General features: G+C 63.0%; 110 protein-coding genes and 1 tRNA gene (2 of these 111 cut by a window edge). 31 read left to right on the forward strand and 80 right to left on the reverse strand.

What is annotated here, in order from left to right:
- Both AAIH46_RS10980 and AAIH46_RS10985 read left to right on the forward strand, forming a co-directional pair.
- Positions 1-292, forward strand: the end of a protein-coding gene (locus tag AAIH46_RS10980; RefSeq protein ID WP_430305896.1) for an AsmA family protein. Its footprint begins 1,541 nt before the window's first position; 292 of the gene's 1,833 nt are visible here — the last part of the coding sequence; the start codon falls outside the window, past its left edge; it ends in the stop codon at positions 290-292.
- 70 nt (positions 293-362) lie between these two features.
- Entirely contained in the window at positions 363-599 is a 237-nt protein-coding gene (locus AAIH46_RS10985; protein WP_430305897.1) for a DUF378 domain-containing protein, read from the forward strand.
- Positions 600-663: 64 nt separating this feature from the next.
- Here the strand turns inward: AAIH46_RS10985 and AAIH46_RS10990 are convergent, their stop codons facing one another.
- From AAIH46_RS10990 to AAIH46_RS11010, 5 genes are all read right to left on the reverse strand, one after another.
- Positions 664-1,482, reverse strand: a complete 819-nt coding sequence (locus AAIH46_RS10990) for an ABC transporter permease (RefSeq protein WP_430305898.1) — start codon at positions 1,480-1,482, stop codon at positions 664-666.
- 1 nt (position 1,483) lies between these two features.
- On the reverse strand, positions 1,484-2,392 hold the full coding sequence (locus tag AAIH46_RS10995) for an ABC transporter permease subunit (protein WP_430305899.1): 909 nt from the start codon (positions 2,390-2,392) through the stop codon (positions 1,484-1,486).
- A 9-nt stretch (positions 2,393-2,401) separates the two neighbouring features.
- Positions 2,402-3,553 (reverse strand): ABC transporter ATP-binding protein, encoded by a 1,152-nt coding sequence (locus tag AAIH46_RS11000; protein WP_430305900.1) that lies wholly within the window; start codon positions 3,551-3,553, stop codon positions 2,402-2,404.
- A 90-nt stretch (positions 3,554-3,643) separates the two neighbouring features.
- A complete protein-coding gene (locus tag AAIH46_RS11005; RefSeq protein ID WP_430305901.1) occupies positions 3,644-4,738 on the reverse strand; it encodes a polyamine ABC transporter substrate-binding protein in 1,095 nt (364 codons plus the stop codon).
- A 140-nt stretch (positions 4,739-4,878) separates the two neighbouring features.
- Complete coding sequence (locus tag AAIH46_RS11010) at positions 4,879-6,300, reverse strand: helix-turn-helix domain-containing protein (protein WP_430305902.1); 1,422 nt, start codon at positions 6,298-6,300, stop codon at positions 4,879-4,881.
- 233 nt (positions 6,301-6,533) lie between these two features.
- Here AAIH46_RS11010 and aceA point away from each other — a divergent pair, with 233 nt between their 5' ends.
- Together aceA and AAIH46_RS11020 are read left to right on the forward strand one after the other, a co-directional pair.
- Positions 6,534-7,823 carry an isocitrate lyase gene (gene aceA / locus AAIH46_RS11015; RefSeq protein WP_430305903.1) on the forward strand — a complete coding sequence of 430 codons (1,290 nt, stop codon included), beginning with the start codon at positions 6,534-6,536 and terminating at the stop codon, positions 7,821-7,823.
- 188 nt (positions 7,824-8,011) lie between these two features.
- A complete protein-coding gene (locus tag AAIH46_RS11020) occupies positions 8,012-8,248 on the forward strand; it encodes a hypothetical protein (protein WP_430305904.1) in 237 nt (78 codons plus the stop codon).
- Between the two features lie 95 nt (positions 8,249-8,343).
- On the opposite strand, the gene AAIH46_RS11025 is transcribed toward AAIH46_RS11020, so the two are convergent.
- The 4 genes from AAIH46_RS11025 to AAIH46_RS11040 form a co-directional block, all read right to left on the reverse strand.
- A complete protein-coding gene (locus AAIH46_RS11025) occupies positions 8,344-10,182 on the reverse strand; it encodes a methyl-accepting chemotaxis protein (protein ID WP_430305905.1) in 1,839 nt (612 codons plus the stop codon).
- Positions 10,183-10,363: 181 nt separating this feature from the next.
- On the reverse strand, positions 10,364-10,486 hold the full coding sequence (locus AAIH46_RS11030) for a hypothetical protein (RefSeq protein WP_430305906.1): 123 nt from the start codon (positions 10,484-10,486) through the stop codon (positions 10,364-10,366).
- Positions 10,487-10,701: 215 nt separating this feature from the next.
- The gene (locus AAIH46_RS11035) at positions 10,702-13,236 is read right to left on the reverse strand and encodes a methyl-accepting chemotaxis protein (RefSeq protein ID WP_430305907.1); all 2,535 of its coding nucleotides are present in this window, start codon (positions 13,234-13,236) and stop codon (positions 10,702-10,704) included.
- A 204-nt stretch (positions 13,237-13,440) separates the two neighbouring features.
- On the reverse strand, positions 13,441-14,607 hold the full coding sequence (locus AAIH46_RS11040; protein ID WP_430306540.1) for an NAD(P)/FAD-dependent oxidoreductase: 1,167 nt from the start codon (positions 14,605-14,607) through the stop codon (positions 13,441-13,443).
- A 145-nt stretch (positions 14,608-14,752) separates the two neighbouring features.
- Here AAIH46_RS11040 and AAIH46_RS11045 point away from each other — a divergent pair, with 145 nt between their 5' ends.
- The 5 genes from AAIH46_RS11045 (at position 14,753) to edd (ending at position 21,686) form a co-directional block, all read left to right on the forward strand.
- Positions 14,753-16,192 carry a glutamine synthetase family protein gene (locus AAIH46_RS11045; RefSeq protein ID WP_430305908.1) on the forward strand — a complete coding sequence of 480 codons (1,440 nt, stop codon included), beginning with the start codon at positions 14,753-14,755 and terminating at the stop codon, positions 16,190-16,192.
- 9 nt (positions 16,193-16,201) lie between these two features.
- On the forward strand, positions 16,202-17,488 hold the full coding sequence (locus AAIH46_RS11050) for an NAD(P)/FAD-dependent oxidoreductase (protein WP_430305909.1): 1,287 nt from the start codon (positions 16,202-16,204) through the stop codon (positions 17,486-17,488).
- A gap of 95 nt (positions 17,489-17,583) precedes the next feature.
- Entirely contained in the window at positions 17,584-19,056 is a 1,473-nt protein-coding gene (gene zwf / locus AAIH46_RS11055) for a glucose-6-phosphate dehydrogenase (protein ID WP_430305910.1), read from the forward strand.
- 5 nt (positions 19,057-19,061) lie between these two features.
- Entirely contained in the window at positions 19,062-19,760 is a 699-nt protein-coding gene (gene pgl, locus AAIH46_RS11060; protein ID WP_430306541.1) for a 6-phosphogluconolactonase, read from the forward strand.
- A gap of 105 nt (positions 19,761-19,865) precedes the next feature.
- Entirely contained in the window at positions 19,866-21,686 is a 1,821-nt protein-coding gene (gene edd, locus AAIH46_RS11065) for a phosphogluconate dehydratase (RefSeq protein WP_430305911.1), read from the forward strand.
- 17 nt (positions 21,687-21,703) lie between these two features.
- On the opposite strand, the gene AAIH46_RS11070 is transcribed toward edd, so the two are convergent.
- Positions 21,704-22,459: a phosphatase PAP2 family protein gene (locus AAIH46_RS11070; protein WP_430305912.1), complete on the reverse strand. Its 756-nt coding sequence runs from the start codon at positions 22,457-22,459 to the stop codon at positions 21,704-21,706.
- Positions 22,460-22,530: 71 nt separating this feature from the next.
- Between AAIH46_RS11070 and AAIH46_RS11075 the strand changes: the two genes are divergently transcribed.
- Entirely contained in the window at positions 22,531-23,253 is a 723-nt protein-coding gene (locus AAIH46_RS11075; protein WP_430305913.1) for a response regulator transcription factor, read from the forward strand.
- Positions 23,254-23,314: 61 nt separating this feature from the next.
- On the forward strand, positions 23,315-24,388 hold the full coding sequence (locus AAIH46_RS11080; RefSeq protein WP_430305914.1) for an ATP-binding protein: 1,074 nt from the start codon (positions 23,315-23,317) through the stop codon (positions 24,386-24,388).
- 256 nt (positions 24,389-24,644) lie between these two features.
- On the opposite strand, the gene AAIH46_RS11085 is transcribed toward AAIH46_RS11080, so the two are convergent.
- The 31 genes from AAIH46_RS11085 to AAIH46_RS11235 all read right to left on the reverse strand — a co-directional run bounded on the left by AAIH46_RS11085 (position 24,645) and on the right by AAIH46_RS11235 (position 56,892).
- Positions 24,645-25,001 (reverse strand): hypothetical protein, encoded by a 357-nt coding sequence (locus AAIH46_RS11085; RefSeq protein WP_430306542.1) that lies wholly within the window; start codon positions 24,999-25,001, stop codon positions 24,645-24,647.
- Between the two features lie 156 nt (positions 25,002-25,157).
- A complete protein-coding gene (locus AAIH46_RS11090) occupies positions 25,158-26,246 on the reverse strand; it encodes an ABC transporter ATP-binding protein (RefSeq protein WP_430305915.1) in 1,089 nt (362 codons plus the stop codon).
- A gap of 21 nt (positions 26,247-26,267) precedes the next feature.
- On the reverse strand, positions 26,268-27,923 hold the full coding sequence (locus tag AAIH46_RS11095; protein ID WP_430305916.1) for an alpha-glucosidase family protein: 1,656 nt from the start codon (positions 27,921-27,923) through the stop codon (positions 26,268-26,270).
- Positions 27,924-27,953: 30 nt separating this feature from the next.
- Positions 27,954-29,114, reverse strand: a complete 1,161-nt coding sequence (locus AAIH46_RS11100; RefSeq protein ID WP_430305917.1) for a carbohydrate ABC transporter permease — start codon at positions 29,112-29,114, stop codon at positions 27,954-27,956.
- A 2-nt stretch (positions 29,115-29,116) separates the two neighbouring features.
- Positions 29,117-30,127, reverse strand: a complete 1,011-nt coding sequence (locus AAIH46_RS11105) for a carbohydrate ABC transporter permease (protein ID WP_430305918.1) — start codon at positions 30,125-30,127, stop codon at positions 29,117-29,119.
- A 216-nt stretch (positions 30,128-30,343) separates the two neighbouring features.
- Positions 30,344-31,705, reverse strand: coding sequence for an ABC transporter substrate-binding protein (locus AAIH46_RS11110; protein ID WP_430305919.1), 1,362 nt, complete (start codon positions 31,703-31,705; stop codon positions 30,344-30,346).
- A gap of 297 nt (positions 31,706-32,002) precedes the next feature.
- Positions 32,003-32,902 (reverse strand): bifunctional methylenetetrahydrofolate dehydrogenase/methenyltetrahydrofolate cyclohydrolase FolD, encoded by a 900-nt coding sequence (gene folD, locus AAIH46_RS11115; RefSeq protein ID WP_430305920.1) that lies wholly within the window; start codon positions 32,900-32,902, stop codon positions 32,003-32,005.
- Between the two features lie 113 nt (positions 32,903-33,015).
- The gene (locus AAIH46_RS11120; RefSeq protein ID WP_430305921.1) at positions 33,016-34,836 is read right to left on the reverse strand and encodes a hypothetical protein; all 1,821 of its coding nucleotides are present in this window, start codon (positions 34,834-34,836) and stop codon (positions 33,016-33,018) included.
- Positions 34,837-34,907: 71 nt separating this feature from the next.
- The gene (locus AAIH46_RS11125) at positions 34,908-35,597 is read right to left on the reverse strand and encodes a hypothetical protein (protein WP_430305922.1); all 690 of its coding nucleotides are present in this window, start codon (positions 35,595-35,597) and stop codon (positions 34,908-34,910) included.
- A 238-nt stretch (positions 35,598-35,835) separates the two neighbouring features.
- Entirely contained in the window at positions 35,836-36,375 is a 540-nt protein-coding gene (locus AAIH46_RS11130) for a hypothetical protein (RefSeq protein WP_430305923.1), read from the reverse strand.
- Complete coding sequence (locus AAIH46_RS11135) at positions 36,375-36,740, reverse strand: hypothetical protein (RefSeq protein ID WP_430305924.1); 366 nt, start codon at positions 36,738-36,740, stop codon at positions 36,375-36,377. The genes AAIH46_RS11130 and AAIH46_RS11135 overlap by 1 nt, the downstream gene beginning before the upstream one ends.
- Positions 36,741-36,766: 26 nt before the next feature.
- Positions 36,767-37,324 (reverse strand): rod-binding protein, encoded by a 558-nt coding sequence (locus AAIH46_RS11140; RefSeq protein ID WP_430305925.1) that lies wholly within the window; start codon positions 37,322-37,324, stop codon positions 36,767-36,769.
- A 93-nt stretch (positions 37,325-37,417) separates the two neighbouring features.
- The gene (locus AAIH46_RS11145) at positions 37,418-37,831 is read right to left on the reverse strand and encodes a hypothetical protein (protein ID WP_430305926.1); all 414 of its coding nucleotides are present in this window, start codon (positions 37,829-37,831) and stop codon (positions 37,418-37,420) included.
- A gap of 6 nt (positions 37,832-37,837) precedes the next feature.
- Complete coding sequence (gene fliR / locus AAIH46_RS11150) at positions 37,838-38,590, reverse strand: flagellar biosynthetic protein FliR (RefSeq protein WP_430305927.1); 753 nt, start codon at positions 38,588-38,590, stop codon at positions 37,838-37,840.
- The gene (gene flhA / locus AAIH46_RS11155; RefSeq protein ID WP_430305928.1) at positions 38,587-40,674 is read right to left on the reverse strand and encodes a flagellar biosynthesis protein FlhA; all 2,088 of its coding nucleotides are present in this window, start codon (positions 40,672-40,674) and stop codon (positions 38,587-38,589) included. Before flhA ends, fliR begins: the two co-directional genes overlap by 4 nt.
- Positions 40,675-40,795: 121 nt before the next feature.
- The gene (gene fliQ / locus AAIH46_RS11160; protein WP_430305929.1) at positions 40,796-41,062 is read right to left on the reverse strand and encodes a flagellar biosynthesis protein FliQ; all 267 of its coding nucleotides are present in this window, start codon (positions 41,060-41,062) and stop codon (positions 40,796-40,798) included.
- An 83-nt stretch (positions 41,063-41,145) separates the two neighbouring features.
- On the reverse strand, positions 41,146-41,646 hold the full coding sequence (gene flgD, locus AAIH46_RS11165) for a flagellar hook assembly protein FlgD (protein WP_430305930.1): 501 nt from the start codon (positions 41,644-41,646) through the stop codon (positions 41,146-41,148).
- The gene (gene flbT / locus AAIH46_RS11170) at positions 41,637-42,086 is read right to left on the reverse strand and encodes a flagellar biosynthesis repressor FlbT (RefSeq protein WP_430305931.1); all 450 of its coding nucleotides are present in this window, start codon (positions 42,084-42,086) and stop codon (positions 41,637-41,639) included. The genes flgD and flbT overlap by 10 nt, the downstream gene beginning before the upstream one ends.
- Positions 42,083-42,430: a flagellar biosynthesis regulator FlaF gene (gene flaF / locus AAIH46_RS11175; protein ID WP_430305932.1), complete on the reverse strand. Its 348-nt coding sequence runs from the start codon at positions 42,428-42,430 to the stop codon at positions 42,083-42,085. The genes flbT and flaF overlap by 4 nt, the downstream gene beginning before the upstream one ends.
- A gap of 37 nt (positions 42,431-42,467) precedes the next feature.
- Positions 42,468-43,559 (reverse strand): flagellar hook-associated family protein, encoded by a 1,092-nt coding sequence (locus tag AAIH46_RS11180; protein WP_430305934.1) that lies wholly within the window; start codon positions 43,557-43,559, stop codon positions 42,468-42,470.
- 3 nt (positions 43,560-43,562) lie between these two features.
- Positions 43,563-45,032: a flagellar hook-associated protein FlgK gene (flgK, locus tag AAIH46_RS11185; RefSeq protein ID WP_430305935.1), complete on the reverse strand. Its 1,470-nt coding sequence runs from the start codon at positions 45,030-45,032 to the stop codon at positions 43,563-43,565.
- A 29-nt stretch (positions 45,033-45,061) separates the two neighbouring features.
- Positions 45,062-46,648, reverse strand: a complete 1,587-nt coding sequence (locus tag AAIH46_RS11190) for a flagellar hook protein FlgE (RefSeq protein ID WP_430305936.1) — start codon at positions 46,646-46,648, stop codon at positions 45,062-45,064.
- A gap of 221 nt (positions 46,649-46,869) precedes the next feature.
- The gene (locus tag AAIH46_RS11195; protein ID WP_430305937.1) at positions 46,870-47,541 is read right to left on the reverse strand and encodes a winged helix-turn-helix domain-containing protein; all 672 of its coding nucleotides are present in this window, start codon (positions 47,539-47,541) and stop codon (positions 46,870-46,872) included.
- Positions 47,542-47,822: 281 nt separating this feature from the next.
- Positions 47,823-48,383, reverse strand: coding sequence for a transglycosylase SLT domain-containing protein (locus AAIH46_RS11200; RefSeq protein ID WP_430305938.1), 561 nt, complete (start codon positions 48,381-48,383; stop codon positions 47,823-47,825).
- Positions 48,328-49,935: a flagellar hook-length control protein FliK gene (locus AAIH46_RS11205; RefSeq protein WP_430305939.1), complete on the reverse strand. Its 1,608-nt coding sequence runs from the start codon at positions 49,933-49,935 to the stop codon at positions 48,328-48,330. The genes AAIH46_RS11200 and AAIH46_RS11205 overlap by 56 nt, the downstream gene beginning before the upstream one ends.
- Positions 49,936-49,937: 2 nt before the next feature.
- Complete coding sequence (gene motC / locus AAIH46_RS11210) at positions 49,938-51,239, reverse strand: chemotaxis protein MotC (protein WP_430305940.1); 1,302 nt, start codon at positions 51,237-51,239, stop codon at positions 49,938-49,940.
- On the reverse strand, positions 51,239-52,525 hold the full coding sequence (locus AAIH46_RS11215; protein WP_430305941.1) for a MotB family protein: 1,287 nt from the start codon (positions 52,523-52,525) through the stop codon (positions 51,239-51,241). Before AAIH46_RS11215 ends, motC begins: the two co-directional genes overlap by 1 nt.
- Entirely contained in the window at positions 52,522-53,160 is a 639-nt protein-coding gene (locus tag AAIH46_RS11220; RefSeq protein WP_430305942.1) for a hypothetical protein, read from the reverse strand. The genes AAIH46_RS11215 and AAIH46_RS11220 overlap by 4 nt, the downstream gene beginning before the upstream one ends.
- A gap of 271 nt (positions 53,161-53,431) precedes the next feature.
- Entirely contained in the window at positions 53,432-54,400 is a 969-nt protein-coding gene (locus AAIH46_RS11225; RefSeq protein WP_430305943.1) for a flagellin, read from the reverse strand.
- A gap of 278 nt (positions 54,401-54,678) precedes the next feature.
- Positions 54,679-55,620 (reverse strand): flagellin, encoded by a 942-nt coding sequence (locus tag AAIH46_RS11230; protein WP_430305944.1) that lies wholly within the window; start codon positions 55,618-55,620, stop codon positions 54,679-54,681.
- Positions 55,621-55,950: 330 nt separating this feature from the next.
- Positions 55,951-56,892: a flagellin gene (locus tag AAIH46_RS11235; protein ID WP_430305945.1), complete on the reverse strand. Its 942-nt coding sequence runs from the start codon at positions 56,890-56,892 to the stop codon at positions 55,951-55,953.
- A 313-nt stretch (positions 56,893-57,205) separates the two neighbouring features.
- Here AAIH46_RS11235 and AAIH46_RS11240 point away from each other — a divergent pair, with 313 nt between their 5' ends.
- From AAIH46_RS11240 to AAIH46_RS11250, 3 genes are all read left to right on the forward strand, one after another.
- Entirely contained in the window at positions 57,206-59,128 is a 1,923-nt protein-coding gene (locus tag AAIH46_RS11240; RefSeq protein ID WP_430305946.1) for a glycosyl transferase, read from the forward strand.
- 102 nt (positions 59,129-59,230) lie between these two features.
- Entirely contained in the window at positions 59,231-60,631 is a 1,401-nt protein-coding gene (locus AAIH46_RS11245) for a glycosyltransferase family 2 protein (protein WP_430305947.1), read from the forward strand.
- 33 nt (positions 60,632-60,664) lie between these two features.
- Entirely contained in the window at positions 60,665-62,461 is a 1,797-nt protein-coding gene (locus AAIH46_RS11250; RefSeq protein WP_430305948.1) for an FkbM family methyltransferase, read from the forward strand.
- Between the two features lie 104 nt (positions 62,462-62,565).
- Here AAIH46_RS11250 and fliP read toward each other — a convergent pair whose 3' ends face one another.
- Genes fliP through flgF form a run of 13 tightly spaced genes read right to left on the reverse strand, consistent with a single transcriptional unit; the run spans position 62,566 to position 71,472 of the window.
- Positions 62,566-63,303 carry a flagellar type III secretion system pore protein FliP gene (gene fliP, locus AAIH46_RS11255; RefSeq protein ID WP_430305949.1) on the reverse strand — a complete coding sequence of 246 codons (738 nt, stop codon included), beginning with the start codon at positions 63,301-63,303 and terminating at the stop codon, positions 62,566-62,568.
- Positions 63,300-63,815, reverse strand: coding sequence for a flagellar basal body-associated FliL family protein (locus tag AAIH46_RS11260; RefSeq protein WP_430305950.1), 516 nt, complete (start codon positions 63,813-63,815; stop codon positions 63,300-63,302). Before AAIH46_RS11260 ends, fliP begins: the two co-directional genes overlap by 4 nt.
- A gap of 24 nt (positions 63,816-63,839) precedes the next feature.
- Positions 63,840-64,550: a flagellar basal body L-ring protein FlgH gene (gene flgH, locus AAIH46_RS11265; protein ID WP_430305951.1), complete on the reverse strand. Its 711-nt coding sequence runs from the start codon at positions 64,548-64,550 to the stop codon at positions 63,840-63,842.
- On the reverse strand, positions 64,547-65,110 hold the full coding sequence (locus AAIH46_RS11270) for a MotE family protein (RefSeq protein ID WP_430306543.1): 564 nt from the start codon (positions 65,108-65,110) through the stop codon (positions 64,547-64,549). Before AAIH46_RS11270 ends, flgH begins: the two co-directional genes overlap by 4 nt.
- Positions 65,111-65,127: 17 nt before the next feature.
- Positions 65,128-66,246, reverse strand: coding sequence for a flagellar basal body P-ring protein FlgI (locus tag AAIH46_RS11275; RefSeq protein WP_430305952.1), 1,119 nt, complete (start codon positions 66,244-66,246; stop codon positions 65,128-65,130).
- Positions 66,243-66,725 (reverse strand): flagellar basal body P-ring formation chaperone FlgA, encoded by a 483-nt coding sequence (flgA, locus tag AAIH46_RS11280; protein WP_430305953.1) that lies wholly within the window; start codon positions 66,723-66,725, stop codon positions 66,243-66,245. Before flgA ends, AAIH46_RS11275 begins: the two co-directional genes overlap by 4 nt.
- Positions 66,726-66,743: 18 nt before the next feature.
- Positions 66,744-67,532 (reverse strand): flagellar basal-body rod protein FlgG, encoded by a 789-nt coding sequence (flgG, locus tag AAIH46_RS11285; protein WP_430305954.1) that lies wholly within the window; start codon positions 67,530-67,532, stop codon positions 66,744-66,746.
- A gap of 16 nt (positions 67,533-67,548) precedes the next feature.
- The gene (locus AAIH46_RS11290) at positions 67,549-67,890 is read right to left on the reverse strand and encodes a flagellar hook-basal body complex protein FliE (RefSeq protein WP_430305955.1); all 342 of its coding nucleotides are present in this window, start codon (positions 67,888-67,890) and stop codon (positions 67,549-67,551) included.
- Entirely contained in the window at positions 67,887-68,306 is a 420-nt protein-coding gene (flgC, locus tag AAIH46_RS11295; protein WP_430305956.1) for a flagellar basal body rod protein FlgC, read from the reverse strand. The genes AAIH46_RS11290 and flgC overlap by 4 nt, the downstream gene beginning before the upstream one ends.
- A 7-nt stretch (positions 68,307-68,313) precedes the next feature.
- Entirely contained in the window at positions 68,314-68,706 is a 393-nt protein-coding gene (flgB, locus tag AAIH46_RS11300) for a flagellar basal body rod protein FlgB (RefSeq protein WP_430305957.1), read from the reverse strand.
- A gap of 53 nt (positions 68,707-68,759) precedes the next feature.
- The gene (locus AAIH46_RS11305) at positions 68,760-69,332 is read right to left on the reverse strand and encodes a flagellar protein (protein ID WP_430305958.1); all 573 of its coding nucleotides are present in this window, start codon (positions 69,330-69,332) and stop codon (positions 68,760-68,762) included.
- 6 nt (positions 69,333-69,338) lie between these two features.
- Entirely contained in the window at positions 69,339-70,730 is a 1,392-nt protein-coding gene (fliI, locus tag AAIH46_RS11310) for a flagellar protein export ATPase FliI (protein ID WP_430305959.1), read from the reverse strand.
- 10 nt (positions 70,731-70,740) lie between these two features.
- A complete protein-coding gene (gene flgF, locus AAIH46_RS11315; protein WP_430305960.1) occupies positions 70,741-71,472 on the reverse strand; it encodes a flagellar basal-body rod protein FlgF in 732 nt (243 codons plus the stop codon).
- Between the two features lie 217 nt (positions 71,473-71,689).
- Here flgF and motA point away from each other — a divergent pair, with 217 nt between their 5' ends.
- From motA to AAIH46_RS11345, 6 genes are all read left to right on the forward strand, one after another.
- Positions 71,690-72,565: a flagellar motor stator protein MotA gene (motA, locus tag AAIH46_RS11320; RefSeq protein ID WP_430305961.1), complete on the forward strand. Its 876-nt coding sequence runs from the start codon at positions 71,690-71,692 to the stop codon at positions 72,563-72,565.
- 5 nt (positions 72,566-72,570) lie between these two features.
- On the forward strand, positions 72,571-73,515 hold the full coding sequence (locus AAIH46_RS11325; protein WP_430306544.1) for a FliM/FliN family flagellar motor switch protein: 945 nt from the start codon (positions 72,571-72,573) through the stop codon (positions 73,513-73,515).
- A gap of 72 nt (positions 73,516-73,587) precedes the next feature.
- Positions 73,588-74,145, forward strand: a complete 558-nt coding sequence (fliN, locus tag AAIH46_RS11330) for a flagellar motor switch protein FliN (RefSeq protein ID WP_430305962.1) — start codon at positions 73,588-73,590, stop codon at positions 74,143-74,145.
- Positions 74,146-74,172: 27 nt separating this feature from the next.
- Complete coding sequence (fliG, locus tag AAIH46_RS11335; protein ID WP_430305963.1) at positions 74,173-75,225, forward strand: flagellar motor switch protein FliG; 1,053 nt, start codon at positions 74,173-74,175, stop codon at positions 75,223-75,225.
- Positions 75,226-75,322: 97 nt separating this feature from the next.
- Entirely contained in the window at positions 75,323-76,399 is a 1,077-nt protein-coding gene (gene flhB / locus AAIH46_RS11340) for a flagellar biosynthesis protein FlhB (protein WP_430305964.1), read from the forward strand.
- A gap of 5 nt (positions 76,400-76,404) precedes the next feature.
- The gene (locus tag AAIH46_RS11345; protein ID WP_430305965.1) at positions 76,405-76,842 is read left to right on the forward strand and encodes a hypothetical protein; all 438 of its coding nucleotides are present in this window, start codon (positions 76,405-76,407) and stop codon (positions 76,840-76,842) included.
- 75 nt (positions 76,843-76,917) lie between these two features.
- Here AAIH46_RS11345 and visR read toward each other — a convergent pair whose 3' ends face one another.
- The 13 genes from visR to AAIH46_RS11410 form a co-directional block, all read right to left on the reverse strand.
- Entirely contained in the window at positions 76,918-77,667 is a 750-nt protein-coding gene (gene visR, locus AAIH46_RS11350; RefSeq protein WP_430305966.1) for a transcriptional regulator VisR, read from the reverse strand.
- 9 nt (positions 77,668-77,676) lie between these two features.
- Positions 77,677-78,414: a transcriptional regulator VisN gene (visN, locus tag AAIH46_RS11355; RefSeq protein ID WP_430305967.1), complete on the reverse strand. Its 738-nt coding sequence runs from the start codon at positions 78,412-78,414 to the stop codon at positions 77,677-77,679.
- Positions 78,415-78,689: 275 nt separating this feature from the next.
- A complete protein-coding gene (gene fliF / locus AAIH46_RS11360; protein WP_430305968.1) occupies positions 78,690-80,384 on the reverse strand; it encodes a flagellar basal-body MS-ring/collar protein FliF in 1,695 nt (564 codons plus the stop codon).
- A gap of 164 nt (positions 80,385-80,548) precedes the next feature.
- The gene (locus AAIH46_RS11365; RefSeq protein ID WP_430305969.1) at positions 80,549-80,938 is read right to left on the reverse strand and encodes a hypothetical protein; all 390 of its coding nucleotides are present in this window, start codon (positions 80,936-80,938) and stop codon (positions 80,549-80,551) included.
- An 11-nt stretch (positions 80,939-80,949) separates the two neighbouring features.
- Entirely contained in the window at positions 80,950-81,504 is a 555-nt protein-coding gene (gene cheD, locus AAIH46_RS11370; protein WP_430305970.1) for a chemoreceptor glutamine deamidase CheD, read from the reverse strand.
- On the reverse strand, positions 81,501-81,890 hold the full coding sequence (locus AAIH46_RS11375; protein ID WP_430305971.1) for a response regulator: 390 nt from the start codon (positions 81,888-81,890) through the stop codon (positions 81,501-81,503). Before AAIH46_RS11375 ends, cheD begins: the two co-directional genes overlap by 4 nt.
- The gene (gene cheB / locus AAIH46_RS11380; RefSeq protein ID WP_430305972.1) at positions 81,891-82,928 is read right to left on the reverse strand and encodes a protein-glutamate O-methylesterase CheB; all 1,038 of its coding nucleotides are present in this window, start codon (positions 82,926-82,928) and stop codon (positions 81,891-81,893) included.
- On the reverse strand, positions 82,925-83,833 hold the full coding sequence (cheR, locus tag AAIH46_RS11385; RefSeq protein WP_430305973.1) for a protein-glutamate O-methyltransferase CheR: 909 nt from the start codon (positions 83,831-83,833) through the stop codon (positions 82,925-82,927). The genes cheB and cheR overlap by 4 nt, the downstream gene beginning before the upstream one ends.
- A complete protein-coding gene (locus AAIH46_RS11390; RefSeq protein ID WP_430305974.1) occupies positions 83,830-84,297 on the reverse strand; it encodes a chemotaxis protein CheW in 468 nt (155 codons plus the stop codon). Before AAIH46_RS11390 ends, cheR begins: the two co-directional genes overlap by 4 nt.
- Before the next feature lie 4 nt (positions 84,298-84,301).
- Positions 84,302-86,584 carry a chemotaxis protein CheA gene (locus tag AAIH46_RS11395; RefSeq protein WP_430305975.1) on the reverse strand — a complete coding sequence of 761 codons (2,283 nt, stop codon included), beginning with the start codon at positions 86,582-86,584 and terminating at the stop codon, positions 84,302-84,304.
- A gap of 16 nt (positions 86,585-86,600) precedes the next feature.
- Positions 86,601-86,966, reverse strand: a complete 366-nt coding sequence (cheY1, locus tag AAIH46_RS11400; protein WP_430305976.1) for a chemotaxis response regulator CheY1 — start codon at positions 86,964-86,966, stop codon at positions 86,601-86,603.
- Positions 86,963-87,262 carry an STAS domain-containing protein gene (locus AAIH46_RS11405; protein WP_430306545.1) on the reverse strand — a complete coding sequence of 100 codons (300 nt, stop codon included), beginning with the start codon at positions 87,260-87,262 and terminating at the stop codon, positions 86,963-86,965. Before AAIH46_RS11405 ends, cheY1 begins: the two co-directional genes overlap by 4 nt.
- A gap of 96 nt (positions 87,263-87,358) precedes the next feature.
- Positions 87,359-88,987, reverse strand: a complete 1,629-nt coding sequence (locus AAIH46_RS11410) for a globin-coupled sensor protein (protein ID WP_430305977.1) — start codon at positions 88,985-88,987, stop codon at positions 87,359-87,361.
- Positions 88,988-89,686: 699 nt separating this feature from the next.
- Between AAIH46_RS11410 and mprF the strand changes: the two genes are divergently transcribed.
- From mprF to AAIH46_RS11430, 4 genes are all read left to right on the forward strand, one after another.
- A complete protein-coding gene (mprF, locus tag AAIH46_RS11415; RefSeq protein WP_430305978.1) occupies positions 89,687-92,287 on the forward strand; it encodes a bifunctional lysylphosphatidylglycerol flippase/synthetase MprF in 2,601 nt (866 codons plus the stop codon).
- Positions 92,284-93,672: a virulence factor family protein gene (locus AAIH46_RS11420; protein WP_430305979.1), complete on the forward strand. Its 1,389-nt coding sequence runs from the start codon at positions 92,284-92,286 to the stop codon at positions 93,670-93,672. Before mprF ends, AAIH46_RS11420 begins: the two co-directional genes overlap by 4 nt.
- 150 nt (positions 93,673-93,822) lie before the next feature.
- A complete protein-coding gene (locus AAIH46_RS11425; RefSeq protein WP_430306546.1) occupies positions 93,823-94,455 on the forward strand; it encodes a TerC family protein in 633 nt (210 codons plus the stop codon).
- A gap of 76 nt (positions 94,456-94,531) precedes the next feature.
- On the forward strand, positions 94,532-95,797 hold the full coding sequence (locus AAIH46_RS11430) for a TIGR03862 family flavoprotein (protein WP_430305980.1): 1,266 nt from the start codon (positions 94,532-94,534) through the stop codon (positions 95,795-95,797).
- Positions 95,798-95,849: 52 nt separating this feature from the next.
- Here AAIH46_RS11430 and AAIH46_RS11435 read toward each other — a convergent pair whose 3' ends face one another.
- Positions 95,850-96,752 (reverse strand): hypothetical protein, encoded by a 903-nt coding sequence (locus AAIH46_RS11435; protein ID WP_430305981.1) that lies wholly within the window; start codon positions 96,750-96,752, stop codon positions 95,850-95,852.
- A gap of 258 nt (positions 96,753-97,010) precedes the next feature.
- Between AAIH46_RS11435 and AAIH46_RS11440 the strand changes: the two genes are divergently transcribed.
- From AAIH46_RS11440 to AAIH46_RS11460, 5 genes are all read left to right on the forward strand, one after another.
- A complete protein-coding gene (locus AAIH46_RS11440; protein ID WP_430305982.1) occupies positions 97,011-97,163 on the forward strand; it encodes a hypothetical protein in 153 nt (50 codons plus the stop codon).
- Positions 97,164-97,275: 112 nt separating this feature from the next.
- Positions 97,276-98,385 (forward strand): HlyD family secretion protein, encoded by a 1,110-nt coding sequence (locus tag AAIH46_RS11445; RefSeq protein ID WP_430305983.1) that lies wholly within the window; start codon positions 97,276-97,278, stop codon positions 98,383-98,385.
- A gap of 17 nt (positions 98,386-98,402) precedes the next feature.
- Positions 98,403-101,150, forward strand: a complete 2,748-nt coding sequence (gene rbbA / locus AAIH46_RS11450) for a ribosome-associated ATPase/putative transporter RbbA (protein ID WP_430305984.1) — start codon at positions 98,403-98,405, stop codon at positions 101,148-101,150.
- Between the two features lie 3 nt (positions 101,151-101,153).
- Positions 101,154-102,266 (forward strand): ABC transporter permease, encoded by a 1,113-nt coding sequence (locus tag AAIH46_RS11455; protein ID WP_430305985.1) that lies wholly within the window; start codon positions 101,154-101,156, stop codon positions 102,264-102,266.
- Positions 102,267-102,341: 75 nt separating this feature from the next.
- Positions 102,342-103,043, forward strand: coding sequence for a CBS domain-containing protein (locus AAIH46_RS11460; protein WP_430305986.1), 702 nt, complete (start codon positions 102,342-102,344; stop codon positions 103,041-103,043).
- A gap of 249 nt (positions 103,044-103,292) precedes the next feature.
- Here AAIH46_RS11460 and AAIH46_RS11465 read toward each other — a convergent pair whose 3' ends face one another.
- Entirely contained in the window at positions 103,293-103,946 is a 654-nt protein-coding gene (locus AAIH46_RS11465; protein WP_430305987.1) for a universal stress protein, read from the reverse strand.
- Positions 103,947-104,364: 418 nt separating this feature from the next.
- Positions 104,365-105,297, reverse strand: a complete 933-nt coding sequence (locus AAIH46_RS11470) for a GAF domain-containing protein (protein WP_430305988.1) — start codon at positions 105,295-105,297, stop codon at positions 104,365-104,367.
- 59 nt (positions 105,298-105,356) lie between these two features.
- Between AAIH46_RS11470 and AAIH46_RS11475 the strand changes: the two genes are divergently transcribed.
- Together AAIH46_RS11475 and AAIH46_RS11480 are read left to right on the forward strand one after the other, a co-directional pair.
- Positions 105,357-105,800, forward strand: a complete 444-nt coding sequence (locus AAIH46_RS11475) for an ATPase inhibitor subunit zeta (RefSeq protein ID WP_430305989.1) — start codon at positions 105,357-105,359, stop codon at positions 105,798-105,800.
- Positions 105,801-105,900: 100 nt separating this feature from the next.
- Positions 105,901-107,742 (forward strand): heavy metal translocating P-type ATPase, encoded by a 1,842-nt coding sequence (locus AAIH46_RS11480; RefSeq protein WP_430305990.1) that lies wholly within the window; start codon positions 105,901-105,903, stop codon positions 107,740-107,742.
- 162 nt (positions 107,743-107,904) lie between these two features.
- Here AAIH46_RS11480 and AAIH46_RS11485 read toward each other — a convergent pair.
- From AAIH46_RS11485 to AAIH46_RS11530, 10 genes are all read right to left on the reverse strand, one after another.
- Positions 107,905-107,980 (reverse strand) — tRNA-Phe (locus tag AAIH46_RS11485).
- A 314-nt stretch (positions 107,981-108,294) separates the two neighbouring features.
- Positions 108,295-108,504, reverse strand: a complete 210-nt coding sequence (gene yacG, locus AAIH46_RS11490; RefSeq protein WP_430305991.1) for a DNA gyrase inhibitor YacG — start codon at positions 108,502-108,504, stop codon at positions 108,295-108,297.
- Positions 108,505-108,508: 4 nt separating this feature from the next.
- Positions 108,509-109,129 carry a Maf-like protein gene (locus AAIH46_RS11495; RefSeq protein ID WP_430305992.1) on the reverse strand — a complete coding sequence of 207 codons (621 nt, stop codon included), beginning with the start codon at positions 109,127-109,129 and terminating at the stop codon, positions 108,509-108,511.
- A 33-nt stretch (positions 109,130-109,162) separates the two neighbouring features.
- The gene (infA, locus tag AAIH46_RS11500; protein WP_004435948.1) at positions 109,163-109,381 is read right to left on the reverse strand and encodes a translation initiation factor IF-1; all 219 of its coding nucleotides are present in this window, start codon (positions 109,379-109,381) and stop codon (positions 109,163-109,165) included.
- A gap of 138 nt (positions 109,382-109,519) precedes the next feature.
- Positions 109,520-110,002: a low molecular weight phosphatase family protein gene (locus tag AAIH46_RS11505; RefSeq protein ID WP_430305993.1), complete on the reverse strand. Its 483-nt coding sequence runs from the start codon at positions 110,000-110,002 to the stop codon at positions 109,520-109,522.
- A 2-nt stretch (positions 110,003-110,004) separates the two neighbouring features.
- A complete protein-coding gene (locus AAIH46_RS11510; protein ID WP_430305994.1) occupies positions 110,005-110,478 on the reverse strand; it encodes a UPF0262 family protein in 474 nt (157 codons plus the stop codon).
- Positions 110,479-110,481: 3 nt separating this feature from the next.
- Positions 110,482-111,780: a histidinol dehydrogenase gene (hisD, locus tag AAIH46_RS11515; protein WP_430305995.1), complete on the reverse strand. Its 1,299-nt coding sequence runs from the start codon at positions 111,778-111,780 to the stop codon at positions 110,482-110,484.
- Positions 111,781-111,841: 61 nt separating this feature from the next.
- Positions 111,842-112,273, reverse strand: a complete 432-nt coding sequence (locus AAIH46_RS11520; protein WP_430306547.1) for a DUF2948 family protein — start codon at positions 112,271-112,273, stop codon at positions 111,842-111,844.
- Positions 112,274-112,396: 123 nt separating this feature from the next.
- Positions 112,397-113,689 carry a UDP-N-acetylglucosamine 1-carboxyvinyltransferase gene (gene murA, locus AAIH46_RS11525; RefSeq protein ID WP_430305996.1) on the reverse strand — a complete coding sequence of 431 codons (1,293 nt, stop codon included), beginning with the start codon at positions 113,687-113,689 and terminating at the stop codon, positions 112,397-112,399.
- Between the two features lie 119 nt (positions 113,690-113,808).
- Positions 113,809-113,836, reverse strand: partial view of a hypothetical protein gene (locus AAIH46_RS11530; protein ID WP_430305997.1) — the 3' end only. It continues 170 nt past the right edge of the window; only the last 28 of its 198 coding nucleotides appear in the window; its start codon lies off the right edge, out of view; its stop codon occupies positions 113,809-113,811.

A 113,836-nucleotide genomic window follows, 5' to 3' on the forward strand; every position in this document is an offset into this window, starting at 1 on the left:
CTTTTCGCTCAACCAGGCCGGCAGCGGAAATACGGGGTTCGATACGCTCGAAGTGCTCGCTGACCTGTCGGCTGGCAGTGCCGAGATCCGGACGGCGAAGATGGTGAGCGCGGAGCAGACACTCTCGCTTGCCGGCGTCATCCCCTACCTGACGCACAGCCTGTCTCTGTCAGCAACCCTTGACGACACGGCGGGCGGATTACCGCCGCTCAACCTGTTCATCGGCGGCGCGTGGCCGGACCCGGTGATCTGGCCAGCGCTGCCGCTCGCCCCAAATGATCCTTCGCCTTAAAAAAGCCGAAAGGAACAAACTGCGCAAGTGTCAGTTCTAGAGTCACATAACTCTCTGAAAGGACAGATCAATGCGTGCACTCAACATCATCACCCTGCTTCTCATCATCGTTGGCGGCCTGAACTGGCTGCTGGTTGGCCTGTTCAACTTCGACCTCGTCGCAACGATCTTCGGCGGTCAGGATACGACGCTGGCAACCATCGTCTACGTGCTGGTTGGTCTGTCGGCCCTGTGGCAGCTCATCCCGCTCTCCCGCGCCATGTCGGTCGGTGAAACCGCCGCTCAGGCACATGTCGGCCACCGTTAATAGCCGTTCCTGAGTTCATGATGTACGACGCCGGTCCCTCGCGGGGCCGGCGTTTTTGCGTGCGTCAACCGATGGCGCGCACCGCAGCATGTTCATCCCGGATCCGCCTGACCTCAGCGCGCTTCGTGCCGATCGACGCGGCGATGACGCCGAGCGTCACGAAGCCGATGAGGATCGTGCAGATGGCGTTGATTTCCGGCGTCACCCCAAGGCGCACCTGGCTGTAGATCTTGATCGGCAGCGTCGTGGCACCCGGCCCGGTGGTGAAGCTGGCAATCACCAGATCGTCGAGCGACAGGGTGAAGGCGAGCATCCATCCCGAGACGATGGCCGGCAGGATCAGCGGCAGGGTGATAGTGAAGAAGGTCTTCACCGGCGGAGAGCCGAGATCGAGTGCCGCCTCCTCAAGGCTGCGATCGAAGGTCAACAGCCGCGACTGGACGATGATCGCCACATAGCACATCGTGAATGTCGTATGGGCGATGGTGACCGTCCAGAAGCCGCGATCGACATTTACCGCGACGAACAGCAGCAGCAGCGACAGCCCGGTGATGACTTCCGGCATGACAAGCGGCGCGTAGATCATGCCGGTGAAGGCGGTGCGGCCAGGGAATTTCTGGTAGCGGACGAGCGTCAGTGCGGCGAGCGTGCCGAGGATCGTTCCGAGCGTGGCGCTGAGCAATCCGACCCGCGCGGTGACCCAGGCCGCATCCATCAGCCCCTGGTTCGACCACATCACCCGGTACCATTCGAGTGAAAACCCTCCCCAGACGGTGACGAGTTTCGAGGCATTGAACGAGTAGACGACGAGGATGACGATCGGGATATAGAGGAACGCAAAGCAGATCGTCAGGATGGTGCTGTCGAAACGGGATGGCTTCATCTCATCCCACCTTCTGCTGCTGGTTCTGGAAAATGACGATGGGGATGACGAGCGCCAGCAGCAGGAGCACCGCGACCGCGGATGCCAGCGGCCAGTCGCGATTGCCAAAGAACTCCGTCCACAGCGTCTTGCCGATCATCAGCGTTTCGGCGCCGCCCAACAGATCCGGGATGACGAACTCGCCGGTGATCGGAATGAAGCAGATCAGCGCGCCGGCGATGACGCCCGGCAGGGAGAGCGGAAAGGTGATCTTCCAGAACGCCTTCCACGGCGGGCAGCCGAGATCGCTGGCGGCTTCCAGCAGCGTGCCGTCCATCTTTTCCAGCGCCGCATAGAGTGGCAGCACCATGAACGGCAGGTAGGAATAGACCATGCCGATGAACACCGCGTAGTCGGTGCGGAAGATGTTGACCTGCTCGTCCGGGCCCAGCAGATGCAGGCTCTGCAACAGCAGGGTCAGCAGTCCTTCCGGCTTGAGGATGCCGATCCAGGCATAGACGCGGATGAGGAAGGAGGTCCAGAACGGCAGGATCACCATCATCAGCAGCGTCGGGCGGATAGTCGACGGCGCACGGGCCATGGCCAGCGCCATCGGATAGCCGATCAGCAGCAGCATCAGCGTCGAGATCAGCGCGATGCGCAGCGAGGACAGGTAGGCGCCGATATAGAGGGGATCGTCGCCGAGGAAGGCGTAGTTCTCGAAATCGAGTTGCGACAGGAATTCGCCGATGGCGCCGATGCCACCGAAGGTCGGCGTGTAGGGCGGCATGGCGATCGCCGTATCAGACAGCGAAATCTTCAGGATGATCAGGAAGGGCGCGACGAAGAACAGCAGAAGCCAGATGTAGGGGACCGCCACCACCAGCCAGCGGAGCGGATTGGTTTGCGAAGCAGCGCCGGTGTCCGCCATCCGTCCCTCCTATCGCATCAAGACGAGGCCGGCATCGAGCGGCCAGCTGAGCCACACCATGTCGCCGAAGGTGATCGGGCGGTCGACGAGCCGCGCGACATTGGCCTGGGCGGCGCGAATGATGCGCCCGTCCTCCAGCCTGACGAGAAACACGGAAAAGTCGCCGAGATAGCCGATGTCCCAGACTTCGCCGTGCACGGCATTGACGCTGCTATCGGCCGGCGGGTCGATCGACATGCGAACCTTTTCCGGACGCACCGCAAAGGCCACACGATCGCCGACGGAGGCTGCGCATTCCTGCTCGACGGCGACTGTCAGCCCGTCGCATTCGAGCGTCACGACCGGCGGATCGCCGGCGCGGTTGCCGACCACCGAACATTCCATGAGATTGATGTCGCCGATGAATTCCGCCACGTAGCGGCTGTTCGGCGCCTCGTAGATCTCGGCCGGCGTTGCCACCTGGACCACCTCGCCCTTGTCCATGACCGCGATCCGGTCCGACACGGTCATCGCCTCTTCCTGGTCATGGGTAACGATCAGGAAGGTCAGGCCAAGCGTATGCTGAATGTCCATCAGCTCGAACTGGGTTTCCTCGCGCAGCTTGCGATCGAGCGCGCCGAGCGGCTCGTCGAGCAGCAGCACCTTCGGACGCTTGGCAAGCGAGCGGGCAAGCGCCACGCGCTGCCGCTGGCCGCCCGAAAGCTGCGCCGGCTTGCGCCTCGCAAAGCTGTCGAGCTTGACGAGCTTCAGCATCTCCTCGACACGCGCCGCGATGTCGGCCTTCGACAGCCCGTCCTGCTGCAGACCGAAGGCGATGTTCTTCTCGACCGTCATGTGCGGAAACAGCGCGTAGCTCTGGAACATCATGTTGGTCGGCCGCTTGTAGGGCGGCGTGCCCGACAGGTCCTTGCCCTGCAGGAAGATGCGCCCCTCGGTCGGCTCCTCGAAGCCGGCCAGCATGCGCATGAGTGTGGTCTTGCCGCAACCCGAGGGGCCAAGCAGCGAGAAGAACTCGCGCTCGTATATATCGAGCGTCAGGTTATCGACTGCGGTAAAATCACCGTAGCGCTTGGTGATGTTCTCGAAACGGATGAAGGGCTTGGCCGAGGAATCGGTCCAGGGTGAGAATTTCCGCTTAACCGGTCCGAGAGTTTTCGCCATGCCCCGCCCTTATCCGTTCCCATCAAGCCATCCGACCATGGACCGGTGGCTACCCTTCATGCCACCGGTATTCGCCGCCGTCTTGACAGCTTACTTGCCGGTCTTGATCGCCGTCCACTCGCGGTTGATCACCCGCTGCTCCTTCGGACCGTAGGGCGAGATGGTGAAGAGCTTGGCAAGCGTCGTCTCGCTCGGATAGACGGCCGGGTTCTTGACCACCGAATCTTCCATGACTTTCTGGGCGGCCAGATTGCCGTTGGCATACTGGACGTAGTTCGAGGCCTTGGCGATGACCTCCGGCTTCATCAGGTAGTTGATGAAGGCATGCGCCTCTTCGACATTCTTGGCATCTGCCGGGATCGCCAGGTTGTCGAACCACATATAGGTGCCTTCCTTCGGGATCACGTACTCGATCTCGACGCCGTTCTTGGCCTCCTCGGCACGCGACTTCGCCTGCAGGATATCGCCCGACCAGCCGACCGTCATGCAGATGTCGCCATTGGCGAGATCGTTGATATAGGCCGACGAGTTGAAGGTCTTGATGCTCGGGCGGATCTGCTTGTAGACCTCGCCGCCAGCCTGCAGATCGGCGGTTGCCTTGCTGTCGGGATCCTTGCCGATGTAGTTCATGCCGATCGCGAAGGTTTCGTCGGACGCGTCCAGCATGTTGATGCCGCAGGCCTTCAGCTTCTCGGCATTCTCCGGCTTGAAGAGAACATCCCAGCTGTCGACCGGAGTGTCCCCAAGCGCCGCCTTCACCTTGGCGACGTTGTAGCCGATGCCGGTGGTACCCCACATGTAGTTGACCGCATATTCGTTGCCCGGATCGTATTTTGCCAGCCGCTCCGAGACCAGCGGCCACAGATTGACGAGGTTCGGCAGCTTCGACTTGTCGAGCTTCTGGAATACGCCGGCCTGGATCTGGCGGGCAAGGAAGGGACCAGTCGGCACCACGACGTCGTAGCCCGAACCGCCCGCGAGCAGCTTGGTCTCCACCAGTTCATTACTGTCGAAGACGTCGTAGACGACCTTGATGCCGGTTTCCTTGGTGAAGTCGGTGAGGATCGTCTCGTCGATATAGTCGGACCAGTTGTAGACGTGCACGACGCGCTCCTGCGCCAGCGCCGTGGTCGCGCCGAGAATTGTCGTGGCAAGCCCGATGATGCAGAGCGCGTTCGGCTTCATGATCTTCTCCTGTTCCCGCCATCCCGTCCGACGAAGCGAACGGCGATGATTTTTCTTCCCGTTTGGAGAAAGAGTAGAAAGGAACGCCGCGCGTCACAAGCGAAAACATGTGGCGTCGCACACAGGTTTGGTTACGTCCGTCATCCCTGAAAATCGAAGGCGCTGAGGCCCGCGACCATCTCGTCGAGACCCAGAGGCCGCGTGAGTGGCGGTTCTGCCCGAGACAGGCAGCCCTGGCGCTCGCACAGCCGACAGGCGGTTCCCGCAGCGACACCGGCTGCCGGCAATTCGGCAGCGGCAGCATAGACCGTTTCGGCCGCCGCATCCCACTCGCTTCCGATCAGGATCGCCGTGCGCCGCAGCCGCTCGCCGAACGCGGCCTTGGGCCCTTCCAGCGTGCGGCTGACGGTGAGGAAACGGCCGCCGTCCGGCATCTCGACGCGATCCACGAGGATCTGCCCCGGCTGGGCAAATGCCGCGTGAAGGCTGAGCTTGGGACAGCGCCCGCCAAAGCGGGCATGCGGGAACCCTTGTGCGCCGGCGCGCCGAATGATGTTGCCGGCATGATCAGCCTCCATCAGGAAAAATGGCGGCACCGCGCCTCCCGGCCGACCGAGCATGACCAAGCGATGCGCCGCCTGTTCGAACGACACCTCAAAACGCGCCGCCAGAAGATCGATGTCGTAACGGCTCTTTTGCGCGGCGGAGAGGAACGCCTGGTACGGCATCATCAGCGCGTGCGCGGCATGCCGGGCAAAGTCGAACCTTGCGATGCGCATGGCTTCGCTGCTTGTGAAAGCAAAACTTTCGACCTCGGCGGCGATCACCGGGCCAAACGACAGGAGCGCCAGCTCCTGCGCCATCTCCCGCACCCGGTCCGCCGGCGACAGGCGCTCCGAGAGGAACAGCCGCATGGAGTGCCTGTCGAAGCGCCGGCGCAGCGTCGGCATGGCGTGGACAGGCAGCGTACGCACGGCGATCCCGTGGCTTGTCCGCAACCGGTCCTTCAGTGCGCCGGCCAGATCGTCACCGGCCGACAGCTGCGCCGTCAGGGCTTCGGCGGCATCCTCGATGCGCGGATGGAAGGCGGAACGGCGCTCCAGCGTCTCGCGCACCTCATCCATCGGCAGACGGGTGCCGGCAAGCGACGTCTGATGTCCCTCACGGGCGAGAAGATCGGCAAGATCGGACAGCCGGGCGGCCTGCTCGCGGTAGGCACGGTAGAGCTTGACCATGCCAACGGCGGCATTGGGAGCGCCTTCCGACACCTCGACGAGTTCCTGATCACCGGGGATCTCGCCGGCCAGCAGCGGATCGGCAAACACCTCTCGCAACTGTACGGCAAGCCCACCGCCCTCGCCCTGCAGTTGATCGAGATCGACCTTGTAGACAGACGACAGCCGCAGCAGCAGCTGGACGGTGAGCGGCCGCTGATTGCGCTCGATGAGATTGAGATAGGACGGCGAGATGCCCAACCCCTCGGCCATCGCCGTCTGCGTCAGACCAAGGCTTAGCCGCAGCCGGCGGACACGCGGTCCGGCGAAGATTTTGCGTTCTGCCATATCTCCTCCGTCACAGTCTTTACAGTTTCACCACTGCGGCCTCTTTTACAACTATGACAAGTTTACAGCGATGGCAGTCAAAGGCAAGACAGTCTGACCCGAATTACCACGCTGTTTCTGCTTCTTTTCTTCCGAGCCTCTTCGTCCCTGTGTAAATTACCGTCAGATAATGGCTCACCAGATCCGATGATCGGGTAAGCCGGTTGGTACCGCACAGGGAGGAAGACACAATCATGACAGATTTTTACACACTCGTTCGCAATGCTCCAGCCGGTCGCTTCGACGGCATCGAACGCCCCTACGGCGCCGAGGACGTCGAGCGGCTGCGCGGCTCCATCGAGATCCGCTACTCGCTTGCCGAGATGGGCGCCAACCGGCTGTGGCAGCTGCTCGAGAGCGAGGACTTCGTCAATGCGCTCGGCGCGCTCTCCGGCAACCAGGCGATGCAGATGGTGCGCGCCGGGCTGAAGGCGATCTATCTCTCCGGCTGGCAGGTAGCGGCGGACGCCAATACCGCATCCGCCATGTATCCCGACCAGTCGCTCTATCCCGCCAATGCCGCACCTGAGCTTGCCAAGCGCATCAACAGGACGTTGCAGCGTGCCGACCAGATCGAGACCTCGGAGGGCAAGGGCCTGTCGGTCGACACCTGGTTCGCGCCGATCGTCGCGGATGCCGAAGCCGGTTTCGGCGGTCCGCTCAACGCCTTCGAGATCATGAAGGCGTTCATCGAGGCGGGCGTTGCCGGCGTTCACTACGAAGACCAGCTGGCATCGGAGAAGAAGTGCGGCCATCTGGGCGGCAAGGTGCTGATCCCGACAGCGGCGCATATCCGCAACCTGACAGCAGCACGGCTGGCGGCCGACGTCATGGGCACGCCGACGCTGGTCATCGCTCGCACCGACGCAGAGGCGGCAAAGCTCCTGACGTCGGACATCGATGAGCGCGACCAGCCGTTCGTCGACTACGATCGCGGCCGGACCGTCGAAGGGTTCTACCACGTGAAGAACGGCCTGGAGCCCTGCATTGCCCGCGCCGTCGCCTATGCGCCCTACTGCGACCTCATCTGGTGCGAGACCTCCAAGCCAGACCTGGAGCAGGCGCGGAAGTTCGCCGAAGGCGTGCACAAGGCACATCCCGGCAAGAAGCTCGCCTACAACTGCTCGCCGTCGTTCAACTGGAAAAAGAACCTCGACGACGCGACGATTGCGAAGTTCCAGCGCGAGTTGGGGGCGATGGGCTACAAGTTCCAGTTCATCACGCTGGCCGGCTTCCACCAGCTGAATTTCGGCATGTTCGAGCTGGCGCGCGGCTACAAGGACCGGCAGATGGCCGCCTATTCGGAGCTCCAGGAGGCGGAATTTGCCGCCGAGGCCCGCGGCTATACGGCGACCAAGCACCAGCGCGAGGTGGGAACCGGCTACTTCGACGCCGTGTCGATGGCGATCACCGGCGGCCAGTCTTCGACGACCGCCATGCACGAATCGACCGAGCACGAGCAGTTCCGCCCGGCAGCGGAATAGGCCGGGTTCGTAAGTGAAACCCCTCTCTGGCCTGCCGGCCATCTCCCCCACAAGGGGGGAGAGACTGCGTGGCACCCGTCGCCTCCCACATCCAAGGGTGCGGCCGGATTAGCCCTCCCCCTTGTGGGGAGGGTTGGGAGGGGCCTTCAACCCGACATGAAACTCAAGAACCCAAGAGGAGAAATGCCATGAACGTCCAGACCCGCGTCAAGGAACGCGCCGACGAGCAGAGCACGACGATGACGACCGATCAGCAGGCGGCGATCCGCATGCTGGCCAATGACCTGCATCGCCTGAACCATTCGGTGATGAAGGCGGTCGAGGCCGGCGTCTCGGTCGAACTGGTGCGTTCGGCCCGCCACCACGGCGGCGACGGCAACTGGGGCGACCTGATGATCCCGGTGATCGTCGCGGCTCAGCGCTGATCGCCGTCTTCCACGGGATTACGCTGAAGAGACGGGGGCGCCTGATGTGGCGCCCCCGTCTCGCATTATAGTATGTGGGCCAGACTCGTTCGCGCTCAGGCGGCGCGGCGGCTGCCCAGACCCTGCTGCACCGCTTCGATGCGGAACCGTTCGACCAGGGCCAGCAGGCGATCCGCCTCGGCCGCCAGCTGGATGCTCGCCTGGTTGGTCTCGGCGACCATGGCACCGTTCTGCTGGGTCAGCTGGTCCATCCTGTTGACGGTGCCGTTGATCTCCTTCAGCGCCGCCGACTGATCCTGGCTGGCGGTGGCGATCGAATCGACATGCTGGCTGGCGCCGGCAATCTGCTCGCTGATCGCCGCCAGAACCTTGCCGGCCTGCTGCACGAGATCCGACCCGTTGCGCACTTCGGTGCTCGACTGGTTGATCAGACCCTTGATCTCGCGTGCGGCGCTTGCCGACCGCTGTGCGAGTTCACGGACCTCCTGAGCGACGACGGCAAAGCCCTTGCCGGCTTCTCCGGCGCGGGCCGCCTCGATGCCGGCATTGAGTGCCAGCAGGTTGGTCTGGAAGGCGATATCGTCGATGACTTCGATGATCAGCTCGATCTTCGTCGAGGCTTCCTCGATGCGGCCCATCGCGTCGACGGCATTGCTGACGACGGTCGAGGAACTGTCGGCGGTTTTCCTGGTCGTCGAGACGGCCTCGTTGGCCTCCCTCGCACGGCTGGCGGAATTGGCGACCGTCACGGTGATCTCGTCGACAGCGGCGGCGGTCTCCTCCAGCGAGGCAGCCTGGGATTCCGTGCGGCGCGCCAAGTCGTCGGACGCGACGCTGAGATCGGCGGTTCCTCTCTGGATGGTCAGCGTGCTGGAGCGGATATGTCCCATGGTATCGCGCAGGCGGGTGATCGAGCTGTTGAAGTCCGCGCGCAGCTGCTCCAGCTTGCCGGAGAAGCTGGTCTCGATGGTCTGTGACAGGTCGCCCTGAGCCAGACGCGAAAGGGCCGATCCGAGTTCCGCGACGGCCACGTCGATCTGCAGGTCGACCTGCTGCTTTTCCGCGTCGCGTCGGATGCGTTCGCGATCGGCTTCGGCGCGGGCTTCCGCCGACTGGCTCTCGACCATCTGCTTGTCGCGGGCATTGGTGCGGAAGACCTCCAGCGCCCTGGCAATGTTGCCGAACTCGTTGCGGCGGCTGGTGTATGGGATCTCGGTGTCCTTGCCGCTGGCGATAAGGCGGATGCTCTCGGTCAGCACGGTCAGCGGATGAACAAGCCTGCGGGTCATCAGGAAGCCGACGAGGCAGACGGTGGCCATGGCGATCAAACCGGTGACGATCATCACCCATGCGGAATTGGCGATCTGTGCGAAATAGACCTCCAGCGGAATGCCGATGAAGAGAACGCCGGAGACGGCGCCGCTCATGTCGGTGACCGGGAAGTAGCCGGTGATGAAGCTGCGGCCGAAGAGTTCGGCCGGCCCGTAATAGGCCTCGCCGCGGGCCAGCGCCGCCTGGGCCGGGTGATCGGCCGCCAGCTTGGTGCCGGTGGCCCGTTCGCCGCTTTCCTTCTTGACGTTGGTGGAGATCCGGACGTAGTCGCTGCCCTGCTTCTGGAAGACCGTGGCGACGCCGGCAATCGACTGCGCCGTGCGATCGACCAGCGTGTGATCTGCCAGCTCGACCTTGCCGTCCTGCCGGACGCGGGTCACCGTGCCGTCGGTGACGGACAGCTGCGAGCCCTGTACCGAGCCATTGTAGAGGATGGCCATGGCCCGCATCGCCGAGCGTGCATCTCCGGCACTTTTCTCCATCGTCTCCGCGCGCAGATAGGCATAGGTCATGCCACCCACCGCCGTGACGGCGGTAACGACCAGGAGAAGGCAGAGGATCAGGATGCGCGACGTGACAGACGCAGGAATGATTTTCGACATATCGGTCCCTTCTTGGCAGCGAGCCAGAGAGGACATTCTAGGAAAAGTCGGTAAAAAACTTCCTAAACCTGCGGTTTATCAATTTTGAGGGTAGCGACCGGAGGTTCGCCGCCGCATCCAGGCGCTCGCGCGGATGCTGCCGGTGGTACCGACCCTGCGACAAGGTGGACGGCTGCAGTGCCTAGAAGAGGCCCGGCAATGCCAGGAGCGCTGCGGTTGCACCGGCAGCCAGCACCAGAAGGCGCATACGCAGGAGAGACTTGGTTTCGGCAATGGCAACGGCACGCGCACGAGGCTTCTGCATGATCGGTATCCTCAACCACTGGACATCCCCACGGTCGCCCGTCAGGGAAGCGCTACACAGTCCGGGTACACGACGACTGTGCGCGCATTGAGGCAGAATGAGATACGTGGATTAACAAGTCTTGAATCGTCGACGCGCGATGAAAGCTGGCCGCAGAAATCAAAAGGCCCTCCGCGATTGCTCGCGGAGGGCCAGAGCTTTCAGAATAACGCCGGTCAGGCGGCGCGGCGGCCTGATCCATAGGCGGATCCGGCTTCAGGCTCGACGCGGAACTGGTCGAGCAGCGCGACGAGCTGGTCGGCTTCTTCCGCCAGCTGACGGCTGGAGGCGCTCGTCTCCTCGACCATTGCGGCGTTCTGCTGTGTCAGCTGGTCCATCTGGTTGACGGCGCCATTGACCTCCTGCAGCGCTGCCGACTGATCGCGGGAGGCGCCGGCGATGGTCTCGACGCGCGTTGCGATCTGCGACACCTGATCGCCGATCGAGGCCAACGCGTCACCCGTCTGCTGGACCAGCAGCGAGCCGTTGGCGACTTCGGTGGTCGAGGCGTTGATCAACTGCTTGATCTCCTTTGCGGCACTTGCGGAGCGCTGCGCCAGTTCGCGCACTTCCTGGGCGACGACGGCAAAACCCTTGCCCGCATCGCCGGCACGCGCCGCCTCGACGCCGGCGTTCAGCGCCAGCAGATTGGTCTGGAAGGCGATACCGTCGATCACCTCGGTGATCTGGCCAATCTTCTGCGAGGCACCCTCGATGCGTTCCATGGCGGATACCGCATTGCGGACGATGACCAGCGAGCCGTCGGTGCTGCGGCGGGTATCCGCAACAATACCGTTCGCTTCGCGCGCCTGTTCGGCGGCTGCGCGGACATTTGCCGTCACTTCGCCGACGGCGGCTGCCGTCTGCTCCAGAGAGGCGGCCTGGGTTTCCGTGCGCCGCGACAGGTCGTCGGTCGAATGCGACATCTGACGAACGTTGCCCTGGATGGCCGAGACGTTCTGCTGGATGAGGCCGATGGTATCCTGGAGCCGCATCATCGAGCGGTTGAAATCGGTGCGCAGCTGTTCGAGGCGTCCGACGAAGGGGGTGTCGAGGGTGGTCGAGACATCGCCGTCTGCGAGACGCTCCAGCCCCTGCGCCAGGGCGCCGACGGCAAACTGGATCTGCCGGTCGATTTCCTGCTTTTCCCGCTCGTTGCCTTCCCGCTCGGCGTCGGCGGCAGCGCGTTCCTGCTCGCTCATCGCTTCGATGCGGACCTTCTCCTGGGCGTTCTCCTTGAAGATGCCGAGTGCGCGGGCCATGTCGCCGATCTCGTCGCGACGTGCCTCGCCCTCGATGGCGGTCTCCAGGTCGCCGGCCGCCAGGCGGCGCATGGTGGCGGCAATCTGAAGGATCGGACCCTTGAAGGTAAAGATCAGGCCGATGCCGGCGAAGATGGCGACGAGGATGCCGAGTGCCGTGGCGGTGATCGAAATCTGGTTGGCGCGGTCGCGCTCGGTGCCGGCGGCATCGCGCTGCTCTGCGGCAAACCGCGTCAGGTTGGTCCAGATGACGTCGATCTGCTGGGCGGCGGCGTTGAAGGCGTCGACGCGCTTCTTCGACAGGTCGAGCAGCGACGTTGCCTTGGCTTCCAGCGTCTCGGTGAGCGGCAGGATGGCGCTGGCGCGGTTGCGTGCCTCGACAGGATAGCTCTCATCCATCTTCAGGGTGCCGGCAGCAATCTGCAGCGACATCAGCGCGCCCTGCAATTCGCCGAGCACACCGGCATCCGGGGAGGTCGCGTAGGTCGTCGCCTTCAGTTCGACGATCTTGCCGGCGTCGAGGACCTGGCGTGCGGCATTCAGGAAGTTGGTTGCCGTGGCGATCGGTGCGTCCAGCTGGCCGAATACTTCGGTCGCCTGGCGTGCCTTGGTGGATGCGGCGCCCTGGAGGCGGATGGAGGACGGCCGCATGAGGTTGACGGCGCGCTCGGCCGAACCGACCGTCGTGTCGTTGACGACGCCGATTTCAAGCTGGGTGCGGATCTGCTGGACGCTGTCCTTCAGCTGGTCTGCGAGAACCTTCTGGTCGAGCGGCAGGGCCGCGGCGACTTCGGCAACGGCGGCGGAGACAGCCGGCAGCTGGTCCTTGGCGATGCTCATCTTCTGTTCCGGCGCGGTCTGGCCGTTGAAATCGGTCACCATCTTGGCGATGGTCGCGGAGCCGCGCGTCAGCTTCTCGGCGTCGCGCAGCAGAGACTTGGCCTTGGCCTCGTCCTGGCCCAGGTTGCCGCGGCTGACGGTTGCGTAGCTGAGGAGAGCCGACTGCAGCTTGACGATGGCGGCGAGATCGGCGTTGAGGCCGGCACGCACGGAGGTCTCTTCCTGGAAGGAGGCCCATAGCTGGTCGATCTGGTTGTCGATCGCGTCCGCACCGGTGATGGCGGAATCGATCTCGTCCTGACCCTGATCGTTGTTGGCGCCGGAGCGCACGGTCTTCAGCTGATCGATCTGTTCCTTGATCTGCTGATCGAGCGCCTTGCGCGATTCATCGCTCGTGTGGCGGAGGAATTCGGTCATGCTGGCATACACGCCCTTGAAGCCGCTCAGCGACTGCAGCACCGCATTCGACATGTCCATCCGGCTCTGCAGCAGATTGGACGCGTAGATGCCGGACAGTCCGACCGCCGAGATACTGACGACGAACGGCACAATGAATGCCACGACCTTGGTTTGAATCCGAAAGCGCGCAAGCATACGATCGATGACCATGGAACACCCCTGAAAACGCAAATGCAGTCCCCCCGCCGCAGTCTCTGTCGAAATCGGGGACGGTTCGTTGTGCCATGCACACGTGAACGAAGACTGAATTCCGGGTGATGAATTTGGTGTTCGGCTCCATGACTTCGCGCAATGCGAGCGCATCGGCATCGACCGTGGGGTCGAAACCGCGTCCTCTGGACTGCCTCAGGCTGCTCAGCCGGAAAGGGCCTCGCCACAGACATGGCCGGAAGCCCAGGCCCACTGGAAATTGTAGCCGCCGAGCCAGCCTGTGACGTCGACGCACTCGCCGATGAAGTAAAGCCCAGGCAGCGCCTTGGCCTGCATTGTTCGGGAATCCAGCATGCTGGTGTCGATGCCGCCAAGCGTCACCTCGGCAGTCCGATAGCCTTCCGAGCCCGCTGGCCTGATCGTCCAGTCCTGCACGGCTGCCGCCACGGCTCCCAGCGCCTTGTCGCTGTAGTCCGCCAGCGGTCCGACCAGCCGGTGCTGATCGGCGAGGAACTGTGCGAGGCGCCGCGGCAGGATCTCGCCCAAAACCGTCTGCACCGCCTGGCGTCCATTCTGCCGGCGGGCCTCCTTCAGCAGCGCCAGCACGTCGCAGGACGGCTCCAGCGTCAGGGCGATGTCATCGCCTTCCTTCCAGTAGGACGAGATCTGCAGGATGGATGGGCCGCTCAGTCCGCGATGGGTAAACAGCAGCGCTTCGCGGAACGTCGTCTTGCCGTGACGCACCTGCGCATCGACGGAAACGCCCGAGAGCGGCGACAGCTTTTCCAGCATCGACGGGTCAAGCGTCAGCGGCACCAGCGCCGGACGGGTTTCGGTCATCGCCACGCCGAACTGCTCGGCAATCCGGTAGGCAAGTCCCGTGGCGCCCATCTTTGGAATGGACTTGCCGCCGGTCGCCACCACCAGCGCACCCGCCTCGACCGTTTCGCCGTCGATCGCGACGCGAAAACCGTCCTCGGTTTTCTCGATCGCGCCTATCTGACGCTGCAGCTGGAGATCGACGCCGACGGCCAGCATCTCGTCCAGCAGCATGCGGACGATATCCTTGGCGCTATCGTCGCAGAACAGCTGGCCGAGCGTCTTCTCATGCCAGGCAATACGGTGCTTTTCGACCATCGCCAGGAAGTCACGCGGCGTGTAGCGCGCCAGGGCCGACTTGGCGAAATGCCGGTTGCCGGAGATATAGTTGGCCGGGCTGGCGTGGACGTTGGTGAAGTTGCACCGGCCGCCGCCGGAGATGCGGATCTTTTCGCCCGGCGCCTTTGCATGGTCGACCACCAGCACTGATCGGCCGCCGGCGCCGGCTCGGATGGCGCACATCATGCCCGCGGCGCCGGCGCCCAGCACCATCACATCATATCGGCGTTTCACAGTCGGCAATCCCGTGTTCTCAAGCCATCCCTGTTTGCGATCCGGACCACAAAGTCAATCAGCCGGCTGGCTAAAGAACGGGTTCCCGCTATGATGCGGCATCGTCAACATCTTACGGTGAAGCATGCCGCCCAAGAAGAAGCCTTCTACCCGCGTGTCCGGAAACCTCTCCAAGACGAAGGCTGCGGAACCGTCCCTGACCTCGCTGCGCGGGGCGGTCAACTGGCGTGACGCGGCTGCCTGGCTGAAGGTACGCGGCATCGAGGACATCGAATGCATCACGCCGGATCTGGCAGGCGTGGCGCGCGGCAAGATGATGCCGGCGTCGAAATTTACCTCGAACACCTCGCTGGCGCTTCCCTCGGCGCTCTACCGGCACACGATTTCCGGCGAGTACCCCGACGAGACCGCAAACTTCCGCTACGAGCCGCGCGACAGCGACCTTAAACTGGAGCCCGACCTGTCGACCCTTTCGGTCGTGCCGTGGGAGACCGACCCGACGGCGCAGGTGATCTGCGACGTGGTCAACACCACCGGCGAGCAGGTGCCCTACACGCCGCGCAACGTCCTGAAGAACGTCATGAACCTCTATCGCGAGCGGGGCTGGAAGCCCGTCGTGGCGCCGGAGATCGAGTTCTACCTGGTGGCGATGAACGACGACCCTGACTATCCGCTGCACCCGCCGAAGGGACGGTCCGGTCGGTCGATCGTCGGCGGACAGGGCTATTCCATCGCCGGCATCAACGAGTTCGACGAGCTGATCGACGACATCTACCACTTCTCCGAAAAGCAGGGCCTCGAGATCGATACGCTGATCCACGAGGAAGGCCCCGCCCAGCTGGAGATCAACCTGCGCCATGGCGACCCGATCCAGCTTGCCGACCAGGTGTTCATGTTCAAACGGACGATCCGCGAGGCTGCCCTGAAGCATGGCATCTACGCCACCTTCATGGCCAAGCCGATGCAGGCGCAGCCGGGTTCGGCCATGCATATCCACCAGTCGGTCATCGACGTGGAAACCGGCCGCAACATCTTCTCGAACGCCGACGGGTCGCCATCGCGGGACTTCTTCCACTTCATCGGTGGCATGCAGAAATACGTGCCGAGCTCGCTTGCCATGCTCGCCCCATACGTCAATTCCTACCGGCGGCTGACGCCCGACATGGCCTGCCCGGTCAACAATGCCTGGGGTTACGACAACCGCACCACGGCCTTCCGCGTACCGATCTCGGAGCCCGCGGCGCGGCGCGTCGAGAACCGCCTACCGAGCTCCGACGCCAACCCCTATCTCGCGCTGGCGGCATCGCTCGCCTGCGGCTGGCTAGGCATGGTGCGGTCCATCGAGCCGACGGAGCCAACCTACGACACGGCCAACGAGGGCTCGATCGACCTGCCGCGCGGTCTGCTGGAGGCGGTCGCGCTGCTGGAGGGCGAGAGCGCGTTCGAGGAAGTGTTCGGCAAGGAGTTCATCGGTCTCTATGCCGGGGTCAAGCGCGGCGAGTTCGAGACCTTCATGCAGGTCATCAGCCCATGGGAGCGTGAATTCCTGCTCCTCAACGTGTAAGGTCGCACGATGACGTGGCAGAGCCCCATCGCGCCGGGTGTTTCCTGGTACCAGGAGAGCGTTCCCGACCGGCCAATCTATGACAGCCTGGACGGCTCCATCTCCGTCGATGTGGCGATGATCGGCGGCGGCTTCACCGGCCTGCAGGCCGCCTACAATCTCGCCAAGCGCGGCGTGACGGTCGTCCTCATCGAAGGCGGGCGGTTTGGCGACGGCGCGTCTGGGCGCAATGGCGGGCAGCTGGGGACCGGACAGCGCGCCTGGCCCGACGAGCTGGAGCCGGAACTCGGCTACGCACGATCCCGGGCGCTGTTCGACATGGCCGAGAACGCCAAGCGCTATCTCCTGGAGTTTGCCGAGACCCACGCGATCGACATGGAGTACCTGCCCGGCCAGCTGAACGTGGCGCACAAGCGCGGCTACGAGGCGCACTATCGTCGTTCGGTGGAGATGCTGACGACCCGCTACGACTATCCGCATATCCGCTTCATGGACAAGGCGGAGACCGCCGAGCGGCTTGGTTCGACAAGCTACTACTGCGGCGTTCGCGATACCGGCACCGGCCATATCCATCCGCTGAAACTGCTGATCGGGCTTGCCCGCGCCGCAGCCGATGCCGGCGCCCGCATCCTCGAGATGACGCCGGCAAAGAGCATCACCCACACGGGCGGGCGCACGCTGATCGAGACGCCGCGCGGGACGATCACCGCGGACCGGGTGCTGATCGGCACCAACGCCTATATCGGCAACCTCGAGCAACAGACGGCGGCGCACGTGATGCCGATCCGCTCGTTCATCGCCGCGACAGTGCCGCTCGATAACTTTCCGCAGGTGCTGCCCGGATCAGAAGCAGTTGCCGATTCGCGCTTCGTGGTGCGCTACTTTCGCAAGAGCCGCGACGGGCGCTTGCTGTTCGGTGGGCGGGAGGCCTATACCGCCGACAGCCCACGTGACATTTCCCGGCATATCCGAAAACAGATTGCCGAGCTCTATCCGGCCCTGCAGGACATCGACATCACCCATGCCTGGGGCGGCTCGGTCGGCATCACCCTGCCGCGCAAGCCGTTTGCACGCGAGGTTATGCCCGGCGTCACCTCGATTGCCGGCTATTCCGGGCACGGCGTCATGCTGTCAAACTATGCAGGTAAGATGTATGCGGATGCGATCGCCGGCAATTCCAGCGAGCTCGACCTGTTGACGGAACTGAAGATCCCGCCCTTCCCCGGCGGCCGGCGGCTGCGCAGTCCGCTGCTGTTCCTGGCGCTGTCGTGGTTCGCCCTGCGGGACCGCTTCTGATGCCTGCGCCCAAGATCCGCGCGATCCGGGGCTGGCATTTTTAAATCGATTAGATTATGTAGTGTTCAACCTCGAGACTTCGAAAAGAGTTAGGCATGAGCAGCCAGATCATTCCCGTGGAACCCTTCGATTATGTCGTCTTCGGCGGCACCGGCGACCTTGCAGAGCGCAAGCTGCTGCCGGCGCTCTACCACCGCCAGATCGAAGGCCAGTTCACAGAACCGACGCGTATCATCGGCGCCTCGCGCAGTGCGCTCAGCCATGAAGAGTTCCGCAAATTCGCCGACGAAGCGCTGAAGGAACACCTGAAGGCCGGCGAATACGACGATGCCGAAGTCGCCAAGTTCCTCGGCCGGTTGTTCTACATCTCCGTGGACGCGAAGTCGGACGCCGGTTGGGACCAGCTGAAGGCGCTCCTCGACGATGGCACCGAGCGGGTGCGCGCCTTCTATCTGGCGGTCGCGCCGGCGATCTTCGGCGCGATCTCAGAAAAGATCCGCGACCACGATCTTATTACCAAGTCGACCCGCATCGTCGTCGAGAAGCCGATCGGCCGAGACCTTGCCTCAGCGCTCGATCTCAACGACACGATCGGCCGGGTGTTCAAGGAAGAGCAGATCTTCCGCATCGACCACTATCTCGGCAAGGAGACGGTGCAGAACCTGATGGCGCTGCGCTTTGCCAATGCCCTGTACGAGCCGCTCTGGAAGGCCCAGTACATCGACCACGTGCAGATCACCGTGGCGGAATCGGTCGGCCTCGAGGGCCGTGCCGGCTACTACGATACCGCCGGCGCGCTGCGCGACATGGTGCAGAACCATATCCTGCAGCTGCTCTGCCTGGTTGCCATGGAAGTGCCGTCGTCGATGGATTCCGAGGCGGTGCGCGACGAGAAGCTGAAGGTGCTGCGCGCGCTTCGGCCGATCACCGAGACCAATGTCGAGCAGATGACGGTGCGCGGCCAGTACCGCGCCGGCGCCTCTGCCGGCGGCCCGGTAAAGGGTTATCTCGAGGAACTCGAAGGCGGCGTCTCCAACATCGAGACCTTCGTCGCCATCAAGGCCGAGATCAACAACTGGCGCTGGGCCGGCGTGCCCTTCTACATCCGCACCGGCAAGCGGCTGACCGGCCGCATGTCGGAGATCGTCATCACCTTCAAGCCGATCCCGCACAATATCTTCGACCCGGCCGCCGGGCGCATCTCGGCAAACCAGCTGATCATCCGCCTGCAGCCGGACGAAGGCGTCAAGCAGTCGCTGATGATCAAGGATCCCGGTCCGGGCGGCATGCGCCTGCGCAACGTCTCGCTGGACATGAGCTTTGCCGCAGCCTTCAACGTGCGCAGCCCGGATGCCTACGAACGGCTGCTGATGGATGTCATCCGCTCGAACCAGACGCTGTTCATGCGCCGTGACGAAGTGGAAGCCGCCTGGCGCTGGGTCGACCCGATCCTCAAGGGCTGGGAAGCGACCGGCCAGCTGGCACAGGGTTACACCGCCGGAACCTGGGGGCCGAGCCAGGCGATCGCGCTGATCGAGCGCGACGGCCGCACCTGGCACGAGGGCTGATGGCGATGGCTGCACATCTGCATGCTTTCGCCGATCCCGCAGCGCTTGCCGAACACCTGGCGGCGGATGTCGCCGCCCGGCTGGCGGATGGCGTGGCCCAACGCGGCACGGCCTCGATCGCCGTCTCCGGCGGCTCGACACCGGTTCGTTTCTTCCAGGCCCTCTCGGGGTGCGATATCGCCTGGGACAAGGTGGTGGTGACGCTGGTCGACGAGCGCTTCGTGCCCGCCGACAATCCGCGCTCCAACCATCTGCTGGTTGCCACCCACCTGCTGCAGGGCAAGGCGGCGCAGGCGATCTTCCTGCCGCTTTACCAGGACGTTCCCTCGGCGCTGCAGGCAGCGGCGATCGCCACCGAACGGACCGAGGACATCGGCAATCCGTTCGATGTCGTCATCCTCGGCATGGGCGCCGACGGTCACACCGCCTCGTTCTTCCCGGGCGGCAACCATCTGGCGCGCGTTATTGCCGCCGATGCGCCGCGCGGGGTGATGACAATGACTGCCGACGGCGCCGGCGAGGAGCGGCTGACGTTCAGTTTCCCGAGCCTTGCCGACGCACGTTACCTGGTGCTGCACATCGAGGGCGATGCCAAGAAAGCCGTCCTCGATCAGGCGCAGGCCGGATCCGATGAAATGCAGATGCCGATCCGTGCCATGCTCAACCGGGCGGCCTCGCCGATCGAGATCTACTGGGCGCCCTGAATTCCGGCGCCCCACCGCCGCCCGCCGCGGCATAACGACGAAGACGACCGTCGGGACCGGCGCGAGACGCGCAGGCTGCTTGCGAGCCCGACCATGGAGGACGACATGGCTGCCCATCCCAGCATCGAAGCAATCACAAGACGCATCGTCGAGCGCTCGAAGCCGACGCGCGAACCGTATCTCGAGCGTGTTCGCCAAGCGTCCAGCAAAACTGTCACGCGCAGCGTGCTTGCCTGCGCCAATCTCGCGCATGGCTTTGCCGTCTGTTCCCCCGGGGACAAGGCGGCGCTCGCCGGCGATGTCGTCCCCAATCTCGGTATCATCACCGCCTATAACGACATGCTCTCGGCACACCAGCCGTTTGAACATTTCCCCGATCTGATCCGCAAGGCGGCCGCCGAAGTGGGCGGCGTGGCGCAGGTTGCCGGCGGCGTTCCCGCCATGTGCGATGGCGTTACCCAGGGCCAGCCGGGCATGGAGCTGTCGCTGTTTTCGCGCGATATCATCGCCATGTCGGCAGGCATCGGTCTCAGCCACAACATGTTCGACGCGGCGGTGTTTCTCGGCGTGTGCGACAAGATCGTGCCTGGCCTGATGATCGCAGCCCTGAGCTTCGGCCACCTGCCCTCGGTTTTCGTTCCGGCGGGACCGATGACGTCGGGCCTGCCCAATGACGAGAAGAACCGCATTCGCCAGCTCTATGCGGAAGGCAAGGTTGGCCGCGCAGAACTGCTGGAGTCGGAATCCAAATCCTATCACGGCCCCGGCACCTGCACCTTCTACGGCACGGCCAATTCCAACCAGATGCTGATGGAAATCATGGGCTGTCACATGCCCGGTGCATCCTTCGTCAATCCCGGCACGCCGCTGCGCGATGCGCTGACCCGCGAGGCTACCAAGCGGGCGCTGGCGATCACCGCGCTCGGCAACGAATTCACGCCGGCCGGCGAGATGATCGACGAGCGCTCGATCGTCAACGGCGTGGTCGGCCTGCATGCCACAGGCGGCTCGACCAATCACACCATGCACCTGATCGCCATGGCGCGTGCCGGCGGCATCCGGCTGACATGGCAGGACATTTCCGATCTCTCCGACGTGGTGCCGCTGCTCGCCCGCGTCTATCCGAACGGCTCGGCCGACGTGAACCATTTCCACGCCGCAGGCGGCATGGGCTTCCTGATCAAGCAGTTGCTCAAGGCTGGTCTTGTGCATGACGACGTGCGCACGGTCTTCGGCCAGGGCCTTGCCGCCTACACGATCGAGCCGCATCTGAATGAAGACGGGACCGTGCAGCGCGTACCTTCACCGGATGAGAGCGTCGATCCCAAAGTGCTGTCGCAGATCGAAGCGCCGTTCCAGGCCAATGGCGGCCTGAAGATGCTGACCGGCAACATGGGCAAGGGGGTCATCAAGATTTCCGCGGTCAAGCCGGAACGCCATATCGTCGAGGCCCCTGCCCTCGTCTTCCACACCCAGCAGGCAATGCTGGATGCCTTCAAGGACGGAAAGCTGAACCGCGATTTCGTTGCCGTGGTGCGCTTCCAAGGACCCAAGGCCAATGGTATGCCGGAACTGCACAAGCTGACGCCCTCGCTCGGCGTGCTGCAGGACCGCGGCCACAAGGTGGCACTGATCACCGACGGGCGGATGTCCGGCGCATCCGGCAAGGTGCCCGCCGCCATCCACGTGACGCCCGAGGCCGTCGATGGCGGCGCGATCGCGCGGATCCAGGATGGCGACATGATCCGTCTCGACGCTGTCGCCGGCACGCTGGAAGTGCTGGTGGATGCGGCGGAATTCGCCGCGCGGCCGGTGGCTGAGGCCGATCTCTCCGACAACGAATTCGGCATGGGCCGCGAGCTGTTCGCCCCCTTCCGCCGCCAGGTCGGCCCAGCCGATTCCGGCGCCAGCGTGTTCTTCGGATAGGGCGGTGCAGGAAGGACCTACGGTTGGTCGAAGTCTTTGGCGAATATGGCATCGATCTGGGGTGAATTGCTCGAGAACGATTGCCAGAGCAGCGCCGCCAGAACGAACATCACGTTCCAGGCGATAACCACGTCTGAGAGGAAGTGGGCTCCCAACATCACCCGGTTGAATGCGAAGGCCGCCGCAACAATGCCAACGGCACCGAGATAGAGCGTCCGGTATCTGGGCGCGACGAACACAACGAGTGTGAGCAGTGCGAAGGCGCTTGCCGCCTCTCCCGAGATGAAGGAACAGTTCCTGACGCATTCGTCAGTGAGCTGCCATGGGGGCGTAAAGACTGCATCCCCGCCAAATTCTTCCAGTGCCCTTGGACGCGCTCTGCCAACCAGGATCTTGATCAGGTGGACGCCCAGCCCCGGCCCCGCAGCAAAGAAGATGATCACGAACAGCAGCTTGTGCGGTTCGGGCGGGTATTTCAGGTACCTGAGGAATGGACTGGGAATCAACAGCGCAACTGCAGTGCCGGCGACGATCCAGGGTAGAAACCTGTTGGCGTCGCGAAAGGCAATGAGGAAGCTGTTTTCATTGAACTCAAAGCCGGCGGTGGGCTGCCAAAACAAGCGAGTGACGATGAGGTCCAGTTCTGGCACCGCTGCGAAAATCAGGGAAACAAAGCCCAGTAGTATCAGCGCCTGGGCAAGCAGATTGCGGGGTCTGTCGTCTGCGGTTTTCGAAATTGCTTTTTGAGCGCGGTTGATGTCAGTTACGTTCATCGGTGGCTCCTCGTTGAGGGCCACGTTCTCCCGCCGGATTGTCAAGATTTGACGGAGAACCGGAGAAGAGCATGTCAAAGTCAGTGAGTTTGACGATGATTTCATCGCTCGTGCTGGTGGTCGAGGACGACGAAGAGATAGCGACCTTGCTGGAAAAGTATCTTGCAAGAGCTGGCTACAGGACGACCAAAGCCTCAACAGGCCGCACGGCTCTCACCCATGTACAGAGATTGCAGCCGGACCTGATCCTGCTCGACATCGGCCTGCCGGATATCGACGGCTTCGATCTTCTGACGAAGGTCCGGGGCAATTCCACCGTGCCGGTGATCTTCCTGTCGGCGATGGATGACAGCACCGACAAATTGCTCGGTCTGAAGCTCGGCGCCGACGATTACGTCACGAAACCGTTCAACCCACAGGAAGTTGTGGCGCGGGTCGGGGCCGTCTTGAAACGAACCAGAGGTGTCATCGCCAGCGAGGTTATCCGGCACGACCAGATCGAAGTCCAACCGGGATCGCACATCGCGATTGCATCAACGGACAAAGGCAGGGTTGAACTGCCGCTGACGGCAACCGAATTCCGCCTGCTGGTCTGCTTGTTAAGGTCGCCGTTCAAGACGTTCGAAAGAGCATCTCTGCTGGACGCATGCTTGCCCGAAAGTGACGCCCTCGATCGCACCATTGACACGCATATCGCCAATCTGCGGCGCAAGCTCGCAGACTGTGGCCAGGATGGGTACATCACCACAGTCCGCAGTATCGGCTATCGTTTCGCGAGGTCGACGGGTGTCTAGACCAACTCTTGCAACCATGACAGCCGCATTGGCGTCGATCATACAAGTCGTGACGATAGCGATGCTTTACATCGTTGTTGACTGGTACATCGATCACGCTGAGGTAACGGCCCTGGACAGGCTGCCTCAAGATGCAAGATCGGCCTGGGCAAGCCTGAATACCGGCGAGATCCCGGATCCGAAGGCCCTCGCGGCGCTCGCTCCCCTTTTCCCGCAGTTGGAGGAGGCGACCGAAGCGTCACCTGTCGAGGGTGTTCTGGGTTTCGGCTTCGCACTCATTGTTCTGACAAGCGCCATCGGGGTCGTCCTGGCTCACAGGATCGTCGCGCCGCTTACCCACCTGACGGCGGCCGCGGAGAAGATCCGACAAGGCGATTTCCGGGTCACTGTCGAACCGGGCGCAACCAGAGAGGTCGAAGCGCTCGCGATAACGATCAACAGCATGGCCAGCGAACTGCTTTCGCTGGAAACGCGTTTGAAGTTCAATACGCGAGCGGTTGCCCACGAATTGCGCACGCCGCTCACCGTGTTGCAGGGCAACCTGCAGGGCATGTCCGACGGGGTCATTCCTGCCAGCGAGGAACGGTTGCGTGCTCTGCTGGGGCAGGCACAGGGCATGTCCCGCCTGGTAGACCAGCTGAACACGCTTTCCTTGGCAGGCACGAGCAACTTTGTCATCGCAACGACGACGACAGACCTGGCACTGCATGTTTTGGAGACGGTGACCTTGTTCCAGGCCTCCGCGGGCAATGGCGTCGATCTTAGAACTGACCTTCAGCCCGCACCGGCGAGAATTGATCCAGACCGTTTCCGCCAGGCTCTCCTCGCTCTGCTCGAAAACGCCCGTCGATACGCCGGTCACTGCGGTCCGATCGATGTCCGTACTGGTTTGGATGAAGCCGGGCAGTCATTCATTTCCGTTCAAGACACGGGTCCGGGACTACCGGACTTCGTGCAGCACTCGTCTTTCGATATGTTCTGGAGAAGCGAGAGGCTCAACGGTCGCGGTCTCAGCGGTTCGGGGCTAGGCCTGACGGTGGTCAAGGCGATTGCGGAAGGCCACAATGCGCGCTTGGAGGTCGGCAACAATCCCGGCGGCGGTGCCTTCGCGAAGATCACATTCCAGGTCTCGTAGACATACGATTTCAACTACAGGACCGAGAGGCAATATGTGCCGTGACCGCCGTTTGCTTCCGCCTTGGCCAGAGGTGGCACGACTGCCGGTGGGCGAGGAGCCGGCGGGGCGTTTACACGCATTGCGCCGGCGCGAAGGTCAAGGATGTGGAGGATCAGCCTGCCGCAGTCCGGTTCATACCCGTCGAGGCGCAAAGCTCAAGCAGCCGTACGCCGCGCAATTCTCACCAATCACGTAGCGCACGGGTAGAACCTGCCTACCAGTTCCTCACGTCCAGCTTCTTGTCACGGTGCGCAGGATGGGTCGAAAAGACAAAGATGCGGTCGAGATCCTTCTGGGTCAGAAGCCGCAGGAAGCGTACCTCGATCGTGTTGTTGGAATTGGTCCGCATCAGCACGCAGCCGATCTTCATGATCCGGGCGTCGGGAATGTCGAGCACGAATTCGGTCGGCAGATTGGACTGCGTCAGCAGCGCCAGCACGGCACCACTCATCGAGATGGCGATGACGTCGCAACGCCGCCCGGCCATGTGCATGACATGCTTTTCGGTGAATTCGATGCGCGCCGCATTCATCGTTTCCTCCATCCTGAACCGCGTCTCGCGGTCGTACATGAAGGACTCCTCCTTCTTCAGGAAGTGGTCGGGACGGCGGTCGCTCATGGCTGCCTCGGAGGCTGGAACAATCCAAGCATCCTAGGGAGCAGACGTTAACGGAGCGTATGGCGCTTGTGCTGTCGATCGGCCGCCGGCCCCGCGTGCGCGCCTTCCCTAGCGCCGATAGGTCTGCCCGTCGGCGTCGAACAGGTGCATCTTGGCCGCATCGGCGGTGAAGCGGAGCGTCTCACCGCGCTCGACCCTGAAGATGCCGGGGATCTTGGCAAGGATCGGCTCCTCGTCCGACAGGCCTTCGATGTAGAGCAGCGTCACCTCGCCGAGCGCCTCGACCAGCGATACGCGACCTTCAAAGAGATAATCGTCGCCGGTGGTCACCGTCAGGTCTTCCGGCCGCACGCCGAAGCTGGCCGCCCTGCCCGCCTCGGAGCCCTCGGTCGAGACCGGCACCGTCACCGGCTTTCCGCCGCGCAGATCGATCCGCGTCGTTTCCCCGGGGGTGGCGATCGTCGCCGGAATGATGTTCATCGCCGGCGAGCCGATGAACTTTGCGACGAACAGGTTCTGCGGACGCTCGTAGAGGTCGAGCGGCGCGCCCACCTGTTCGATGCGGCCGGCGGACAGCACGACGATCCGGTCGGCAAGCGTCATCGCTTCCACCTGATCATGGGTGACGTAGACCATGGTGGTTTCCGGCATCGACTCCTTGAGCTTGGCGATCTCGATGCGGGTCGCGACGCGCAGTGCTGCATCGAGGTTCGACAGCGGCTCGTCGAACAGAAACACCTTCGGATCGCGGCAGATGGCCCGGCCGATGGCGACGCGCTGGCGCTGACCACCCGACAGTGCCTTCGGCAGGCGGTCGAGATACTGGGTCAGCTGCAGGATGTCGGCCGCGGCGCGCACGCGCCGGTCGATCTCCTGTTTGCTTTCCTTGGCTATGCGCATGCCGAAAGCCATGTTGTCGTAGACGGTCATGTGCGGATAGAGCGCGTAGGACTGGAAGACCATGGCGATGCCGCGCCGGGAGGGCGGCACCTCGTTGACCCGCTGGCCATCGATGATCATGTCACCGCTGGTAATCTTCTCCAGTCCGGCGATCATCCGCAGCAGCGTGGACTTGCCACAGCCGGACGGACCGACGAACACGACGAACTCGCCCTCACGGATGTCCAGGTCGATGCCGTGCAGCACCTCAACCTGCCCGTAGGCCTTGCGAATATCCTTCAGAACAAGTCCGGCCATGTCTCTCCCCTTCGTTTGTTGTCAGCCGTGGCGCGCGAAAAAGGCGCCCCACGCAGGCAGATCGATCGTCCCGTCACGCAAAGTGCTGTCAAAGCCGTGGCCTTCGAGCACCTGCCAATCGCCCGCAGGCAGGCCAGCCGCGACCGGCGCGTCGCTCATGTTGAACAGGCACAGCAGCCGTTCTCCGTCATGCAGCCTCTCATAGGCCAGCACCTCGGGCGCGGCGTCCAGGAAGGCGATATCGCCCTTGGCAAAGGCGGCGTGCTGGCGGCGGAAGGCGAGGAAGCGGCGATAGTGCTCGAGAACCGAGCCCTCATGCCCCTGCTGGGCGCTGACAGCCCGCAGCTGGTGTTCGACGGGGATCGGCAGCCACGGCCTGTCGGCGGTCGAAAAGCCCGACTGCAGCGCATGCTCGTCCCACACCATCGGCGTGCGGCAGCCGTCGCGCCCCTTGAACTCCGGCCAGAACTGGATGCCGTAGGGATCCTGAAGGTCGGCAAAGGCGATGTCGGCCTCGGTGAGACCAAGCTCCTCGCCCTGATAGATGCAGACGGAACCCCGCTGCGTCAGCAGGATCGCCGAAAGCTGCTTGGCAAAGGCGTCGCGGTCCATGACCTCGGCGCCCCAGCGGCTGACGTGGCGCACAACGTCGTGGTTGGAGAAGGCCCAGCACGCCCAGCCTTCCGGAGCCGCGGCGGAGAACGCCTGCTGCACTTCGGCGACACGGGCCGGCGTCAGATGATCGGGCGCCAGGAACTCGAAGGCGTAGCACATCTGCATCTTGTCGCCGCCGGAGGTATATTCGCCGACGATTTCCAGACCGCGCTGGCTGTCGCCGACCTCGCCGACTGCAGCGATTGCCGGAAACTCGTCGAGCACGGCGCGGAAGCGCTTGAGGAAGTCGAGGTTCTCCGGCCGGTTCTTGTCGTAGATGTGTTCCTGGAAATTGTAGGGATTGACCGCCGGTGCCGTCGAGGCGTTGCGACGCTCGGGCGCGAGCGCCGGGTTGTCGCGCAGCTCGCGGTCATGGAAGTAGAAGTTGATGGTATCGAGCCGGAAGCCGTTGACGCCGCGCTTCAGCCAGAAGCGAACGACATCCAGCAGCGCGTCCTGGACTTCCGGGTTGTGCAGGTTGAGATCCGGCTGCGACGACAGGAAATTGTGCATGAAGTATTGCATGCGGGTCGGATCCCAAGCCCAGGCCGAGCCGCCGAAGATCGACAGCCAGTTGTTGGGCGGCGTGCCGTCCGGCCTGGCATCCGCCCAGACGTACCAGTCGGCCTTGGGATTGACGCGGCTGGAGCGGCTTTCAATGAACCAGGCGTGTTGATCGGAGCTGTGCGAGATGACCAGATCGATCATCACCTTGATCCGCAGGCGATGCGCCTCGGCGATCAGCGTGTCGAAGTCCGACAGCGAGCCGAACATCGGGTCGACGTCGCAGTAGTTGGACACGTCGTAGCCGAAATCGCGCATCGGCGACGGGAAGAAGGGCGAGATCCAGATCGCATCGGCGCCGAGCGCTGCGATATGTGGCAGGCGCGCGGTGATGCCTTTCAGGTCGCCGATGCCGTCGCCGTTGCTGTCCTGGTAGGAGCGCGGGTAGATCTGATAGATCACCGCGCCGCGCCACCAGTCCTTGTCCGATGCGGAGAGGGCTTCTGCGGAAATGCTCATTCCATGTCCTATGTCGTTTATCAGTGTTGATCAGCCGCCCTTGACGGAGCCCGCGAGCAGGCCTCGCACCAGATACCGCTGCAGTGCGAAAAATACGATAATCGGTACAATGATGGTGATGAAGGCCGAGGCGGTGAGGATCTCCCACTTTCCGCCCATCGAGCCCAGCAGCGCGTTGAGCGCTCCCGTCAGCACAAGCTGATCCTTGCCGGTGCCGAGGAAGACCATGGCGACGAGAAGGTCGTTCCAGGTCCAGAGGAACTGGAAGATCGAGAATGACGCAAGCGCCGGGAACGACAGCGGCAGGATGATCTTGACGAAGATCTCGAAATCGCTCGCCCCGTCGACACGGGCGGATTCGATGATCTCCTTGGGCAGACCGGCAATGTAGTTGCGCAGCAGGTAGATCGCCAGCGGCATGCCGAAGGCGGAGTGCGCCAGCCAGATGCCGGCATAGCTGCGCGACGGAACGCCGAACAGGTTGCCGATCTCGTTGTACATCTTGAGAAGCGGGATAAGCGACATCTGCAGCGGCACGACGATGAGGCCGACCACCAGGGCAATGATCAGCGCCCGCCCCGGAAACTCCATCCACGACAATGCGTAGGCGGCGAAGGCGGCGATGAGGATCGGGATGATGGTAGCCGGAATGGCGACCGTCAGCGAGTTGACGAAGGACTGGCCGATGCCCTGCGAGGTGAGCACCGTCCGGTAATTGTCGGTGGTGAACGACGGCGGGGCGGAGATCGACAGATAGACGCGCTTGCCGCGACCTTCGCCGAACGGGGCGTTCTTGGCGTAGGTGTAGCTGCCATCCTCGTTGATGGTCAGCGTCTCGCCGTCGCCGAGATCGGCCGCCTCTCCGGCGGCAAATTCTGTCGGTGCCGCGACGCGCGTGCCGAAGGCGCGCACAGTACCGGCCTGACCTTCTTCGAAGACCGACCCGGAGATGACGTAGTTCGGGCCCTGCTGCTGGGCGGTGGCCGGCTCGCCGAGACGGGCGGCGCTCGTTTCCGCGGCGCCGGTGAAGGCCGTCCACCAGCCGGATGCGGTGATCTGGCCGGCATCGCGGAACGAGGTGACGAGGATGCCGAGCGTCGGGATGAGCCAGATGATGCAGATCAGCAGGACGGAGACATGCACCGCGAGGCGCGGGAGGCCGATCCGGCGAAGGCTTGCTACGGCGTTCATCATCAGCCTCCCAGTTCCTTGTTCGCCTGGCGGATGTTCCAGATCATGATCGGCGTGACAGCGGCCATGATGACCAGCGCGATGACCGCACTTCGGCCGCTGTCGCCGCCACCGCGGAACATCCAGTCGAACATGAGGTTTGCCAGCACCATGGTGTTCCACTGGCCGTTGGTCATGGTCAGCACGATATCGAAGACCTTGAGGACGAGGATGGTGATCGTCGTCCAGACGACGGCGATCGTACCCCAGATCTGCGGCACCATGATCTTCCAGAAGATCTGCCAGCCATTGGCGCCGTCGATGACAGCCGCCTCGATCGTTTCTTCCGGAATACCGCGCAGGGCCGCCGAGAGGATGACCATGGCAAAGCCGGTCTGGATCCAGATGAGGATCGCCATCAGGAAGAAATTGTTCCAGAACGGCAGCGAGATCCACACCTGCGGATTGCCGCCGATCGCCTGGACGATGGCGTTCAGCAGGCCGATCTGCGTCTCGTTGCCGCCGCGATATTCGTAGATGAACTTCCAGATGACCGAGGCGCCGACGAACGAGATCGCCATCGGCATGAAGATCAGGCTCTTTGCCAGGTTCCCCCACCAGATGCGGTCGGTCAGCACGGCGATGACGAGGCCGAGGAAGGTGCAGGCGGCCGGCACCACGGCAAGCCAGAGGATGTTGTTGAAGATCGACTGGCGGAACTGAACGTCCTGGATGGCCCAGCGGTAATTGGCGAGACCGACGAAGTTGCCGCCCGACCGGTCGTAGAAGGATAGGATGAAGGTCGCGACGACCGGGTAGACGAGGTAGACGACCAGCAGCAAAAGCGCCGGCCCGAGGAAGAGCCAGGGCCGTACCCCGGCGCGGCGGTTGAGATTGACCGAGGCGATTGCGACATTGTCCTTCGGCACCGGAAAGACCAGCTGCAAGGCCTTGTCCGACAGCCAGTAGTACAAGGCGCAGGCAAACACCCCGGCGATCACCACGCCGACGGCCGATACGATCTGCGTAAACATATACCCCTCCCCCTGGAACGCTTAGCTTCTTTTATGCCGGTAGCCGAAGACCCCTCCCACACCCTCCCCACAAGGGGGAGGGCTTGATCCAGCCGAACCGCCGAGGCCCAATGCAGGATGAGCAAGGGCAACGACTTCTCCCCTTGTTGGGAGATTGGCCGGCAGGCCAGAGAGGACCTTGCTTCAGTCAACCCAACTCGACTGAGGCGACGGCCCCTACTTCAACCCGTCCCAGGCCTTCTGGATGTCGGTACCGACAGTCTTTGCGTCCTTGCCGCCGACATAGTCGATCATGCCGGTCCAGAAGGCGCCGGCGCCGATCTTGCCCGGCATCAGGTCGGATGCATCGAAGCGGAAGGTGGTCGCCGTGGTCAGCAGCTCGCCCTGCTTCTTCAGGACCTCGTTGGCATAGGCATCCGGATTGACGCCCTTGAACGGCGTCAGGAACGAGGCCTGCGCCATCCACACCTCATGGGCGATCGGCGTCTTCAGGAATTCAATGAACGCCTTGGCGGCCGGAGAATCCTTGGTGATGGCGAACATCGTGCCGGCACCCAGCACCGGTGTCCCCAGTTCAGGCTTCGAGGCGTAGGTCGGCATGTAGAAGAAGTCGGCATCGGTACCGAGTTCCGTGCCCGGCGGGAAGAAGGACGGCACGAACGACGCCTGGTGATGCAGGTAGCATTTCGGCGGGATGTCGAAGAGGCCCTTCGGGCTGTCGCGGAAATCGGTGGAGGACACGGCTGCAACGCCGCCCGCCACGTATTTCGGGTTCTTGGCGAACTTGCCGAATTCCTCGATCGCGCCGACGACGGCCGGGTCATCGAACTTCACCTCGTTGCTGACCCACTTGTCGTAGACATCCGGCGCCTGGGTGCGCAGCATCATGTCTTCCATCCAGTCGGTCGCCGGCCAGCCGGTTGCGCCGCCGGAACCGAGACCGATGCACCAGGGAACGCCGCCATCGGCGACGATCTGGTCGCTGAGCTTGATCAGGTCCTCCATGGTCTTCGGGACTTCGTAGCCGGCTTCCTCGAAGTTTTCGGGCACGTACCAGACCATCGACTTGAAGTCGGCCTTGAACGGGAAGCCGAAATAGGCCGGCTGACCGTCCTTGCCGTTGTAGGTGCCGTAGCGGATCCAGCCCTCGCCGGCACCGTAGTTCTGCTTCACCCATTCGGCGTTCTCGTTACCGAGCGGTGTCAGCAGGCCCTTGGCGGCGAGATCGGCAAGCAGGCCGGGCTGCGGAATGATGGCGATGTTCGGCGGAGAACCCGCCTGGGTATCGATGACGATCTGCTGCTCGTAGTTCTCGGAGGAGGAGTAGCGGCCGTTGGCGCCGGTCGCCGCGTTGAAATAGGCGAGAACGCTATTGAAGAGCACCTCGTCCTCGCCGCGCCAGGGTCCGAAAAGCGTCAGGCTCTGGCCCTTCAGGTCCGCATGCGCCGCCTTGAAATCCTCGTAGCTCTTCCAGTTGAATTTGGCGTCCGATCCCGGCTCGAACTTCAGCTCCTGAGCAGATGCGAATGTCGCGCTCAAGCAGAGGGCCGCGACGCCGGCCAACAGCAGATGTTTCATGAAAGAACCTCCCGTCTCGATTTTTTAAAGACTTCCCTAATCCCGGTTGCCCCGACCACATGTTGCACGTGCCGAGACCGAACAATGCTCCCTCCGCCTGCATGTCGTCTCCGACCTGCACCGATAACGAGCAAAGTGTCGCATGAATTAGAGCGGCCGTCACCTAAGTCCACGGGGTGCTCCGTTCATCGTGCACAGGCGCGGGTCCGCGGCACCCGATGGTGAGCGGTTGCTTTCCGATAGCGGGCGAGCGGGCGGCCGAAACGGGCCCCCGGACAGCGTTCGCGCAGGCTCAGTCTAGAAGCGGGGGATCGGCCGGCCGACAGATCGATAGGCTGCGACCACCGTGTTTGCCATCAGCATGGCAATGGTCATCGGGCCGACACCACCGGGAACGGGGGTGATGGCGCCGGCCACCTCGGTGCATTCATCGAATGCGACATCGCCGACGATGCGGAACTTGCCATCGCCCTTTTCCGGCGCCTCGATGCGGTTGATGCCGACATCAACCACTGTAGCACCCGGCTTCACCCAATCCGCCTTGACCATGAACGGCATGCCGACCGCGGCAACCAGAATATCCGCCTGGCGGCAGACGCCGGCAAGATCCCGGGTCCGCGAATGGGCCATGGTGACGGTGGCATTGGCGGCCAGCAGCAGCAACGCCATCGGCTTGCCAAACAGGTTGGAGCGGCCGATGACGACGGCATTGAGGCCGGAAAGGTCTGGCCCATGAAGGTTGCGCAGCAGCACCATCGCGCCGGCCGGCGTGCAGGAGACGAGGCCACTGGCCAGATCGCCGCTCGCCACCTTGCCGGCGTTGACGACATTCAGACCGTCGACGTCCTTCTGCGGCAGGATGGACTGGATCACCGGCTCGGAGTTCAGGTGCTTCGGCAACGGCAGCTGAACGAGAATGCCATGCACGGCCGGATCGGCATTGAGCTTGGCCACCAGCTGTTCCAGCTCGTCCTGCGTCGTTTCCTCCGGCAGGCTGTACTGCATGGAGTTGAAGCCGCACTGTTTTGCCATGCGGCTCTTGGCGTTGACGTAGGAGTGGCTAGCGGGATTGTTGCCGACGATGACCACCGCAAGGCCCGGCTGCATGCCCGCCTCACGCTGGAGGACGGCTGCCGCCTCGGCGACGGTGTCGGTGACGCTTGCTGCGGATGTCTTGCCGTCGATGATATGTGCCACGCCTTGCTCCTCGTGCCGGTGCGGCAGCTTCCTCGCACGAAGAAGCGGCGGCCGCTTTCCCGTCCACGCCCTATGCCGTCAAAATGGCGATTGCAAGAGGTGGCGTGCGCGTTTCACCGACGGCCGGCGTAACGGCGCTCGACCGGCTGATGTTCCTGTTCCGGCACCGGCACCGCATTGGCCACCTGCTGGCGCAGGCGGGCGATACCCTGGCGCAGCTGGGCGATCTCCCGTTCGGGAGAAGCGGGCGCCGCGGTAGGCCGGGAAACCACCTGCTCCGTCTGGCCGGCCATGATGGCTGCCAGCAACTGCGGCAGCGGCCGATCCGTGACCTGCGGCTGGAGATTGGAGAGCAGAAGCTGCTCCAGCGAGCCTTCTGCCGCTTCGGACGTTCGCACTGCCTGGCGTTCCGGGAGCGCGGACATCTCGGCAGACAGCCGCTCCTCACGGTAGTAATCGTCGAAGGACGGCATGGCCGGAAGGCTGTTCACCTGCGGCTGTGCGATCTCAATCCGGCTGCGGGGGCTGTGCTCCGAAAGACCGGCAAGCGCCAGCAGATCGACGACCGGCTCTTCAATCTGCAACTCCATGGGCGGTGCGATCTGCGGGATCGCGAGAACCTCCGGTGCATCCTCGGCAGTCAGGTCCGCCTCGGGTTCTTCAATGCGACGCCCGGGCAGTGCTGCGCCGACAAGGCAGAGGCCGGCGACAGCGCCAGCCAGCGAGTAGAGCCAGGCCGGCAGGCCGGACGCGGTGGCCGCCGCAGGACTTGCGGCACTGAGGAAGCGGATCTTCTCGACTGCGGATGATGGATTGGCTTCGGCATCGCGCACGGCATCGAGGTAGGCCTTGCGGGCCGTCTCGAGCGACGTTTCGAGCGCCAGCTTGCGGGCGGCGGCATCGGAGACCGGCGCAGCGGCCAGCGACGCCTTCCGCGCGTTGGTCTCCTGCACCTGCGCCTGCAGCGCCGCCTCTTCCTGTTTCAGGCCACCGGTCATCTGCTTCATCGCCCGGGCGATCGACTGTTTCGCCTCGCTCTCGGCGGCAGTGGCGGCGATCAACCGCGGATGGCGCGGGCCGAGCTCGGCGGACAACTGGTCGATCAGCAGTCTTGCCTCGACATGCTTGCGGCGCAGCGTCTCGAGCCCAGATGCCTGCAGTTCTGCCGGCAGCGGCTTTGAAAGCACGTCATCGAGCGTCAGGTGCGACAGGATTTCGACCCGTGTTGCGGCATCCGCCTGCGCGGCCTGCAGCCGCTCGGTCTCGGCAGCAAGCGCTGCCTGTTCGTCGCGGACCTCCTGCAGTCTCTGCAGATCGGCAGGCGCCACGGCCAGCGCATCGATGTCGGACTGGATCTTTTCAAGATTTCCGCGGGCACGGGCGACCGCATCCGGCTCGCCCAGCAGCTGCTGATCATTGATGCCCTGGCTGAGCAACCGGGCCGCGGCATTGGCGATCTCGGAGGCGGCAAGCGCGTTGTCGCCGCGGGCCACGACAGCCAGTTGACCATTCTCCCTTTCGGCGACGGACAGCACGCCCGACAGCCGCTGCCGCTCGGTGGTCTCGCTGGCCGCGTCCGACAGATCCTGCCGCGACATGATCTCGGAAAGCAGGCCCATCGCCGTCGGATCCTCCACGGTGCGACCGGCGGCATCGACGAAGCCGACCTGCCTGGCGACGGCGTCGAGCAGCGCCGGAGACCGTAGCCCCTCCTCTGCCGCCTTCACGAGATCGGCGCGATCGGTATCATCCGCTGCCTGACTTGCCGGCGCGAGACGGGCTTCGGCCAGGTAATGGCGGGAAAGGTCGAGCGGCAGGACATGCGGAAGAGCGGCGCCAAACACGGCGGCCGACAGCAGCAGGACGGCGGCGATGGCGTTGCCGCGGCCACGCCCGACCGAAAGGCCGCGCGTTGCGGGCCTACCTGTCTTCATCCATCCGTCGCTCGAAGCAAGCATGCGCCCTACCCGCTGTTGCGAGCGCGCCCCGGCGCGCCTGTCATTTCTTAAGACAGGTTAAATTTCTTTGGCGAATAATTCGTTAATTTCCGCTGCGCGGTGGCGCTCGGCGCGTCCTTTTTGACAGCCGCCGCATCGAAGAACCGCCCGGCGAGCAGCGCCAGACCGTCGTGCCGGAACGACAGGTAGCGTTCGAGACGGATCCCCTCCTGCCAGTCGCGCGCATCGGCGATAACGACATCCGGCGAGGCAGCCTCCAGGAGTTCGTCGGCGGCGATCGGACGACGGCCGCAGACCGGTTCGGAGAGCAGCACTGTCGTCACCTGATGCCAGGGCGAATGCGCCATGAGCTGCCGGCTCGCCGTCTGAAGCCGCGCCTCGTCGGCACCGATCAGCGTGATCCGGCGCGGCGCCTCCATGAAGGTCAGCAGCGACGGTACGAAGCGGGCGGCATCGAACTCGCTGACCGGACGGCCGGAAGAGACCAGGCCGACGGCTGAAGCAATCCAGCGGCTGTCCGGCAGCAGGACACGGCCGGCCATGGCCTGCCGAAACCGGCGGTCGACAAGGCTGCGCAGGAGCTGACGCAAGGACAGGAACGACACGGTGCGACAGCCGACGCGGATGTCGGCCGCGGTTTCCAGCATCGAGAAGCTGTCGCTCCAGCCGAAGGCCGGGAATGGCAGCCCGAAGGCGTTGCGCCAGCGGCTGGAAACAGGCGTTGAGGTGATCCTCATCGGCTTGATCCGCAACCGGGTCGGATGCTCGGGCGGGCGCTCGATGATCTGCGCCAATGGAGTTTGGCGTCGTCTTTTGATGTCATGGTGGCAGCTGCTCGGCACGAATGATCTGAGCTGCACAGATATCAGAGACGCGTGAAACCGCGTTTAAGGCTCGGCCGAGAATTGGATGGGCCGCGTTCGCCCGGCGTTAACGACGATCGGCGGCCATCTGCCGAAAGTCAGTGACCGAAAGTCAGTGGCCGGTGCTTGCCGGCGCGTCGGCTGGCTGTCCCTCGACGATCTTCGTCGGGGAAATCTGCTTGCCGGCCGAGCGTTCGCTGTTGGCGCGGATATCGTCCTTCGACAGGTAGTCGAACCGCTCGACAAGCACGTCGAGAACGTAGTCGTCGCCGAATTTCTTGTTCAGCGTATCCTTGATGCCGCTGCGGAAGGCCTGCAGGTCGAAGGAGGCGGCATTATTGGGATCAACCATCTTGTTGCCGACGAGCATGGTGAACAGCTCGTCGGTCATCATCTCGGTGACCGGAAGATGCACGGTCTTGACCTTCTCCTTGTCCATCAGGAAGGAGATCCGCGTCAGGAAATAGCCCTGGACGTTGCCGTTCTTCAACAGCGGAACGTTGATCGACTCGCCCTTCACCAGTTCCGACTTCGCCTTCAGCAGAGCCGCCTCGTCCACCGGTGGCGGCGGAGCGGACATCTGTACGGAAAAGTAGACTGCGCCGAGCGTCACGACGCAGACCCAGAGACCGGTGAGGACGAGCTTGATCATCAGGATTCGCTGTAGAGGAACTGTTCTTGCGTGTAGGTGCCATCGCCGTCGGCATCGCGCACGGCGTTCTTCAGCAGGTCGGCCACGGTGCGCACGGCGTTGAGATGCGCTTCGACGCGACGGGCATTGAGCGCCAGCTTCGCCTTCAAGGCGTGCATCTGCTCGATGTGATTGGTGACGAATTCCTGCGGGCTGGCGCCGCGGAACAGCATGGTCAATTCGTAGAGGCAGCGGCTCTTGTGCGCGTTCGACACCTTGAGGTCGAACTGCGGATCCCTGCCGATGCGATCGTTCTCGTTGTCGATGATCATTTCCAGCCGGCCAAGTACCGTCTTGATGCGATAGTCGCTTGAGACAACGTCCATATCTTCCTCTCCCATTCTATTCGCCATCATGCCTGGCTGCGCTCGGTCGGCGCGAGATCAAAAACTTTTCGCTGAAAATCGTCGAGCATGCTCATTGCGCGATTGCGGCTGTCCTCGTCCGTCGCTGCGTTCGGAACTGCCTCGTTGCGCACCTTCTGCAGGGACTGAGAGTAGACCTGCTCGGCAATGCCCATGCCACCCTGTCTGGAAATCTGTTCGGCTATCTGCTCCGACATCATGCTCTGCCAGAATTCGCCGGCCGAACCCTTGCCGTAGACCTCTTCGCTATCCTTCGGCATCATCGAGTTGACGAAGTTCTGCAGGATCGAGGCTTCGAACTTGCGGTATTCTTCCGGCATCTCGGCCGACTTCACCGACTTGTCGTTGTGGCTGAGCTTGGCCTTGGATTCGGTCCCATCGAGCAGGTCGATGGCGGTCGCAAAGCCGGTGCCGGCAGCAGCAAGGCTGGTCGCCGCGAAAGCCGCGCGATTTGCCTTCAGCTTTGCCTGAGCGGCCTGAACGTCTTGGGGATCCGCTGCACGCAGAACGTCGAGCACGAGATCGCTGGGAGGAGAGATCGCCACTTGAGCTTCCTTTCGTCTAAGTGGCGAGACTATGCGGGGTGAAGCTTGCTGGAGGCTGGCGTCCGGCCTGATCGGTCGGTGGGCCGCCTGATTTTATCGAAAGCCCTTCGCCCCGCCACCCGACAGGGTGATGTCCAGGAGGTCGTAGATGGCGTTGTCTTCCTTCTCGCGATCCTCCAGATCGCGGGCATCCTTCATCTGCTCTTCCAGCCGGTCGCCCTTGATGCGCTCGCGCATGACGCGCGCCTCCAGCACCTGCTGGACGCCGGAAAGCTGCTTGTCCTTGATCATCAGGCGACCGAAGCGCTCGGAATAGTTCTGCGAGAACTGCATGTGCACGGGCGTCATCGAGCCGATGGCGGAAATCACCAGATCCATCGATTCGCCCAGCTCGCTGCGCTGCCGGGTGGTGGAGGCAAGCTCGCTCTCGGCCATCTGCTCGAGGTGCCGCTGGACGTCGACGAGGCGCTTCAGCTTTTTCGACCGAGGTTGTCCGCTGCTCGCCATGTCGCCTCAGAACGCGTTGAAGACAGGGCCGAAGCCATCGGCGAACTGCCTGACCATGGCACCGATCGCCAGGTACAGCATGAAGATGCCGCCGGTGATCAGGTAGGGCGTCGAGATGAAGTAGACCGGGATCTGCGGCGCCAGCTTGTTGACGAGACCGATCGCGACGTTGAACAGCAGGCCGTAGATGAGGAAGGGGCTCGCCAGGCGCAGCATGATGTAGGTCGAGGCGCGCAGCGTGTCGGTGAGCGTGATCAGCATCTTCTGCGGCTCGAGGACTGCACCGATGGGCGTTGCCGTATAGGAATCGACGAGCGCCCGGAAGACGATGTGGTGAAAGTCGAGGATGAACAGCAGCATCAGGCCGCAAAAGGAAATCAGGCTGGTGACGGCGGTTTCCGAGTAATCCTCGAGGATGTCGTGGCCACCGGGAGCGGTGAAGCCGATCGACATGGTCAGGATGGCGCCGGCGAACTGCAGGCCCATCACGTAGATGCGGGCGATCATCCCGTAGGTCACGCCAATCAGCGTTTCCGAAGCGATCAGCCCGACATAGGTGGCGGGCGGCTGCCCGACCTGCGGGTAGATGACATCCCACAGAACGGGGACGAGCGCGACCGACACGCCAAGCGCCAGGAACAGGCGCAGATTGCCCGGCACGCGGGCGCTGGAGAAACCCGGCATGGTCATGATGCACCCGCCTATCCTGCAGAAGGCCAGGAAGAGTGCCAACACGGTCCCCTGCGGGTCTGTGATCATGAGATGGAGCCCAGTATCTTGATATCGAGACCCTTGGCCAACTCGACGTGCGACAGGACCGGCAGCGTCGGGAACAGGCGTTCGATGATCATCCGCACGTAGGAGCGCGTTTCCGGAGAGGTGACTAGCACGAAAGGCGTGCCGCGGTCCATGAATTCGCGGATGACCTTGCTCGCCTGCTCGCTGAATTCCTCCAGCGTGCGCGGGTCGATGTCGAATTCCAGCACCTCGCCCTTCTGGTCGCGCTTCAGTGCCTGGTGGAAGAGCAAGTCCCACTTGCTGCCGAGGCGCAGGACACGCAGCATGCCGTTTTCGGCCAGATCGCCGCACAACTGCTGGGCCATGCGCACCCGCACATGCTCGACGATCTGCTCGGTCTTGCGCACATGCGGCGCCAGTTCCGCCACCGCCTCGAGGATGAGATGCAGGTTGCGGATCGAGACCCGCTCCGCCAGCAGCAGCTTGAGCACCGCCTGCAGACCGGAATAGGACATGTGCGACGAGCAGATCTCGTCGGCCAGCTTCTTGTACTCGGGATCCATGCGATCGATGAGGATCTTGACGTCCTTGTAGGACAGAAGCTGCGGAAGGTTGTTGCGGATCACCTCGCTCAGATGGGTGAGCACCACCGAGACGTTGTCGATCGGATGGAAGCCTTCGCGCTTCAGGTCTTCGGCGAACGCTTCGAGGATGGACACCGCCGGCATGCCGAACGCCGGTTCGCGGATCTCGTCACCCGGAATGCTGGGCTTGCGGCCCGAGCCGGTGACCACCAGGACGTCGCCGACGCGCAGGCTGTTGGAGGCGACCGTCGTTCCGTGGATGCGGATCTGGTAGGATTTTTCCGGGATCATGATGTCGTCGGTGACCTTGATCTCCGGAACGACGAAACCGTACTGGGTGGCGAACTTCTTGCGCATCTTGCCGACTCGGAACGCCAGTTCCTGATGCGCGCCGAGAAGCCGCGTCGACACCTGCTTGCCGAGCGCAAGCTCGATCTCGGCGGTCTTCAGCATCGACTTGACGGAATCCTTTTCGGCCTCCTTCGTCTGGGTGACTTTCTTCTCCTCGGAATCGCGGCGCAGCTGGTTTTCCGCTTCCAGGCGGCGCGGCACGAGCCAGGCGCCGAAGGCCATCAGGCCGCCGAGCACGGTGAACGGCAGGAAGGGAAGCCCGGGGACCAGCGCGAGGATGCCCATCAGGCCGGCGGCGACCGAGAGCGCGCGGGGATAGCCGCCGAGCTGGTCGAGCACGGCCTTGTCGGCCGTACCGGCGGTGCCGCCGCGGGTGACGAGCAAGCCGGCGGCGAGCGACACGACGAGTGCCGGGATCTGCGAGACGATACCGTCGCCGACCGACAGCTTGACGAATACGTCGGCCGCTTCGCCGATCGGCATGCCGTGACGGAAATAGCCGATGACGATGCCGCCGAAGATGTTGATGGCGGTGATGATCAGGCCGGCAATTGCGTCGCCGCGTACGAACTTGGAGGCGCCGTCCATGGCGCCGAAGAACATGCTTTCCTCTTCGAGCTCACGGCGGCGAAGCTGCGCTTCCTTCTCGTCGATGATGCCGGCGGAAAGATCCGCGTCGATCGACATCTGCTTGCCGGGGATGGCATCGAGGGTGAAGCGGGCACCGACTTCGGCGATACGCGTGGCGCCCTTGGTGATGACGATGAAGTTCACGGTGACGAGGATCAGGAAGACGATCACCCCGATCAGGAAGTCGCCCGACATTACCAGCGAGGCGAAACCGGCGATCACGCCGCCGGCTGCGTCATGTCCCTCATGCCCATGCGACAGGATCGTGCGGGTCGTCGCAATGTTGAGCGACAGGCGGACCATGGTCGAGATCAGCAGGATGGTCGGAAACGAGGAGAAATCCAGCGGCTTCTGGATCCACAGGGCCACCATCAGGATCAGCACCGAGAAGGCGATCGAGAAGGCAAGGCCGATGTCGATGAGGAAGGTCGGGACCGGCAGGAACAGAATGCACAGGATGCAGACGATGCCGAGTGCGAAACCGATATCGCGACCGTTCGGAGCGACCTTGGGGATCGCGAGAGCAGGTGGTTGTGCCATCGTATTTCCGTCTCTTCATGAGAAGGCGGCGCGACAGAGGTCACGCCAGTCAACCATCACGCTAGCCTGCGAAGCTTGTGCGAGGATGGCAGACGGAAACTGCCGGCCCTGATCGCTAGGATCAGAAGCCGGTCTGGACCCGCGAGAACACGAGGTTCGCGAAGATGGAGATCTGGCTGCCGATGAACGGCGCGGCCAGCCCCAGACTGAGCAGGATGGCGACGATCTTCGGCACGAAGGTCAGCGTCATTTCCTGGATCTGCGTCAATGCCTGCAGGAAGGCGACGCCGACCCCGACCACCATCGCCACCAGAATGGCCGGACCGGAGGCGATCAGGACCGTGCGCATGGCGGCCTGCATGATTTCCAGTGCATCGGCTTCATTCATGGAGCCACTCCTTGCCCGCTTAAGCGCGGGGCCCCCGACTCATTCGGGTGATTCGACAGGCCAGTTCTACCGGCCTGCCGGGGTCACGTCGAGCTTTCGCTCTGGGTGTCGCTCTGGCCGTCGGCCGCGGCCGAATCATCGGCAGCAGGTGTTGCAGCAATTGGCTTGTCCGAGACCACGACGCCGGCCTGCAGCAGGACCTTGTCGCCCCCTTCGGTCAGCGCGATGACGCCGTCCGAATAGACCTGGACTTCCTTGATCTTGCCGGTGACCTTGTCGTCGGCGCTCATGATGTACTTGCCAACGATATCGCCGGCGCGCGTCAGAGCTTCCGCCTGCAGCATGCTCTTCAGGTGGGTGTTCGTCTGGATGGTCTGCTCGACCTGAGAGAACGACGCCAGCTGCGACATCTGCTGGGATGCGTCCATTGGCTCCGTCGGATCCTGGTTCTTCATCTGCGCGATGAGCAGCTTCAGAAAGCTGTCATAGTTCAGGCTGGCCTTGTTGGCAGCATTGCTGGACGCTGCCGCATTGGCCCAGGGATTGGACGAGGCGGTGGCCGAGGTGACCGTATCTACCGCCATGGTGCAATCTCCCGGCGGATCTGCTCAACCGTCGCCGGCGTCATTTCCTGGTTGTTGAGGATGCGATCCTCGATGCTGTAGAGGCCGCGGATGGCCTTCAGCGCGTCGAAGGCCCGGCCGCTGACGACCATCGCGTCGATGCGCTTCAGTTCGGCCAGCACTTCCTCGTCCTGGAAGCAGGTGAGAAGCATGGTGACCGACTTGCGGAACATGGCCATCGACTGGTCCTTGCCCTCCGGGTTGATCAGCATCATCTGGGCGATGAAGTAGAGCTGGCGGAGCGGCGTCGTGGCGTCTTCGAGCTGGAGAACGTGGTTCTCGAGCAGGAAGGTGACGTCGTTGAGGAATTCCAGCGCCACCTTGCGGTCGACGCGCAGAACCGCACCGTTGATGAAGATTCTTTCGCCGGATTTCAGCGAGATGCGCAGCGTACTTTTCATTTAAGTCCATCCCTGATGATGGTGGTCACGTCGATGATGCCTTGGAAATTGTCAGACTGCCGCCGCCTGATCCGCTCGCATTCCTTCAAGATCCAGATGGCGATGGAGATCAGATTGGCACGTAGTTCGGTATTCAGTTCGTTTTCCGGCTGCCGGAGATCTTCGATGAACCGGATCCAGACGCGCCGGGTGTAGAAGAGAGCCTCGATGCTGGCCCGGGAATTGGGCTTGTCGTCTCGTGCCGCTTTCAGCAGCTCGATCGCACGATCAAGCGCCTGCCGTTCGCGGGTTTTGGCGTCAGCGACGTCATCGTCCATGATCTCGGCATATGAAAACTGGTACATTCATGTATCCTTCATTTTCATCGACTCCCTCTGGTCATCAAAGGTAGTTTATGAGGCTCAGCTGTTGGATCCGGGCGGTCAGCGTATAGGCCGCCTCGAGCAGCGACTTCAGCGAGTTGACCCGGGTGGCCGCCTCGTAGGGGTCCACCGATTGCAGATCGCTGATGCTGTTTTCGAAGATCGCCTTTTGGGCCGACAGCGAATCCGTTGCCTTGGTAATCCGTTCGCTCGACAGGCCGAGCTGCGTGCGCTGGCTGGAAATGCCGGCCGATGCACGGCCAATCGCCTGCTGCGCCCGTTCCGAGACGACGGCACGCGCCGCGTCGGAAACACCCGGCAGGAGTTCGATCGAAACCACCGCACCAAAGACGAAGTTGCGGAAGCCGCGGTCGTTGGCATTGACCGAGCTCTCGATCGTTTCGCTCGACGTGATGCGGGTCGTCATGTTGCTGTCGGAGGCCTTCGACCCGAACTCCTTCCAGAAGTCCTTGCCGTCACTGTCGGCCGGCTGCGGAGGGCTGGTGGTCATTTCCGTGCCGTTGAACTTCTTCTCAAGGTCATCAAGGAAGACGCCCATCTGGCTGGCCGACAGGTCCGTCTTCGAGGTTACCGGCGGCACCTGATTGGCCATGAAGTAGGTAAGCTCGGCATCGACGGCAGTCTTCAGAGCCGAATTTTCTTCCGAGTAGGAGGTCAGCGGCTTCACGTCGCTGTTCGTCCCGGCAAACAGATATTCGCCGGCGACCGAAGAATTGCCGCTGGAAATGAAGGTGTTGAGCGCCTGCTTCATGGTCGTCACCACGGCGTCGATGGTGGAATCACTGTTGGTGAGGCCTGTCAGCAGGCCGTTCACCGTCGTCACCTGTTCGGCCATCACCTTCAGCGCGCCTTCGGAGCTGTCGATGCGGGTCTTGGCGAGACCGTTCGCCCCTTGCAGACTTTCGATGCGCAGCAGGTCGCGGGTGAGATCCAGGCTGTGGGTGGTCGAGGATCCGAGCGCCACGCCCATATCCGCGTGCAGTCCCGTGGTGACCTCCAGATTGGCGGCCACCAGATCCTTCTGCGCCTTCTCCATGGCCTGGCGCAGGCTGTTCTGGATCGACAGATTGGAGCTGAATGAAGTCTTCATAACTTATCCTACCGAATCGAGCAGCGTCTTGATCATCTCGTCGATGGTGCTCAGCAGTTTGGTGCCGGCTTTGTACGACTGCTCCACATCCAGAAGCAGCGACAGTTCCTCATCGAGGCTGACCGAGGTGACATTAGAATACGCTTCGCTTGTGCGAGCCATGAGCGCCGTCTTGGTTTCGTCGGCGTTGGAAGCGGAGCTGCGCAGCGATTCGAACCAGCCGATCGAAGCCGTGGAGAAGCTGAGGATCGACTGCTGGCCGCCGATGCCGCTCTCGTCGGAGAACGTGTATTCGGCGGCTTCGAAGCTCTCGGCATACCTGTTCAGCAGTTCCGAATAGCCGCTGACGCCGTCACGGTTGGCGATGTAGGCTGCGCCGGCGATGCCGCCATCGCGGATCAGCGTCGGCTTGCCCGACGGCGGAACGACGGCCGAGCTGACGCTGATGCGCGTTGCCATGTCGTCGATCGGAAGTGTCGCGGGCGGTATCGGCAGGATGGGGTTCGCCTTGTCGTAGAACAGGCCTGCCGCATCCGCGAAGATGCCGTCCGGATCCTTTTCCTTGAACATGTCGACCAGTGTCGCGGCGATCTCGTCGAGCTGGCGCTGGTAGGTCGGCGCGACCTGGTCGCGGATCTGCAGCAGTGCCTGGAGCGAACCCTTGGCCGAGGTATCGCCGCCGTCGCCCGGCGTCATGGCGACGCCGTCGATGAGGACGGACTGGGTCGCTGCACCGGCATTGTAGGTGGACATCGGCTTCGAGGTGACGGTGCGCGGAATGGTCTCGAACAGCGTCGTGCCTTCCGACGTGTACAGCGCCATGTCGCCGTTTTCGCGGGTGACCGAGTAGATGCCGACGAGATCGGAAATCTTCTTCAGCAGGGCATCGCGTTCATCGAGCGCGCTGTTCGGGTCGTTGCCGGTCGAGGTCGCCTGGATGACCTTGGTATTGACCGTCTCGAAGCTCGCCAGCAGGGCATTGAGGTTGCCGACCTGCTCGTTGATCTTCTTGTCGGCATCCTGACGGATGGCCTGCAGGCCGGTCGAGGTGGAATTCAGCGACTGGACGAGATCCTTGGCGGCGGAGACGACGCCGGCTGCCAAAGTGGTGTCGGCAGGCTTTGCTCCGTACGAGCTCAACGTATCGCGGAAGGTGGAAAGGTAGGTGCTCGGCGAGCGGTCGTAGTTGCCGCCGCCGAGCAGATTGGCGATCTCCTTGGTCAAGCCGTCGGTCAGCGTCGCCTGCGCGCTTGCAGACGAGTTGCTTTCCAGTGACTGACGAAACAGGGCCGCATTTTCCTCGCGGTAGACCGAGCCGACGCGCGCGCCGTGCTCCGTCGATACGATCATCACGGTGCGCTTGTTGTAGTCGCCGTTCTGGACGTTGGAGATGTTGGTCCCGATGACCGACGTCTGACGTGCCGTATTGTTGAAGATCGACTGTGCCGTGGACCGTGCTGTGGAAAGCGACATCTAGTTTGCCTTTGTAGGGATACCGCTCGTTACCGCTTCAGGTTGACGAGCGTATCCAGGAGTTCCGAGCCGGTCTGGAAGACCTTGGAATTGGCCGTGTAATTGCGCTGCGCCTGGATCATCTGCGTCAGCTCCTCGGCGATATCGACATTGGAGTCTTCGAGCGCGCTGGAGAGGATCTCGCCATAGCCGGAACTGCCGGCATAACCCATGACGATGACGCCTGAATCCTGGCTCTGCGAGTAGACGTTGCCGGCCAGCGGCGTGAGGTTGTTCGGGCTCTGGACGTTGGCCATCGCGATGCGGTAGCTCGGGATCGACTGGCCGTTCTTGTAGAGAATGGAGACGATGCCGTCCTTGCTGATCTCGACCTTGTCGACCGCGCTGGCACCCTTGCCGTTGACGTCGCCGGTGATCGAGTAGTCCGCGCCAAGTTCGGTCAGCTTGCTGATGTCGATCGTCAGGGCGTTGAGCGTCGCACCGTCGATGGTCTGTTGCGTCGTCGATACCGATGTCGGGTTGGTGAGGACGCCGGAGCCGTTGAAGGTCAGCTGGTGGCCTCTTCCGTTGCCGTCAGCCGAGGCCGCCACGGATGTCACCGCACCGCTTTCCGAGATGCCGGAAAGGTCGATCGTCAGAGCCTCAAGCGTGCCGTTGGCCGTCAGCGTCAGTTCCGAGGGAGCAGCCGGCGAGGTCATCGCGCCGGTGGTCGCATCGAAGGTGACGGTCTGCGTGCCGATTTCGACCGCTCCATCATAGACCTTGAGGTCCCAGGTATTGGTGTTGGTGCCGACGTCGGTGCCGGTCTTGGTCATCTTGTAGGTCAGTTCGTGCGACGAGCCGTCGGTTCCGTAGGCAATCGACTTGAAGGTCGCAGCCGGCTTCGTCGTGTCGACCGGCAGGCTGTTGTTCAGCGTACCGGTGACAGCGCCGGTCGCCGACTTGGTCGGCGTGTTGCCGGTGATCGAGATGCCGTTGTACTGGACGTCCAGCGCCCAGGTGGTTTCGCTGGTCTTGGTGTAGACGTAGTTCAGCAGACGGGAATTGCCCTTGCTGTCGTAAGCCACGACAGACGACGACTTGGTGAAGCCGACGGCCTCGTTGACCGGCAGGTTGCCCTGCACGGAACCGCCCGTCGACGGAGTGGCCTGCAGGCCGCCGCCCTTGACGTTGATCTCGCTCAGGCCGACGAAGCCGTTGATGACGATCGTCGGATCGACGTTCTCTTCGTAGGGATAGCCCATCAGCGTGAAGCCGGCCGAGTTCATCAGCGTGCCGTCTGCCTGAGTGCCGAAATTGCCGGACCGGGTCAGGTATTCGGAACCGTCGGCGCCCTGGACGATGAAGAAGCCCGAGCCGTTGATCGCAAGGTCGGTCGGCGACGTCGTGTAGCTGAACGAACCCTGGGTGTTGATCGAATAGCGGACGTTGGTCTGGACGCCGCCCGAATTGTAGTTTCCGCCGGTCGACGGCAGGATCATGGACGAAAATTCGGTCGAAGCCTTCTTGTAGCCAACAGTGCTCGAGTTGGCGATATTGTCGCCAACCGTTCCGAGAAGGTTGGCCTGTGCGTTCATGCCGGAAACACCGGTGCGCATCGTTCCGTAAAGGCTCATGTCAAATCCTCGTTTTGCCTATGCGGCGACACTAGAGGGCGGGCCTTGCGTGAAACTGTCTGGTTCGACCTTTGTGGCCGTGCCGTGCCGCTGCCGTCGGCTCGGCAAAACAGGACGCCGGCATGGTCCGGGCAAAACAAAACCCCGGATCCGCTGGGGATTTCCGGGGTTCGACATGACTTGATCTTGCGTGGGATTGCGCCCCGACAACCAGGACTGCGTCAGTCCCAGTCGATGCAGTAGCCGAGGAAGCGCTTGGAATCGATCGGGTCGAAACCGAGCTTCTTGCGCAGCTTCTTGCGCAACTTGCTGATGTGGCTCTCGACGACGTTCTCTTCGACCTCTTCGTCGAAGATGCCGTAGATGGCGCTGAAGATCTGTGTCTTGGAAACACGCCGGCCGCGGTTGGCGACTAGGTATTCCAGGATGCGTCGCTCGCGGCGCGGCAGGGGAAAGATGTCGCCCTGAATTTCCGGGTCCCGGCCGTCGTCGAAAACCCGGATCGGGCCGATATCGACATAGTTGGTGATCGCCTTGATGCGACGGCGGATTGCCGCTGCACGCGCCAGGATCTCCCGGGGATGAACCGGCTTGCGCACCACATCGTCGACGCCGCTGTCGAACAGTGCCAGTGTCGCTTCCAGCGAAGGATGATCGCTGACCGCAATCACCGGTGCCGTGGTCCGGTCGCGGATTGCCCGCGGCAGCTCGAGCGAATGATCGCTCTGACCGATCAGGAATGCCTCGACCGCAGCGATATCCGTATCGGCTGCCGCATGCACCCATTCGCCAAATTCACGAGGGTCAAACCCCGTGGAGGGTACACCCTCTCGTCCAAACAGTGAGGTGTAACCCTCTTTCACGAGCTCACGCTCATCAACCACTACGATCATTCGTCCGCCTCCGAATCAGTGTGGTACCTCGATGGACTATGGGTACGAATCGGAGGAGTCAGCGACAACTCTACAAAGTTAACTATACATTTTAATAGTTGATTAAGGTTTGCGTCCCGATTTGCGCTAGATCTAGTGGGTACCGCGACGAGACCGCACATTTTTCCGGTGGAAAAGTTAACACTGCGTAACGAAGCGCTTGCAGCGCCTCATTTTGGACAAATCAGCGCAACCCGAACACCCGACAATTAACGACGTGTGTCAATCAATCTTTGGTTGCTTTACTGGCAGAATTGCGAGGCTGTTGGCGTCCACTTTCCGTAGCCCGTGGCGACCAGATTGGCGATGACGCGGCAGACATACTGCTTCTGTGCCGGGTCGTTATTGGGCCCTGCATGGTATCTGGCGACGGCCATCGTCCAGGTCTCATGCTTGTCATGAAGGTTGCGCAGAAATTTCGCGGCATATTCCACGTTGCGGCGGGGATTGAGCATGTCCTCCACGGAGGTGAAATTCTCCCCGTGGAAGTGCTGATTGATCTGCATGCATCCGACGTCGATCAGCTTGCGGCCTTCGGTGCGCGCGGTCCGGAAGGTCTGGATTGCCGCTGCCGGGTCCTCCGGAAAATATGCCTTGCCCTCGACGTTCAGCGCCCACGGGTAAAGGCTCCCCTTGCGGCCGGTCTCCGCCAGACCGACCGAATAAAGGATGCCTTCCGGGATGCCGTACTTCGACGCTGCGGACTGAATCTCACGCTCGCAGGCGCCGGCTGCCACCGCCCTGGCGTCAGAGGTAGAGATCACCAGAGCGAAGACCGCCAGCATTGGCGCCAGGCCGACCATCCATTGCAGTCTCATTCTCAGTCGTCCCTGATGCATTTCTGGAAGAGGATTGGCCAGATGACTGCCCCTGCCCCTGGCCACCACCCGCGCCATCCGGCTGCCGCTCGGAGCCGAAGGAGCGCTGGCCCTGATCGGATTGCTGTTGCTGCGTCTCCGACTGGCTGGAAGCGACGATGCTGACGCTGACCTGGTCAACCTGGAAGCCCTGCGATCGGAGCGCGTCGAGAATGCCGCTGCTGTCTTCCGACAGCTGCTGATGCGCCGCACGGTTCTCGACGGTCAGGTGCACGCTCAGCTCCTCGCCGACGAGCCTCAGGGTCGCTGTGACCTTGCCGAGCTCGATCGGCGTCATCTGCAGCTTCAGCGTATTGACCACCTGGCCGGTGCTTGTCTGCGTGGCGGCGTTTGAGAGCGCACTGCCCGGCTGCATGGCATGTGCCCATTCGCCATCCTGCGCCATCGCCGAAGTGAGCGCCGCGCCGTTCTGCGACTGGCTGAACCCGAGATAGCGACGCGAATCCAGCACGACCACGCCCTCGGCCGCGCCGCTCGACGAGCGCGATGTTTCGAAGCTGGTCTTTCCGTCCCTGTCTGCGCCGACGATCATGTCCATCGTCGCCCGGCCTTCGCGGGTCGAGGAGAAGCGGAATGTCCTGGCATCTGTCGAAAGGTCCGCCGTCGTCGCCTCGGCGCCGAGCGACAGGGCCGGAGCCGGCAGATCGTCATGCGCCAGCGTATCGCGGATCTTGCCGACGGATGCGCCGCCTTCGTTCGCCGATGCCTGGCGGGTCGACTGGGCCACGCTGCGGGCGAGCGTCGGCTGCATGGCGCCGCCGAGCATGCCGAGCATCGAGCCCGCATCCCCGGCCGCCGACAGCTGAGCGCTCCCGTCAGACGTGTTATTGAGAGCCGCCTGATCTGCGGGCTGTTGGCCGGTTGCGCTTCCGGCATCCTGCAGGCTGGCGCCATGGCGCGTGCGGCCGGGACCGTTGAGAGCAGCGGCCGCAGCCGTTGCATCGCCCTTTTGTCCCTTGCCCGTCGCCCGCACCTGTTCAAGCAGTGCCGCTTCGCCCTGCGACTTGGCCGACATCGACGTCTCGCGGACACCGAGCGCTGCCGCTCCAAGGTTCTTCACGCGATTGACGAAGGCCGAGAGCCCGCCGACGTCGGCAGCCGCTTCCGGCAAGGTGTTGCCCATCGTCGGGTCGAGCTGGCCGGCTTCGAGGGCGGCGGTCGTGTCGGGTGTTGCAACGACGACGGTGGTGTCGCCCCTTGGCATAAGGCCATTCGCCGCACCGGAGGTCTGCGCCGTTCGGCCGGCCAGCGTCCCGAGATCGAGGCGCGACTTCGAGCTCGAAGCGCTGCCGCCGCTTTCGCGCGCCGCATCGCTTTCGGCTTCGTCGTCGGACCTGCGCCCGTCCTGGCCGCCGTTCTCGAGTTCGTAGCTGGACATCGTATCGCTAAACCCGCTGCCGGCCTCGGCGCCGCTTCGCGACGCGGACGGACGGGTGGTGGATACGGGGGTGGTGTCTCCCAATCCCGGAGTGAACATGATTATTTCTCCTCCCTCAACAGGTCGTCGATGGCGCTCAGGTTCGAACGGCTTTTCTCGACGAAGGTCGTGAAGGCCGGATCAAGTTTGTTGGCGCTGTCGGAAGCCGGCACGACCCCGGCCTTGGAGCCGGTGGTCTCATTCCCCTTGACGGCCGAAGTCTCCTCGGCACTGATCTGATTTGGCAGACTGGACCGCTTGTCTTGCTCCAGGCTGTCTTGCCCCTGGACGGCCTGATCCGGAGCGGCAGACGGCGGGCGCATCACCTCCTCGGCGACCTGCTGAGCCGCGGCGCGCAGAGCGCGATCCTCCGGCGAAAGCTGATCGGAAGGCACGTCCCCCATCACCTTCAGGGCGTCCGCAACGTCACCCTGCGACAGGCTGGCGACACCACTGTAGAGCCTGGCCACGTTGCCGGATGCAGCACCCGGATCGCCGCCGCGCTGGCGTGCCCGTTCGGCGGCCAGCTGGGCTAACTCGCCCTTGCCGTTGATCGTCGCCTGCCGGGCGATGCGCAGATAGATTTCGCGGGCGCGGTCATCGTCCATGATGTCCAGCGCGCCCTCAAGGTCCTCTTGCGAGATTTCGCCGTAATGCTTGACGACCAGCCCGACGAAAAGATCTGCGAACTGGCTGGCATAAGGCGAATGGATGAAGCGCCTTGCATACCGTCGGGCAAACAGGAATGCCTTGTCGGGCATCTTCACATCGATGGCGATGGCGATCGAGCGTCGCAGCGCCGCCTCCTCGACGATTGTGCCGGGCGCCATGAGGCGGGCCCAGTCGTAGAATTCGAGAGCCCGCTTCGGCTCCTTGGCAACCATCACGTTGCCGGCAACCAGCGCCAGGTAGGGGCCGACTCGCTGGCTGCGGTATTCCGGCGTCATCGCCGCGAGCGTATTTGCCACCAGCAAGCCGCGGCCGTTCAGGTACTTGCGCAGGACGTCGGCGACGCGGTTGTCGAAATTGCCGGAGACGTCCTTGGAGACCAGCAGTTCGAGCGTCGCTGGATTGCCGCCGCTCATTGCGTAGATCAACGCCGCATCGACGTTGCGCGGGTCATCGAAAACACGCGGATCGGCGACGCGGAACTTCCTGTCCAGCTCGCTCAGCATGAATCGCTGCATCTCGCCGGCGGAATGATCGCCCATGACAACCGTGTCCTGGACGAACTGCAGCGACCTCAGCATCTGGTAGGGTTCGAGGCTCTCGGTGACCGCCTGGGCAAAGGCAGCCGGCGCCGCCGAAGCGAACACTCCGGCTGCGGCCAGAAAAAGCAGTCGATGCCGGATCCGCCGTGTCATCAGATCTTGTTATCCTCGAGCAGGATCTCGATGCGCCGGTTCTGATCCGCCAACGGCTGATCCGGAACCTGCAGGCGCCGATCGGCGTAGCCGGAGATCTGGCTGACGCGGGTCTCGGTAAGCCCGCCCTTGACCAGCATGAAATAGGCGCTGTGCGCACGAGCTGCCGACAGGCGCCAGTTGTCGTTGGCAACACCCTTGAACTGACGGGCATCGGTATGACCGCGGATTACGATATTGCCGGGTCGGTCCTTGAGGATGGCGCCGATCTTCTCCATCGTCATCACCAGTTCCTTGCGCGGTACAGCCGATCCGAGGTTGAACATCGGCGTCTGCGACTGGTCGGTGACGGTGATCAGCATGCCACCCTCCGTCGGCGTGACGATCAGCCCTTCGGCAAGCTTGCCGGGGATCCCCGAAATCTGCTTCTCGATCTCAGCCTTCAGATCGTCGGCCGCCTTCTGCTGTGCAGCAACTGCAGCCGTATCCGCCTTGATGCTCGCGGCGTCCGGTCGCGGCTGCGGCACGGCGACGGCGACCTCGGTCGCATCCGGCTTGCCGGCGGTTTCCTGGCCGGAAGAAGCCGCGATTTTAGTAGCCGCGGGATCGACCGGCGCGGGAGACATCGGCGGCAGCATTTCCTGCGGCGTGGCACTCGCCTCCTCGACCGGCGGCACCTGAGCCTGCGCCGTCTTCTGGCCGTCGGCACGCGTCACCTCGACCTGCTTCGTCCAGAAGTCGGGATCGAAGGGATCACGGTAGGCTTCGCCGCCATCGGCACCGGTTGCCGGGCCGGAGACGCTGGCACCGCCCTCGCCCTTGGCGCTGACATTGGCCTGCTGCCCGACTTCCTGGGCAATCTCGGCAAGCACCGAGTACGGGTTTTCGAAGAAATCGGCCTCGGAGTAGTTGGACTGGTCGCCGGAGCTGGAGGTCATGTCCTCGCCGCTTGCAGCAGACGCGCCGACCTGCTCGTTCTCGGCCTTGACCTTCGAACGTTCCTTGCTCTCCTGCCCTTCGGCCGCATCCACGGGCTTTTCCAGGCCCTTCTTGGCGGGCGTCTCGTCGGACAGCTTGATCGGGTTGAAGTAGCTGGCCACCGATGCCTTTGTTTCCTCGTTGGCGGCGTTGACGAGCCACATGACGAGGAAGAACGCCATCATCGCGGTCATGAAGTCGGCGTAGGCGATCTTCCAGGCACCGCCATGGGCGCCTTCGTGACCACCGCCATGCTTCTTGATGATGATGATTTCGTTCTTGCCGTGATGGTGGTTCTGTTCGCTCATCCGAGTACCTTCTTGAGGCTGCCGGCCCAGGCGGACATCCGCGTCACGAGCACCGCCTCGTCGATGTCGACCGAGATGTCGAGATCCGTCGTCTCGATGTGCCGCAGGTCAGGCGCATTGTCGCCGAGAGCCTTCTTCAGGGTCTCGAACAGCGAGGCAGGCGCTTTCACGGTCAACTGCCCGACGCTTCCGTCCTGCATGACCGTCCTGATCATCGCGGCCAGCTTCTGTGTCGCCTTGGTGGCCAGTGCATCCTGCATCACCGGAGCGAGCACCGCGGCCAGCTGATCGGAAACGATCGCGGCGATCCGTTCGGCAGCGGCCGCGTAGCCGGCTTCGACGCGCAGCAGCGCCTCGCTTTCCAGCGATCGGCGCAGTGCCGCGATCTCCTCGGCATGCCGTCTTTCAATTTCGACGCGCTCGGCTTCCCAGGCGGCCCGTGCCGCGGCCTCGGCTTCCACCTTGCCTTCGGCAAAGGCTTCGGCCCGCTCAGCCTCGACGTCGACCTCGACGCTCGGCAATAACGGCGCCGGCTCGAACGAGAATGACGAGCCAAAATCCTCTTCGGCAAGAATGGTCGGCAGCACGCGCGGGGCGCTGAAGTCCTTCAGGTACCGTGCCAGGGGTGCGGTCATCGTCCAGCTCCCGAGGCGGCAGTGCGGCGCCCGATCCGGTTCGCACGGGTTCGTCGCTGTGAAAATCGACAAGTCGGCGCGGCGATCATTGCACTGTCCTGATTGATGTCCGGAAACACGCGAAAACCATCCTTGCGGAAAGAGCGTGAATATGTGCCGATCCTAGGCAACCAAACTTGTGCGAAGGTGAAGAGATTGGACCGCGAAAGGCAGTTCGCGGTCCAATCCGGGGCAGACCATTGGCGGCGGCCCTCCCCGAGCCGGAAAACCCTTACTGCTGGAACAGCTGCAGGATGTTCTGGGCGTTGGTGTTGGCGATCGACAGCGCCTGGATCGCCAGCTGCTGCTGCGTCTGCAGCGCCTTCAGCCGGGTCGATTCCTCGTTCATGTCGGCATCCACGAGACGGCCGACGCCCTTGTCGATGGCGTCCATCAGGGTGGAGACGAACTCTTCCTGCATGTCGATACGGCTGGTGACCGCACCAAGCGTCGAGGCGGAATCGGTCAGCCCCTGCAGCATGGCTTCGACAGCCTTCAACATGCCGGCCAGCTGTTCACTGGTGGTGCTGTCGTCGATGGCAATCTCTTCCCCTGCCGGTCCGGTGCCGGCATCGACGTCCAAGAGGAAGTAATTGGCCGTCGCCGTACCACCTGCACCGTCAGGCTGTTCGACCTCCCAATCCTTCGTCAACAGGCCGCGGCCAGCATCGAACGTGTCGATGAGGATAGAAGCGCCGGCATTGTACTCAAGAGTGGTCAGCGAGATCGAACCATCGGCCGCACGATTGAAAGAGGCGACGATGTTCTTCATGCCCGCGCCCGCCTCACCGGCATTGAAAAGCCAGTTCTCGCCCGAGAACGACGCCGATTCAGCGATGGAGGACAGCTGATTCTTCAGCTCCTCGAGTTCCTTGTTGATCTTCGTCTTGTCGACGCCCGGCTCGGAGGCCGCGGTGATCTTCGACTTGATCTCGTCGACCACCTTGATGGCCGATTCGAGACCCGTATAGGCGGTATCGGTCTTTGCCGCGCCGAGGCCAAGCGCGTCCTGGACGGTGCCGAGGGCCTTGTTGTCGGAGCGCATGGTCGTTGCGATCGACCAATAGGCTGCGTTGTCGGCAGCGGTCTCGACTTTGTAGCCGGACGAAATGCGGTTCTGCGTCGTTTCCATGTTCTGGTTGACAGAACGAAGCGTCTGAAGCGCTGCCAGAGCGCCGGTGTTGGTAATGATACTGGTCATCTAAGAAGTGCCCCAGAGGAGTGAAGGGACATGCCGGAGCTCAACCGGCAACGCTGGGTCGCATCATGCGTGCAAGCGACGGACTTCTTCCGACGCTCTCCGGCGTTCTTAAAAAACGGTCTCGGCAATAGGCCCGAAGCCCGCGGTGACGCAGGAACCATTTCTCAAGATGCATTAGAGCGGCTTTAGCCTGCGCGAAGCTGGTGGTTTTGCGCATATACGAAAAAGGCCGCGCACGGGGCGCGGCCTTTCGAAGGATCGGGTTAGGCGTTAGCGGCTTAACGGAAGAGCGACAGGACGTTCTGCGAGTCGCTGTTGGCGATCGAGAGAGCCTGGATGCCGAGCTGCTGCTGCGTCTGCAGAGCCTTGAGGCGGGTCGATTCTTCGTTCATGTCGGCGTCAACCAGCTTGCCAACGCCCTTTTCGATGCTGTCCATCAGGTCGGCAACGAAGTCGGTCTGCATGTCGATGCGGCTGTTCAGTGCACCGACGTCCGAAGCGGCGTCCGTCATGTCCTGGAGAACGGCGTCGACGCCCTTCAGAGCAGCCGACAGGTCACCGGCGGTCATGTTGCTGATGTCGAGGGTCAGAACCGAAACGCTGAGCGATGCGGAGGAGCCGGTGTCGGTGTTGTAGGTGAGGTTGCTCGACAGCAAGCCCGTGCCGTTGGTGACGTTGGCGCCCGAAGCGTTGACTTCGATCAGCGACGAGTTGTTGGTGTCGTATTCCAGCGTCGTCAGGCTGACATTGCCCGATGCGTCGCGGTTGAACGAACCGACGATCGACTGCGTGCCAGCACCGGCGGAACCCGTGTGATAAACCCAGTTCTCGCCCGAGAAGGATGCCGACTTGGAGATCGAAACGAGCTGATCCTGCAGCTGCGTGATTTCCTTCTGGACCTTGTCCTTGTCGACGCCCGGCTGCGAGGCAGCGGTGATCTTTGCCTTGATTTCGTCGACGACCTTGATCGAGGATTCAAGCGCCGTGTAGGCAACGTCGGTGGTTGCCGCGCCAAGACCAAGAGCGTCCTGAACCGTGCCGAGAGCCTTGTTGTCGGAGCGCATGGTCGTTGCGATGGACCAGTAGGCTGCGTTGTCGGAGGCGGTCTCGACCTTGTAGCCCGACGAAATACGGCCCTGCGTCGTTTCCATGTCACTGCTGATGGAGCGCAGCGTAGAGAGTGCTGCGATCGCAGCGGTGTTGGTCAGAATGCTCGTCATTGAAACTGCCCCTTGTGCAGGCTGAAAATCAGGGACATTCCGGTTGCTATCCGGCAAGGGGTGCTACGCATCATGCCCGCCTCGACATCTATTCCGCCGAGAGACGCACCGCTTGAGTGAGATCAGTTAACCCTAACCTAGTTAATGAACGGTAAAGCGAAAGCGCTTTTAGCCTCAGACATTTAGAACTGCAGTGAGCACTGCGGCGCTTCAGAAAGAAGGCCCCGGCCGGTGGCGGCTGCCGGCCCGGCGACGGCCACCGTCTGCGCAAACGAAAATCGCGCCCCCCGAGGGGAGCGCGATCTATCATTGCTGACGTGGCTGTTTCGATCAACGGAAGAGCGACAGGACGTTCTGCGAGTCGCTGTTGGCGATCGAGAGAGCCTGGATGCCGAGCTGCTGCTGCGTCTGCAGAGCCTTGAGGCGGGTCGATTCTTCGTTCATGTCGGCGTCAACCAGCTTGCCAACGCCCTTGTCGATGCTGTCCATCAGATCGGCAACGAAGTTGGTCTGCATGTCGATGCGGCTGTTCAGTGCACCGACGTCCGAAGCGGCGTCCGTCATGTCCTGGAGAACCGAGTCGACGGCCTTCAGGGCGTTGGAGAGTTCGCCGGCGGTCATGTTGCTGATGTCGAGGGTCAGAACCGAAACGCTGAGCGACGCGGTGGAGCCGGTCTCTGTTTCGTAGCTGAGGTTGCTCGACAGCAGGCCCGTGCCGTTGGTGACGTTGGCGCCCGAAGCGTTGACTTCGATCAGCGACGAGTTGTTGGTGTCGTATTCCAGCGTCGTCAGGCTGACATTGCCCGATGCGTCACGGTTGAACGAACCGACGATCGCCTTGGTGCCGGCAGCATCGGTGCTGGTGTTGTAGACCCAGTTCTCGCCCGAGAAGGATGCCGACTTGGAGATCGAAACGAGCTGCTCCTGCAGCTGCGTGATTTCCTTCTGGACCTTGTCCTTGTCGACGCCCGGCTGCGAGGCGGCGGTGATCTTCATCTTGATTTCGTCGACGACCTTGATCGAGGATTCAAGCGCTGTGTAGGCAACGTCGGTGGCTGCTGCGCCAAGACCAAGAGCGTCCTGAACCGTGCCGAGAGCCTTGTTGTCGGAGCGCATGGTCGTTGCGATGGACCAGTAGGCTGCGTTGTCGGAGGCGGTCTCGACCTTGTAGCCCGACGAAATACGGCCCTGCGTCGTTTCCATCTGGCTGCTGATCGAGCGCAGCGTGGAAAGCGCAGCAGTTGCAGCGTTGTTCGTGAGAATGCTGGTCATAGCGATATAGTCCCTTTTGACTGAATACTATTTGGGGACATACCGGATTTAACTACCGGTGATGACGTCTGGCTTCATGCCCACTCGGTTCCAGATTTCCTGGAAAACCAAACCCGTCATGTGAGGAAAACACTCGCAGAGAATGATTGCGGATTCCTTAAATGGGTCTGGACAAGCCGAGTGGAATGGTCACCGATTCGTTAACGGACGGGACGACACCGGTTTCGGACAAGCTCCACCGACTAGCCTTTAGGTTATCGCGTGGCGACAGGGTGCCCGCGACAGACTGGCCATTCAGCTCGGAGCCCCGCCTTTGACCCCGCAGACTTTGTTTTCGAACGCCTCGAAAAGCTTTCACAAAGGCCAATACACCGACGCACTTGCTTCGCTGAACAGGCTTCTGGACCACTCGAAGGACGCAAAGACATACGTTCTGCTGGCAAAGACACTGGTGGCACTCGGCTTTCGCGAGGAAGCAGCGCGAACCTTTGTGCTCGCTGCCGAGCTGGGCGGTTCGCGGGCTGAAGACCATTATGCCGAAGCGATGAAAATCCACTTCGAGCTCGGCAACGATGATCTCGCCCTCAGCCTCGGTCGCCCGATCCTCGAGCGCGCCCGTCGCGACCCGGATCTTGCCTTCATCATCGCCTCGCTGTTCTTCAAGCGGGGCGAAAAGGACATGATCCGAGTGTTCCTGCCGGCCCTGTCGACCAGCCCGAACTCCCGCCACAACAGCCTTGCCTTGCTGCTCCTCACGGGTACGCCCGAGAACCCGCGTGACCGCGAGACGGTGGCCAATCTGCTGGAGCGCATGCCGCGCAGCATGGTCATCATCATGGCGCATCTGGTCTTCCAGCGCGAAGTCAACAACTTCGCCGAGATGGAGCGGCTGCAGCCGCAGATCGACCGGATGCTGTCGACCAATGCCGGCCAGATGATGCGGGCGGAGGCGCCGTTCTACAATCTCCACTGGCTGGCAAACGAACCCCTCAACAAGCTCGCCAGCTACAATCCCAATGCGTTCCCGGCCACCAATCCGGCCGAGCGGCTGGCGATGCCGCATCGCTGGGACAAGAAGCTGCGCATCGGCTACCTCTCATCCGACTTCTGGCATGACCATGCGACGATGAAGCTGGTGGGCACTGTCCTCACCCAGCATGACAAGAGCAAGGTCGATGTCACGCTGTTCTGCTACACCGACGAGCAGTACCTGAAGGCCGAGATCGATCAGGACCGCAGCCACTGGGGGCGGATCGTATCGGTCCGGAACATGGACGACGCCGCCGCTGCCCAGTTGATCCGTGACAGTGAAATCGACATCCTGGTCGACATGAAGGGGCACACCCGCGGCGGTCGTCCGGGCATCCTCAACCAGAAGGCGGCGCCGGTGCAGATTGCCTGGCTCGGCTTCCCGGGAACCACCGTCAACGTCGACCTCGACTACATCGTCGGCGATCGCTACGTTCTGCCGGACCAGTCGAAACCGCATTACTGGGAGAAGTTCTGCCGCCTGCCGGAGAGCTATCAGCCGAACAATCCCGTGGACCGGCCGCGCCGCAAGCTGTTCACCCGCGCCGATGCAAGCCTCCCCGACGACGCCTTCGTGTTCGGCTCCTTCAACGCCACCCGCAAAATCTCGGTTGCCAACATCGATCTGTGGATCCGCATCCTGAAGGCGACGCCGAAGAGCGTGCTCTGGCTGATGTGCAAGTCGGACGAGGCGCGCGACAACATCCGCAACAGGATCACTGCGGCCGGCATCGACGGCAAGCGCGTCGTGTTCACCAAGGTCGTCTCCTATGAAGAGCACATGGCTCGCCTGACGCTCGCCGATGTCGGTCTCGACACCTTCCCGGTCAACGGCCATACGACGACTTCCGAACAGCTTTGGGCCGGACTCCCGGTGCTGACGATGAAGGGTACCCACTTTGCCTCCCGCGTTTCGGAGAGCCTGCTGCGTGCCGTGGATCTGCCGGAACTCATCGCCGACAGCGAGAATGACTATGTCCGCCGGGCGGTCGACCTCTATGAGAACCGGGACAAGCTGTCGGTCCTCGCCGAGAGGCTCGAGGCCAACCGGCTCCTGAAGCCGCTGTTCGATTCCGAGCGCTTCTGCCGCCACCTCGAGCAGGCTTACGCAATGATGGCGGATCGGGCCAGGCAGGGACAGGCACCGGATCACATCGACGTACCGGCGCTTGAGGCGCGTGCCGAGCCATTCCTGGTGGAAGGCTGACGGTCGTCCGACGCTGAAATTCAACCAAAGAGGAGCTGTTGCTGTCACAGCGGGGCGGTCGAGCTGTCGAGCCTGCCTGTGGTCCAAGAGCGGAGAATGCCCATGCAACACCCCAAGTCCGACTGCCTGCTGTTCGTCACGGGCCGCAACTGCGAGCTTTATGTCGCCGAATGCCTGCGCAGCATTGCCCGGCAGTCGCTTCAGGACCTGCATGTCCTGTTCATCGATGATGCGTCCGATGACGACACCACAGAGATCGCGCGCCAGCACCTCACCGATCTCTTTCCCGGTCGACACACATTCATCCGCAACGAGGCACGCTTCGGCAAGGCGAGAAGTGCCTGGGAGCACCTGCGGCCCCGCGCCGGCAATGCGACGTTCATAACGGTCGTCGACAGCGACGATCAGCTCATCGATCCGACGATCCTCTCGACCCTGTCCAGCCGCTATGTGGGCGGCAAGGACGTGGTGTGGACGAACTACGTCACGGACAACGGGATGCAAGGGGGCAGCAGCGCACTCGATCCGCTCGTATCCCCGCGCCAGCAGGGATGGAGGACGAGCCATCTCTTCAGCTTCCGTGCGCTCCTGCTGACCACCGTGCCGGAAGATTACTTCAAGAATTCAGCCGGACAATGGTATCAGGCGGCATGCGACATCGCTCTGGCTTTGCCCATTCTCGACCAGACTCGCCGCTACGAGTTCATTCCAAGGCTCGCCTACCGTTACACGGCGACCAATCCGTACTCCCACCATAACCTGGATCCGAATTCGGTCGGATTGAACTCTCAGCATCAGCAGAAGTCGGCCGGCGAAATCTTCCGCAAGCCCAGTCTCCCGAGACGTGATGAAGACAGACAGACAGCCCGCGCCGCAGACGTCGCAACCGTGGCCGTTGCGCCGTCGCCCTGGGATCAGAAGGCAATCGATCTGATCTTCTCGCGTTTCCCGCTGGTCATCAACGCCATCGACAGCGCGGCGCGACATGCCCTGACGCCGCTGGAAATCCTGTCGCTCTGCAATCTGACCAGCCAGGTCGAGCCGCTGCGGCTCCTTCACCTGGGCAACCCGGCGTCCGCTCTCATAACGTCGGCCATCGCGGCATCACGTGACAATTGTGCCATCACATGCATGACCGCCGGCGCCGATTCAAGGTCCTGGATCTCCCAGCGTGCCAGGCTCGGCGGCTATTCGGCACCGCTCCGGTTCCTCGGCGTCGAGCAAATTGCAGCGGATGCAGATCCTTCAGGATCGGCGGCAAACGGATACAACTTCCTGATCCTCGATGCGCGCGGTGCGGCCGACGAGCCTGCCTTCCTCGAAAGCGGGCTGTCCTCGACGCTGCCATTGCTCGACCCGGAATTCTTCATGGTTGTGGCGATTACCTCCACCCTTGAGGCATCCAATGCCGGAAAATCCCGCTGGGACCGCCTGAATGCCAATCTCGAAAGCTGCGTCGGGGCCATTGCAGGAAGTTTCCTGGTCGGATGGACAGCAAACTAACTCGACCGATTCGTTGGAAAAGGACGCCGACGCGTGACCGATACGAACACCAAGACCTGTGAGTTCTCCCTGGAGGGCCTGACGATCCGGTTCAGCCTGCCTGACCCGAATGATCACATACAGAGCCATATTCTGCGCACCAGAAGCTTTTACGAGGAGCACATGCTGCGCGAGGCGTCGGCGCTCCTGCCAAAGGGCGGCACGGTCGTCGACATCGGCGCCAACATCGGCAATCACACCATATTCTTCGCCAAACTGCTGGGGGCGAATGTTCTCGCCTTCGAACCAAATCCGGCGGCGGTGAAACAGCTGCGCGACAACGTGGCGATCAACGGCGCGGAAAGCCTCGTGCGCATTCACGACGTTGCGCTTGGCAGCAGCTCGGGAAGGGGCGTCGTCAGCCTCGACGATGCCGGCAATCTTGGCAAAGCTCAGGTGCTCGCGTCGGAGACAGGCGACATCGAGATCTCGACCCTCGATCATTTCGTCGGCGAAGAGCCGGTCGACCTGATCAAGATCGATGTGGAGGGCATGGAGTGCGAAGTCCTCAATGGGGGCCTCGAAACCCTGCGCCGCTGTCAGCCTTCGCTTCTCATCGAGGCTGCGACGGCCGATCACCTGATGGCCATCGAGGCGATCCTGCGGCCGCTTGGTTACCGCAAGGTGGCGGTCTATAACCACACCCCCACCTATCTCTTCAGAATGTTCAAACGTTCCGTGGATGGGGTTTTCGAGGCGCTCGGGCAACTGCCTTCGGCGATCCGTGCAAAGCTGCCGGAAACGCGCGGGATCTTTGCCGGGATGGCATCCATCCCGGGAAATGAGGATGGGCTGCGGGCAGCCGTGACCTCCATCGTGCCTCAGGTCGACAAACTGTTCCTCACCCTCAACGGCTTCGACGAAGCGCCGGAATTTCTGGCGGGGATGGACAAGGTGCAATACCATCTCGAGCCAGACGGTGCCCGATACGGCGACGCCGGCAAGTTCTGGGGCCTTCAGTTCTCGGAAAGCTCGATCTACCTCACCTGCGACGACGACATCGTCTACCCAAGAGACTACGCGGTGCGGATGGCGACCGAACTGGCGTGGACCGGCGGCAAAGCGATCGTCTGCGCCCACGGATCGCTTCTGTCGCAGCCGTTCGAGAACTATTACGACGACAGTTCCCGTGCCGTGCTGCACTTCCAGCAGTCGCAGCTACACAGACGCTACGTTCATGTTCCCGGAACCGGAACCTGCGCATTCCATACCGCCACCTTCAATCCGGCGCTGGAGGACTTCCTTGCGCCGAACATGGCCGATATTTGGGTGACCAAATTCGCCCGGGAAGGCGGCATCCCCTGCATCAACGTTCCGCGACAGGCAAACTGGCTGATCCCGATCGCCGTGCGGCGGCCGTCGATCTACGAGCAGTCGCGTACAAAATCGGGCGGCAGCTACGATACCGGCGACATCCAGAGCAAGACGCTTGCCAGCCTCGGGCTGATCACCATCCGCGATGTCGTGAAGGACGCGCCTGCGTTCGTGTTGACCGCGTCCGCGGACAGCGCATTGTCCGAACACCTGCCAAAGCTGTCCTTCGGCGCGCGCGACCCGCTGTTTTTCGTCCTGTGCGACAACGCCGAGGATACCCGCCGCCGCAGTGGCAGGATCGGTTACGAGGTGCACTTTGTCGAACGGCATCAGCCGCTGGCGCCGGAGGTCCGTTCGCTGCTCTCCTCGATTGGCGGCCGTCTCATCCTGTGGGATATCTCGAACGCCAAGGCTCAGCAGATGGGGAGCACTTTCGAGGCCTGGATCGATGGAGCGTTTGCGCCGACCTTGAACTGAAACAAGGCGCCACGCAGGACGAGCAGATCCCCTCTGACCTGCGACAGTGGTCGCTGGTTGCCGGGCACGGCGCCGGCACCGCCCTCACCGGCGCGTTCGTTCGTTCAGTTGAACGAGCGGACGAGGCTGCCGACGAGCAGGTTCCAGCCGTCGATGAGCACGAAGAAGAGGATCTTGAACGGCAGCGAGATGGAGGTCGGCGGCAGCATCATCATGCCCATGGCCATGGTGATGGCGGCGACGATCATGTCGATGACCAGGAACGGCAGCACGATGAGGAAGCCGATCTCGAAGCCGCGGCGGATTTCCGACAGCATGAAAGCCGGGATCAGTACTCGGTAGTCGATCAGCTCGGGCGTTCCGACCGACTGGCCGCGCTCGCGGGCGATGTCGACGAACAGCGACAGGTCCTTGTCGCGGGTATTGGCGGACATGAAGGTGCGGAAGGGCTCGGCGATCCGCTGCACGGCTTCCGCCTCGCCGATCTGGTTCTGCAGCATGGGCTGCACGCCGTCGTTCCACGCGCGGTCGAACGTCGGCGACATGACGTAGAAGGTCATGAACAGCGCCATCGAGATCAACACGAGGTTGGAGGGCGCCGAGGCAAGACCCATGCCGGTGCGCAGGATCGAGAAGGCGATGACGAAGCGCGGGAAGCTGGTCACCATGATCAGGATGCCGGGGGCAACCGATAGGACCGTCAGAAGGCCGAAGGTGCGGATGATCCACGCTGCCGCCGAGCCGTCGATCGGCAGATTCAAGAGGTCCGCCGGTGACTGCTGGGCAAGGGCCAGGCCCGGTACCGCCAGCAAGGCGGCGAGCAGCGTTATCAGTCGAATCATTCGATCACGAAGGTTCTGAACATGACCTTCGATACTTTGCCTTGCGAACGCAGGTCAACACGTTCCTGAATGTCGTCCTTAAGATATTGGAAGCCGCGTGGACCCTCGATCTGCTGCAGCGAGACGGTGCGCATATAGGCGAGAATATCCTGGTGGATCTCCTCGGCGAGCGGCAGTTGCGGCGCGCCGTCGAAGGCCAGCGCCACTTCGAGACGCACCCAGTTTGCGGAGGGATAGGCAAGGTTGGTGGTGATCGGCTCGAGCTGTACGACACCGGCCGCTTCGGTCGCGATATGCGGAAGCCCCTCTTCCTTCTTGTCACCGTGAGCGCCGGCCGCTGCATCCGCCGGCCTGGCGGCCGCCTGGTCCGATCCGGGGATCTTCGGCGCGATCATGCCGCCCAGCACCCAGCCGCCACCGGCGCCGATCAGGGTGACGACGGCAATGCCGGCGATGGTGATGACCAACGCGCTTTTCTTCTTCGGCGGGGCGCCTTCTGCGGCTTCTTCCATCGTTTGGTCCTTCCCTCGGCCCCGTTAGAAGGGCGAGAACAGATCGACGACCTGCTGGCCGACCGGCGGCTGCTGCACTTCCGTCAGGCGACCGCGGCCGCCGTAGGAGATGCGGGCTTCGGCGATCTTGTCGTAGGAGATCGTGTTCTTGGCATCGACGTCCTGCGGCCGCACGATACCGGCGACATTGAGGATGCGGATCTCGTGGTTGACGCGCACTTCCTGCGAACCGCTGATCAGCAGGTTGCCGTTCTCCAGCGTGCCGGTCACGACGGCGGCGACCAGCAGCGTCAGCTTTTCCGCCCGCTTGGTGGTGCCCTTGCCCTTCGATTCGGTATCCGAGTCGGTTCCCATGTCGCCATCCGTCGACGGCGACAGGCCGAGAATGCTGGCCGCAGCGCTCCACTTCAGGCTGGTGGAGTTGGTGCGGGTGCGGTCGGTCTGGTTGTCGAAGGAGGCCCGGTCGTTGATCTGGATATCGACGGTCAGGATGTCGCCGACGTTGAGCGCCCGGGCGTCCTTGAACAAGGCCGCCTGGCTGTCGCTCCACAGCGAGTAGCCGCTGGCCATCTGGCGCGGCTGCTTCGGATACATCGACATCTGCGGGGTCTGCGCATATTGCAGGCCGCTGCCGATCGGGCTCATCGCCGGCGCGTTGCCGATCTCCTTGACGGTCTGGCTCTGGCAGCCGGCCAGCAGCATAACGGCCAGCAAAGCGGGGGCGCGCTTGGTCATGTACGGTCCTTCGAGGTCTTGGGGTCGGCAGCGCTGGACATGATCATCGAGATCATCCCCGCCTTCTTGGGGTCCATCTCGCTGAGGATCAGGCCGGTCTGCCGCGACGGCAGCTTCATGAGGATCGCCGCGGCGAGTTCCGTCTTCATTTCGGCCAGCTGAGGGGCTGCGGCGTCCGCCTTCATCGTCTTGAAGATGTCGACCAGCCCGGCGTCGGCCTTGGTCATGAAGTCGTTGCGACGCTTCAGCCAGTCCTCGTATTCGCTCTTGCGCTTTTCGAGCAGCGCGATGCGCTCGTTGACGTCCGACTGCAGCTTCTCCAGCTCCTGCTTCTGCATCAGGTAGCGCTGATCGCGCGCCGTATCGGCAATGTTGGTGCAGAACTTCTGGATATCCTCGGAGGTCGAGCTCGGCAGCGCCGGGTTGGCCTGCTGGGCGTTGACCTGCGGAACGAGCAGCAGGAGGGCGGCGGCGCCGAGCAGCAGGAGGGCGGCGGCGCCGAGCAGCCTGACTACCAGCCGCTTGCGCGGAGAGCCGTGGCCTGCCTCACACCTGTTCATGTCGATCTGACCGTTCATCATTGGATGACGAGCTCCGCCTGGAGGGCGCCCGCGGACTTGATGCCCTGCAGGATGGCGATGATGCCATCGGGTTTGACGCCGATGCTGTTGAGGCCGGCGACCAGTGTGCGCAGGTCAGGCCCGTTGAGGATGGCGACGTTGCTGCCGCTCTTCATGACGCTGATATCGGTCTGCGGCTGAACGGCGGTTTCACCGTCGGAAAAGGCTTCCGGCTGGATGATCTGCGGCGACTCGGTGACCTGGACCGTCAGCGTGCCGTAGCTGACCGCGACACGCGAGATCTTGACGTCGGCGCCGATGACGACGGTACCGGTGCGCTCGTTGACGACGACCTTGGCCGGGGTATCGGTATCGACGACCAGGTTTTCGATGTCGGCCATCAGCCGCGTCAGGTCGGCCGACTTCGGCTTCTGGATGACGACTTCCTGCGAGTCGCGCGATTCGGCGATCGGCGCGCCGTAGCGCTGACCGGCATAGCGGTTGACGACATCGGCGATCCGGACGGATGTCGAGAAGTCCGGGTTGCGGAGCTGCAGGACGAGGTTGACCGCATCCTTGAACTTCGACGGCAGCTCACGCTCGATGATGGCACCGTTCGGCACGCGTCCTGCCGTGGTCACGCCTTCGGTAACCGAGGCGGCCTGGCCCTGCGCCGAAAAGCCGGACACGATGACGGAGCCCTGGGCCACCGAATAGATCTGGCCGTCGGCGCCAGACAGCGAGGTCATGACCAGCGTGCCGCCGCGCAGCGAGGTTGCGTCGCCAAGCGAGCTCACCGTCACGTCCATGCGGCTGCCGGGGCTGGCGAAGGGCGGCAGGTTGGCGGTGACCATCACCGCCGCGGTGTTCTTGGCGCTCGACTGGCCGCCCTGCGTCGAGATGCCGAGGTTCTGCAGCATGGCGCGCATCGACTGCTCGGTGAACGGCGACGAGCGCAGGCTGTCGCCGGTTCCCTGGAGGCCGACGATCAGGCCGTAGCCGATGAGCTGGTTGTCGCGGCCCGCCTGCAGCGAGGCGATGTCCTTGATGCGGGCGGCATCGGCGAAGGACGGCTGAGCGGTATCGAAGAGTGCGAGGAGGCAGAGGCCGACGGCCAGGAGCTTGCGGTTCATCATTTCGCCATCACCTGCACCGTTCCGTCACCCATGACGGTGCCCGACACCGTGACGCCCGAATCCAGATTGCGGACCCGGATGACGTCGCCGACGGCGGCGTTGTCGAGTGGCGTTCCGGAGGCGGAGATCAGCATGCCGCCGATTGCGAAGGTGAGCCGGACTGCCGCGCCGCGCTTGACGGCGAAGGGAGCCCGAAGCGCCGAGACCTGGATGGTCCGGCCGGGCAGCAGCGTGCGCGTGCTGACCATGCCTTCGACCTCACCCACCGAGCTGGCATAGCCGCCGGCGATGTTGGGGTTGGTAACCTCGACTTCCTGGAGAACGGCAGAGGCGATTTCCTGCCCGGGATAGATGATCTGCGTCGGCACGACGGCCGTGCCCGCATCGGCGCGTGCGGCGCCGACGGCGGCAAGGCTTGCCACGGATGCAAGGAGCAGCAGGCTCCTTGCCCAGATCCACTGTGTCCGGCGAAACATCATGTCTGCCACCTCAATCTTTTACTTCAGGTTCTTGCTGACGATGGAGGCCATCTCGTCTGCCGTGGTGATCACCTTCGAGTTCATCTCATAGGCGCGCTGCGCCGAGATCAGATCGGTGATTTCCTTGACGGCATCGACGTTGGAGGCTTCCAGGTAACCCTGCTTCAGATAGCCGAAGCCCGGATCCTCGGGTGCGGCAACGATGGCTTCGCCGGAGGCTGCGGTCTGCTGGAAGAGGTTGTCGCCCAGCGCCTTCAGCCCTGCCTCGTTGACGAAGTTGGCGATCGTCAGCTGGCCGATCTCGGTGAATTCCGAGTTGTTGCCGGTGCGGACGCTGACCTGGCCGGTGCGGCTGATGACGGTCTCGCTGACATCGTCCGGGAAGGTGATGTTCGGCTCGATGGAGTAACCGTCGATGGTCACCAGCTGGCCTTCGGCATTCGTATTGAAGGCACCGGCGCGGGTGTAGAGCGTCGAGCCGTCAGGAGCCTGCACCTGAAACCAGCCGCGGCCGACGACGGCGAGATCGAGCTTGTTCTCGGTCTGAGCCAGCTCACCCTGCGTGTGGATATTGCGGACCGCCGCCGTCTGCACGCCGAGACCGATATTGGCGCCTTCCGGGACGATCGCCTGGTTGGCGCGGTTCGGCACGCCCTGGGCGCGTTCCGTCTGGTAGAGAAGGTCCGAAAACTCCGCACGCGCCCGCTTGTAGCCGGTGGTGTTGATGTTGGCGATGTTGTTGGCGATCACCTCGAGATTGGTCTGCTGGGCATCCATGCCCGTGGCGGCGACGGAAAGTGCTCTCATGACGGCGTCCTATCCCTTACATCTGCATTTTCGTGATTTCGAGATAGGCGCTTACAACCTTGTCCCGAAATGCCATGGCCGTCTGCAGCGACTGCTCCGCCTGGAGCATCGCATCCACCACCTGGCGGGTGTTGGCGGTGCCCTTGATGCCTTCGAAGGACATCGCTTCGGCGCCCTTGATGTTGTTGACCGCATCCGAAGCCATGCCGCCCAAGACACTGGCAAACGACATGCCGCCGGCTTCGGCGGCGCCCGCCTGGGCGGGACCAAGGCTCGACGCGGTGCTCTCGACGCTGCTGGTCTCGCCAAGATTGCGGGTCTGCGAAAGGGCGCTTACGTTCTGGACACTGTCGATCATTGCGAGGCCTTCAGGAGGTCGAGGGTCGCGCTGATGAGATCGCGCGTCTGCTTGATAGTCTGGAGATTGGCTTCGTAGGTGCGGTTGGCTTCGCGCAGGTCGGCCATCTCGATGAGCATGTTGACGTTCGGCATCTTGACCATGCCCTTGTCGTCGGCAGCCGGGCTGCCCGGATCATATTCCTCGACGAAATTGGACTGGTCGGTGCCGAGCTTCTTGACGCTGACGGTCTGGGCGCCGGATACCTTGTCGAGTTCCGTGCCGAAGGTGATCGTCTTGCGGCGATAGGGATCGGCGCCCGGCGTATCGCCGGTGGAGCGGGCGTTGGCGATGTTTTCGGAGACGATGCGCAAGCGGGTTGCCTGCGCCTCCATTCCCGAACCAGCGATCTTGAGAGAGGCTGAAAGCGGATCCATGATGGGTCTACCTCTTAACTGTCATCAGCATCATGCGATGAAACGATTTCACGAGATTGGTGCTCAGCTCGTACTGGCGCTTGATCTCGCCGGTCTTTGCGAGTTCCTCGGCAAGCGCGACGGTGTTGCCGGACTCCTGCATGCCGATCTCGTTGTTCAACTCCGACTCTTCGACGTCGACGTCGATGCGGCTGTCGATGGCGGCGCCGGTGAGATGGCCTGGATGCGTGCGGGCCATGCGCGTGCCGGTCGAGTTGAGGACCGCCGAGAACGGCGTTACGTCCTTCGACTTGAACCCGGGCGTATTGGCATTGGCGATGTTGCCGGAAACGACTTCCTGGCGAACGGACAACCATTCGGCTTGTCGAGATGCGAGATCAAAAAGCTGGATGGGCTGCATAGGCTTCACTCCATTTTGTAGGTGAAGCCTAGGCTGGTAATCTTGCGTCAGACTTACGGGCTGGCCGTTGCGCCGTCGCGGTAGATCTCGCCCTTCGAAGTGACGATGACCCAACGCCCTTCGAGCTGTTCGATCGTCGCCAGGCGGCTGTTGTCGGGCAGGATCGAGCCGATCCGGACCATGTACATGCCGGAGCTGTCCTCGATCATGGCGCGACCATTGGCAACGTGCATCAGGCGGAAGGTGCTGCGGCCAGGGAATGGCTGCGCCAGCGCTGCCGGATCGGTTTTCGGCGGCTCTGAGCCGAGCGACGATACGGTCGCGGTGGTGATCGGGTCGGGGGCGTCGGCAGGCGGCGCCTGGCTGTGCTCGCGGTCGTTGTCGACCAGCGCCAGAGGCGAGACGCTGAAGACGTTACGGCCCGACCCCTCCGGCAGATCGCGGGTGCGGCTCAACACGTCCGTGCGGATGCCGAACTTGTCCTGGTTGAGGAAGACATACCAGGGGAAGAAGGCAGAGGCGGCGGCCAGCAGCACGCCGCCGCCGGCCAGCATGCGGTCGGTCAGATGACCCCGGCGGCGCACAGGCTTCGGAGCCGCGACCGTCTTGTCGTCGTCAATCGCCATGGTGCGTCATCCTCTCTGTCTCTGATTGCCGGGGGGTGGTGCCAGCGCGGCGCGCAGCGCTGCCGCAAGATCGCCATAGGCGTCGTCGGACGGCGGGTCGCCGGGCGTCTGTTTCAACACCTCGTAGATGATCGGGACCTGCTTGATCGCCATGTCGAGATCCGGATCGCTGCCATTGCGATAGCCGCCGATAAGGCGCAGGTCGCGGGTCTCCTCGAAGCGGTGGATAAGCGACTTCAGCCGCGACACCAGCTTCTCCTGATCGCCGGTCCAGGCCTTGCGGGCGAGACGCGAGATCGACGAAAGCGGGTTGATCGGCGGATAGCGGCCCTCCTCGGCGAGGCTTCGCTCCAGCACGATGTGGCCGTCGAGAATGCCGCGCGCACTGTCGGCGATCGGGTCGTTGTGGTTGTCGCCGTCAACGAGGATCGAGATGATCGCGGTGATCGTGCCGGTGCCTTCCGGTCCGGGCCCGGAGCGCTCGAGCAGGCGCGGCAGTTCGGTGAAGACGGAGGCCGGATAGCCGCGGGCGATCGGCGGCTCGCCCGAAGCGACCGCGACCTCGCGGATGGCATGAGCGAAGCGGGTGACGCTGTCGGCGATGAACAGGACGTTCTCGCCCTGGTCGCGAAAATGTTCGGCGATGGTGATGCCGACGAGCGGCGCCATCTTGCGCAGCATCGGGCTCTCGTCGCTGGTGGCGACGACGGCGATCGATTTCGCCATGTTGTCGCCGAGCGTGTCCTCGATGAATTCGCGCACTTCGCGGCCGCGTTCGCCGACCAGCGAGATGACAACCTTGTCGAAGGCTTCGGCTCGGGCGAGCATCGAGAGCAGCGTCGACTTGCCGACGCCGGAGCCGGCAAAGATGCCGAGGCGCTGGCCGAGGCAGAGCGGCGAGAAGATGTCGATGGCGCGGACGCCGGTCGTGAAGCCGGTCTCGACCCTTTGGCGGGTCATAGACGGCGGCGCGGTATTGGAGATCGGCCGCTTGAGCGGACCGTTCTTCATCGGGCCCTTGTTGTCGATAGGATCGCCGAGCGCATTGATCGTGCGGCCGCACCAGCTGTCGTCGGGCGCGACGCGGAACGCCCCCTTGCGGATCACCACGTCGCCGATGCCGATCGGCTCACCCGGCTCGATGGGGCAGACATAGATGATGTCCGGTTCGACCCGCACCACCTCGCCGAGATGAATTCCGGTCGGACTGCGATGGGCGACGAATTCGCCAAGACGCACATGTCGCGACAGGCCGGATACCGTGTAGTGACCGGCGGCAATGGTGCGAACATGTCCGCCCGGCGCGATCGCCACCTCCGGATCGGCAAAGCGGCGCACCAGGTCGGCCAGCTGCCCCAACTTGCCGGTCTCGGATGCTCCGGCCGCGTTGCTTTCCATCGCTCAGTCCTCAGGATCCGCCGAGCGTCTTGATGGCGGCGCCGAAGGAGCTCTCGGTATCGCGCATCAGGGCAGAGATGGCCTCGAAGTTGCGGTTGATCTGGATCAGCTCGGTCATCTGGCTGATGCCGTTGACGTTCGACTGCTCGAGGTAACCCTGCGCGACGCCCGACTCGAGGCTGTCGACGACTGCCTGCGGCTGCTCGACCGGGATCACGCCGCCGTTTTCATAGCGCTGATAGCCTTTGGAAATGTCGGCGGTGAACAGGCCGAGCGTCGCGACCGGCACCCCGTCCTGCAGGATGCGGCCGTCGGCGGAGACCTCGGGCGTGCCGCCGGTGCGGTTGAGCTGGATCGGCGCACCGCCGGCGTCGAGCACCGGATAACCCTGGTTGGAGATCAGCTCGCCGGTCTCGCGCATGGTAAAGCGGCCGTCGCGCGTCAGAACCTGACCGGCCGGCGTATCAATGGCAAACCATGCGTCGCCCTTCACCGCGAAGTCGAGCGGGTTGCCCGTCTGCTGCAGCCCGCCGGAACGGGTCGACAGATAGTCGTTGCCCTGGCTGACGAAGGCGACATTGGCATTCAGGTCGTTGCGGGTCCGGCTCATGACCTCGTCGAACTTGACCTCGGTCGAGCGGAAACCGACCGTGTTGATGTTGGCCATATTGTCGGCGATCGTGTCGAGGCGGCGCTCAAGCGCGACCTGCGAGGAAATGCCGACATACAATCCGGACTGCATAGGATCTGCCCCCGTGTTACCTTGGACCGGCGGCGATCAGAAAGCTGCCGTACACGCGATTTGCGGACATCGTCGTGCCCCTTGGCGGCAGGAGTAGGCAAAAGAACTTGTGCGAGGCTGTTCCGCTTCAAGCCGTCTGCAAGCGATCGGTTACCCAGCCTCACGCAAGGCAGCGGCTGTATTCGAAAGCCTGATAAAACTACGGTACAGGCACGCGATGACCATTATTATCGGATTCATTATCACCGTCGGCTGCGTTCTCGGCGGCTTCATGGCGATGGGCGGCCACCTGGACGTGCTGATCCAGCCGTTCGAGCTCATGATCATCGGCGGCGCCGGCCTTGGCGCCTTCGTCATGGCCAACCCCATGAAGGTGGTCAAGGATGCCGGCAAGGCGCTGGGCGAGGCCTTCAAGTTCGCCGTGCCGAAGGAGCGCAACTACCTCGACGTGCTCGGCGTGCTCTACTCGCTGATGCGCGACCTGCGCACCAAGTCGCGCAACGAGATCGAGGCGCATATCGACAATCCCGAGGAATCGTCGATCTTCCAGTCGGCGCCGACGGTGCTGAAGAACAAGGAACTGACTTCGTTCATCTGCGACTACGTTCGCCTGATCATCATCGGCAATGCCCGCAGCCACGAAATCGAAGCCTTGATGGACGAAGAGATCGAGACGCTGCTGCACGACAAGATGAAGCCGTATCACGCGCTGGTGGTGATGGGCGACGCCTTCCCGGCCATCGGTATCGTCGCGGCCGTGCTCGGCGTCATCAAGGCAATGGGCAAGATCAACGAATCGCCGGAAGTTCTCGGCGGCCTGATCGGCGCAGCACTCGTCGGCACCATGCTCGGCATCTTCCTGTCCTATTGCCTGGTCAGCCCGCTGTGCTCGCAGATCAAGATCGTTCGGACCAAGCAGCACCGCCTCTACATCATCGTCAAGCAGACGCTGATCGCCTACATGAACGGCTCGGTGCCGCAGGTGGCGCTCGAATACGGCCGCAAGACGATCTCCAACTACGAGCGTCCGTCCATCGATTCCGTCGAGCAGGAAATGATGAATCCGGGCGGCGGTGAGAACAAGGCGGCATGACCGACATGAGCACTCAACTGGAAAACCGCTCTTCTGCAATCGACCCGGCGCTGCTTGCCAAGCTGACCGGCGGGCTTGGCGACCACAAGACGGTCGAAAAGATCTGCGGAGAGTTCGGACATCTCTATTCGGAGTTCCTGCCCGACGTCTTCCAGAGCGAGACCGGCCTGTCGATCAGCGTCAACTACAGCGGCTTCCAGATGGGCCGTATGCCGGATCTTGTCGCAAGCCTCGGCGATTTCAGCCTGGTGGACGGGTCGCTGCGCAACTGGTGTCCGAACTTCGTGCTCGCCTGCGGCAGCAGCTTCGTCATCGGCCTGATGGAGCACATGCTGGGTGCGGCACCGGAGACGGTCTCGCAGCCCGCGGAACGGCCACTGTCCAACATCGAGCTCGATCTGGCACAGATGGTGTTCGAACGGATGGCAAACGTACTGCGGTCGGGAGTCAATGCGGCGGGCGGCTTCGAAGCCAGTCTCGAGCTTCCGCACAATGCCAAGGATCGCCCTGCCCCGGAAGCCGACGCTCCGATCGAGTTCGGCGCGCTGATCCGCATGACGATCGACATCGGCAAGGTCACGTCGCAGATCGCGCTGGTCATTCCGCAGAAGGCGCTTCTGAAGACCAAGGTGGAAACGCCGCGCGCGACCGGCCAGGTGGCCAAGCAGAAACAGGAATGGGCCGACCGGATCGCCGACCAGGTGCGCCGCTCGCACATCACGCTGGAGGCGCGGATCCGGCTGCAGAGCCTGACGCTGAAGACGATCTCGAAGCTTGCGGCCGGCGACATCATCGCCTTCGAGGACAAGAACGACGTCCGCGTCGAAGTGAGCGCCAACGGCCGGGACATGTACTCCTGCGAATTCGGCCGTTCGGGAGAGCGCTACACGGTGCGGGTGAAGGACAATATCAGCTCAGAAGACGAGCTTCTGCGTCACCTCATGGGGTAGCAGGCGGGAGCGCGTTTCCCGCACTGCGGCAATGGGCAGGCTGACGCAAGTTTCAACAGGAATAATGTGGTCATGGCAACCAAGAAGACACCTCTTATCGATCTCGACGATTTTCCTGCAGCAGGCAATGAGGTCGAGCTGGATCAGGCGATCGACGATCTGCGTGGCGTTCTGAAAGCCGATACCGACGGCGGGGCCCCCGATTTCGCCAGTGACTTCGGCGCCGGCTCGCTGTCGGACAGCGATAGCCCCTTCGGTGCCGATCTCGGCGGCGAGACCTCGTCCTTCGGCGGTTCGGACTTTGGTGGAAACGACTTCGGTGGAGCGGCGTTCGGCGGGGCCGATGTCTCGACGCCGGAGCCGGGCAGCGCGCTCACCTCCAACCTCGACCTGATCATGGATATCCCGATCAACGTCGAGATTGTGCTCGGAACCAGCAAGATGCAGGTCTCCGGCCTGATGGGACTTGAGGAAGGCGCAATCATTGCGCTCGACAAGAAGATCGGCGAACCGGTAGAGATCATGGTCAATGGTCGCCGGATCGCCAAGGGCGAAATCACCGTCCTGGAACATGACGATAGTCGCTTCGGTGTTAAGCTCACGGAAGTGATGGGTACAAAGAAAACCTGATCCCATGAGGGACAGTGAGGGAAGACCATGATGGACTTTGACGATTTCGGAGGCGCTGTCTCCACGAAACCGTTATCCCAAGCTGAAAAAGCCGCTGCCGTCCTGCTTGCCATGGGCAAGGGGGTCGCCGGGAAACTGTTGAAATATTTCACGCAAGCCGAACTCCAGACGATCATCGCGTCGGCGCAGTCGCTGCGTGAAATCCCGCCGGACGAGCTGCTGCAGCTCGTCAACGAGTTCGAGGACCTGTTCACCGAAGGTGCGGGTCTCATGGACAACGCGCGCGCCATCGAAAGCATCCTCGAAGAAGGACTGACGCCGGAAGAGGTCGATGGACTGCTCGGCCGCCGCACCGCGTTCCAGGCCTTCGAAGCCTCGATCTGGGACCGCCTCCAGGATGCCGACCCGATCTTCGTCGGCACCTTCCTGCAGCGCGAGCATCCGCAGACGATCGCCTACATCCTGTCGATGCTGCCGTCGGCTTTCGGCGCCAAGCTGCTGATCCAGCTGCCCGACAGCCAGCGCGCCGACATCATGAACCGTACCGTCAACATGAAGGATGTCAGCCCGAAGGCCGCCCAGATCATCGAGAACCGGGTGATCGAGCTGACGCAGATGATCGAAGCCGAGCGCAACTCCAACGGTTCGAACAAGGTGGCCGAGCTGATGAACGAGCTCGACAAGCCGCAGGTCGACACGCTGCTGAGTTCGCTGGAGACGATCAGCAAGGAATCGGTCAACAAGGTGCGTCCGAAGATCTTCCTCTTCGAAGACCTCCTGGCGATGCCGCAGCGCAGCCGCGTCATGCTGCTCAACGATATCGCCTCGGACATCCTCACCATGGCGTTGCGCGGCGCACCCGTAGAGATCAAGGAAAGCGTGCTTTCGGCGATCAGCCCTCGCCAGCGCCGCATGATCGAGTCGGATCTTGCCGCCACCAACACGGCGATCAATCCACGCGAAGTGGCGATTGCCCGCCGCGCTGTGGCACAGGAAGCCATCCGCCTGTCCAATGCCGGACAGATCCAGCTGAAGGAAGAGGCTTCCGAACAGGTCGAAAGCGCGCCGGCCGCAGCCTGATACGGCTGGCGGCATGCGCCGCCGGTACTGGAAGCCATGACGGCTTTCGCGAACCAAAGCGGGGGGCCGCCTGCCCTTCCAGCGCAGGGATGATCCCTTGTCGGACGACAAAGACAGTAAAACAGAGAGCCCTACCCACAAGAAGCTGCTCGATGCCGCGGAAAAGGGCAACGTTCCGTTTTCCAAGGAAGTCACGCTGCTGGCGTCTTCCCTCGCCTTTTATTTCTTCCTCGTCTTCTTTCTGCCAAGCAGCACTGCGCAGCTTAGCCAGGCCCTGAAGGACCTCATCGAGAAGCCCGACCAGTGGGCGCTGGAGAACGCCTCCGACGTCGTCTCGATCTCGGTGCGCATCGCCTGGGACGCCGCAGCCTTCCTGCTGCCGGCCATGCTGCTGTTCATGATCTTCGGCCTTGTTTCGTCGCTTGCCCAGAACATGCCGTCCTTCGTCCTCGAGCGCGTCCGGCCGCAGCTGTCGCGCCTGTCGCCGGTCAAGGGGTTCGAACGGATCTTCAGCGTTCCCGGCCTGGTGGAATTCGGCAAGTCGCTGTTCAAGGTGCTGATCGTCGGCGTCATCATGTTCTTCATGATGCGCAGCGACTTCCTGCACACGATCGATGCCATGTTCGCCGATCCGCTGGTCGTTCCGGGCATGCTCTACACGGCGATCAAGAAGATGATGGTGATCATTCTTCTGGCGACCGGCACGCTGGCGGTGCTCGACTTCTTCTGGACGCGACATCACTGGTTCAGCCAGCTGAAGATGTCGAAGCAGGAAATCAAGGACGAGAACAAGCAGTCCCAGGGCGACCCGATGGTCAAGGCCCGGCAGCGGTCGGTCATGCGCAGCCGCGCCCGCCAGCGGATGATGAAGAACGTGCCGCGCGCCACACTGGTGATCGCCAACCCGACGCATTATGCGGTGGCACTGCGTTACGTGCGCGAGGAAAGCGACGCGCCGATCGTCGTTGCCAAGGGCGCTGACCTCGTTGCCCTCAAGATTCGTGAGATTGCAGAGGCCAACAACATTCCGGTTTTCGAGGATCCGCCTCTGGCGCGCTCCATGTTTGCGCAAGTCTCGATCGATAGTGTCATTCCAGCAGCCTTTTACAAGGCCGTGGCTGAACTGATTCACCGGGTCTATGCCTCCAGGTCGCCCAAAAGACGGACACGTTAGCAACTATGAAAAAATGCGATTACTCGTTGGAAAGAGAAAAGATTCTGGCGCTTGCGATCAACCCTGTTGCGACTGAACTGCGTCTGCTGGATGCAGCCGATCTGATCTCGCTGCTGCGGCTCGAATGCTATGGCAGCATCGCCGATCTGGTATCGTCGGCCGCAGAACTGTTCTTCCATCCGGGTACCGTCAGCTTCGGCTCGGGCGGCGATTACCGGCTGGAATGGGACGGCCAGCCGGAGGTGGTTCTCGACCTCGAGATCAAGCCCCGGGGCGTCTCTGTCTATGCGCGCCTGATGCTCAGCGACAAGACGGCCGGCATCGAGATCGATCATATCGCGTTCCAGGATCCGTCCGACGATCCTGAGGAAAATACCCGCTTCCTGTCGCGCAGCCTGCACGACGCCCGCTTCGTGAAGTATCCGACGGCACTTGCCGGCTGAGGGACAGCATAGGGCGCCGACCGAGCCTCGGCGCGAAGGCAAGGCTCGGCCGATGCGGCTAGTAAAGACCAGTTGTCAGTGAATGTAGCCGAGGCGGATCGCCTTGGCGATCGCCTGGATGCGGTTGACGGCGTCCATCTTGATGGTGGCTGAACCGAGATAGGCGTTGACGGTGTGCACCGAGAGCCCGAGCCGCTCGGCAATCTCTTCGCTGATCTGACCGTCGCCGGCCAGCTGGAGGCAGGCAATCTCCCGTTCGCTCAGCGTCTCCGAAGGAAGAGTGCGCCGCTCGTCGAGGGCCAGAAGATCCATCATGATATGGAAGCTTCGGACGTGCTGGTCGATGACGATCTCGCTGGCGATGTTCACCGGGCCGCCGGAGAAGGCGACATAGCCGTTGCCGAGCGCCCCCAGACGGACCGGGAAGGCGATGCCGGAAAAGCCAAGGCTGCTAGCCTCCAGCTTGCGCACCAGCGGCACCGTCTCACCGCCGCCGCTCCGGGCTTCGGCATCGCTGCTCTGCCATGTCATCGGCAACAGCGACAGGTCGATATGGTGGATGAAGGCATCGCCGTAGGCTTCGATGAGCGCATTGCTGTGCTCGGAGGCCAGCGCGCCCCAGTTGTCGAGTTCGCAGATCAGCTTGCGCTTGTTCGGAAGGCCGGCACCGGAAATTCGAAGGACGGCGAAGTTGCGCGCGTGCAGCGTCTTCTGCATCGTCACCAGCTTCGGGAAGATGTCCGAGCGACTGGACGCACGCGAACCGGCGCCATACGGCGATCCGCTGTCCGCATCGTTCCTCAACGCCGTATGCCAAGAGGCCATGGTCTCGCCCTACACCAGGTTGTTGCGCACCGCGTATGCGATTGCTTCGGATCTTGTCTTCGTCGCGGTCTTGCGCATGACGCTGGTGATGTAGTTGTTGATGGTGTTGCGCGAGATGCCGAGGATGACGGCAATCTCGTCGCTGGTCTTGCCCTCGGCAATCCAGAATAGGCATTCGAGCTCGCGATCCGTCAGCTCGAAGTCGCGGTCCGGACGGGCTTCCCGCGTCTCCCCGAGGCTGAGCACGTAGCCGGCGAGCAGGCCAACCTCACGCAGCCGGTCCTGCGACAGGATGAGCCCCTCGAGGAACAGCAGCATGATCGAGTAGCGGGTGCGGCCGGCGCAGAAGGTCAGCGAACAGTACTGGCGGCTGACATCTTCCGGCAGATCCACGTCGTCCGGCAGCAGCGCGAACTGCGGCGTCAGGATGGCGAGACACTTCTCGATCTCGGTGGAGCGGGAGTAGCCGCGCGACAGGTCAGTACCGAGCCGGCGGACGAGATCGAACGGCCAGTTGGAGGCGACGATCGAGTCAAGCCCCTGCTCCTGAACCAGATCGTATCGGGCAAGCAGATAGTGGGAGGCGCCGACATAGTCGGTCAGGAGCCGCATGGCGGCGGGGATGTTGTTGGAGGTCCCGGTGATCGTCAGACGACGGAGGAACTTTTCGCGCAAGACCGGCCTGGCGGCATCTGGCTCGATGAAATGCCGGCCTTCGGATGCGAACTCAGCGCCCCGGACGTCCATTCTGCCACTCTCCTTTGAAGGTGGGCGCACCGCGACCCGCCACCCTCGGGTCCCGTCGTTTCGTCGTCGCCGGAGCGCGGCTATGACCAGTCATGATCACGTTCAGCCCACCCCGAATCACCGCCATTCTAGGCGGTAGCCTTGGAATTGCCATGACCTCGCTACATTTCCTACAGGCTGCTGGGGTCCGGTCAAGCGCCGCTGCCGCTTTTGTACGCCACACAACCGAAAAGGCCGCCCGGAGGCGGCCTTCGTCGTCCTGATTGTGCGGTATGTCAGGCGGCCCGATCGACCGCCCATTTGCGCAGGATCTTCGCGGCCCGCTCTTCCGAGAGCTCGACCATCCGGGACAGGCGCTTTTCCGGACCTTCCTTGACGCGGCGGTTGAAGCCGCCGTTCGGATCCTCTTCGCCGCCGAACAGGTCGCTCGAGCCGTCGAAGCCGAAGTCCGAACCGAAATCCGAGCCGAAGCCATCGACGAGTGCCGGGTTGCCGCCCGCCGGCGAGAAGTCCGGAAGTTCCAGGCCGGCAGCTTCGCCGGCAGCTTCTGTCGCGGCACCGGAGCCCGTCATGTTGCGGATGACCGGGCGGAGGCCGAACCAGACGACGAGGAAAGCGACGAGGACGAAGGCGAGCGAGTTGATGATACCGCCGAGGTTGCGGGTCAGCACTTCGCCCATGCCAGGGCCGGAGCCGGCGGATTCTTCGAGCAGCTGCGCTTCGAGGAAATCCATGGCCGTCAGGGTCACCACGTCGCCGCGGTCCGGATTAACGCCGGCAGCTGTCGCGACGATCTTCTGCATCTCGGCGAGGTAGGCGTCGATCTTCTGCTGGTCGACTGGCTCGCCGACCATCTTGGCGATCCGGCCACGGTTGACGACGACGGCGATCGAAAGCTTTTCGATGCGGTAGCTGTTGCGCGTCGTTGCGGTCGTCTTCGAGTTGATCTCGTAGTTGGTCTGCTCTTCCTTCTTGTCGGACTGATCCGACGATTCAGGCGTATTGCCGCCACCGCCCTCAGGGGCTGCCTGGGGAACGTTCTGCTCCACCGTCGCTGCCGAGTCGGGCTGGCGCTGCTGCGACTTCTGGGCTTCCTTGGTGACCTTTACCGAGCGTTCGACGCGCGATTCCGGATCGTAGACCGTCTCCTGGATCTGCTGGCTGTCGGTGTTGATGGACGCCGTGGCGCTGGAGCGGAAGTTGTCCATGCCGAGGAACGGGGCGAGCGCCTTGTCGATATTGCTTTCGATTTCCTTCTGCACCGTCTGCAGGGTGTTCATCGAGCGGTTCAGGGCACTGTTTCCGGCTTCGTCGCCGGAGGCGAGCAGCTGACCGGTCGAATCGAGAATGGTGACGTCCTCGACATCGAGGCCGGGAACGGCGGAGGCGACCAGGTGGCGGATCGATGCGGCAGCCTTGCGGCCCGCCTCGCTGCTGGCACGGATCATCACCGAGGAGGTGGGCTTCTGGCCGGCGCGGCGGAAGTTGCCGACATCCGGCATGACGATGTGGACGCGGGCGGCGGCGATGCCGCTGATCTGCTGGATGGAACGGCCGATTTCGCCTTCAAGCGCGCGGACGCGGGTGACTTCCTGCATGAAGGAAGTGAGGCCGAGCGAACCGACATTGTCGAAGAGTTCGTAGCCGGCGTTGGCGCTGTTCGGCAGGCCGCGTTCGGCCAGCATCAGCCGGGCCTTGCTGGTCATGCCGACCGGGACCTGCAGGCTCGTGCCGTCCTGGCCCGTCTGGAAGTCGATGCCGGCTTCCGCCAGCGCGATGCTGACCTGGTTGAGGTCGGAGGTCTCGAGACCGACGTACAGCGTCTCGTAGGATGGCTTGTTCACCATCAGGGCCGCGGCGATGACGATCGCCATCGACAGAACGCCGACACCCGCAAGCGCCAGCAGCTTGGTTTGCCCAAGCGCCCCAAGATTTCTCATAACTTGATTGAATTGAGCCAACAGATTCATTCTGTTCCCGCACCGTCACTGGATAAAGAGCTCTTTGCCCGGCTCCAAACTAGAGCGCGAAGCTTGTGCGAGCGTTTCGCGTGAGGACGGTGGAGGCGCGGCGGCGGTGGGGGTGGGGGTGGGGGTGGGGGTGGGGGTGAGAAGCTCTCGACTGTGGCGGCCGATCAGAAGAAGTCGAGGTCACCGGCTGCCTTGGCAAGCGGCACTGCTGCCGGCTGGATCATGCCGGCGCTGAGCGCCCGGTGCATGTCGGCAAGCTTGACGAGGGCGAGCGCCGTCGACACATCAACCGTCCAGTGCTCGGGGATGGTCCCGGCGAGGGTGTCGATGAATTCTGCAAGACCGCGGGTCTTTTGCACTGCAAGGTCGATCCCCTGCAGGACTTTCATGCTGTCCGGCGAGCCTAGAACACTGGTCTTGCCGAGGTCGAGCAATTGCGGCTCCACCCTCTCGATGAGGTAAGCCACGTCATATAGTTCCGCCACGATCCGTGTCAGAACTTCAGGCAACTTCTCTTCGAGGCAAGCGGGGGACTGCACGGACATGACGGACATTGCTTCCTCGACTAGAAAAATTCGATCGAACTTTCGACCGGCTTGGCGGGACGGGCCGGACGCTGCTCCAGGGCCACCGTCTTTTGCGTTTCCGCGCCGGTCAGGGGATATGCACGTGCGCGGCCGCTGACAGGCCAGTATTCGAGTTTCCGGCCGAATTCGCCACCCGTTGAGGAGCCGACCACGGATATGCCCTCGTCCCTCAGGAACTGCATGGCAAAGGCCGCATTCTGCTCGCCGACATTGGAGAAACTGGCAATCGTCTTGGCGCCACCGAAGACCTTCGCCTCCAGGCGCTCACGCCGCCCGCCGCGCTTCAGGATGCCGTTGATCAGCAATTCCATGAGATGCACGCCGTAGCGCGACATGTCGCCGCCCGACGTGCCGCCCGGGCCATTGCCCGGCAGCAGGAAATGGTTCATTCCGCCGACCCCGGCCACCGGATCCCGCAGGCACGCAGCGACGCAGGATCCGAGGATCGTCGTTATGACGGCCTCGGGATCATCCGTAACCTTGTACTCGCCCTGGATGATGTTCATCCGCTTGGCTGCGGCCGGGTGGATCATTTAAGGGCTCCGAAAACCGCCTCGATCGCAGCCTTCATCTTCTCGATCGTGAACGGCTTGGCCAGGACGTTGTTGGCGCCAAGCTGGGCTGCCTTCTGTACCAGCGCGCGGTCGCCCTGCGCCGTCAGGATGATGAAGGCGGCCTTCTTGGTGTTCGGGTTGGTGCGCACCGCCTGCAGCAGGCCCAGGCCGTCCATCTTCGGCATGTTGAAGTCCGAAATCACCAGGTGATGCGGCTGCTCGGCCATGATCTTCATGCCCTGCTCGCCATCGCCTGCGGACGTGATCTGCTTGAAGCCGAGCTGTGTCAGGGCGTCGCTGAGCAGCAACCGGCTGGTCACCTGATCGTCGACGATCAGAACTTTGATTTTTTCAGCGAGAGACATTTATTCGGTACCTTCTTTTCGGGCAGCGGTTAATTTCAAAATTTCATCTCCGATGGCGCCGAGCGGCAGCTGCAGCTCGACCGCCCCTATGTCATGCGCCACCCGCGGCATGCCATAGACGACGCATGTCTTCTCGTTCTGACCGATGGTCCGTGCCCCTGCACTTCGCATCTTCAGCAGACCGGACGCACCATCACGGCCCATGCCGGTGAGGATCACGCCGACCGCGTTGCGGCCGGCAAGTTCCGCCACCGAGTCGAAGAGCACATCCACCGACGGCCGATGGCCGTTGACGGGGTCTCGCTCGACAAGCCGGCAGCAAGGCGCGGACGGATTGACGACCTGCAGGTGCCTGTCACCACCGGGGGCTAGATAGATGCGGCCAATCTCAAGTCTAGCCCCGTCGGTGGCTTCCTGGACTACAGGAGCGCAAATACGATTAAGCCTTTCCGCAAAACTTTTGGTAAATGTCGACGGCATGTGTTGCGTGATCACCGTCGGCGGGCAATTCGGCGGAAATTTCTGCAAAACGGCAATGAGGGCCTCGACGCCGCCGGTGGAAGAACCGATGGCGACCACCTTGCGGCCGACGCGATATTCGGCCGCCGGTGCCGTCACCGGCACGGTTGCCGCCACCCGGCCGCGCTTGGACCGCGCCGCCGCCTTGACCTTCTCCGCCAGATCTCCGAACGGACGGGCATCGCCAGGTACCGGCTTGCTGACACAGTCGAAGGCGCCGATCTCGAGGGCTGCAAGCGTCGCATTGGCACCCTGGTGCGTCATCGTCGACACCATGATCACCGGCATCGGCCGCAGCCGCATGATCTTTTCGAGGAACTCCAGCCCGTTCATGTTGGGCATTTCGATATCGAGGGTGACGACATCGGGATTGAGCTGCTTGATCGCCGCGCGGGCTTCCATGGCATCGCCGGCCTGGCCGATGACGCTGACGCCAGGATCGGAATTCAGGACAGCGGTGATCAGGCCTCGCATGGTCGGCGAGTCGTCTACGACAAGAACACGTGCCGGTACGGTCATGACTTCCTCCCCGCGTTTTTGCCAGTATAGCGGTAGGTGGTTATGCCGATGTTATCGAAGGCATTCTTTGCATCGCCACTGACGCGCTCCGAGTGACCGATGTACAGATGACCGCCCTCGGGAAACAGCGAGGCGAAGCGGGACCAGATCTTCATCTGGGTGGGCTCATCGAAGTAGATCACCACGTTGCGGCAGAAGATGACGTCGAACTTGCCCTTGAACGGCCACTGGGCCATCAGGTTCAGCTCGTTGTAGGTGATCAGCTTCTTGACCTTGTCGTCGATCTGGAACTTGCGACGGCCGCCGGCATCGACCTCGCGGAAGTACTGCTTGCGCATCGACGGGTTGACCGTCTCCAACGCGTTCTCGTCGTAGATGCCAGCCCGCGCGAGAGCCAGGATCTTCGGGTCGATGTCGGTTGCGAGGATGCGGAAGTCGTAGTCGGCGGCGTTGGGCAGCAACGACATCACCGTCAGCGCGATCGAATAGGGTTCCTGACCGTCAGAGGAGGCGGCCGACCAGATGCGCACCCGGCCACCGCTCTTGGCCCGCGCGATCAGGCCCGGCAAAACCTCGTCGCGCAGGTGCTCGAAGTGGTGGTTCTCGCGGAAGAAGCGGGTAAAATTCGTCGTCAGATGCGACAGCATCTCGCGCCGGGCAGGCGCACCCTCCGGCGACGACACGAGCGCGCAATATTCGCGAAAGCCGCGCAGGCCGAGATTGCGGATGTGCTTGGAGAGCCGCGAATAGACGAGCGACGCCTTGCTGTCGTTGAGGTAGATGCCCGCGTCCGCGTAGATCATCGCGGCGATTTCCGTCAGGTCGCGGCGGGTCAGCGGGTATTCACCACTGGCCAGCACCTCGTCCGGGGACTGCTTCACATCGAGATTGCCAAGAGCCTTCATGCGGCTTCACTTTCCGTGTCGGAGATCAATGCCGTAAGCTCGATCAGGCAGATCATGCGCTTGTCGATAGCGAGGATGCCGCGGGCGAACTGCCGCTCCAGATCCGAGGAGATCTCGGGGACCGGCTGGATGTTGTCATCGGTGACGGTCAGGATGTCCGACACCGCCTCGACCAGCAGGCCGACGATGCGGGTCTTGACCTGCGTGACGATAATGACGTGCCGCTCCGATGCCTCGGTACGGCCGATGCCGAGCCGGGCGGAGAGATCCATGATCGGCAGCACGACGCCGCGCAGATTGATGACGCCCATGACGTAGGACGGCGAATGCGGCAGCATCGTCGCCTTCGTCCAGCCGCGGATCTCCCGGACCGACATGATGTCGACGCAAAATTCCTGATCGCCGATGCGGAAGGCGATGAGCTCCCGGCTACCCTGAACAAGATTTTTGGCGGCATAGGACATCGGCTCAGCCCGTCGCTGCCAGCGGCATGTCCGCCTTCATCGCGCCATCCTGACGGAGCGACTGGCCCCGCGAAGCGGCGACCACCGCATCGACGTCGAGGATGAGCGCCACGCGGCCATCACCGAGGATGGTTGCAGCGGCAATGCCCGGAACATGCGTGTAGTTGGCTTCAAGCGACTTGATGACCACCTGGCGCTGACCCTGGATGGCATCGACCATCAGAGCCCGCTGGCCGCCACCTTCGGATTCCACCAGCAGCGCGACGCCCTCGACCGGGTTGGCCTGGGTGGCGCGGAAGTTCAGGATGCGGCCGACATCGACGAGCGGGCAGAAGGAATTGCGGATCGAGATCAGCCGCTGGTTGGCGCCGAAGGAATGCACGGCCGACGCTTCCGGCTGCAGGGTTTCGACGATCGCCGTCAGCGGAACGACCAGCGTCTGGCCCGCGACGGTAACGACCATGCCGTCGAGGACGGCAAGCGTCAGCGGCAGGCTCATGGTGAAGGTCGAACCTTGGCCGGGGCGCGAGGAGATCGAGATGCGGCCGCCGAGCGCCTGGATCGACCGCTTGACCACGTCCATGCCGACGCCACGGCCGGAAATGTCGGAGATCTTGTCGGCGGTGGAGAAGCCCGGCATGAAGATCAGGTTGTCGATCTCTTCGTCGGTGAGGTTGGCATCGGCCGCGATCAGGTCATTGTCGATCGCCTTCTGGCGCACCCGCTCGCGATTGATGCCGGCGCCGTCGTCGACCAGTTCGATGACGATGCGGCCCGACCGGTGCTTGGCCGTCAGCTTGACGGTGCCTTCCGGGTTCTTGCCGGCGGCCTCGCGCTTTTCGGGGCTTTCGATGCCGTGGTCGACGGCATTGCGGATCATGTGGGTCAGCGGCTCGGCCAGCTTGTCGATGACCGTCTTGTCGACTTCGGTGTTTTCGCCTTCAGTGATCAGGCGGATCGACTTGCCGACCATGTCTGCGACTTCGCGAACGATGCGCGACATCCGCTGGAAGACCGGCTTGACCGGCTGGGCGCGGATCGCCATGACCGAATCCTGGATCTCGCGGGTGAGCTGCTGCAGCTCCTCGAGGCCCATGTTGATCGAAGACGTGCCCGTCGCATCATTCTCGATGACGCTCTGCGACAGCATGGCCTGGTTGATGACCAGCTCGCCGACGAGGTTGATGAGGCGGTCGACACGGTCGAGGTCGACGCGGATGGTCTGGCCGGCGCTGTTGTTGGCGGCAGCGTTGGCATTCGCGGCTGCGGCGGCCGCAGCGGCCTGGCTTTCCTTCTTCTCAACGCGCGCGGCAACGGCGGCAAGCTTGCTGACGTTGGAGGCCGTCTCAGCGGCTGAAACGGCATCGACCGCGAGGCTTGCGGCGGCACTTGCCGACGACGGCACTGCGGCCGCACCCTCGTCCTCGTCGAGCGCCGACAGATCGAACGGCACGGGGATCATCGGCAGTTCTTCGGCGGTGTCCGGCACCTTGACGTCGAGATCGCAATCCCATTCGGCAAATTCGAAGATGCTGCGGATATCCTGCTCGCCCTTGTCCGTCTTCACCTGGATGGTCCAGCCGAAATAGGCCTCTTCCGGATCCATCTTGTCGAAGGCCGGCAGCGTGTCCATGTCGCAGTTGATGCTCATGTCGCCGACGCGCGAGAGGTCGCGCAGCAGCAGGGCCGCTTCGTTGCCCTTGGAGTAGAGCTCGCGACGCGGCTTGAACAGCACCTCGAAGGTCGAGCTCGCGGCCTGCGGCTCATCGCTGCCGAAATCATCGAAGGTGAAGGGGATCGGCTGGAAGCCGCTGTCATCGGTCGGTGGCGGAGCCTCGGCGGGCGCTGCAGCCTTTGCCGGAGCGGGCTTGGATGTCTCGATCGCTGCGCCGCCGGACGGGATCTCGCCGCGCGCCAGCGCCTCGAGTTCCTTGACGAGACCGCGGCTGCGGCTCTCGTCGACGCTTCCGCCATCGCGCGAGCAGGTGACGAGGTCCGCCAGGATGTCGGCAGACTTCAGCATCACCTTCAGAACGTCCTGCGACGGTTCCAGCTTGTTGGAGCGCACGCAATCAAGCGTCGTCTCGAACACGTGGGCGAACGAAACCAGGTCATCAAGCCCGAATGCGCCGGCACCGCCCTTGATCGAATGCACGGCACGGAAGACGGCGTTCACCGTTTCCGGGTCGCGATCTCCATCATTCAGCTTGAGAAGACCGGCTTCCAGTTCAGCGAGCTGCTCCTCGCATTCCTGAAAGAAGATCTCTTTGATTTCATTCATATCCATCGCAGGAATTCCCGGTTCAGGCGGTTACGCGTTCGATCGCATCGATCAGTTTTGCCGGATCGAAAGGCTTGACGATCCAGCCGGTCGCCCCGGCCTGGCGCGCGCGGTTCTTCTTTTCCGCATCGCTTTCCGTCGTCAGCACGAGGATCGGAACGGCGCGGTAGCGCTCGTTGCGGCGAACACCCTCGATAAAGCCGAAGCCGTCGAGGCGCGGCATGTTGATGTCCGTGACGATGACGTCGGGATTGCACTCTTCCAGCACTTCGAGACCCTCGACGCCGTCCTCGGCCTGGATGGTTTCGAAGCCGGCATTGTTCAGGGTCACCAGAAGCATGTTCCGGATGGTCCGTGAATCGTCGACGGTCAGGATTCTCTTCTTCACTGTGCGGTCTCCTTAGCGAGCAGATGTTCGATGTTGATGCCAATCAGCTGGGTGGTCTTGCGGAAGGCGTCCGAGGCTTTCTCGAACACGAATTTCTTCTTGTCCTCCTCCCAGGCGTTGGCAGCCGCCATCAGCACTTGCACACATTGAACGCCGACGCGTTCGACGCCCGAGGCATCGATCGCCAGGTCCTTCCCCCTGAGGGTGCCCAGCTGGCCGTGCAGTACCGAGGCCTCGTTGAGGTCCAGCACCGAAACCAGCTTCAGGCTTCCCGTTTCTGCTTTCCTGCTTGCCATTCCTTCAATCCCCGTCTCTAGCCTTGGTGATCGCGCGGCGAGCGCTGCGTCGATCCGTGTTTTCTTCGCCCCCACCGGGAGCACCGGGTGCCGCGCCTACCGTCCCCCGACGGCGAGCTGGGGCGCCATGAAGACCGATCCGGAAGCCTGGAATTCCTCCAGGTCCTGGAAATCCGTCATCTGCTTGTCTTCCGCCACCTTGGACTTCGCCTGCCAGAGACGGCCGGCGTTCCTCGTCTCGCGCTCGATGCGGAACTCGCGAACGGTGCGGCCAAGCTCCAGAACGACCGTCTGCAGTTCGTCGCCCCCCTCGCCCAGCTGGCGCGCCTTGCGGGCACTGTCTGCCATGCGCTGGTCCAGCATGCGGATCTCGCCTGCAACGCGGGCAAGCGATCCCGCCTGATCGCTGGTCGCCCTGGCGATGTCGGCGATGGTGGTGTTGATGCCGGCGACCTGGTCGACGATGCCGCCGATCGCCTGCTGGGTGCGATGGACCATCTTCACGCCCGCATCGACCTGGCTCTTGGTGCCGGTGACGAGCTGCTTGATTTCGCGCGCCGCCTCGGCCGAGCGCTGCGCGAGCGCCCGCACTTCCTGGGCGACGACGGCAAAGCCCCGACCGCTATCGCCGGCACGCGCCGCCTCGATACCGGCGTTCAGTGCCAGGAGGTTGGTCTGGAAGGCGATCTCGTCGATGACCCCGATGATCTGGCCGATCTTTTCGGCGGACTCCTCGATGTCGGCCATGGCGCTGATCGCCCGTCCGACGACCTCGCCGCTTTCCTCGGCCGACCGGCGGGCGCCGGCCACGGCCGTTTCCGCGCCAGCCGCCTGAGCGGCGCTGGCACCGACCAGGGCTGCCAGTTCGGAGACATCGGCGGCGGCGGCCGTAACGTCGACCGCCTGCTGTTCTACCTCTGCCGCGACCTGACGGCTCGATACAGCCAGCGTTTCCGCCAGCCTTTCTGCATCGATGATCCTGTCTGAGGCGGTCTGCAACGATGCCGACATCGCCTCCAGCGCCTGATTGAGCAGCGCCGATAGTTCCGCGTAGATGTCCGGGCGATCGTCGGAGATACGGGCGGTCAGGTCCCGGTCGCAGAGCGACGCGGCGATCGGCCCGAACAGGTCGTTCGCCTGCGCATGATCGTGTTCGCGCTGGGCTGCGAGCGCCCGCTGATGCTTTAGGCGCAGTTCGTTGATGCGCAGCGACACGGCAATCTCGACGTCGACCATCACCAGCCGGATGACGGACCGCACCGCATCGGAAAGTTCGCGCTCCTTCTTGCGGCCGGCCGGCAGAAGCGACCGGGATGTCAGCTCGTCGAGCAGTCCGGAAATCAGATTTTCGAGCATGACCGCATGGCCGGCGATATGCCAGCGCGGGTCGAGACCCATGCGGCTCTCGGCATCCGACAGCACCTTCACACGTTCGGCGTAGAGTGCGTCGAACCGCGCGTCGGTCAGCACGCTCCAGTGCGAGGCCTGCAGATCGTGCAGCCGCTGCAGTTGCAGATCGCTGTCGAAGTGGCGCATGGCATCGGGCGATGTCTGCAGGCGATGGAAGAAGTCGCGCAGACCTTCGCGCAGACGCTCCTCGAGCGCCGGCCGGAAACGGCGCAGCAGTTCGCAGCTTTCGGCATCGAGGCCGGCGAAGGCAAGCCGCTCGCGCAGGCTGCCGGCCTGGGCCTTTCGCGCTTGATCCGTTGCGGTTTCGTGAGCCAAGGCCCGTCCTCAATGATGACCGACCTTTGGGGGATCGGCGTGAACCTTCTCGACGCGCTCCGCGGGCTGATGATCCCGACAGGTCGCGACATTGCAAAGCCTGCGAGGCCAGGCGGCTTGAGGGTGTTCAGCCGGCAGGCACTCTTGGCGCCAGGACGGTTGGCATCTCCACGCGTGAGCAATCGGTGCGGCAAGGGCTGCGCAGCTTGCGTTCGATTGGACAGGCGCCAGACGCCATCCTGGAATGTCATGGAAGAGATACCGGGCCGGAACCGGTACGACGGAGCGGCTTCATGCCTTGCGGGCGGCCCTTGCGGATCAACCCATTTCGCCGTGTGTGCGATAGTTGTATGGTTAATTCGTTGCCCAGAGGTTAATGGCAAACGCTTCAGGAAGGCGTCGGGCGTGCCAGATGTCGCCAATTTGCACAGCACGCGGGCCACCCGCTGCCCGGCAACCCTCGACGGCCCATTTCCCGTCTCTGAGAACCTCTTCACGTCGACCCCGACCCAGGCCGCCCGGCCCGTCATCGCGCGCGTTTCGTGGGCCACAAGGCGTTCCGGCGCAGGTTCACAGACCGAGGCGGTTGTTGCGCGCCGCACTTTCGTCCAAGTTGAAGCGAGAGGAGTAGCCAGCGGCTTCATGGTCGAATAATCGTTGCCGGCGGCCATCCGCGAGAAGCGCCCATCTAGGTGACATATGAAGAGCCCTGAACTGCAGCCTGCCGCCGCCCCGCTTCGTCATCCGATCTTCGAATTCCTCGCCCGCTTCCGTGTCTACCTGGCGTGGCTGGCGATGCTCGTAGTGTTCGCCGTCATGGCGGTCGCGGTCTACAAGCTGACCAACGAGGTCCGCTATGACGAGGTCGTCGATGCGCTGGCCGATACGACCTGGACGTCCATCGGCCTTGCCATCCTGTTCACCGCGCTCAGCTTTGCCTCGCTGGTCTACTACGATCTCAACGCCCTCGACTATATCGGCCGCAAGCTCCCACCGCTGCCGGTGGCGGTCACCGCCTTCAGTGCCTATGCGATCGGCAATACCGCCGGCTTCGGGGCGCTCAGCGGTGGCGCCATCCGCTTCCGCGCCTATTCGAGGCTCGGCCTGTCGCCGGAAGACATCGCCCGCGTCATCGCCTTCGTCACCTTCGCCTTCGGCCTTGGCCTGCTGGCGGTCAGCGCGATTGCGGCGCTGATCACCGCGCCGCGGCTGGCAAGCATCGTCGGCCTCGACCCGAGCCTGTTGCGGGTCGGCGCGGTGGTCGTCCTGGCGCTTCTCGCCGGCCTGCTTTTCCTTGGCCGCAACGGCCGCACTGTACAGGTGATGCGCATCCGACTGCGCCTCCCCGATACGCTCACCTCGTCCCGCCAGTTCCTCATCACCGCGTTCGACATCGCCGCGTCGGCCTCGGTGCTCTACGTGCTGATGCCGGAGACCAACATCGGCTGGCCATCCTTCCTGGCGGTCTTCGCCACCGCCATCGGCCTTGGCGTGCTCAGCCACGTCCCGGCCGGGCTCGGCGTCTTCGAGGCCGTGATCATCGGCGCGCTCGGCAATGCGATCAGCGTCGACGCGCTGCTCGGCAGCCTGGTTCTCTACCGTCTCATCTACTATGTACTGCCGCTGACCATCGCCATCGTCATGATCGTCATCTCGGAGGCGCGCGAACTCGCCAAGCATCCGCTGGCGAGTGATATCAGCAATGTCGCGGCCCGCCTGTCGCCGCCGCTGCTCTCGACCTTCTCGCTGCTGCTCGGCGCCATGCTGATCTTTTCGAGCGTCACGCCGACCCCGGATTCGGACCTCGATATCCTGTCGAACATCCTGCCGCTGCCGGTGGTCGAGGGCGCGCATTTTCTCTCCAGCCTTCTCGGCCTTGCCATGGCGATCGCCTCGCGCGGGCTTGCGCAGCGGCTCGACGGTGCCTGGTGGGTGGCCTTCGTCTCGGCCCTTACGGCTCTGGTCTTCTCATTCCTGCGCGCAGTGGCTCTCGGCGAAGCGGCTTTCCTTGCCGTCTTCATCGTCGCCATGTTGGTCAACGGCCGACGGTTCCGCCGCCCGGCCTCGCTGTTCAACCAGGTGCTCAGCCTGCCGTGGATGATGGCGATCGGTGTGATCCTTGCCGGTGCCACGGCCATCCTCTTCTTCGTCTATCGCGACGTCGACTACAGCCATCAGCTCTGGTGGCAGTTCGAGCTGTTCAGCGAGGCGCCGCGCAGCCTGCGGGCGCTGCTTGGAGTGACCATTCTTTCGGTTGCGGCGGCGACCTTCAGCCTTCTGCGACCGGCCTTCCGTCACCCCGCTCCGCTGACGGAAGAGGATCTGCAAAAGGCCATCGCCATTGTCGCCGGCGGCAGCAATTCGGACGCCAACCTGGTGCGCATGGCCGACAAGCACGTGATGTTCTCCGACAGTGGCCGAACCTTCATCATGTACGGCATCCAGGGGCGCTCGTGGATCAGCCTCGGCGACCCGGTGGGCGATCCGTCCGAGACGGCCGAGATGATCTGGCGCTTCGTCGAGCGAGCCCGCGAGGCCGGCGGCCGCGCCGTTCTCTACCAGGTGTCACCAGCGCTTCTGTCCTACTGCGCCGATGCCGGCCTGCGCGCCTTCAAGCTCGGCGAGATGGCGCTGGTCGACCTCGTCGCCTTCGACCTGAAAGGCGGCCGGCTCTCCGGGCTTCGGCAGGCGCTCAACAAGGGACGCCGCGACGGCATGGAGTTCGCCATCATCGAGGTCGCTGACGTGGCCGGCGCGATGACGGAACTGAAGATCGTCTCCGACAGCTGGCTCGCCCACCACCAAACGCGCGAGAAAGGCTTTTCGCTGGGCTCGTTCGAGGAGCACTACGTCGCATCGCAGCCCGTCGCCGTGCTGCGCAAGGACGGCAAGATCGTCGCCTTCGCCACCATCTTCCTCACCGAAACCAGACAGGAAGCGAGCGTCGATCTGATGCGGTTTGCGCCCGATGCACCCCGTGGCGCCATGGACTTTCTGTTCGTCAGCCTGCTCGAGCACCTGAAAAATGCCGGATACCAGTCGTTCAATCTCGGCATGGCGCCGCTGTCCGGCATGTCGAAGCGCGACGTGGCTCCAGTCTGGGACCGTATCGGCGGGACGCTGTTCGAGCACGGCGAACGCTTCTACAACTTCAAGGGACTGCGCGCCTTCAAGTCGAAGTTCCAGCCGCAATGGCAGCCGCGCTATATGGCGGTGGCGGGTGGAACGGGCGCAGTCCTGGCATTGATGGACGTCACGCTGCTGATCAGTGGCGGCGTTCGCGGAGTGGTTGGCAAATGATGAAGAACCTCCTGACGCTGGCGCTGATCGGCATTTTCGGCATAGCGACCGCCGGATCCGCTGCCGCGCAGGCCCAGCCGCCAGCCGCTGCCGGAGATCCCGCACTGGAACTCGGGATGATCCCGACGCCGCACATCTTTAAGCCGGTCGGCACGATGAAATCCAACATCTTCCTGCTGTCGGATGCCGATGGCTGGAACGACGTGGAAGACAGTCAGGCGAAGGCGCTGGCTGCAAAAGGCGCGCTGGTCGTCGGCATCGACCTTCCCTCCTACATCGCCGCTCTGAACAAGGACGAGGACGACTGCATCTACATGATCTCCGATGTCGAGTCGGTGGCGCAGCAGGTGCAGCGGTCGCTGGGCAGCGGCAGCTATCGATCACCGGTGATCGCCGGGACCGGTGCCGCCGGTGCGCTCGTTCTCGGGATGATCGCCCAAAGCCCGGCCGCGACGATCGGCGAGGCGATCGCCGTTGATCCGCAGGCCGGCATCACGCTTACCAAGCAGCTGTGCACGCCGGCTGAAAAGCAGCAGGACGGCGAGCGGATTATCTATGGCCTGACGGAGGGTGCGCTGCCGGCGCCGGTGACGATCTATCTCTCCGGGTCGGCCGATGCCGAGGGGCGCAAGCACGCCGAGGCGCTGCAGGCGAGCCATCCCGACATCGACATCGAGGAAGCACAGGGCTCTGCCGCCGACACGCTGGCGGAGGCACTCACCGCCAGCATGGACGCTGCCGGCTCCGACGATGCGACGCTTGGCCTGCCGCTCACCATTCTGGAAGCCGCACCGAAGCTGGACACGATGGCGATCGTCTATTCCGGCGACGGCGGATGGCGCGACATCGACAGCGAGGTGGCGGCAGCGCTGCAGGCGGACGGCGTTCCGGTCGTCGGCGTCGATGCGCTGCGCTACTTCTGGTCGCGCAAGACGCCGGACGAGACGGCCGCAGATCTCAGCCGGATTATTCGCACCTATCGCAAGCAGTGGAACGTCAGCCACGTGGTGCTGATCGGCTATTCCTTCGGCGCCGACATCCTGCCGTCGACCTTCAACCGCCTGCCTCCCGCAGACCGGTCCAAGGTCTCGCTCCTCAGCCTGCTGGCACTGTCGCATGTGGCGGATTTCGAGATCTCGGTGTCCGGCTGGCTCGGCGGCCAGGGCGACGGCGATGGCGGCGATCCGACTGAGGCGCTGCAGAGCATCGATCCGAAGCTCGTCCAGTGCGTCTACGGCACGGAAGACGATGACGAGGCCTGCAAGGGCCTGGCGGCGCGCGGCGTCGAAATCATCGGGATCGAGGGGGGCCATCACTTCGACGAGGATTACGAGAAGCTTGCCGGCTATATCCTGAAGGGACTGCGCAGCCGGCTTGGAAAGTGACGCAATCGAGACATCTGCCGGACAGAGGGGCCGTTTTGCCGCCTCCCGCGGAGATTGTTGTTGCATTCGCCGGCAAAATATTCTGTAGCCAGCCGGAGATCACGGTTGGCCGACGTTCCCGGCGGCGTGCTGACGACAAGGGATTACACCATGGAAATCTTCACGGCCGCAGGACTTGCGGCGCTCTTTCAGGTCATCGCCATCGATCTGGTGCTGGCCGGCGACAACGCCATCGTCATCGGGCTTGCAGCGGCCGGCCTGCCGACCGAACAGCGCAAGAAGGCGATCCTCGTCGGCATCATCGCCGCCACCGTCCTGCGCATCGGCTTTGCGACGATCACCGCCTACCTGCTCGGCATCGTCGGCCTGCAGCTGGTCGGCGGACTTCTGCTGGCCTGGGTGTGCTGGAAGATGTGGAGCGAGCTGCGTTCCGCCGACCACACGGCAGAAGATGCCCTGACGGATGCCGAGGCGCAGAAGACCAAGGTCAACAAGACTTTCCTGCAGGCCGCCACGCAGATCGTCATCGCCGACGTCTCCATGTCGCTCGACAACGTGCTGGCCGTCGCCGGTGCGGCGCAGGAGCACACCAGCGTGCTGATCATCGGGCTGATCGTCTCGATCGCGCTGATGGGGCTTGCTGCCAACCTCGTCGCCCGCCTGCTGCACCGTCACCGCTGGATTGCCTATGTGGGCCTCGCGGTCATCGTCTACGTGACGCTGAGCATGGTCTATCACGGCGGTGTGGAAGTCTGGCCCTATATCCAGCAGTGGATGGCCTGAGCCATCTCCCGACATCGACCAGCGCCCGCTGCGGCGCCGGTCGCTCTCGCGATCCCGATGACGGAACCGGATGCCCATGGTCCGCAAAGCGGTTCTGATCATCGGCGGCGGGCCTGCCGGCCTCATGGCGGCAGAGGTGCTTGCCGCGGCCGGCCACCGCGTGACGGTCTGCGAGGCGATGCCCAGCTTCGGCCGCAAGTTCCTGCTTGCCGGCAAATCCGGCCTCAACATCACCCACTCCGAACCCTATGACCGGTTTCGCCTGCGCTTCGGCGCCGCGAACGCGCGGCTTGCATCGGCGCTGGATCGCTTCACGCCGGATGACGTGCGTGCCTGGGCGCTGGAGCTTGGCACCGAAACCTTTATCGGCTCGTCCGGTCGCGTCTTTCCCACCGCCATGAAGGCGTCGCCGCTGCTGCGCGCCTGGCTGAAGCGGCTGCAGGCCGAGGGCGTGGTTCTCCTGCCCCGCCATCGCTTCCTGCGCTTCGACAAGGGTGTACCGATCTTTGCGACACCTGAGGGGGAGATGCCGCGCGCGGCCGATGCGGTGCTGCTGGCGCTCGGCGGCGCCAGCTGGCCAAGGCTTGGCTCCGACGCCGCCTGGGTGGACGGACTGAGGAACAAGGGCGTAGCAGTCGCCGATTTCCGGCCGGCCAATTGCGGCTTCGACGTCGCCTGGCCCGAAAGGTTCCGCGAGCGTTTCGAAGGCGCGCCGGTCAAGGCGGTACGCGCGCTCTCGGCTGCCGGCGAAAGCCAGGGCGAGTTCGTCATCAGCCGCCACGGGATCGAGGGCAGCCTCGTCTACGCCCATGCGGCGGCGCTGCGCGACCAGTTGGCAAGCGATGGACGGGCGGCCTTGCTGCTCGACCTGGCGCCGGGCCGCAGCGAAAGGCAGATAGAGGATGCCTTGCTGCGACAGCCGCCGAAGACGAGCCTCTCCAACAGGCTGCGCAAGGCGGCAGGACTGGATGGCGTCAAGATCGCGCTGTTCAGCGAATGCCGTGCGATGACCCGCCTCGCCTCATCGGACGCCGGCGCGGTATCACCGCGACCGTCGGACGGTTCGGCCGCCAGCGCAGCGGACGTAGCACGGCTGGTCAAGAGCCTGCCGCTTCCGGTTCTGCGGCCACGGCCGATCGAGGAGGCGATCTCGTCTGCCGGTGGTATTTCCTGGGACGGTATCGACGCGAATTACATGCTGGAGGCGATGCCGGGCGTTTTTGCCGCCGGCGAAATGCTGGACTGGGAGGCGCCGACCGGCGGCTACCTCTTGACCGCATGCTTTGCGACCGGTCGGGCTGCGGCTAAAGGCATTCACGGCTGGCTGGAAAGCCGGGCCTGAGAGCGCGAAAAAGCCGCCGGCGAAACGCCGGCGGCCCATGGATCAGTCAATCTTAGCGCGTGACGACGAGCGCTGCTTCTTCATCATCCCGCTGGCGGCCGCCGAGAGCGGCAGAAGCGGAAGCGATGAAGGCGCCGACCAGAAGCGAAAGCGCACCCAGCATGGCGGTCGTTGCGGCAGCCTTGCGGGCCTCCTCGGCCTTCTGCTGAGCGGCGATCTTGGCATCTTCGACCTGCTGCAGCACGGCATCGACGCGCGTGCGTGCCTCTTCAGGCGTGAGGCCGGCGCGCGAGGCGACGATCGTCACGAGATAGGCCTTGTCATCCTCCGGAACGCCGCCCTGAATTGCGCCGTTCATCAGGATGCGCGACACTTCTGCGGTGGCAGCCGTGTTGTCGGATTCTGCCCGGGCCCGGACTTCCTGAGGACGCAGAAGCGCATCGGTGAAGTAGCTCGTGCCGAGATCCGGACCGGTTGCGCTATCGCCCGAAGACGCTGCGGCACCGGCCACGGTCGCGGTGGAGGCAGCCGAGCTGACAGCCTGGACGCCCGAGCCGACCAGCGAGGTGAAGGCCGAGCCTGCAAGACCGGCGACGACGACGGTTGCCAGCGCCCAGCTGAGGAAGCCGTGAGCGGTATCGCGGAAGAACACTTCGTCGGTGTGGATGCCGGCCCACTTGGTGCGCAGGCGGCCGGTCAGGTAACCGCCGAGTGCCGAGGACAGCCATTGAACGACGACGAACCAGATGGCGGCGGTCACGCCGATCGTCGCGAACGAGGCGCTCTCACCGGCCCAGGGAGAGACCATCGTCAGCCCGACGCCGGAGCCGAGAAGCAGCAGGATCAGCGTCGTTGCCGAGGCCGCGACTGCGCCGCCGATTACCGGACCCCAGGCGAGCGCCGGGACGTTCGATTCCACACCGGCGTCCGAGACGCCTGATTGATAAAGAGCCATAGCCGTCCCCTTATCGCATGAACAGCGCGAGGAGAATGATGATCGGCAGCGGGATACCCAGGAGCCAGAGAAGAATGCCACGACCCATGATGAAGACTCCATTCGATAATTGCGCAAGGCGGTCGCCTCGGCTGCACATCAACGCGGGTCTGCGGTAGATGTTCCTGGGGTCGGATTTAGTCGGGTGGGGGATGAAGCTAAGGGAGGAAGGCGGCCGTGTAACTCGGGAAATGGTGCCCGCGATGAACCACCGTAGAGGTGATCGACATCGAAGAAGATGGCATCTTTGCTGCAGAGCTCCTCGGCGTGTCTATGGAACTCAATCAGCGCTTCTATCTCTTCCTGCCGTTGCTCGATCCATGCGGTCGCTACCGGATAGTCGGCGACCATGATCGACAGATGCGCGTCTGACTCGACTCAACTGCTTGCGGCGAATGAACTCCCCGAAGAAATAGCGGGTTCCCCTATCGCTGCCACGGGGTGTGATTGATCGCGGTCAAGGCTGCCTCTTCAGAAAAGGACCATGGACTCATCTTCCAATGTACCGGGAGTGGAGCTTGCCTTGAACCGAACATTGACAGTGGGCCTCGCGTTGGTGGTTTTGTCAGGTGCCGGCTACATCGCATGGCAATTCTATGCGGGGCTGCTTGCCGCGGAGGCGACGCCGGGCCTCGCCAGCGGCAATGGTCGCATCGAGGCTGTCGAAATCCACATATCGGCACGTACAGCCGGGCGCCTTGCTGACGTTACCGTCCGGGAGGGTGATTTCGTGACCGCTGGTCAGATCGTCGCTCGCATGGATATCGAACAACTGGCCGCTCAAAAACGTGAGGCAGAGGCGCAACTCTCCCGCGCCAGGATCGGGATCGACACGGCAAGAAGCGTCGTTGCCCAGCGAAAGGCCGAAAAGGATGCGGCAGCGGCTACAGTTTCCCAAAACACCGTCTTGCTCCAGTCCGCTCAGAAGCGGCTGACGCGCAGTCTTCAGCTATCAAAGAGCGGATCGGTCTCGGACCAGACACTTGACGACGATCGAGCCCGGGTCGACGGCGCCGCGGCGAGTGTAAGTGCAGCAGAGGCAAACCTCGCAGCAACCGAGGCGGCGATCGGTTCCGCGACGGCACAAGTGATCGACGCCGAGGCCACGGTTGACGCCGCTCAAGCGACAATCGCACGCATTGACGCAGACCTTCGTGATGGTGAGCTGAAGGCGCCGCGCGACGGTCGCGTGCAGTATCTGGTGGCTCAGCCGGGCGAAGTTGTGGCCGCCGGCGGACGGGTGCTCAACATCCTCGATGTCGGCGACGTCTACATGACTTTCTTCCTGCCCACCGAAGCGGCCGGACGCACGCCGATCGGCGGCGAAGCCCGGATCGTTCTCGATGCGGCTCCTCAATATGTCATTCCGGCTCGGGTCTCGTTCGTGTCCGACGTTGCCCAGTTCACGCCAAAGACGGTGGAGACCGAGCAGGAACGCCAGAAGCTGATGTTCCGCATCCGGGCACGGGTCTCTCCGGAACTGCTTCAGAAATATATCGCACAGGTCAAGACCGGCTTGCCGGGTCGGACCTATGTGAAGCTTGATCCCGCGGCAGAGTGGCCGGCGGCCCTGTCGCAGCCGCTAACCCCATGAGCCCGGAGCCGCAGGCGATGGGTATCCAGCCGCAGCCGGCATACGTGGCACGGTTGAAAAATGTCAGCCATTCCTACGGCAAGACAAGCGCGATCGACGGCATAACGCTCGACCTGCCGGCGGGCCGGACAATCGGCCTGATCGGCCCGGATGGGGTCGGAAAATCCTCGCTGCTTTCACTGATTTCCGGCGCGCGCCGCATCCAGACGGGCGAGGTCGAGGTGCTCGGCGGCGACATGCGCAGCGCCCGTCACCGGGACCGCACCTGCCCGGCCGTCGCCTATATGCCGCAGGGGCTCGGCAAGAACCTCTACCCGACGCTGACCGTGTTCGAGAATGTCGATTTCTTCGCCCGCCTCTTCGGCCAGGACCGCGAGGAACGGGAGTATCGGATCGCTGGCCTTCTGAGGCGCACCGGCCTGGCAGGGTTCGATGATCGGCCCGCCGGCAAGCTTTCGGGCGGCATGAAGCAGAAGCTCGGCCTCTGCTGCGCGCTCATCCACGATCCAGACCTGCTGATCCTCGACGAACCAACGACCGGTGTCGATCCGCTGTCGCGCCGGCAGTTCTGGAGCCTCATCGACGATCTCCGGAGGGAGCGAGCGGAGATGAGCGTCATCGTCGCATCCGCCTATATGGAAGAGGCATCACGCTTCGACTGGCTGGCGGCCATGAACGCCGGCAAGGTGATTGCGACCGGCACACCGCGCGAAATCCTTGCGCACACCGGTGCTGCCACGCTCGATGATGCCTTCATCGCGCTGATGCCTGAAGAGAAACGGGCGACGCACAGGGCCATCCCTGTCCATCCTCCGGCGGATTTCAGCGAGGCTGAATTTGCGATCGAGGCAGAGGGCCTCACCATGCGCTTTGGGAATTTCACGGCGGTGGATAATGTCAGCTTCCGCATTCGCCGCGGCGAGATCTTCGGCTTTCTCGGCTCTAACGGCTGCGGCAAATCCACGACGATGAAGATGCTGACCGGCCTGCTGCCTGCCAGCGAAGGCACGGCAAAACTGTTCGGCAAGGAGGTCGACCCGAAGGACATCAATGTCAGGCGGCGTGTCGGCTACATGAGCCAGGCTTTCTCGCTGTTTACAGAACTGACGGTCCGGCAGAACCTCGACCTGCACGCGCGGTTGTTCCAGCTGCCGGGCGAACCGATCCCCGCGCGGATCGCGGAAATGGGCCGGCGTTTCGAGCTAACCGCGGTCATGGACACGCTCCCCGACGCCCTGCCTCTCGGTGTCCGTCAGCGACTGTCCCTTGCAGTGGCGCTGATCCATGCGCCGGAAGTGCTTATCCTCGACGAACCGACATCCGGGGTCGATCCCATCGCCCGCGACCAGCTCTGGGCGGCGCTGATCGAGCTTTCCCGGAACGACCACGTCACGATCTTCATCTCCACACATTTCATGAACGAGGCAGAACGCTGCGACCGCATATCCCTGATGCATGCGGGCACGGTGCTGGTGAGCGATACGCCCGACGCGATCCGCAAAACCCGCAACGCCACGACACTCGAGGAGGCGTTCATCGCCTACCTAGAAGATGCGATCGGCGAGCCGGTGGCTTCATCCGCGCCGGCATCATCAACGGCTGAAGGCGAACCGAAACTCGCCAGACCGCATCGGCATCGCGCTTTTGACCTGCGCCGCATCTGGAGCTACAGCCTTCGTGAAACGCTGGAAATCCGCCGTGACCCAATCCGTGCGACCCTGGCGATGATCGGCAGCGTCATCCTGATGTTCGTGATCGGCTACGGCATCAACATGGACGTCGAGGACCTGACGTTTGCGGTTCTCGACCGAGACGACACGGTCACCAGCCGCGACTACATCGCCGACCTCGCAGGCTCCCGCTATTTCATCGAGCAGCCGCCGCTCGGCGATTATGCCGACCTCGACCGGCGCATGCGCGATGGGTCGCTGAAGCTGGCGATCGAGATCCCGGCCGGGTTTGCCGAACATGTGGCCCGCGGCCACGATGTCGAGATCGGCGCCTGGATCGACGGCGCGATGCCGCAACGGGCGGAGACAACCCGGGGCTACGTGCAGGGCATGCATGCCCACTGGCTGGCGCGGAAAGCGCGCGAGATCTACGGCGATGTGGCAGGCGGGCAATTTTCGATAGAGACCCGCTTCCGCTACAATCCCGGCATCGAAAGCCTGGTGGCCATGGTGCCGGCCGTCATTCCGCTGCTGCTTCTCTTGATCCCGGCAATGCTGGCGGCGCTGTCTGTGGTGCGGGAAAAGGAGCTCGGCTCCATCGTCAATTTCTACGTCACGCCGGTGACGCGGCTCGAATTCCTGCTTGGCAAACAGCTGCCATACCTGGCGCTCGGCATGATGAACGCGATGCTCCTTTGGCTGTTCGCGGTCCTGGTGTTCCAGGTGCCGTTCACCGGCAGCCTGCTGGCCTTCGCGGGCGCAGCACTTCTCTATGTTGCCTTCGCGACCGCGTTCGGCCTGCTTGTTTCCACCTTCATGTCCAGCCAGATCGCCGCGATCTTCGGGACGACGCTGATGACGATCATACCGGCCGTGCAATTTGCTGGGATGATCGATCCGGTCTCCTCGTTGCAGGGGATCGGGGCGCTTATCGGCCGGATCTATCCGACTACCTATTTCAACATCATCTCGCGCGGTACCTTCTCGAAGGGCCTCGGCTTCGAAAACCTCTTCGAAGCATTTTTGCCGCTCATCGTTGCCGCGCCGCTGCTGATCGCGGCAAGCACCGTCTTTCTCAAGAAACAGGCGAGGTGACGGATGCGGCTCGCCAATATCTTCCATCTGGGGATCAAGGAGTTGCGCGGCCTGATGCGTGACCCGATCCTGCTCGGGCTCATCGTCTATTCCTTCACCATCGCTGTCTATACCGAAGCTAAAGCAGTTCCCGAAACGTTGAACAATGCACCGATCGCGATCGTCGACGAGGACAATTCGCCGCTGTCGCGCCGGATCGCGGACGCTTTTCTGAGCCCTTATTTCAAGCCTCCTGCGATGATCACCGCTGTTGAAATGGATGCCCGCATGGACGGGGGCACCGACACATTTGCGCTCGACATTCCGCCGAACTTCCAGAGCGACCTGATCGCCGGCAAGTCTCCGGTCTTCCAGCTCAATGTCGATGCGACGCGCATGACTCAGGCGTTTTCGGGATCTGGATATGTGCAGAGCATCATCTCGAGCGAGATCGCCAGTTTTGCCACCCCGGATCGAGGTGGCCGAACGCCGACGGTAAACCTCGCACTGCGTGCCCGCTTCAATCCGGAACTCAACCAGATGTGGTTCGCCTCGGTGATGAACGTCATAGACAATATCACCATGCTGGCGATCATCCTCACCGGCACTGCGCTTATCCGCGAACGGGAACATGGCACCGTAGAACATCTCCTCGTGATGCCTTTAGCCCCGTTGGAAATTATGGCAGCTAAAGTTTGGTCGATGGGCCTGGTGGTGTTCGTCGCGACGCTGCTGTCGCTGATCTTCGTGGTGCAGGGACTGCTGAAGGTTCCCATCGAGGGATCGATCGCTCTGTTCATGGCGGGAGCGGCTCTCCACCTGCTCGCCGCCACCGCCATGGGGATTGCGCTCGCGACATTCGCGGGCTCCATGCCACAGTTCGGTCTGCTGCTGATGCTGGTGCTGCTTCCGCTGCAGATCCTTTCCGGGGCGACCACGCCTCGCGAAAGCATGCCGGACGTGATCCAGACAATCATGCTCGCGGCGCCGAACACCCACTTCGTCCTGCTCGCCCAGGCGATCCTTTATCGGGGCGCCGGGTTCTCGGTGGTCTGGCCGCAGTTCCTGTCGCTTGCAGGAATTTCCACCTGCCTCTTCGCATTTTCCCTGCTTGGATTCCGTCGCTCGTTGCGGTGATACGCGCCCGTTGACGAACATCAAGGACGGCCATCGCCACCGATCTATTCTGGCCGCAACCAAGGAGAGAAGACCATGCAGACGGTGCGATCCATCATGACTTCAGATCCCATTTCGATCGGCCCAGGCGCGAAGATCTGGGAGGCGGCCAACACCATGTTGGATTGCGGCTTCAGTGGGCTGCCCGTGATCAATGATGACGAGCAGGTGGTGGGTGTGATCAGCGAAAGCGATTTCCTGCGACGCGGGGAACTGCGGACAGAGCCTCCGCACCGATTCTGGCGTACCCTGTTTTCGTCACGCGGTGCCTTGGCCGAGGACTACGCAAAAGCATTCGGCAAGCAGGTTGGTGAGGTCATGACCTCGCCCGCGGTTACTGCACAGCCGGAGATGACGGTCGAGGCTGCTGGTTATCTGATGGGCGATCAGGGGATCAAGCGCCTGCCCGTGGTCGAGAATGACAGGATCGTCGGCATCGTCACGCGATCCGATATCATGCGGACGCTCATCCGGCAGATGGCAGCCTCCGCCGTAGACAGGATCGACGCCGACATCAAAGCCGGCCTTGAGGCTGAATATGGCAGGCAACGCTGGGGTGACACCATTACTGTCAATGTCGACGCTCACGTCGTCACCTTGGAAGGCAGGGTGTTGGACGCGCGGGAAAAGACGGCGGCACGGGTCGCTGCTGAAAATACGTTGGGTGTGACGAAGGTGATCGACCGGATCCTGATTGTCGGCTTTCCGGAGATGCCGGTTTCACCACCGGGATTTTGAACCTGGACACCATCGGCGGCGGCAGATCGGGCGAGATCGGCCGGTGGTTTCGCTTGGTTATTCGCGATGAGGTTTCGGCTCGATAAGCTGACATCATCGAGCACGACCATAGCGTCTCCGCGGCTGAGAGCCGTGATCGTAAATACAGGGTCGTCCATTCAAGCTATATCATTCCTGTAGAAGCCGAGGTGTGACAACGTCTGAAGCACACGCTGGAGATTACGCCAGCGCGTGCTTGTGATCCGGTACTCACTTCGTCAGGAAAATCGGGCATTTGGGGTTTTCAATGACAGCCCGGGTCACGCCGCCAAAGATGCGCTCGCGTAGACGGGAATGACCGTAAGCGCCCATCATCATCAGGTCTGCTGATCCCTCACAGGCGAAGTCTTGGAGTGTTTCTTCGACGGAAAGGCCGTTGCTCCTCAGAGCGCTGATCCTGGAGTCGACATTGGACATCTGAAGAAAGGCGCCGAGATCCGAAGCGGAGTTTTGAACTTCGTCGTCGGGATCCACCAGAGCGATGGTGACCTGGCGAGCAGATGATAGCATCGCGCGACCCTGCCTTACCGCATGCGCTGCCGCGGACGAGTTGTCCCAGGCAATGACGATATTTCCTGGCTGGGCGATGGCAAGGCACTCGTCCGGGACAAGCAGCACAGGCACGTTCTCATGGAACAGCGCGCCATCGATCACAGCATCTCTCACCGCGGGGTCGCGCAGCATCTCTGGCCCTACGACAATCAAGTCGGCGAATCGGGCTTCCTGGCCGACAATGTTGTCGATGTGGAACAGTTCGGTGTAGGCTTCTGAAACACGGTGGGGAATGGTCGATGAGGCCAGCAAATTTCCCACCTCCGAGGCTCTCGCCCGGAGCTTGACCTGATCACTCTCCCGTTCGTCCAACCATGGCCTCCACACGCTTTCCATATGGGCACCGACTGGTGGAGGCGCGGCAACAGAAATCAACAGGACCGTCAAGTTCGCCGCAGCCGATCGCGCGAATGATATCGCGGTTCCTATTTCACCGTCACTTGCGTCACTTCTCACCGCACACAGTATCGAATGAAAGCCCATCGCAATCCCCCATATGCAAACGATAGCAACCGTTATCCTTTCGACCGCAGATTACATTGATACTTATCAACTCTATGCGACGGATGAAGGACTATATCGAGATAACCATAAGGAGAACGCCACATGAAGGCTTGAAGACTGAAAAGGAGCTCAATTACCGCCCCTTTTGCTTTCGCGCCCGTTCGTGTAACAGCCGCCACCCCATGCATGCCCACATGGAGAAGGAGCCCTTGCCAGCAGATCGAACCTACTGTGCGGTCATTTGCGTCAGCAGACTGCGGAATTGCCCCGTCAATCGATCGATGGTGTCCCTCGGCAAGCGCACCGCCGGCCGGACAAATAAGAATGAGAACGTCCCTAGAAATTCGGCTTTATCGAGGACCGGGATCGTTATGAGAGAACGTATTCCGGTCTGAAGAGCCCATTTGCGAAGAGACGAAAACCTCTCGTCAGACGTCAGGTCATCAACGATCAGGGTTTCGCCCTGAGACTGTGAGGTATCGAAAAGGGACCCGCTCCCACGGTTAATTCTGTGAAACCGCTCCGTGAATGAAGAGTCGAAATTGCATTGGGCAATCAAGAAGAGTGATTGGCGCGTGCCGTCGTAAAGCTGCAAACTGCCGTGATCGGCATGCTGTATCTGAACACTGTGATCAAGAAGATCTTCCGCCTCAGTACCCAAGGCCGTCGAAATGCCGAGGTGAGGGCACGAGATCAACCAGATTTTCTCAATTGCCTGAAGCGCCCGCCGAGCCTCTGCGAGAAGCCCTTGCAACATTGCCTTCTCACGGTCATCCATCGAACGCTTGAGAGCTTCCTCAAAGCGGTGGATGTTTTGTCTCAAGATGAAACGCTGCATGATCGCGTCCATTTGTCTGACAGGGTGCCAGAACGATATGCTGCGCTGAACGAGGCGGCAACCGTTACTTTGCGGAGGACGCCGTCTTCCCGACTTCCAGTTGAACCATAGCGGCGCATTTGCGTCACACCAACTTGGCGAGGAGATATCGCAGCCGGCGCGCATGTGGTCACGGCACGAGAGCAGCTGCGCCCGCAAGCTTTCCTGGCGAGAGGGAAAACGTCGACCGCATCGGACGAGCATTTTCTCGAACAGCTCGGAGCTCCGCCACTGACGGCGCCCTCCGAGAATATCGCCGTTTTCCCGGATCGGTTTGATCAAGCGCAAGGGGCTCCGCCCTGTCATCCGGCTAGTCTTCCAAAATAACTGGAGGAAGCACGATGGTCGCACAGCAGATCACAAGGCGCGCTTTGGAAGAGAAGTACATCCTGGATTTCCGGATGCTTCCCAAGACCCGGGCCCGCCGGGACCAGCAATTTGCAAGATGGGCGGCCCAGCAACTCCAGGAGCAGGATGTGGATGCCTATCTTGCGCAGATTTGTCGTGCAGGCAAAGCGATCCCGGGAGATGAGGACATCCTGCAGAAGGTCCTCGCGGATTTTCGCAGTGCCGGAAAAGAAGCAGGGGAAGAAGACCTTCGTGCTCTCATGCACGAAATGATGTTCAGCGCCGCCGAGCAGCTCGAGGCGGAATTCAATTCTCGCACGACGCATACCGAGCAGGACGATTATCTTGAGGAAGCCCTGGAAGAAACCTTCCCGGCAAGCGATCCGATCGCTCCTGGCCATCCGATCAAGCCTGCGACAGGTCGTCGATCCGACTAGCATTGCCGGCCATCTCAGATGGTCGTTCCCACTGCCGAGCCTCAAAAGAGACTGCGCACCTCAGCCATCCCCCATGGCTATGCTCGCAACGAGGATGACGATGACACTCGACACATGGCTTGGCTCGCTACGGCCCCTTCTTGTTGCGGCTCCGATCTTCGGGCTCGCCATTGCGCTGGTCGCCTGGCACGGCGGATTTCAGGATCTGTACGTCACATCGCTTGCGCTGGCGACCTGTGTCGTCATGCTCGCCCTCCTTGCGCAGATCGTTGCTCGTCTCGGAGCCGGTGAAGTCGGTCTCGACATCATCGCGCTGCTGTCTATGGGCGGTGCGCTTGCCTTTGGCGAATACCTTGCGGCAACGATCGTGGCCCTGATGTATTCGGGAGGTCAACACCTCGAGAATGTCGCCGAAGGCAGAGCCCGACGGGACATGACGGCGCTTCTCTCGCGTGCACCACGTATGGCAACCAGACAACGCGATGGGCAGATGCAGGAAATAGCCGTCGATGCCATATCGATTGGTGATTGCCTCGTCGTCCGGCGCGGCGATCTTGTGCCGGTCGACGGCACTGTAAATGACGTGATGGCGGTTCTCGACGAATCCGCGCTCACTGGCGAACCTCTGCCTGCCAAGAAGAACCCGGGTGAAGCTGTCATGAGTGGGGCCGCCAACGTCGGCGACCTCTTCAACATGACGGCGACAAATTCGGCATCCGACAGCACCTATACGGGCATCTTGAGACTGGTCGAAGCTGCTCAACAAGGCAAGGCGCCGATGGCCCGTCTGGCTGATCGGTATGCCTTGGTCTTCCTGACGATCACAGTCGCACTCGCACTCCTCGCGTGGTGGCTTTCGGGTGATCCGGTGAGGTCCGTGGCTGTTCTTGTGGTTGCAACGCCCTGCCCGCTTATCCTCGCTGTGCCGATCGCCTGGACTGCCGGGGTCTCAAGGGCGGCAAGCTCTGGTCTGCTGATCAAGGGCGCCAAGGTCCTGGAAGGACTGAGCACGATCCGGACGCTGGTGCTCGACAAAACGGGGACACTCACCGATGGCAGACCCACTCTCCGAAAGATTTCCACGTCCTGGCCGGAGGATGAGTTCCTGCGACTGGTCGCCTCGCTGGATCAGGCATCGAGCCACGTCGCGGCGAAGGCACTGGTCGATGCGGCGCACGCGCGGAACCTCAGCCTTGTTCCGCCGGAAGCCGTGACGGAAAAACCCGGTGAAGGAATTGCCGGGACAGTCGGAGACAAGACGGTGGCGATCGGCGGCATCAACTACATCGCCTCGGCTTGTGGTGTAAAAATCGACAGCGAACACACACCTGGTACACTTGCCGCCGCGGTCGCGATCGATGGAAAGTTTGCCGGCATCTTATTGTTCTCCGATCAGCTCAGAACTGGTGCGGCTTCCGCTTTGAATGGCTTCAAGCAACTCGGAGTAAACCGGATCATTCTGGCGACTGGCGACCGCGCCGTCGTCGCACGCCAGATCACAGCCGGGCTTCCATTCGATGAGGTCAGATCCGAGCTTTCGCCCGAGCAGAAAATCGAAATCGTCAGGGACGAGAAGAAGCGGGCGCCGGTGATGATGATCGGCGATGGGGTGAACGATGCCCCAGCCCTTGCCGCAGCGGATATCGGGCTCGCCATGGGCGCGCATGGGTCAGCAGCCGCGATCGAATCGGCGGATGCGGTTCTGTTAACCGACAGGCTCGACAGGATTGCGGAGGGCATCGAGATCGCCCATGCCTGTCGGCGCATCGCCTTGCAGAGTGTGTTTGCCGGCATCGGGCTGTCCGTCGGCGCGATGATTGTCGCCGCAGCAGGATACCTGACGCCGGTGCAGGGCGCACTGTTTCAGGAAGTCATCGATGTTGCCGTGATCCTCAACGCCCTGCGCGCTCTGAGGATCAGGCCCCATCGCGTTACGGCATAGACTGCATAGAGGCCACCGACGACGTCTTCACCGCCGCCCGCTTCTCGAAACGAGCGGACTTCCAGGCAAACGGTAGGTGAATGATGGACAACTCAGAAGCGCCACAGGCGCGGCGCACATCGGTTGATGCCACAATCGCAGATCGATGATGTTGCTAAAAAATGGTGCCCGGAGGCGGATTTGAACCACCGACACGCGGATTTTCAATCCGCTGCTCTACCAACTGAGCTATCCGGGCATCTCGGCTTTCGTCAAGCCTTCCGGTCCCTTTCGGGAACCGCCGAGGACCATGTCCCCGGGAGCGAGCGGGGTTATAACATCTTGTTCGGGCATGGCAAGCAGGTTTGAGAAGTTTTTTGACGGCCTCGCGAAGAATGCCATCAACCCTTTGAATTATATAGACAATGCTGCAGCATAAGGCTCCTCGCCAGCATACCAAAGGGAAGCTCGGCTGGGCGCTTCGGCGCGGTGAACGATCGCCACCGTCGGTCGCTGCTGCTTGCGTGAAGATGCCCGCTTACCGGCGACGGACGAGCATGACGACCGGCGTGATCAATCGTCGGACGGATCGGCCTTGGTCTCGTCCTCGGCCACCGGAATGGCGTAGGCGCCGTTCAGCCAGCGGGACAGATCGAGCGTCCGGCACCGATCGGAGCAGAAAGGGTAATGTTCGCGCTGCGACGGCTTTGCGCATTCCGGGCACGGACGCGTCTTGCGCAGTGGCTCCACCTTGGCGCCGGGCTTGATCTGCTCGCGCGCCATGGCCTCAGCCCTCGCCCCAGTGCGCCGCGACGTCGAAACCCTCGCCGTTCATCAGAAGCGCCGTCTCGTAGAGCGGCAGCCCGACGACATTGGTGTAGGAGCCGGACAGTTTTTGCACGAAGCTGCCGGCGATGCCCTGGATGGCATAGGCGCCGGCCTTGCCGCGCCACTGGTCGGAGGCGAGATAGGCCTCCACCTCGCGGCCGGTCAGCCGCTTGAAGCGCACCTTCGTCTCCACCACCTTCTGGCGGAACTGGCCGCCCGGCGTGACGAGACAGATGCCGGTATAGACCCAGTGGCCGCGGCCGGACAGCAGGTGCAGCGAGGCTGCCGCCTCATCCATGTATTCGGTCTTGGCGAGGATGCGGCGCCCGACGGCCACCACCGTATCGGCCGACAGGATGTAGCTCTGCCGCCAGGCGAGATCGCCCTTGATGGCCGCCAGCGCCGCTTCCGCCTTCTCGGTCGAGAGGCGCCGCGCCAGCGAGCGCGGATGCTCGGAGCGCTTCGGCGTCTCGTCGATATCCATCGGCATCAGGCGCGCCGGCCGGATCCCCATCTGGTTGAGAAGATCAAGGCGCCGCGGCGAGCCGGAGGCGAGGATGAGCTTGTGGTCCAGAGACATGAGGATCCTTGTCGGCGCCGACGGCAGCGATGCTTACTTGAAGCGGTAGGTGATGCGACCCTTGGTGAGGTCGTACGGCGTCATTTCCACCAGCACCTTGTCGCCCGCCAGAACGCGGATGCGGTTCTTGCGCATGCGGCCCGCCGTGTGAGCGATGATCTCATGTTCGTTTTCGAGCTTCACGCGGAACGTCGCGTTCGGCAGCAGTTCCGTTACGACGCCCGGAAATTCGAGGACTTCTTCTTTCGCCATCTAAGACTTGTCTTCCTGTGGTTGGTGCGATGTGGCCAGACTGTGGCCGGGACCTTGAAAATTGCGCGGAAACTACACGTTCGCCGCCCGTTTGTGAACCTTGGATCTTGGCTAATCTGCGGGTCCTGGGACGACCTCTCAGATCGACTGGGGAGACTGAACGTTCGGCCGTGCAAAACGTGCCTCGATCCGTCTCCACAAATCGTCCCGAACCGACCGGTAGGCATCGAGGACCTGCTCGCGCGGCCCGATCTCCCCCGTCGGATCGAAGGTCGGCCAGTAGACCACCTCGACGGCCTGCGAGCGTGTCAGTTCCAGAGCCTGGTGATGGGCTTCAGGTGACAGGGTGACGATCACATCGAAGTAATCGTCCTCCAGCTCGTCCAACGTCCGCGGCTGGTGCTTCGGCAGCGACAGGCCGATTTCCTGGAGCACGACATCGACGAAGGGATCCACCTCGCCGGCTGCGCGAACGCCCGCCGACTGGATGTAGATATCGGGTCTCAGCAGGCGTTTTGCAATGACCTCCGCCATCGGAGAGCGGACCGCGTTCATGCCGCACATGAAGAGGATGGCGCCCGGCCGGGCAAGCGGCGCATCGGCTGCCGGCCCCTCGCCCATGGTCATCCCCGCCAATAGAGTACGCAGACAAGCGTAAACAGCCGGCGTGCGGTGTCGAAGTCGATGCCGATCTTGCCCTTCAGGCGATCCTGCAGCGTCTCGGACCCCTCATTGTGGATGCCGCGGCGGCCCATGTCGATCGCCTCGATCTGCGACGGCGTGGAGGTACGGATCGCCTCGTAATAGCTTTCGCAGATCATGAAGTAGTCCTTGATGATCCGCCGGAAGGGCGTAAGCGACAGGATATGCGTGGACACCGCGCCGCCCTCTTCCGTCCTGATGGTAAGCACCAGCTTGTGATCGACAAGCGCGATATTGAGCCGGTAGGGGCCGCCCGCATGGCCGATCGGCTCGAAACGGTTCTCCTCGATCAGATCGAAGATGGCGACGGCGCGTTCATGCTCGACGTCCGGCGTGGCGCGACCGATGCTGTCGTCAAGCACCACGTCGCACAGCCGGAAGTCGCCGTTTGCCATCGCTCATCGACCCTGGTTGAGACGGATGGAGACCGATCGTGCATGGGCGTCGAGCCCTTCGGATTGCGCCAGCGTTACCGCCGCCGGCCCCAGCGCGTTCAGCTGCTCAGGACCGAGCCGCAGGATCGACGTGCGCTTGACGAAATCGAGCACCGAAAGGCCCGAGGAAAAGCGGGCCGAGCGGGCGGTCGGCAGAACATGGTTGGAGCCGCCGACATAGTCGCCGATGACTTCCGGCGTATGGCGGCCGACGAAGATGGCGCCGGCGTTGCGGATGCCGGAGAGCAGCGCGTCGGGATCAGCCACCGCCAGCTCCAGGTGCTCGGCTGCAAGGCGGTTGGCAAGCGGCAGGGATGCCTCCAGCGTCTCGACCAGAATGACGGCACCGAAATCGCGCCAGCTGGCGGCAGCGGTGTCGGCCCGCGACAGGGTCTTCAGCTGCCGCTCGACAGCCTGTTCCACCGCTTCGCCCAGCGCCCGGTCGGTGGTGATCAGGATCGATTGCGCGCCGGCATCATGTTCCGCCTGCGCCAGGAGATCGGCAGCCAGCCAGTCCGGATCGTTCTCGGGATCGGCGATGACCAGCACTTCGGAAGGACCGGCGATCATGTCGATGCCAACGGTTCCGAACACCTGGCGCTTGGCGGCGGCGACATAGGCATTGCCCGGGCCGACGATCTTGTAGACGGGGGCAATGGTATCGGTGCCATAGGCGAGTGCGGCGACCGCCTGGGCACCGCCGACGCGGTAGATCTCCGAGACGCCGGCGATTTTGGCGGCCACCAGCACGGCCGGATTGATGGCGCCGCCGGAGGCCGGGCAGACCATGACCAGACGCTCGACGCCGGCAACGCGGGCCGGCACGGCATTCATCAGGACGGAGCTCGGATAGCTCGCAGTGCCGCCCGGAACATAGAGGCCGACCGCTTCGATGGCGGTCCAACGCGAGCCCAGCCCGACGCCGATGGCATCCTCGTAGACATCGTCCTTCGGCATCTGCCGGGCGTGATGGCGCTCGATGCGCTCCGCCGCCAGCTTCAGGGCATCGACGACCGCCTGATCGACCTCGGCAAAGGCGGCGTCGATCTCGGCTTCCGTTACCCGAAGACCCGTGGCGCTGAGATCGACCCGGTCGAAACGCTGCGAATACTCAAAAAGCGCAGCATCGCCGCGGCGTCGCACATCGTCGATGATGTCGCGCACGACGGCATTGACGTCCTCGGACACTTCACGCTTGGTCGTCAGGAAGGCGGCGAACCGCTCCTCGAAATCCGCAGAGGCCTGCTCCAGCCAGATTGCCACTACCCATCCCTCTCATTGCAGTCCCCCGCCGCGACCCCTGCGGCGGTCAATCTCGGAGCCGTCAGTCGTGCTGCGGCCGGTTCTCCGTGCCCCAGGCGCCGCCGGTATCGGCAAGCTGCGCCTCGATGCATTCGACATCGAGACTGATCGCGGCACCCGCCGCAAGCGTCAGTTCGATCGTGCCGTCCGGTCCCTCGCCGTTTTTGTCAAAACGGATGGCGAGCAGCGCATACACCGCCTCTTCGTCGGCGCGGCTGACGCCGAGCGCCCGCACTGCCCGGACGCGCTTGAAGGTGACGACCGCCTTGCGGCGCTCATATCCCTTGCCGCCACGATCGGCGACTTCCCAGACGAAGCGGTTGACGATCAGCGACAACTGGCTCCGCCGTGGGCTCCAGTCGATATCGGCCGGCTTGAAGACGCTGTCCTGCATATGGGCCGAAACGATCTTCAGATCGTCCTCGTCCAGCGCCAGAAGCTTCAGTTCGGTCATTGCTGCCATCTCGTCCTCGTCAGTTCGCCGGGGCGGCCGTGTCTGTCAGGACATGGACATAGGATCGTGGGCCGCCGGAAGCAACCGCCGCCGCGCCTTGCACCACCCTCGCCGTCCCTGCCTTTACTCGCTGACGCGCTCGACGATCGCGCCGCAGCGGGTCAGCTTCTCTTCCAGGCGCTCAAAGCCGCGGTCGAGATGGTAGACGCGATTGACGACGGTGTCTCCCTCGGCCGCCAATCCGGCGATCACCAGCGAGACAGAGGCCCGAAGATCGGTTGCCATGACCTGGGCGCCCTTCAGCCGGGACACGCCCTCGACCCGCGCCATCTGGCCGGAGAGCGAGATGCGGGCGCCGAGCCGTGCCAGTTCCTGCACATGCATGAAACGGTTCTCGAAGATCGTCTCGGTAATGTGCGACACACCGGAGGAGCGCGTCATCAGCGCCATGAACTGCGCCTGCAGGTCGGTGGGGAAGCCCGGGAACGGCTCGGTGACCACGTCGACGGGATGGATGCCACCGCCGTTTCGAACGATGCGCAGACCGGTGGCGGCCTGGGTGATCTCGGCGCCGGTCTGGCGCAGCGTGTCGAGCGCGGTTTCGAGCAATGCGCCGTCGGTGCCTTCCAGCGTCACGTCGCCGCCGGCCATGGCGACCGCCATGGCATAGGTGCCGGTCTCGATCCGGTCCGGCAGCACCCGGTGGCGGGCACCCGACAGCGAGGTGACGCCCTCGACGGTGATGGTTCTGGTGCCGGCGCCCGAGATCCTGGCGCCCATGGCGATCAAGCAGTTGGCAAGATCGACGACTTCCGGCTCGCGCGCGGCGTTCTCGATGACCGTCGTGCCATTGGCAAGCGTCGCCGCCATCATCAGCACGTGCGTGGCGCCGACCGACACCTTTGGGAACGTATAATGGGCGCCGATCAGGCCGCCGTTCGGCGCCGTCGCGTTGACGTAGCCGCCGTCGATCTCAATCACTGCGCCAAGCGCTGCAAGCCCTTCGAGGAACAGGTCGACCGGCCGCGTGCCGATGGCGCAGCCGCCCGGCAGCGATACCCGTGCACGGCCTTCGCGGGCCAGCAGCGGCCCGATGACCCAGAAGCTTGCGCGCATCTTGGAGACGAGCTCGTAGGGCGCCGTGGTCTCGGCGATCGTCCGGCAGGTGAAGTGGATGGTGCGGGAATAGCCATCTTCCTGGCGTTCGCGCCGGCCGTTGACGGCAATGTCGACGCCGTGGTTGCCGAGGATGCGCATCAGGCCCTCGACATCGGCGAGATGCGGCACGTTCTCCAGCGTCAGCGTGTCGCTCGTCAGAAGCGACGCGATCATCAGCGGCAGCGCCGCATTCTTGGCGCCCGAAATGGGAATGATGCCGCGCAGCTCGTTGCCGCCGGAAATTCTGATGCGATCCATGAAATGACCACGGGCTTGACGCCCGCCTCTCCTAATGCTGGCACGAAAGATGGGCGTCCTTAGACGAAATCCCTCAGCGCTTCAATTCGATTGCACCCGCCCGGGCGCCCGGATGTCCATCAATCGGGCGATTCGTCCGTTTTTGCG

Source organism: Rhizobium sp. 0TCS1.26 (assembly GCF_050455525.1).
GTDB lineage: Bacteria > Pseudomonadota > Alphaproteobacteria > Rhizobiales > Rhizobiaceae > Neorhizobium.

Coding starts and splice junctions, on each gene's coding strand:
- AAIH46_RS10985 (WP_430305897.1), top strand. CDS start 363: ATGCGTGCACTCAACATCATCACCCTGCTTCTCATCATCGTTGGCGGC.
- AAIH46_RS10990 (WP_430305898.1), bottom strand. CDS start 1,482: ATGAAGCCATCCCGTTTCGACAGCACCATCCTGACGATCTGCTTTGCG.
- AAIH46_RS10995 (WP_430305899.1), bottom strand. CDS start 2,392: ATGGCGGACACCGGCGCTGCTTCGCAAACCAATCCGCTCCGCTGGCTG.
- AAIH46_RS11000 (WP_430305900.1), bottom strand. CDS start 3,553: ATGGCGAAAACTCTCGGACCGGTTAAGCGGAAATTCTCACCCTGGACC.
- AAIH46_RS11005 (WP_430305901.1), bottom strand. CDS start 4,738: ATGAAGCCGAACGCGCTCTGCATCATCGGGCTTGCCACGACAATTCTC.
- AAIH46_RS11010 (WP_430305902.1), bottom strand. CDS start 6,300: ATGGCAGAACGCAAAATCTTCGCCGGACCGCGTGTCCGCCGGCTGCGG.
- aceA (WP_430305903.1), top strand. CDS start 6,534: ATGACAGATTTTTACACACTCGTTCGCAATGCTCCAGCCGGTCGCTTC.
- AAIH46_RS11020 (WP_430305904.1), top strand. CDS start 8,012: ATGAACGTCCAGACCCGCGTCAAGGAACGCGCCGACGAGCAGAGCACG.
- AAIH46_RS11025 (WP_430305905.1), bottom strand. CDS start 10,182: ATGTCGAAAATCATTCCTGCGTCTGTCACGTCGCGCATCCTGATCCTC.
- AAIH46_RS11030 (WP_430305906.1), bottom strand. CDS start 10,486: ATGCAGAAGCCTCGTGCGCGTGCCGTTGCCATTGCCGAAACCAAGTCT.
- AAIH46_RS11035 (WP_430305907.1), bottom strand. CDS start 13,236: ATGGTCATCGATCGTATGCTTGCGCGCTTTCGGATTCAAACCAAGGTC.
- AAIH46_RS11040 (WP_430306540.1), bottom strand. CDS start 14,607: ATGGTGCTGGGCGCCGGCGCCGCGGGCATGATGTGCGCCATCCGAGCC.
- AAIH46_RS11045 (WP_430305908.1), top strand. CDS start 14,753: ATGCCGCCCAAGAAGAAGCCTTCTACCCGCGTGTCCGGAAACCTCTCC.
- AAIH46_RS11050 (WP_430305909.1), top strand. CDS start 16,202: ATGACGTGGCAGAGCCCCATCGCGCCGGGTGTTTCCTGGTACCAGGAG.
- zwf (WP_430305910.1), top strand. CDS start 17,584: ATGAGCAGCCAGATCATTCCCGTGGAACCCTTCGATTATGTCGTCTTC.
- pgl (WP_430306541.1), top strand. CDS start 19,062: ATGGCTGCACATCTGCATGCTTTCGCCGATCCCGCAGCGCTTGCCGAA.
- edd (WP_430305911.1), top strand. CDS start 19,866: ATGGCTGCCCATCCCAGCATCGAAGCAATCACAAGACGCATCGTCGAG.
- AAIH46_RS11070 (WP_430305912.1), bottom strand. CDS start 22,459: ATGAACGTAACTGACATCAACCGCGCTCAAAAAGCAATTTCGAAAACC.
- AAIH46_RS11075 (WP_430305913.1), top strand. CDS start 22,531: ATGTCAAAGTCAGTGAGTTTGACGATGATTTCATCGCTCGTGCTGGTG.
- AAIH46_RS11080 (WP_430305914.1), top strand. CDS start 23,315: ATGCTTTACATCGTTGTTGACTGGTACATCGATCACGCTGAGGTAACG.
- AAIH46_RS11085 (WP_430306542.1), bottom strand. CDS start 25,001: ATGTACGACCGCGAGACGCGGTTCAGGATGGAGGAAACGATGAATGCG.
- AAIH46_RS11090 (WP_430305915.1), bottom strand. CDS start 26,246: ATGGCCGGACTTGTTCTGAAGGATATTCGCAAGGCCTACGGGCAGGTT.
- AAIH46_RS11095 (WP_430305916.1), bottom strand. CDS start 27,923: ATGAGCATTTCCGCAGAAGCCCTCTCCGCATCGGACAAGGACTGGTGG.
- AAIH46_RS11100 (WP_430305917.1), bottom strand. CDS start 29,114: ATGAACGCCGTAGCAAGCCTTCGCCGGATCGGCCTCCCGCGCCTCGCG.
- AAIH46_RS11105 (WP_430305918.1), bottom strand. CDS start 30,127: ATGTTTACGCAGATCGTATCGGCCGTCGGCGTGGTGATCGCCGGGGTG.
- AAIH46_RS11110 (WP_430305919.1), bottom strand. CDS start 31,705: ATGAAACATCTGCTGTTGGCCGGCGTCGCGGCCCTCTGCTTGAGCGCG.
- AAIH46_RS11120 (WP_430305921.1), bottom strand. CDS start 34,836: ATGAAGACAGGTAGGCCCGCAACGCGCGGCCTTTCGGTCGGGCGTGGC.
- AAIH46_RS11125 (WP_430305922.1), bottom strand. CDS start 35,597: ATGAGGATCACCTCAACGCCTGTTTCCAGCCGCTGGCGCAACGCCTTC.
- AAIH46_RS11130 (WP_430305923.1), bottom strand. CDS start 36,375: ATGATCAAGCTCGTCCTCACCGGTCTCTGGGTCTGCGTCGTGACGCTC.
- AAIH46_RS11135 (WP_430305924.1), bottom strand. CDS start 36,740: ATGGACGTTGTCTCAAGCGACTATCGCATCAAGACGGTACTTGGCCGG.
- AAIH46_RS11145 (WP_430305926.1), bottom strand. CDS start 37,831: ATGGCGAGCAGCGGACAACCTCGGTCGAAAAAGCTGAAGCGCCTCGTC.
- fliR (WP_430305927.1), bottom strand. CDS start 38,590: ATGATCACAGACCCGCAGGGGACCGTGTTGGCACTCTTCCTGGCCTTC.
- flhA (WP_430305928.1), bottom strand. CDS start 40,674: ATGGCACAACCACCTGCTCTCGCGATCCCCAAGGTCGCTCCGAACGGT.
- fliQ (WP_430305929.1), bottom strand. CDS start 41,062: ATGAATGAAGCCGATGCACTGGAAATCATGCAGGCCGCCATGCGCACG.
- flgD (WP_430305930.1), bottom strand. CDS start 41,646: ATGGCGGTAGATACGGTCACCTCGGCCACCGCCTCGTCCAATCCCTGG.
- flbT (WP_430305931.1), bottom strand. CDS start 42,086: ATGAAAAGTACGCTGCGCATCTCGCTGAAATCCGGCGAAAGAATCTTC.
- flaF (WP_430305932.1), bottom strand. CDS start 42,430: ATGTACCAGTTTTCATATGCCGAGATCATGGACGATGACGTCGCTGAC.
- AAIH46_RS11180 (WP_430305934.1), bottom strand. CDS start 43,559: ATGAAGACTTCATTCAGCTCCAATCTGTCGATCCAGAACAGCCTGCGC.
- flgK (WP_430305935.1), bottom strand. CDS start 45,032: ATGTCGCTTTCCACAGCACGGTCCACGGCACAGTCGATCTTCAACAAT.
- AAIH46_RS11190 (WP_430305936.1), bottom strand. CDS start 46,648: ATGAGCCTTTACGGAACGATGCGCACCGGTGTTTCCGGCATGAACGCA.
- AAIH46_RS11195 (WP_430305937.1), bottom strand. CDS start 47,541: ATGATCGTAGTGGTTGATGAGCGTGAGCTCGTGAAAGAGGGTTACACC.
- AAIH46_RS11200 (WP_430305938.1), bottom strand. CDS start 48,383: ATGGTCGGCCTGGCGCCAATGCTGGCGGTCTTCGCTCTGGTGATCTCT.
- AAIH46_RS11205 (WP_430305939.1), bottom strand. CDS start 49,935: ATGTTCACTCCGGGATTGGGAGACACCACCCCCGTATCCACCACCCGT.
- motC (WP_430305940.1), bottom strand. CDS start 51,239: ATGACACGGCGGATCCGGCATCGACTGCTTTTTCTGGCCGCAGCCGGA.
- AAIH46_RS11215 (WP_430305941.1), bottom strand. CDS start 52,525: ATGAGCGAACAGAACCACCATCACGGCAAGAACGAAATCATCATCATC.
- AAIH46_RS11220 (WP_430305942.1), bottom strand. CDS start 53,160: ATGACCGCACCCCTGGCACGGTACCTGAAGGACTTCAGCGCCCCGCGC.
- AAIH46_RS11225 (WP_430305943.1), bottom strand. CDS start 54,400: ATGACCAGTATCATTACCAACACCGGCGCTCTGGCAGCGCTTCAGACG.
- AAIH46_RS11230 (WP_430305944.1), bottom strand. CDS start 55,620: ATGACGAGCATTCTGACCAACACCGCTGCGATCGCAGCACTCTCTACG.
- AAIH46_RS11235 (WP_430305945.1), bottom strand. CDS start 56,892: ATGACCAGCATTCTCACGAACAACGCTGCAACTGCTGCGCTTTCCACG.
- AAIH46_RS11245 (WP_430305947.1), top strand. CDS start 59,231: ATGCAACACCCCAAGTCCGACTGCCTGCTGTTCGTCACGGGCCGCAAC.
- fliP (WP_430305949.1), bottom strand. CDS start 63,303: ATGATTCGACTGATAACGCTGCTCGCCGCCTTGCTGGCGGTACCGGGC.
- AAIH46_RS11260 (WP_430305950.1), bottom strand. CDS start 63,815: ATGGAAGAAGCCGCAGAAGGCGCCCCGCCGAAGAAGAAAAGCGCGTTG.
- flgH (WP_430305951.1), bottom strand. CDS start 64,550: ATGACCAAGCGCGCCCCCGCTTTGCTGGCCGTTATGCTGCTGGCCGGC.
- AAIH46_RS11270 (WP_430306543.1), bottom strand. CDS start 65,110: ATGAACAGGTGTGAGGCAGGCCACGGCTCTCCGCGCAAGCGGCTGGTA.
- AAIH46_RS11275 (WP_430305952.1), bottom strand. CDS start 66,246: ATGATGAACCGCAAGCTCCTGGCCGTCGGCCTCTGCCTCCTCGCACTC.
- flgA (WP_430305953.1), bottom strand. CDS start 66,725: ATGATGTTTCGCCGGACACAGTGGATCTGGGCAAGGAGCCTGCTGCTC.
- flgG (WP_430305954.1), bottom strand. CDS start 67,532: ATGAGAGCACTTTCCGTCGCCGCCACGGGCATGGATGCCCAGCAGACC.
- AAIH46_RS11290 (WP_430305955.1), bottom strand. CDS start 67,890: ATGATCGACAGTGTCCAGAACGTAAGCGCCCTTTCGCAGACCCGCAAT.
- flgC (WP_430305956.1), bottom strand. CDS start 68,306: ATGGATCCGCTTTCAGCCTCTCTCAAGATCGCTGGTTCGGGAATGGAG.
- flgB (WP_430305957.1), bottom strand. CDS start 68,706: ATGCAGCCCATCCAGCTTTTTGATCTCGCATCTCGACAAGCCGAATGG.
- AAIH46_RS11305 (WP_430305958.1), bottom strand. CDS start 69,332: ATGGCGATTGACGACGACAAGACGGTCGCGGCTCCGAAGCCTGTGCGC.
- fliI (WP_430305959.1), bottom strand. CDS start 70,730: ATGGAAAGCAACGCGGCCGGAGCATCCGAGACCGGCAAGTTGGGGCAG.
- flgF (WP_430305960.1), bottom strand. CDS start 71,472: ATGCAGTCCGGATTGTATGTCGGCATTTCCTCGCAGGTCGCGCTTGAG.
- motA (WP_430305961.1), top strand. CDS start 71,690: ATGACCATTATTATCGGATTCATTATCACCGTCGGCTGCGTTCTCGGC.
- AAIH46_RS11325 (WP_430306544.1), top strand. CDS start 72,571: ATGAGCACTCAACTGGAAAACCGCTCTTCTGCAATCGACCCGGCGCTG.
- fliN (WP_430305962.1), top strand. CDS start 73,588: ATGGCAACCAAGAAGACACCTCTTATCGATCTCGACGATTTTCCTGCA.
- fliG (WP_430305963.1), top strand. CDS start 74,173: ATGATGGACTTTGACGATTTCGGAGGCGCTGTCTCCACGAAACCGTTA.
- AAIH46_RS11345 (WP_430305965.1), top strand. CDS start 76,405: ATGAAAAAATGCGATTACTCGTTGGAAAGAGAAAAGATTCTGGCGCTT.
- visR (WP_430305966.1), bottom strand. CDS start 77,667: ATGGCCTCTTGGCATACGGCGTTGAGGAACGATGCGGACAGCGGATCG.
- visN (WP_430305967.1), bottom strand. CDS start 78,414: ATGGACGTCCGGGGCGCTGAGTTCGCATCCGAAGGCCGGCATTTCATC.
- fliF (WP_430305968.1), bottom strand. CDS start 80,384: ATGAATCTGTTGGCTCAATTCAATCAAGTTATGAGAAATCTTGGGGCG.
- AAIH46_RS11365 (WP_430305969.1), bottom strand. CDS start 80,938: ATGTCCGTCATGTCCGTGCAGTCCCCCGCTTGCCTCGAAGAGAAGTTG.
- cheD (WP_430305970.1), bottom strand. CDS start 81,504: ATGATCCACCCGGCCGCAGCCAAGCGGATGAACATCATCCAGGGCGAG.
- AAIH46_RS11375 (WP_430305971.1), bottom strand. CDS start 81,890: ATGTCTCTCGCTGAAAAAATCAAAGTTCTGATCGTCGACGATCAGGTG.
- cheB (WP_430305972.1), bottom strand. CDS start 82,928: ATGACCGTACCGGCACGTGTTCTTGTCGTAGACGACTCGCCGACCATG.
- cheR (WP_430305973.1), bottom strand. CDS start 83,833: ATGAAGGCTCTTGGCAATCTCGATGTGAAGCAGTCCCCGGACGAGGTG.
- AAIH46_RS11390 (WP_430305974.1), bottom strand. CDS start 84,297: ATGTCCTATGCCGCCAAAAATCTTGTTCAGGGTAGCCGGGAGCTCATC.
- AAIH46_RS11395 (WP_430305975.1), bottom strand. CDS start 86,584: ATGGATATGAATGAAATCAAAGAGATCTTCTTTCAGGAATGCGAGGAG.
- AAIH46_RS11405 (WP_430306545.1), bottom strand. CDS start 87,262: ATGGCAAGCAGGAAAGCAGAAACGGGAAGCCTGAAGCTGGTTTCGGTG.
- mprF (WP_430305978.1), top strand. CDS start 89,687: ATGAAGAGCCCTGAACTGCAGCCTGCCGCCGCCCCGCTTCGTCATCCG.
- AAIH46_RS11420 (WP_430305979.1), top strand. CDS start 92,284: ATGATGAAGAACCTCCTGACGCTGGCGCTGATCGGCATTTTCGGCATA.
- AAIH46_RS11425 (WP_430306546.1), top strand. CDS start 93,823: ATGGAAATCTTCACGGCCGCAGGACTTGCGGCGCTCTTTCAGGTCATC.
- AAIH46_RS11430 (WP_430305980.1), top strand. CDS start 94,532: ATGGTCCGCAAAGCGGTTCTGATCATCGGCGGCGGGCCTGCCGGCCTC.
- AAIH46_RS11435 (WP_430305981.1), bottom strand. CDS start 96,752: ATGGCTCTTTATCAATCAGGCGTCTCGGACGCCGGTGTGGAATCGAAC.
- AAIH46_RS11445 (WP_430305983.1), top strand. CDS start 97,276: ATGGACTCATCTTCCAATGTACCGGGAGTGGAGCTTGCCTTGAACCGA.
- rbbA (WP_430305984.1), top strand. CDS start 98,403: ATGGGTATCCAGCCGCAGCCGGCATACGTGGCACGGTTGAAAAATGTC.
- AAIH46_RS11455 (WP_430305985.1), top strand. CDS start 101,154: ATGCGGCTCGCCAATATCTTCCATCTGGGGATCAAGGAGTTGCGCGGC.
- AAIH46_RS11460 (WP_430305986.1), top strand. CDS start 102,342: ATGCAGACGGTGCGATCCATCATGACTTCAGATCCCATTTCGATCGGC.
- AAIH46_RS11475 (WP_430305989.1), top strand. CDS start 105,357: ATGGTCGCACAGCAGATCACAAGGCGCGCTTTGGAAGAGAAGTACATC.
- AAIH46_RS11480 (WP_430305990.1), top strand. CDS start 105,901: ATGACACTCGACACATGGCTTGGCTCGCTACGGCCCCTTCTTGTTGCG.
- yacG (WP_430305991.1), bottom strand. CDS start 108,504: ATGGCGCGCGAGCAGATCAAGCCCGGCGCCAAGGTGGAGCCACTGCGC.
- AAIH46_RS11495 (WP_430305992.1), bottom strand. CDS start 109,129: ATGTCTCTGGACCACAAGCTCATCCTCGCCTCCGGCTCGCCGCGGCGC.
- infA (WP_004435948.1), bottom strand. CDS start 109,381: ATGGCGAAAGAAGAAGTCCTCGAATTTCCGGGCGTCGTAACGGAACTG.
- AAIH46_RS11505 (WP_430305993.1), bottom strand. CDS start 110,002: ATGGGCGAGGGGCCGGCAGCCGATGCGCCGCTTGCCCGGCCGGGCGCC.
- AAIH46_RS11510 (WP_430305994.1), bottom strand. CDS start 110,478: ATGGCAAACGGCGACTTCCGGCTGTGCGACGTGGTGCTTGACGACAGC.
- AAIH46_RS11520 (WP_430306547.1), bottom strand. CDS start 112,273: ATGACCGAACTGAAGCTTCTGGCGCTGGACGAGGACGATCTGAAGATC.
- murA (WP_430305996.1), bottom strand. CDS start 113,689: ATGGATCGCATCAGAATTTCCGGCGGCAACGAGCTGCGCGGCATCATT.